General features: G+C 37.5%; 84 protein-coding genes, 1 tRNA gene and 6 pseudogenes (2 of these 91 cut by a window edge). 36 read left to right on the top strand and 55 right to left on the bottom strand.

All coding sequences use genetic code 11. The features are described 5' to 3' along the window. On the top strand, positions 1-1,384 hold the 3' portion of the coding sequence (locus tag IPL24_06635) for a T9SS type A sorting domain-containing protein (GenBank protein ID MBK8363362.1). It extends 437 nt beyond the left edge of the window; only the last 1,384 of its 1,821 coding nucleotides appear in the window; its start codon lies beyond the left edge, outside the window; the stop codon is at positions 1,382-1,384. A gap of 87 nt (positions 1,385-1,471) precedes the next feature. On the opposite strand, the gene IPL24_06630 is transcribed toward IPL24_06635, so the two are convergent. After that, the gene (locus IPL24_06630; GenBank protein MBK8363361.1) at positions 1,472-2,230 is read right to left on the bottom strand and encodes an ATP-binding cassette domain-containing protein; all 759 of its coding nucleotides are present in this window, start codon (positions 2,228-2,230) and stop codon (positions 1,472-1,474) included. Further along, a complete protein-coding gene (locus tag IPL24_06625; protein MBK8363360.1) occupies positions 2,227-2,967 on the bottom strand; it encodes an ABC transporter permease in 741 nt (246 codons plus the stop codon). Before IPL24_06625 ends, IPL24_06630 begins: the two co-directional genes overlap by 4 nt. Positions 2,968-3,550: 583 nt before the next feature. On the opposite strand from IPL24_06625, the gene IPL24_06620 reads away from it, so the two are divergent. The 5 genes from IPL24_06620 to IPL24_06600 all read left to right on the top strand — a co-directional run bounded on the left by IPL24_06620 (position 3,551) and on the right by IPL24_06600 (position 9,186). Next, on the top strand, positions 3,551-3,787 hold the full coding sequence (locus tag IPL24_06620; GenBank protein ID MBK8363359.1) for a ferrous iron transport protein A: 237 nt from the start codon (positions 3,551-3,553) through the stop codon (positions 3,785-3,787). Positions 3,788-3,805: 18 nt separating this feature from the next. Next, positions 3,806-5,932, top strand: a complete 2,127-nt coding sequence (gene feoB / locus IPL24_06615; GenBank protein MBK8363358.1) for a ferrous iron transport protein B — start codon at positions 3,806-3,808, stop codon at positions 5,930-5,932. Between the two features lie 45 nt (positions 5,933-5,977). Continuing rightward, the gene (locus IPL24_06610; GenBank protein MBK8363357.1) at positions 5,978-6,634 is read left to right on the top strand and encodes a SprT-like domain-containing protein; all 657 of its coding nucleotides are present in this window, start codon (positions 5,978-5,980) and stop codon (positions 6,632-6,634) included. 135 nt (positions 6,635-6,769) lie between these two features. Next, positions 6,770-8,011, top strand: a complete 1,242-nt coding sequence (locus IPL24_06605) for an aminotransferase class I/II-fold pyridoxal phosphate-dependent enzyme (GenBank protein ID MBK8363356.1) — start codon at positions 6,770-6,772, stop codon at positions 8,009-8,011. An 86-nt stretch (positions 8,012-8,097) separates the two neighbouring features. After that, the gene (locus IPL24_06600; protein ID MBK8363355.1) at positions 8,098-9,186 is read left to right on the top strand and encodes a mannose-1-phosphate guanylyltransferase; all 1,089 of its coding nucleotides are present in this window, start codon (positions 8,098-8,100) and stop codon (positions 9,184-9,186) included. Here the strand turns inward: IPL24_06600 and ytxJ are convergent. From ytxJ to IPL24_06520, 16 genes and pseudogenes are all read right to left on the bottom strand, one after another. Then, positions 9,074-9,550 (bottom strand): bacillithiol system redox-active protein YtxJ, encoded by a 477-nt coding sequence (ytxJ, locus tag IPL24_06595; protein MBK8363354.1) that lies wholly within the window; start codon positions 9,548-9,550, stop codon positions 9,074-9,076. The two genes, IPL24_06600 and ytxJ, sit on opposite strands and share 113 nt — an antisense overlap. Positions 9,551-9,650: 100 nt before the next feature. Continuing rightward, the gene (locus IPL24_06590; protein MBK8363353.1) at positions 9,651-11,603 is read right to left on the bottom strand and encodes a hypothetical protein; all 1,953 of its coding nucleotides are present in this window, start codon (positions 11,601-11,603) and stop codon (positions 9,651-9,653) included. Between the two features lie 14 nt (positions 11,604-11,617). Continuing rightward, positions 11,618-12,424, bottom strand: a complete 807-nt coding sequence (locus IPL24_06585; GenBank protein ID MBK8363352.1) for a class I SAM-dependent methyltransferase — start codon at positions 12,422-12,424, stop codon at positions 11,618-11,620. After that, a pseudogene (locus tag IPL24_06580) lies at positions 12,411-13,380 on the bottom strand (glycosyltransferase family 2 protein). Before IPL24_06580 ends, IPL24_06585 begins: the two are co-directional and overlap by 14 nt. 192 nt (positions 13,381-13,572) lie before the next feature. Then, positions 13,573-14,736 (bottom strand): aminotransferase class V-fold PLP-dependent enzyme, encoded by a 1,164-nt coding sequence (locus IPL24_06575; GenBank protein MBK8363351.1) that lies wholly within the window; start codon positions 14,734-14,736, stop codon positions 13,573-13,575. Between the two features lie 89 nt (positions 14,737-14,825). Further along, on the bottom strand, positions 14,826-15,557 hold the full coding sequence (locus tag IPL24_06570; GenBank protein MBK8363350.1) for a purine-nucleoside phosphorylase: 732 nt from the start codon (positions 15,555-15,557) through the stop codon (positions 14,826-14,828). A 172-nt stretch (positions 15,558-15,729) separates the two neighbouring features. After that, a complete protein-coding gene (gene fumC / locus IPL24_06565) occupies positions 15,730-17,124 on the bottom strand; it encodes a class II fumarate hydratase (protein MBK8363349.1) in 1,395 nt (464 codons plus the stop codon). A gap of 17 nt (positions 17,125-17,141) precedes the next feature. Further along, a complete protein-coding gene (locus IPL24_06560; GenBank protein MBK8363348.1) occupies positions 17,142-17,486 on the bottom strand; it encodes an arsenate reductase (glutaredoxin) in 345 nt (114 codons plus the stop codon). Beyond that, positions 17,479-18,574: pseudogene (gene prfB, locus IPL24_06555) on the bottom strand (peptide chain release factor 2). The gene IPL24_06560 and the pseudogene prfB overlap by 8 nt, the downstream one beginning before the upstream one ends. A 127-nt stretch (positions 18,575-18,701) precedes the next feature. Then, a complete protein-coding gene (locus IPL24_06550; protein ID MBK8363347.1) occupies positions 18,702-20,579 on the bottom strand; it encodes a right-handed parallel beta-helix repeat-containing protein in 1,878 nt (625 codons plus the stop codon). Positions 20,580-20,967: 388 nt separating this feature from the next. After that, positions 20,968-22,779, bottom strand: a complete 1,812-nt coding sequence (locus IPL24_06545) for a right-handed parallel beta-helix repeat-containing protein (protein ID MBK8363346.1) — start codon at positions 22,777-22,779, stop codon at positions 20,968-20,970. Between the two features lie 125 nt (positions 22,780-22,904). Beyond that, a complete protein-coding gene (locus IPL24_06540; GenBank protein ID MBK8363345.1) occupies positions 22,905-23,366 on the bottom strand; it encodes a RecX family transcriptional regulator in 462 nt (153 codons plus the stop codon). Positions 23,367-23,368: 2 nt separating this feature from the next. Beyond that, positions 23,369-24,379 (bottom strand): SRPBCC family protein, encoded by a 1,011-nt coding sequence (locus IPL24_06535; protein ID MBK8363344.1) that lies wholly within the window; start codon positions 24,377-24,379, stop codon positions 23,369-23,371. Positions 24,380-24,627: 248 nt separating this feature from the next. After that, positions 24,628-26,193, bottom strand: coding sequence for an Rne/Rng family ribonuclease (locus IPL24_06530; GenBank protein MBK8363343.1), 1,566 nt, complete (start codon positions 26,191-26,193; stop codon positions 24,628-24,630). Between the two features lie 354 nt (positions 26,194-26,547). Continuing rightward, entirely contained in the window at positions 26,548-27,363 is an 816-nt protein-coding gene (locus IPL24_06525; protein MBK8363342.1) for a tetratricopeptide repeat protein, read from the bottom strand. A gap of 2 nt (positions 27,364-27,365) precedes the next feature. Then, complete coding sequence (locus IPL24_06520; protein MBK8363341.1) at positions 27,366-27,680, bottom strand: integration host factor subunit beta; 315 nt, start codon at positions 27,678-27,680, stop codon at positions 27,366-27,368. Positions 27,681-27,965: 285 nt separating this feature from the next. On the opposite strand from IPL24_06520, the gene mutY reads away from it, so the two are divergent. The 3 genes from mutY to gldD all read left to right on the top strand — a co-directional run bounded on the left by mutY (position 27,966) and on the right by gldD (position 31,587). Beyond that, on the top strand, positions 27,966-29,018 hold the full coding sequence (mutY, locus tag IPL24_06515) for an A/G-specific adenine glycosylase (protein ID MBK8363340.1): 1,053 nt from the start codon (positions 27,966-27,968) through the stop codon (positions 29,016-29,018). A 110-nt stretch (positions 29,019-29,128) separates the two neighbouring features. Beyond that, a complete protein-coding gene (gene ssb / locus IPL24_06510) occupies positions 29,129-29,545 on the top strand; it encodes a single-stranded DNA-binding protein (protein ID MBK8363339.1) in 417 nt (138 codons plus the stop codon). Between the two features lie 119 nt (positions 29,546-29,664). Then, positions 29,665-31,587, top strand: coding sequence for a gliding motility lipoprotein GldD (gldD, locus tag IPL24_06505; GenBank protein MBK8363338.1), 1,923 nt, complete (start codon positions 29,665-29,667; stop codon positions 31,585-31,587). Positions 31,588-32,141: 554 nt separating this feature from the next. On the opposite strand, the gene IPL24_06500 is transcribed toward gldD, so the two are convergent. From IPL24_06500 to IPL24_06490, 3 genes are all read right to left on the bottom strand, one after another. Further along, positions 32,142-33,164, bottom strand: a complete 1,023-nt coding sequence (locus IPL24_06500) for a COX15/CtaA family protein (protein ID MBK8363337.1) — start codon at positions 33,162-33,164, stop codon at positions 32,142-32,144. Between the two features lie 67 nt (positions 33,165-33,231). Next, a complete protein-coding gene (locus tag IPL24_06495; protein MBK8363336.1) occupies positions 33,232-34,722 on the bottom strand; it encodes a hypothetical protein in 1,491 nt (496 codons plus the stop codon). After that, entirely contained in the window at positions 34,691-35,413 is a 723-nt protein-coding gene (locus IPL24_06490; protein MBK8363335.1) for a type III pantothenate kinase, read from the bottom strand. Before IPL24_06490 ends, IPL24_06495 begins: the two co-directional genes overlap by 32 nt. Before the next feature lie 115 nt (positions 35,414-35,528). On the opposite strand from IPL24_06490, the gene IPL24_06485 reads away from it, so the two are divergent. The 3 genes from IPL24_06485 to IPL24_06475 all read left to right on the top strand — a co-directional run bounded on the left by IPL24_06485 (position 35,529) and on the right by IPL24_06475 (position 37,892). Further along, a tRNA-Phe gene (locus IPL24_06485) sits at positions 35,529-35,601 on the top strand. A gap of 19 nt (positions 35,602-35,620) precedes the next feature. Next, complete coding sequence (locus IPL24_06480) at positions 35,621-36,031, top strand: response regulator (GenBank protein MBK8363334.1); 411 nt, start codon at positions 35,621-35,623, stop codon at positions 36,029-36,031. A 205-nt stretch (positions 36,032-36,236) separates the two neighbouring features. Beyond that, positions 36,237-37,892, top strand: a complete 1,656-nt coding sequence (locus IPL24_06475) for a T9SS type A sorting domain-containing protein (protein ID MBK8363333.1) — start codon at positions 36,237-36,239, stop codon at positions 37,890-37,892. A gap of 122 nt (positions 37,893-38,014) precedes the next feature. On the opposite strand, the gene IPL24_06470 is transcribed toward IPL24_06475, so the two are convergent. Beyond that, positions 38,015-39,469 carry a hypothetical protein gene (locus tag IPL24_06470; GenBank protein ID MBK8363332.1) on the bottom strand — a complete coding sequence of 485 codons (1,455 nt, stop codon included), beginning with the start codon at positions 39,467-39,469 and terminating at the stop codon, positions 38,015-38,017. Positions 39,470-39,763: 294 nt separating this feature from the next. On the opposite strand from IPL24_06470, the gene IPL24_06465 reads away from it, so the two are divergent. From IPL24_06465 to IPL24_06445, 5 genes are all read left to right on the top strand, one after another. Beyond that, complete coding sequence (locus IPL24_06465) at positions 39,764-40,294, top strand: hypothetical protein (protein MBK8363331.1); 531 nt, start codon at positions 39,764-39,766, stop codon at positions 40,292-40,294. Positions 40,295-40,360: 66 nt separating this feature from the next. After that, a complete protein-coding gene (locus tag IPL24_06460) occupies positions 40,361-46,153 on the top strand; it encodes a PKD domain-containing protein (GenBank protein MBK8363330.1) in 5,793 nt (1,930 codons plus the stop codon). Between the two features lie 85 nt (positions 46,154-46,238). Continuing rightward, a complete protein-coding gene (locus IPL24_06455) occupies positions 46,239-47,204 on the top strand; it encodes a HAMP domain-containing histidine kinase (protein MBK8363329.1) in 966 nt (321 codons plus the stop codon). A 132-nt stretch (positions 47,205-47,336) separates the two neighbouring features. Continuing rightward, the gene (locus tag IPL24_06450) at positions 47,337-48,860 is read left to right on the top strand and encodes a 2,3-bisphosphoglycerate-independent phosphoglycerate mutase (GenBank protein MBK8363328.1); all 1,524 of its coding nucleotides are present in this window, start codon (positions 47,337-47,339) and stop codon (positions 48,858-48,860) included. Between the two features lie 493 nt (positions 48,861-49,353). Continuing rightward, entirely contained in the window at positions 49,354-50,733 is a 1,380-nt protein-coding gene (locus tag IPL24_06445; protein MBK8363327.1) for a dipeptidase, read from the top strand. A gap of 138 nt (positions 50,734-50,871) precedes the next feature. Here IPL24_06445 and IPL24_06440 read toward each other — a convergent pair whose 3' ends face one another. From IPL24_06440 to IPL24_06430, 3 genes are all read right to left on the bottom strand, one after another. Next, on the bottom strand, positions 50,872-51,765 hold the full coding sequence (locus IPL24_06440) for an EamA family transporter (protein MBK8363326.1): 894 nt from the start codon (positions 51,763-51,765) through the stop codon (positions 50,872-50,874). Continuing rightward, complete coding sequence (locus tag IPL24_06435) at positions 51,762-53,126, bottom strand: DEAD/DEAH box helicase (protein MBK8363325.1); 1,365 nt, start codon at positions 53,124-53,126, stop codon at positions 51,762-51,764. The genes IPL24_06440 and IPL24_06435 overlap by 4 nt, the downstream gene beginning before the upstream one ends. A gap of 148 nt (positions 53,127-53,274) precedes the next feature. Then, complete coding sequence (locus tag IPL24_06430) at positions 53,275-55,317, bottom strand: M13 family metallopeptidase (protein ID MBK8363324.1); 2,043 nt, start codon at positions 55,315-55,317, stop codon at positions 53,275-53,277. 207 nt (positions 55,318-55,524) lie between these two features. On the opposite strand from IPL24_06430, the gene lptC reads away from it, so the two are divergent. From lptC to IPL24_06395, 7 genes are all read left to right on the top strand, one after another. Next, positions 55,525-56,082, top strand: a complete 558-nt coding sequence (gene lptC, locus IPL24_06425; GenBank protein MBK8363323.1) for an LPS export ABC transporter periplasmic protein LptC — start codon at positions 55,525-55,527, stop codon at positions 56,080-56,082. Further along, a complete protein-coding gene (locus IPL24_06420) occupies positions 56,075-56,275 on the top strand; it encodes a hypothetical protein (GenBank protein MBK8363322.1) in 201 nt (66 codons plus the stop codon). Before lptC ends, IPL24_06420 begins: the two co-directional genes overlap by 8 nt. A 61-nt stretch (positions 56,276-56,336) precedes the next feature. Further along, on the top strand, positions 56,337-57,611 hold the full coding sequence (locus IPL24_06415) for an HlyC/CorC family transporter (protein MBK8363321.1): 1,275 nt from the start codon (positions 56,337-56,339) through the stop codon (positions 57,609-57,611). 298 nt (positions 57,612-57,909) lie between these two features. Beyond that, a complete protein-coding gene (locus IPL24_06410; GenBank protein MBK8363320.1) occupies positions 57,910-60,003 on the top strand; it encodes a peptidylprolyl isomerase in 2,094 nt (697 codons plus the stop codon). A 109-nt stretch (positions 60,004-60,112) separates the two neighbouring features. After that, complete coding sequence (locus tag IPL24_06405; GenBank protein MBK8363319.1) at positions 60,113-60,610, top strand: cytochrome P460 family protein; 498 nt, start codon at positions 60,113-60,115, stop codon at positions 60,608-60,610. Positions 60,611-60,775: 165 nt separating this feature from the next. Beyond that, positions 60,776-62,353, top strand: a complete 1,578-nt coding sequence (locus tag IPL24_06400; protein ID MBK8363318.1) for a T9SS type A sorting domain-containing protein — start codon at positions 60,776-60,778, stop codon at positions 62,351-62,353. A gap of 86 nt (positions 62,354-62,439) precedes the next feature. Next, entirely contained in the window at positions 62,440-62,553 is a 114-nt protein-coding gene (locus IPL24_06395) for a T9SS type A sorting domain-containing protein (protein MBK8363317.1), read from the top strand. 39 nt (positions 62,554-62,592) lie between these two features. Here IPL24_06395 and IPL24_06390 read toward each other — a convergent pair whose 3' ends face one another. The 8 genes from IPL24_06390 to purH all read right to left on the bottom strand — a co-directional run bounded on the left by IPL24_06390 (position 62,593) and on the right by purH (position 72,734). Continuing rightward, the gene (locus IPL24_06390; GenBank protein MBK8363316.1) at positions 62,593-64,734 is read right to left on the bottom strand and encodes a T9SS type A sorting domain-containing protein; all 2,142 of its coding nucleotides are present in this window, start codon (positions 64,732-64,734) and stop codon (positions 62,593-62,595) included. A gap of 215 nt (positions 64,735-64,949) precedes the next feature. Continuing rightward, complete coding sequence (locus IPL24_06385; protein ID MBK8363315.1) at positions 64,950-65,420, bottom strand: cytochrome P460 family protein; 471 nt, start codon at positions 65,418-65,420, stop codon at positions 64,950-64,952. Between the two features lie 95 nt (positions 65,421-65,515). Further along, entirely contained in the window at positions 65,516-66,781 is a 1,266-nt protein-coding gene (gene rodA / locus IPL24_06380) for a rod shape-determining protein RodA (GenBank protein ID MBK8363314.1), read from the bottom strand. Beyond that, the gene (mrdA, locus tag IPL24_06375; protein ID MBK8363313.1) at positions 66,781-68,676 is read right to left on the bottom strand and encodes a penicillin-binding protein 2; all 1,896 of its coding nucleotides are present in this window, start codon (positions 68,674-68,676) and stop codon (positions 66,781-66,783) included. The genes rodA and mrdA overlap by 1 nt, the downstream gene beginning before the upstream one ends. Next, on the bottom strand, positions 68,657-69,190 hold the full coding sequence (gene mreD, locus IPL24_06370; protein MBK8363312.1) for a rod shape-determining protein MreD: 534 nt from the start codon (positions 69,188-69,190) through the stop codon (positions 68,657-68,659). Before mreD ends, mrdA begins: the two co-directional genes overlap by 20 nt. After that, positions 69,180-70,013 carry a rod shape-determining protein MreC gene (mreC, locus tag IPL24_06365; GenBank protein MBK8363311.1) on the bottom strand — a complete coding sequence of 278 codons (834 nt, stop codon included), beginning with the start codon at positions 70,011-70,013 and terminating at the stop codon, positions 69,180-69,182. The genes mreD and mreC overlap by 11 nt, the downstream gene beginning before the upstream one ends. Positions 70,014-70,052: 39 nt before the next feature. Then, entirely contained in the window at positions 70,053-71,075 is a 1,023-nt protein-coding gene (locus IPL24_06360; GenBank protein MBK8363310.1) for a rod shape-determining protein, read from the bottom strand. 132 nt (positions 71,076-71,207) lie between these two features. Further along, the gene (gene purH / locus IPL24_06355; protein MBK8363309.1) at positions 71,208-72,734 is read right to left on the bottom strand and encodes a bifunctional phosphoribosylaminoimidazolecarboxamide formyltransferase/IMP cyclohydrolase; all 1,527 of its coding nucleotides are present in this window, start codon (positions 72,732-72,734) and stop codon (positions 71,208-71,210) included. Positions 72,735-73,002: 268 nt separating this feature from the next. Here purH and IPL24_06350 point away from each other — a divergent pair. Beyond that, positions 73,003-74,212, top strand: a pseudogene (locus IPL24_06350) (ABC transporter permease). A gap of 142 nt (positions 74,213-74,354) precedes the next feature. Next, positions 74,355-76,268, top strand: a complete 1,914-nt coding sequence (locus IPL24_06345) for a hypothetical protein (protein MBK8363308.1) — start codon at positions 74,355-74,357, stop codon at positions 76,266-76,268. Between the two features lie 115 nt (positions 76,269-76,383). Here the strand turns inward: IPL24_06345 and IPL24_06340 are convergent, their stop codons facing one another. From IPL24_06340 to fbp, 3 genes and pseudogenes are all read right to left on the bottom strand, one after another. Further along, a complete protein-coding gene (locus tag IPL24_06340; protein ID MBK8363307.1) occupies positions 76,384-76,779 on the bottom strand; it encodes a DUF296 domain-containing protein in 396 nt (131 codons plus the stop codon). Positions 76,780-76,793: 14 nt separating this feature from the next. Then, positions 76,794-80,137 (bottom strand): annotated as a pseudogene (gene mfd, locus IPL24_06335) (transcription-repair coupling factor). Positions 80,138-80,269: 132 nt separating this feature from the next. Then, on the bottom strand, positions 80,270-81,289 hold the full coding sequence (fbp, locus tag IPL24_06330; protein ID MBK8363306.1) for a class 1 fructose-bisphosphatase: 1,020 nt from the start codon (positions 81,287-81,289) through the stop codon (positions 80,270-80,272). Positions 81,290-81,494: 205 nt separating this feature from the next. Here fbp and serA point away from each other — a divergent pair, with 205 nt between their 5' ends. The 3 genes from serA (at position 81,495) to IPL24_06315 (ending at position 84,777) form a co-directional block, all read left to right on the top strand. Further along, entirely contained in the window at positions 81,495-82,727 is a 1,233-nt protein-coding gene (serA, locus tag IPL24_06325) for a phosphoglycerate dehydrogenase (GenBank protein MBK8363305.1), read from the top strand. A 1-nt stretch (position 82,728) separates the two neighbouring features. Further along, positions 82,729-83,193: a GNAT family N-acetyltransferase gene (locus tag IPL24_06320; GenBank protein ID MBK8363304.1), complete on the top strand. Its 465-nt coding sequence runs from the start codon at positions 82,729-82,731 to the stop codon at positions 83,191-83,193. A 315-nt stretch (positions 83,194-83,508) separates the two neighbouring features. Beyond that, positions 83,509-84,777: an aspartate kinase gene (locus IPL24_06315; GenBank protein MBK8363303.1), complete on the top strand. Its 1,269-nt coding sequence runs from the start codon at positions 83,509-83,511 to the stop codon at positions 84,775-84,777. A 25-nt stretch (positions 84,778-84,802) separates the two neighbouring features. Here IPL24_06315 and IPL24_06310 read toward each other — a convergent pair whose 3' ends face one another. From IPL24_06310 to rsmA, 5 genes and pseudogenes are all read right to left on the bottom strand, one after another. Next, positions 84,803-86,032, bottom strand: a complete 1,230-nt coding sequence (locus tag IPL24_06310; GenBank protein MBK8363302.1) for a T9SS type A sorting domain-containing protein — start codon at positions 86,030-86,032, stop codon at positions 84,803-84,805. 488 nt (positions 86,033-86,520) lie between these two features. Further along, complete coding sequence (locus IPL24_06305; GenBank protein ID MBK8363301.1) at positions 86,521-87,120, bottom strand: hypothetical protein; 600 nt, start codon at positions 87,118-87,120, stop codon at positions 86,521-86,523. 326 nt (positions 87,121-87,446) lie between these two features. Further along, positions 87,447-88,961, bottom strand: coding sequence for a T9SS type A sorting domain-containing protein (locus IPL24_06300; protein ID MBK8363300.1), 1,515 nt, complete (start codon positions 88,959-88,961; stop codon positions 87,447-87,449). Positions 88,962-89,127: 166 nt separating this feature from the next. After that, positions 89,128-90,023: pseudogene (locus IPL24_06295) on the bottom strand (hydroxyacid dehydrogenase). A 44-nt stretch (positions 90,024-90,067) separates the two neighbouring features. Further along, complete coding sequence (rsmA, locus tag IPL24_06290) at positions 90,068-90,868, bottom strand: ribosomal RNA small subunit methyltransferase A (GenBank protein ID MBK8363299.1); 801 nt, start codon at positions 90,866-90,868, stop codon at positions 90,068-90,070. 103 nt (positions 90,869-90,971) lie between these two features. On the opposite strand from rsmA, the gene IPL24_06285 reads away from it, so the two are divergent. The 3 genes from IPL24_06285 to IPL24_06275 all read left to right on the top strand — a co-directional run bounded on the left by IPL24_06285 (position 90,972) and on the right by IPL24_06275 (position 94,384). Further along, positions 90,972-92,597 (top strand): hypothetical protein, encoded by a 1,626-nt coding sequence (locus IPL24_06285; protein MBK8363298.1) that lies wholly within the window; start codon positions 90,972-90,974, stop codon positions 92,595-92,597. Positions 92,598-92,747: 150 nt separating this feature from the next. Next, positions 92,748-94,175 carry a hypothetical protein gene (locus IPL24_06280; GenBank protein MBK8363297.1) on the top strand — a complete coding sequence of 476 codons (1,428 nt, stop codon included), beginning with the start codon at positions 92,748-92,750 and terminating at the stop codon, positions 94,173-94,175. Next, on the top strand, positions 94,172-94,384 hold the full coding sequence (locus IPL24_06275) for a T9SS type A sorting domain-containing protein (GenBank protein ID MBK8363296.1): 213 nt from the start codon (positions 94,172-94,174) through the stop codon (positions 94,382-94,384). Before IPL24_06280 ends, IPL24_06275 begins: the two co-directional genes overlap by 4 nt. 5 nt (positions 94,385-94,389) lie before the next feature. On the opposite strand, the gene IPL24_06270 is transcribed toward IPL24_06275, so the two are convergent. The 3 genes from IPL24_06270 to serS all read right to left on the bottom strand — a co-directional run bounded on the left by IPL24_06270 (position 94,390) and on the right by serS (position 97,986). Next, on the bottom strand, positions 94,390-94,695 hold the full coding sequence (locus tag IPL24_06270; protein ID MBK8363295.1) for a DUF4286 family protein: 306 nt from the start codon (positions 94,693-94,695) through the stop codon (positions 94,390-94,392). Positions 94,696-94,912: 217 nt separating this feature from the next. Then, positions 94,913-96,760 carry a tetratricopeptide repeat protein gene (locus tag IPL24_06265; GenBank protein ID MBK8363294.1) on the bottom strand — a complete coding sequence of 616 codons (1,848 nt, stop codon included), beginning with the start codon at positions 96,758-96,760 and terminating at the stop codon, positions 94,913-94,915. Then, positions 96,757-97,986 carry a serine--tRNA ligase gene (serS, locus tag IPL24_06260; GenBank protein ID MBK8363293.1) on the bottom strand — a complete coding sequence of 410 codons (1,230 nt, stop codon included), beginning with the start codon at positions 97,984-97,986 and terminating at the stop codon, positions 96,757-96,759. The genes IPL24_06265 and serS overlap by 4 nt, the downstream gene beginning before the upstream one ends. Positions 97,987-98,484: 498 nt before the next feature. On the opposite strand from serS, the gene IPL24_06255 reads away from it, so the two are divergent. After that, positions 98,485-98,775 (top strand): four helix bundle protein, encoded by a 291-nt coding sequence (locus IPL24_06255; GenBank protein ID MBK8363292.1) that lies wholly within the window; start codon positions 98,485-98,487, stop codon positions 98,773-98,775. A 433-nt stretch (positions 98,776-99,208) separates the two neighbouring features. Here IPL24_06255 and IPL24_06250 read toward each other — a convergent pair whose 3' ends face one another. The 5 genes from IPL24_06250 to rplU all read right to left on the bottom strand — a co-directional run bounded on the left by IPL24_06250 (position 99,209) and on the right by rplU (position 103,507). Then, on the bottom strand, positions 99,209-101,008 hold the full coding sequence (locus IPL24_06250) for a hypothetical protein (protein MBK8363291.1): 1,800 nt from the start codon (positions 101,006-101,008) through the stop codon (positions 99,209-99,211). 159 nt (positions 101,009-101,167) lie between these two features. Next, positions 101,168-101,815: a T9SS type A sorting domain-containing protein gene (locus IPL24_06245; protein ID MBK8363290.1), complete on the bottom strand. Its 648-nt coding sequence runs from the start codon at positions 101,813-101,815 to the stop codon at positions 101,168-101,170. 294 nt (positions 101,816-102,109) lie between these two features. Next, positions 102,110-102,778: a DUF2461 domain-containing protein gene (locus IPL24_06240; GenBank protein MBK8363289.1), complete on the bottom strand. Its 669-nt coding sequence runs from the start codon at positions 102,776-102,778 to the stop codon at positions 102,110-102,112. Positions 102,779-102,889: 111 nt separating this feature from the next. Next, positions 102,890-103,159: a 50S ribosomal protein L27 gene (rpmA, locus tag IPL24_06235; protein ID MBK8363288.1), complete on the bottom strand. Its 270-nt coding sequence runs from the start codon at positions 103,157-103,159 to the stop codon at positions 102,890-102,892. Positions 103,160-103,195: 36 nt separating this feature from the next. Continuing rightward, complete coding sequence (gene rplU / locus IPL24_06230; GenBank protein ID MBK8363287.1) at positions 103,196-103,507, bottom strand: 50S ribosomal protein L21; 312 nt, start codon at positions 103,505-103,507, stop codon at positions 103,196-103,198. A 286-nt stretch (positions 103,508-103,793) separates the two neighbouring features. Here rplU and IPL24_06225 point away from each other — a divergent pair, with 286 nt between their 5' ends. Both IPL24_06225 and IPL24_06220 read left to right on the top strand, forming a co-directional pair. Continuing rightward, positions 103,794-105,836, top strand: coding sequence for a thioredoxin domain-containing protein (locus IPL24_06225; GenBank protein ID MBK8363286.1), 2,043 nt, complete (start codon positions 103,794-103,796; stop codon positions 105,834-105,836). Positions 105,837-106,051: 215 nt separating this feature from the next. Further along, positions 106,052-109,490 (top strand): annotated as a pseudogene (locus IPL24_06220) (pyruvate carboxylase). Between the two features lie 201 nt (positions 109,491-109,691). Here the strand turns inward: IPL24_06220 and tsaB are convergent. The 6 genes from tsaB to IPL24_06190 all read right to left on the bottom strand — a co-directional run bounded on the left by tsaB (position 109,692) and on the right by IPL24_06190 (position 114,876). Next, positions 109,692-110,372: a tRNA (adenosine(37)-N6)-threonylcarbamoyltransferase complex dimerization subunit type 1 TsaB gene (tsaB, locus tag IPL24_06215; GenBank protein MBK8363285.1), complete on the bottom strand. Its 681-nt coding sequence runs from the start codon at positions 110,370-110,372 to the stop codon at positions 109,692-109,694. A 4-nt stretch (positions 110,373-110,376) separates the two neighbouring features. Next, entirely contained in the window at positions 110,377-111,771 is a 1,395-nt protein-coding gene (locus tag IPL24_06210; GenBank protein MBK8363284.1) for an efflux RND transporter periplasmic adaptor subunit, read from the bottom strand. Positions 111,772-111,781: 10 nt separating this feature from the next. Next, positions 111,782-112,918 (bottom strand): TolC family protein, encoded by a 1,137-nt coding sequence (locus IPL24_06205; GenBank protein ID MBK8363283.1) that lies wholly within the window; start codon positions 112,916-112,918, stop codon positions 111,782-111,784. A gap of 17 nt (positions 112,919-112,935) precedes the next feature. Further along, the gene (locus IPL24_06200) at positions 112,936-113,211 is read right to left on the bottom strand and encodes a hypothetical protein (protein ID MBK8363282.1); all 276 of its coding nucleotides are present in this window, start codon (positions 113,209-113,211) and stop codon (positions 112,936-112,938) included. 268 nt (positions 113,212-113,479) lie between these two features. Next, on the bottom strand, positions 113,480-114,502 hold the full coding sequence (locus tag IPL24_06195; protein ID MBK8363281.1) for a hypothetical protein: 1,023 nt from the start codon (positions 114,500-114,502) through the stop codon (positions 113,480-113,482). 122 nt (positions 114,503-114,624) lie between these two features. Continuing rightward, positions 114,625-114,876, bottom strand: a complete 252-nt coding sequence (locus IPL24_06190) for a hypothetical protein (protein MBK8363280.1) — start codon at positions 114,874-114,876, stop codon at positions 114,625-114,627. Positions 114,877-115,024: 148 nt separating this feature from the next. On the opposite strand from IPL24_06190, the gene IPL24_06185 reads away from it, so the two are divergent. After that, positions 115,025-115,343 carry the beginning of a T9SS type A sorting domain-containing protein gene (locus IPL24_06185; protein MBK8363279.1) on the top strand. The gene runs 1,223 nt beyond the window's last position, so the window shows 319 of its 1,542 coding nt (coding positions 1-319); its start codon is at positions 115,025-115,027; its stop codon lies beyond the right edge, outside the window.

Below are 115,343 nucleotides of genomic sequence, written 5' to 3'. Positions count from 1 at the left end.
TGACTCGACTTATATTTATGTGAGTTCAGATAGTACAAACTGGACTCGCTTTGAAGTGAACGGTAATCTGCTGATCAATGAATACAATGGCAACAATCCCGCATTGAATCCGGACATCGTAAGTATCGATATATCTTCCGTTGCAGGAAACCAATCTACTGTATGGATCAGATTTCAGTTTTATAGTCCAAGCACGATCAACATACTCGCCGGCTGCGGTTACTCATGGATGATCGACGATGTGAGTATTTCAGAGATCTCTGCAATCGATGCTGCAGCGCAACCTTTAGCCTTCGGCGGAGAATACAGCATCATATCATTATTAAATACAACAGCGTTCAATCTGAGTGGACGTGTCATCAATAAAGGCAGTAGCGCTATTTCTTCGGGAACACTTACGTTTAATGTTTATAATTCAAGTGGACAGGTTTATACTGATGCTGCAACTATTTCATCGACTATAAATCCCGGTGATACATCGGCAATTCTGACAAGTGCCGGAGCATACGCACCGACAGATACAGGATTTTATGTTATCGAACAGATTGTAAGTATTCCAGGTGATAGTTTTACTTCAAATGATACTGCAGAAGCGTTTGTGATCGTCAACGATTCAATCAATGCACGTGATTACACTGCTATAAATGGGTCAAGTTATATTCCAGGAGGTTCAGGATTTAACGGTAACAAGGGTGTTCTCGGACAAGTTTATCATATCTATCAGTCTTCGCAGGTAACGTCAGGAACTTTCTACTTAGAAAGTCCTGTAGTTGGTGATAGTGTATCTCTTTCACTTTTTTCAATGACAAGCGGGTTGCCTGATTCAGCAAGTGTTCAAAGCTCAGTTGCCTATGAGATAACTGCCAACGATACAATTGGCGGCAATGGATTAATGTTAACATTGCCATTCGTTCCACCGATCAATGTTACAAGTGGAGATTATTTTCTGGGCGTAAATCAAGTTGACACGAATTATTTATCATTAGGAGTTGCGAATAACATTTTCACACCGGGAAAAGGATTCTTCAATGGTAGCAGTGGATGGATCGATGTAGGAAATATTTTGCAGGCAGTTTTTATTTTACGATTAAATAATCCATCGTCAACACTCGTAAGTGTATCGCAAACTGATAAAGGAAAATATTTTTCAGTCTACCCAAATCCAACAAACGGAAATATAAAAATCATTAACTCCGGAAAAGATGGAACAGTTTACGTGAATGTAGTCAATGCCCTGGGCAGTGTAGTAAAATCACTTTCATTTAAATCATTCTCAGAAGAAACAATTGATCTGTCAAATCTAAAATCAGGTAATTACACAATTCAATTTATTGCGGGAGATGATGTGGTGAATGAGAGAGTTGTACTCATAAATGGTAAGTAGTAAGTAGTAAGTAGCACTAGTAACTAAATTGCATACAGTTTTCAATTAAGTAACCAGTGCTACTTACTACTCACCACTTACTACTCACTATATAAGTCCCGTCTTCTTAATATTCTTCGCCAACTTACTTGCGAAAATAAAATCGTTTAATTCTTTATTGTCAGTTTTGAGGATATCTTCACTTGTCCCTTCCCACCATTTTTCGCCTTTGTGCACATACAAAATTTTATCACCGATCTCTAAAACAGAATTCATATCATGAGTATTTACAATTGTAGTGATATTGAATTCTTCAGTGATTTCCTTTATCAGATTATCTATGACAATAGATGTCTGCGGGTCTAGTCCTGAATTGGGTTCATCGCAAAAAAGATATTTAGGACTTGGTGCAATAGCGCGTGCAATCGCTACACGTTTTTTCATTCCACCTGATAATTCAGAAGGTGTGAGTTTCTCTACATTGACAAGATTTACACGTTTAAGACAAAAGTGAACACGTTCCCTTTTTTCTTCCAGCGACATTTTTGTGAACATGTTGAGAGGAAACATCACATTTTTCTCGACATTCAGAGAATCAAATAAAGCTCCGCCTTGAAATACCATTCCAATTTCCTGACGAAAAGGTTTTCTTTCTTTTCTTTCGAGGTTGCTGAATATTTTTTCATCGTACCAGATTTCACCGCCATCAATTTCAACTAAACCTACCATCGATTTCATCAAAACTGTTTTCCCGCTTCCACTCCCGCCTATCACAAGATTTACATGTCCTGTTTCGAAAGTAGTAGAAACACCTTTTAAGATCTGACGACCATTAAAGCTCTTTGAAATTTCCTTGATCTCTATCATGTCAGAATTAATTGAGTAAGCAGATAGTCAAAGATCAGAATGAGGATGCTGCTGTATACAACAGCGCTTGTACTTGATTGTCCAACTTCCAATGCACCACCTTCAGTATGGTATCCATGGTAAGCAGATACAGTTGTGATGATATAAGCGAATGTTATTGTTTTGATCAATGCAAAAACAATATTGAATGGTACGAAAGAATCCTGAATACCTTTCACATAATCAGCAGAACTAACCACTCCTGCAAGTACACCTGCGATCCAGCCGCCGGCAATTCCAAGAAACATAGAGATGAGTACCACAAAAGGAAAGATGAACATTGCTGCAAGGATCTTTGGCAAGACCAGATAAGCGGAAGAGTTTATCCCCATAATTTCCAAAGCATCGATCTGTTCAGTAACACGCATTGTTCCGATCTCTGATGCAATACTTGACCCGATCTTTCCTGCTAATACAAGCGACATCATAGTCGGAGAGAATTCCAGAATAATTGAATCGCGGGCTACAATACCTACTGCTGATAATGGTACCAGTGGGTTGACAAGATTGTAAACAGTTTGAATTGTAATTACTGCTCCCATAAAGACAGAAGTAAGTGCAACAATGCCTAGTGAACCGTATCCGAAATTATCTAGTTCGCGTATCAGTTGCTTCCAATAGATGGAAAATTTTTCCGGTTTAATGATCAGATCTTTCATAAAGATCCAATACCTTCCTAAGTGAAAAAGCCAATTCATAAGTGGCTGTAAAAATAATAAAAATGTCCCGCGAATCGTTCTCTTAAAGTTGTGTAATGAGGAGAATACCAACAAAGTTGTTAGAATGTGGTAATCCGAGAGTAGTAGTTCGAGATTCGAGATTGAACAACCATGGAAGCGACGATTGTCAATAAAGTGAGCCAGTCATTGAATTATTTTAAATTTAAACAGCTACTATTCGTTACCTTTACAATTCACAATACTACTATGACCTTCAACAGAAATAAAAACCGTTTTTTATTTTGTCTTATGATCTTTGCAATTTCATTTGGTAGCAGCGGTTGTTTCATTTTCAAGAAAAAGTGTGATTGTCCTTCTTTCGGAAAACGAACAGAAAAGTCAGTTGAAAAGAGTTCCTGACAAGAAATTAACTCATTCAAGCTGCAATCGTTTTTGTGCTTTCCTTTTTATTTCCGGAAAAATTTGGACAACTTCAAATTAACTATTGATTTTCAGTGTTTTATATTTGATGTTTTTCGTTTATTAATGACAAAAATCCGCTTGTTATTAGAAAATAAGGAATACTTTTGACCGCTTGTTTAAAATGATTCTTAATAAGGAAATGGGGACGACTATCAGATTGCTTTCTGAGTTGAAAAAAGGCCAAAAAGGCTTGATTGACTCATTTACTGATTATGAATTATCCCTCAAATTGTTGGAAATGGGCTGCATTCCGGGTGAAATGATTGAAGTGATCAGGATCGCTCCCTTGGGAGATCCGATCGCCATTTCAGTAGCCGGCTATATGTTAAGTCTAAGAAAGGCGGAAGCTGCGACGGTCCGTATCAAAACTAATTAAGTTTATTGAAGATCCTCTGTGACAAAAAAGATAAAAATAGCTTTAGTAGGAAATCCCAACAGTGGGAAGTCATCTGTTTTTAATGCACTCACAGGATTAAATCAGAAGGTTGCAAACTTTCCCGGAGTAACCGTTGAAAAGAAAATTGGTTACACATCACTGCGTGACAAATTTGGAAATACGGTAGACGCGGAGATCATTGACCTTCCCGGCACTTACTCCTTATATCCGAAATCGCCTGAAGAGAGAATTCCATTTCAACTGTTGTGTGACCCACAAAATGAAGCGCATCCTGATCTTACTATAGTTGTAGCCGATGGAGCGAATCTAAAAAGAAATTTATTTCTGTGTTCGCAATTAGTTGATTTGAAAATTCCTGTCATTCTTGTAATCAACATGATGGATATTGTTCGTTTCAAGAAGATCAATATCAACTTTGAAAAATTGTCTGAGCGACTTGGAGTTCCTATCGTTGCAATGAACGCCAGGAAACTTGAAGGATTAAAGGAATTGAAACTTGCAATTGTTCAACCGTTCAATCCACCCGTCAATGATTTCATTGACATCAGGGTTTTCGCTCCTGAAGTAGTTGATACAATCCGGCAAACAGTAAACGTAAAAAGTAATTACAATGCATTTCTTGTAGCAAACAATCTCGATCTTATATCGAACTTCGAAATTCCTGAATTCAAGAAAGAAAAGATACGTGCAGTTTGTGCACAATATGAATTCAATGGTCAGCAGATGCAGGCCAAAGAGACTCTTGAACGATATCGTGTGATCAGTACGATCATGCAAGAGTTCATTTCATCTCCTGAAAACCCGATTCAGAAATCACCTTCATTCCGGATTGATAATATTCTGACACATCGCTTCTGGGGATATTTTATTTTTCTTGCCGTCCTTTTTCTGGTCTTCCAGGCAATCTTTGCATGGGCAATTTATCCAATGGATCTGATAGATTCAGCATTTGCATGGCTGAGTGAACAAGTTCAGAGCTCTCTACCTCCGGGTTTGATAAATGATCTTTTAGTTGATGGAATATTAGCCGGCTTAAATGGCATCGTAGTATTCGTTCCACAAATTGCATTACTGTTTTTCTTTGTTGCAGTACTTGAAGATACCGGTTACATGTCGCGTGTTAGTTTTCTGATGGATCAGCTCATGCGGAAATTCGGATTAAATGGTAAATCACTGATTCCATTGATGAGTGGTGTTGCCTGTGCAGTTCCTGCAATTATGTCGACACGAACAATTTCGAATTGGAAAGAACGATTGATTACCATCATGGTCACACCATTGATGAGTTGTTCTGCACGTCTTCCGGTATATACATTGCTGATTGCACTGATCATTCCAAGTGATTACATCTATGGAGTGAATTTACAGGGCTTAGTCCTCATGCTGATGTACTTGATTGGTTTTGTAGCAGCACTTTTGGCTGCGTGGGTAATGAAGCATATCATCAACAGCAAAGAGAAAAGTTATTTCGTAATGGAATTACCAACCTATAGAATTCCCCGTTGGTCAACAATTGGAATACACATTGCTGAAAAAGTTAAGGTCTTTTTATTTGAAGCAGGGAAAGTAATTGTATCTGTTTCCATTATTCTCTGGTTTCTTTCATCCTTTGGTCCTTCAGATTCATTCGAAAGAATCGAAGAGAAGTACATGTCAGAAACATATACGCGGTCTATGCCGAAAGAAGAAATTGACCGTCAGATCCAGAGTGAAAAACTGGAGAATTCATATGCCGGAAGATTAGGGCATATTATAGAACCCATAATCAAACCACTGGGTTATGACTGGAAAATTGGAGTCGCTTTAATAACTTCATTTGCAGCAAGAGAAGTTTTTGTTGGAACAATGTCTACGATATACAGTGTCGGCGACGAAGCCAGCAGTAAGATGACTGTGAAAGAAAAAATGCGGAACGAAATTGATCCTGAAACGGGCGGACCAAAGTATACTTTTGCTGTAGGGATTTCTTTGATGTTATTCTATGCTTTTGCCATGCAATGTATCAGTACAGTGGCCATAGTATTCCGAGAGACCAGAAAAATCAAATACCCATTGATACAAATTTTATACATGAGCGGTATGGCGTATATAGCAAGTTTGATTGCATATCAATTGTTGAAATAATATTTATCTTCGTCCGGATTAATTAAAATTATTTTTGATCACAATATGTCCCGGGAGAAAATTGCTGCTGTATTATCGAATTATATTCCTCATGAAACAGTTGATGAATGTACCTCGTGGATCATTCAGAAAAATATCCATTTAAAAATTACACGGGGGCGTGCATCAAAATTTGGTGATTACAAACCTCTGGAAAGAGGAAAGGGACATCATATTTCTGTTAATCACGATCTGAACAAATATGCGTTTCTGATCACCTTTGTTCATGAGGTAGCGCACCTGCATACATTTACAAAATATCCATTTCGTCATGAACCTCATGGGAGAGAATGGAAAAACGAATTCAGAAATTTGCTGGGTAATTTTGTTGTAAGAAGAGTTTTTCCCGACGACATTTCAACTGCACTTTCCTCCTACCTTAAAAATCCTGCAGCGACAAGTTGTAGCGATCACAATCTTTTCAGGACTTTAAAAAAATATGATGTTAAAAATGGAAGTCAGGAAGTTTTTCATCTGGAAGAACTATCAGCAAATTCCAGATTCGCACTTTATCAATCTCGTTCGGGAATGATCTTTCAAAAAGGTGAAAAAATGCGGACCAGATTTCGTTGTCTGGAAGTGAATACCAACCGACAATATTATGTAAGTGGACTGGCCGAGGTTATTCAGATTGAAAACAATGTCAGGGAAACCGGGAAATAGTTGAATTTTAAGGCTATTATTCCCTTTTCATAGTTAAAAAGTCAGAAGATATTAATACATTTGTGAACATACGTAAACAGAATTCCAATGTCGGACAGCGCATTAATGCAGAGCGAGCAGCATATGGTTTCAGAAATGGCTGAAACATTAATTGGTTCAGAGATCATTAAACTAGCTGCTGAGATCAACGAAAAAATTCGAAACGGCGAAAGGATCTACAATTATACGATCGGCGATTTTGACCCAAAGATTTTTCCTATTCCATCTGAGTTAAATGATGCGATAATAAAAGCCTACGAAAACAAACACACAAATTATCCGGCTGCAAACGGCATGGTTGATCTGCGTAAAGAAGTTGCTGAATTTCTGAAAGAACGTCAAGGATTGAATTATTCAGCTGATGAGATTCTTATTTCAGGAGGTGCACGTCCGCTTATTTATGCTACATACATCACCTTATTGAATCCCGGTGAATCAGTAATTTTTCCGGTACCATCATGGAACAATAATCATTACTGTCATTTGTCGCGTGTGAAACCAATTTTTGTCGAGACGCGTCCTGAAAATAATTTTATGCCTTCTGCCGACGATCTTCGTCCGCATATCAAAGAAGCGACGATGATTGCATTGTGTTCCCCTTTGAATCCGACAGGTACAGTTTTCGGCGAATCACAGCTTGCAGAGATCTGCGACATGATCATTGCAGAAAATAAACGTCGCGGTCCGGGTGCAAAACCATTGTATCTGATGTATGATCAGATCTATTGGGTATTGACTTACGGCCAAACAAAGCATTACGATCCGATTTCTCTTCGTCCTGAAATGCGTGAATACACAATTTTCATTGACGGGATTTCGAAGTCACTTGCTGCAACTGGTGTACGTGTAGGCTGGTCATTTGGTCCGCGTGTTATCATCGACAAGATGAAAGCGATACTTTCTCATGTAGGAGCCTGGGCTCCGAAAGCAGAACAAATTGCTACAGCTGATTATCTGAAAAATAAAAATGCATTGAATACTTTCCTTGGACAATTCAAGCAAGCTATTGATGAAAGACTTCATGGATTTTATGATGGATTCATTTCTTTGAAAAAATCCGGATATAATGTGGATGCAATTTCTCCGCAAGCAGCAATTTATCTTACCATAAATCTGAATCTGAAAGGAAAGAAAAGTGCAAGCGGAAAAACTTTAACAACCCAAAAAGATGTGACGCAATATATTCTTGACGAAGCAAAACTTGCTGTCGTTCCATTCTCTGCATTCGGCTCATCAGATGATTCACCATGGTATCGGTTATCTGTTGGCACATGTACGAAAGAAGAAATTCCTGAGGTTTTCGGAAACTTAAAAAAGGCACTGAGCGCGCTTTCTTAAGAGTAAATATTAATTAATCCACTAACAGTTACAACCTATCGTTATCGAATAGACCTTTACTAAAAGACAAGTTTGTAACAAAATTTCTGATGAAAAACAATTACTGTATCATCATGGCCGGCGGCATTGGCAGTCGTTTCTGGCCCATGAGTCGTAACAATTTCCCGAAGCAATTCATTGACATTTTAGGAACGGGTAAAACACTTATCCGCCAAACGTATGAACGTTTTCTAAGTGTTTGTCCGAAAGAAAATATTTACATCGTAACGAATGAGGCATATCTTGATCATGTCTACAGTCAAATCCCTGAGCTGAATAAAAATCAGGTGTTGGCAGAACCGCAAAGAAGAAATACTTCACCATGCATTGCATATGCAAGTATGAAGATCTTCAGTATAAATCCGGATGCAAATCTGATTATTGCACCTTCCGATCATGTGATCACCGATGAGAAAAAATTTCACGAGGCAGTATTAAAAGGATTAGATTTCACAGCTAATAATAGTTCACTGCTAACGATCGGTATTCACCCGAGTCGCCCTGATACCGGCTATGGTTACATACAATTCAACGGCGACGAGAGCACAGAAGAATTCAAGATCAGCAAGGTGAAGACTTTTACAGAGAAACCAAACCTGGAAATGGCGAAATTCTTTCTGAAGAGCGGAGAATTTTTATGGAATGCCGGAATCTTTTTATGGAATGCAAAAACTATTTTGAAAGCTTTTGAAGACCTGATGCCCGATATGTATGCATTGTTTCAGGAAGGAAAAGAAATGCTGAACACTCCCGGTGAAGCTGAATACATTAAAAATGCATACACACAATGCAAAAACATTTCAATCGATTACGGGATTTTAGAGAAAGCAAAAAATGTATATGTACTAAGTGCAGAATTTGGCTGGAGTGATCTAGGGACATGGAAATCACTATACGAACAACTTCCACATGACACAAATGGAAATGCAATTGTAGGTCCGCATGTTATGGTCGACAACACCAAAAACTGTATTGTAAATATGTCAAACAACAAACTTGCAGTAATTCAGGGTTTGGAAAATTTCATTGTCGTTGAAACAGACAATGTGTTACTGATCTGTCCGAAAGATGATGAACAAGGAGTTCGGAATCTGGTGAATGATGTGAAGTTGAAGAAGGGGGAGAAGTATGTTTAATAATATGAAAAGAAAAGTGGAGAAACTTCCTTTTGGTTTTTCTTTTTAAATTTTCTAAAATTGCATCCATTCTGATTCCATTATGTGATTCATCATAGACACTTATTCCATTCTGGATAATAAGAACCTGGGGGGATTCGTGAATGACCTGATATCTGTTTGAAATTTCGTTCGAGATTGACTTATAGGAAATCAGATCCAGAAAATAAGGGATGATCGATTCAGAATATTCATTTTTCCACTTGGATTCAATTCTGTTCAATACCATTGAGCTGATATTGCAAGCTGTGCTATGTTTGAATATCAGGATTGATTTGGTATTAGAAACTTCGTGTAATTGATTTAAGTTTTCGATAGAGGTAATATAATTCCAGTTCACTTTATTTCAAGGCTAAATTGTGAGAGATGATTTAGGAGATGGTTCGGGCACATTCCTTCCCAACCAATAAAAAAACAGACCATCGCTATTTCTTTAAACCGAATTTGCCGGTTTCCATGAAAGTTTTAAGGCAACCATTGGGTTTAAATGATGATAAATTTGTTGTATAAGACATTTTCTCAAATTGAATGTCAATATAATCACCGCTATGACCCTTTTCCTCAAAATATTCGGGTTGATTTCCCCGAACATGATAATAACCTGATATAACGTTAGGAGGCAATTCAGTGGATGGTTTTGCATAAGTTAATCCATCAATAGTTGTATAGTAAATGGGCAACTGATAATTGTATACAGACATTTTTTGAACTCTCTGTAAATCTCCTTCTTCATTCATTGAAAAGAAAATTGTTTGTGCTGTATCCAATTCAGTCCATACTCCCCATGTCGGTAGTGAGACATTAAAGAACCGGATCTTATCATCTGATTTCTGCCAGATCAATTCTTCTATTGATTTAATGACTACCGGCCTATTCAATTCAAACTGATTACCCATATACATACTGAAGGCGGTTGGCAACGACCAATCAGCTCCTCCTATTATGTTTCGGCCAAAGCACCAGGTTCTTGAATAATCAACGATGTTTTTATCAAATACCACTGTCGCATTTTTGTTCATGTCAGGTGTCAACGTTGTGACTTCTTTCCAGAATATTTTTTGTCCCTGCCATACTGTATAATATCCATCCTGAATATAAACCGCATATGAACTCCACAAAATTAATACAACGCCAATCATTGATACAATCAATGATTTTAAGTTGCGTCTGATCTCAGATGTCAATAAAAATTCAATAAGTCCTCCTAAAAAAACTGCCCATGCTACTGTCGATGGAAGATGAACAGAAGTCAGTCTGCCTGATAGTGTAATTGGAGGATAATGCGTAAATGCCAGTAGATAAGCTGCCGGAATCATCAATGCGCCCACAAAAAGAATATATGCCGGATAGCGAATAGAAAAATTATTTTCTGCAAATAGTTCTTTTATTTTTAAAGGTAGAATTCTATTGTTTTTAAAGATGCGTTGAAGGAATTCAGGGACAACAACTATAACACTATTCAACTCAGCACTCCTCCCGGCTTTTAAAAAATATTTCAGCAGCCAAAAAGTTAAACCAATGCCTGCAATAATGATCGGGACGATCTCAATGACAAGAGCTTTTTGAATTCCTTTTAGAGTACCATATGTCATCGCTGCCAATGAACCACCAATTCCAATAAATGGTCCGGTAAGAATTCTGAAGATGAGCTCAAGTTTACTTCCTGCAATCAGGTCGTTTACTCTGGATTCACCCTGACTTGCGCGTATTAAGTATAGACAAATAATTGTTAAAGCAATCAAGGTGATATGCACTAACAATCGTTTTATAAAACTATTTTTATTATTAATTACAAAAAACGGTGCGAAAAGAAATACCAGAATTCCGGATTCATAAAACAATAAAGTCATTGCACCGAAGAGGTAAGCCGGAAAAAGATATAATCGATTTGACTTTGTATAAAATATGATTCCGAGAAGCGCACAAAATAAACTTGGCTGAAGAATGAGATTATGAGTAAGAAGTATTTTCGTGGTATCAGAAGGGCTTAACAAAAATAACAGCGCTCCTATTAAAGCACTTGGAAGACTTATCCAGTTTCTAAGGATAGAATAAACAAAAAAAGCATTTGCCGCGCAGAACAATGCGCCGATCGAATAAACAATAATTAAATCGTCGGTCAGATTTACACCAAAATAGGTAACGATTGCCGGGAAAAGAAAAGCCAATGGACGACCTTGAGGCATTTCTCTAAGGCAATTGATTGTATTTAAATAAATATCAGAACCTGGAAGACCAATAAATGAACCAACGAAAGAATAATCATCTTCATATAATCCAAACCCTTGCATTCTGAAAAAATACAAAGCGAATGTGAGCAAGGTTAATAAACCGATGATCGCAGTTCTTTGAATTATTGAATCTTTGTTGTTTATCATTTAACTACAACAGATCATTTAGTTGCAATGATTGCTATATTCCATGCAAATCTTTTCATGAAAGGAATTTTTTTGAAAAACCTGTCAAATTTTTCCAGTCTCAAGTATCTGCTTCTTATCCGTTCTTCATCAGAAATAATTTTCTTCCAGTAAGGCTCATCATTTGGATGAACTTTTTCAATCAGGTAAAAGCGGATGAAGATCCATAAAGTTGCAAACCAGAATGTATCATATTGTACAGAAGAAAAATTCTTTTTCAGTTTATCGACAACATTTATATTCAAAGGACTTTCATCTTCTGTTCTCACTTTTGTAGCCATCCGTCGGTAAATATTGATTATAGGATTGTGTTTTAACGGATCCCATGACAACATTTTACCACCTGGTTTTAGCACACGGTAGATCTCATTTGTGCATTTATCAAAATCAACATGATGCAGTGTATTTGCTATATAAACGTAATCGAAAGTATTATCAGGGTAAGGAATATTCATTGCATCCACTACCTGTGTTTTAACCTTCACATTATATCGGGCAGCCAGTTCGTCGACAACATGCAACATTCCATCAGAATAATCTGTGGCAATACAATTCGCACCTTTCAAAGTAAAATAGACACTGTTTTCACCAGCGCCGCAGCCCAGATCAAGTATCAATGAGTCTTTGATCTTATCCATACCCGTCATCAGGTATCTGTTTTCCGGACAGGTTGAAGATTCAAAAAACTTTTCAACTTTTATCTTACTTACATCTACCTTTTCTGCCCAGTCGTTATAAAACTCCCGTTCATTGGCATTAGTATCAATATTACTTTTTGTCATCTTTCAATTTTTCTGTATTGATTGTTCTGCTGACCAGAAACTCAGGTCTGTCTTTAATTTCGTCAAATAAAATACCAATATACTGTCCTAAAACTCCTATTGTCAAAAGTTGAATGCCTCCGAAGAAAACAATAATAACAACCAATGACGTCCAGCCTGTGACCATTGTTCTAAGATGGAAGAACCAGTAATACAAATTCAGGAACAAATAGAATAATCCAAGTCCGATACAGATCATACCAACAACAGAAGCGATCTTCAGAGGCTTTCTTGAAAAATACAACAAACTGTTAGTAGCGAACCGGAACATTTTCTTGAAGGGAAATTTTGTTTCACCGGCAAAACGTTCATCGCGGTTGTAATAAACCGGAACCTGCTTATACCCAAACCAACTGATCAGTCCGCGGATATATTTATTTTTCTCTTTCAGGTTATTAAAATTATCTATGATATTTCTATCAACCAACCTGGAAATCACCTGTATCTACCGGGATCTGTACTTCAGACATTCGATTTAAAAGACGATAAAATATTTTTGCAGTTAATAATTTGAATGCGCTTTCACCTTTACGATGTTTCCTTACTCCATAAACAACATTTGCCTTTTCTTCATTTTGTATCCGCAACATTTCAAGAATTACTTCAGGTGGATCCTGAAGATCGGCATCGATAATAACTGCAAGTTCACCCACACAATATTTTAATCCGGCAGAAACAGCAGGCTGATGTCCGAAATTTTTCGAGAATGAAATTACTTTTACGGCAGGGTCTGTTTCAGCAAGTGTAGCCAGAATAGTTTCTGTTTTATCAGCACTCCCATCATTTACGAATAATAATTCATAGGATTTTCCTGTTTGTTTTAAAACTACCGTTAATCTTTTATAGCTTTCAGAAATGACAAGCTCTTCGTTATAGCAGGGAATTATAACAGAAAGCTCAATTTTATTTGAAGTCATCAGGAGAATATTGCTTTGAATATTATGCACATAATAGGGAATTTATCAAATGGTTCAACAAGCATCTGAAAGATTTTTCACATAGCGGAGTGTAAAAAATACCCATGAAAATTGAAAAAAAACACTGAAAAATTTCACGCAACATATTTAATTGTTCACGAATAATTTTCGTTCATTGGCCCTACAAAATAGTTAGCCAAGAAGATCGGTTGAACTTTGGATATCCTTCAGCGCAGAATATAATTTGTCAAGATCATCCTGATCATTAAATGCCTGAATGGAATAACGGAGAAAGGTGTAATTTCCATGGACCATTACCGGAACTTCGATTCTGTATTTTTCATACAAAAGCGATTTCAGGACTAAAGGTTTTGTTGTCTTAATTGGAATCGAACACATTTGACCTAGGAAATCATTTTCTATAGGGCACAATGGTTCAGTCTTCAGGAGGTTACAGAACTTGTTATAATTTCGACGCGCTAATTCAGAACAACGCTTTGCAACCGTTGGCCAATCATTTTCTTTCATGAATTCGATTGACTTTGGAATTGTCAGAAATGCGGTAAAGTCCCGGGTTCCTTGCATCTGATGATAATCAATAAACCGGGATTCCGAAGGTGCATCACTTTCATATCCCCAACTGATCACTAAAGGATCAAATTGATCCTGAAATTCCTTTTTTACAAAGAGAAAGGAAGATCCTTTTGGTGTCATCATCCACTTGTGACAGGCACCGGTATAAACATCAACTTCCAATTTAGAAAGGTCAAGCGGAATATGTCCGGGAACATGAGCTCCATCCACAATTGTAAACAAGCCTCTTCGTTTTGCTTCTGAGCAGATTTCATCCACCGGAAGTTTTAAAGCAGTAGTACTTGTAATTTGACTTATAAAAATTGCTTTTGTGTTTTTCGAATATCCTTTCCAGAATTCTTCGCTAAATTTTTCTTTCGAAACAACAGGTAAACTGACTTCGTTGCGAATAAATTTTGCGCCGCTCTTTTTGCAATAGTAATTCCATGTGCGGTCCATCGCTCCATACTCCAGATTTGTCGAGAGTATTTCATCGCCCGGTTTCATCGTAAAACTTTTTGCAATTACATTCATTGCATACGAAGGATTGGGAGTATAAACCAGATCATCCGCATCGCAATGAATATATTCTGCAAGAGCTTCTCTGGAAGTACGAAGATTCTCTATACTTCTGACAGCTATAAATTGTACAGGGTCACGCTCCATGGCTGATTGCCATTTTTGCAGATCTTCAAAAATAGGTTTTGGACAGGCGCCATAGGAACCGAAGTTCAGGAAGGTTATTTCGGGGTTGAGATAGAAAAGATCTTTGAGATTATCCATAATTTCTTTTAACACTAAGAGCACTAAGTTCACAATAAGAACACGGAACAATTCCGTGCACTTATTGTGAGCTTAGTGCTCTTAGTGTTTTATTTTTTTTTACCAAGATACTCCTGAATAGCTAAAGCAGATTCCATAGCTAACTCCGTCATTTTGCTTAGAGAATTCTGTCGTTGATCTGATGAAATATAATCACCTGTTGGGATAACATCTGAAATTGTAAGAATAGTTGCCGCCATTTTATTAAGATGTCTGGCATTTGCAAAAAGTGCAAATGCTTCCATTTCCACTGCCACACAATTATTATCTGCTGCAACTTTTGGAGTACCTTGAGTGCTTCTGTAAAACACATCACTTGAATGAATGTTTCCTGCAATAACCGGCATGTTCATTCGCTTCGCAGTTTCATTAATTAAATTAAATGCTGCGCCCTGATGTTCGAAATGATCGGGAGTAAATTCAAATGCATCTTTAGCGTAAGTAGATTCACTGTATGCTTTATCAACATTGATCACATCAAAAACTTTCAACTTGTCAGTATAAGCTCCGGCTGTTCCAATGCGAATGATACATTCAACATTGTATTCATTAAAAAGTTCGTATGAATAAATTCCAATCGATGCACATCCCATTCCGCTTGCTCCAACTGTGACAGGAATACCTTTATAATTCCCTGTAAAATAAAATGCATTCCGGATACTGCTCACTAACTGTACGTCAGTCAACATACTTTCAGCAATGTGTTTAGCTCTTAAAGGATCGCCGGCAAGAAAAACAATTTTAGCGATTTGGTTGGGCTGGGCTCCGATGTGTATACTCATTTCTTTTTGGGTAAGTGGTAAGTAGTAAGTGGTAAATGGCAACGGGTACGTAAATGAAACAAATTACTCTGTAGGCTATGAACTTATAATATAAATAGTAAACATTGTATAAGTGAAATACAAATCCAATTTTGTAAACAGTGCTAATCACTATTTACCATTTACTACTCACCTACAAGCCCACCATCTCTTCAGGCTTCACCCACTCATCAAACTGTTCGGGGGTGACGTAGCCTAATTCGACTGACATAGCTTTTAGTGTTTTGCCTTGCTTGTGTGCTGTCTGTGCGATCTCTGCTGCTTTGTAGTAACCGATTTTAGTATTCAGTGCAGTGACAAGCATCAAAGAATTTTCGAGATTCTTGCGGATATTTTCATGTATGGGTGCAATGCCAACTGCACATTTATCATTGAAAGATACACAAACATCCCCAATTAGTCTGGCTGAATGGAGGAAATTATAGATCATCATTGGTTTGAAAACATTCAATTCAAAATGTCCGGTTGCACCGCCGATATTAATTGCAACATCATTACCCAATACTTGTGCGGCAACCATTGTCATTGCTTCGCATTGTGTTGGATTAACTTTCCCCGGCATAATAGAAGAACCCGGTTCGTTATCAGGAATGAACAACTCCCCTATTCCACAACGCGGTCCGCTTGCAAGTAAACGAATATCGTTTCCGATTTTCATCAATGAACAGGCCACAGTTTTTAATGCACCATGCGCTTCAACAATTGCATCATGTGCAGCAAGTGCTTCAAATTTATTTTCTGCTGTGATAAATGGTAATCCGGTAAGTTTTGCAATATGCTTTGCTACATTCTCAGAATATCCTTTTGGCGTATTGATTCCTGTTCCAACTGCTGTACCACCAAGAGCAAGTTCAGCAAGGTGTGGAAGAATATGATTGATCGCACGTAAACCGTGATCGAGTTGAGAAACATAACCGCTTATTTCCTGTCCCAGTGTAAGTGGCGTTGCATCCATCAGATGTGTACGACCGATCTTCACAACATTCATGAACTCTTTTGATTTAGCAGCAAGTGTATCGCGGAGTTTTTTTATTCCGGGAATTGTGACATTCATCAAAGCATAATATGCAGCGATGTGCATAGCAGTAGGGAATGTATCGTTAGATGATTGCGACTTGTTCACATCGTCGTTTGGATGAATTATCTTTTTTTCGTCCATCAGACTTCCGCCACTTAAAACATGAGCGCGATAAGCAATGACTTCATTCACGTTCATGTTTGATTGAGTACCGGAACCTGTTTGCCATACGACAAGCGGAAACTGATCATCAAGTTTTCCTGCTAAAATTTCATCACAGACTTTTCCGATAAGATCAGAACTTTCTTTAGACAAAACTCCTGCATCCAGATTTGTCAATGCAGCAGCTTTTTTCAGATATGCAAAAGCCCTGATAATTTCTTTGGGCATTTTATTTATGTCCTCAGCGATTTTGAAATTTTCAATTGACCGTTGTGTCTGGGCACCCCAATACACATCAGCAGGAACTTCAACGATACCCATGGTATCTTTCTCTTTACGCATTGCCATTTTACTATCTTTTTTTATTAAATAATTTCAAGAATTCTTTCTATTGGTCGTCCAATTAATGCTTTTCCATCTTTCACAACGATCGGTCGTTCGATGAGTATTGGATTTTCATGAAGGATCTTTATCCATTGTGCATTGGTCAATTTCTTTCCTTCAAATTTCGTTTTGTACAATGATTCTTTTGTTCTTACAAGATCGAAAGCTTTTAACCCAAGCATCTTCAATATTTCTTTGATCTCTTTTTGCGAAGGTACATCAACAAGATATTCTACTAACTCATAATCTTCATCAGTATTTTTTTTAATGAGGTCAAGAGCTGTTTTGCAAGTAGCGCAAGTAGATTTGAAATAGATCTTAAGCATTTTCTATCTTAGTATATTCCATCAGGTAAGCTTTCATAAATTCATTCAGATCACCATCCATTACAGATTGAATATCGGAAGTTTCATAATCGGTCCGGTTATCTTTCACCAGTTTATATGGATGAAAAACATACGAGCGGATCTGTGAGCCCCATTCTATCTTTTTCTTTCCTGCTTCGGTTACAGCTTTCGCTTCATTACGTTTGCGGATCTCCAATTCGTAAAGTTGAGAGCGAAGCATTTTCATTGCAAGTTCACGGTTTCCCATTTGAGAACGTTCAACCTGACAAACAACAACAATTCCTGTAGGTAAATGGGTGAGCTGTACTTTTGTCTCTACTTTATTTACATTTTGTCCACCTGCACCACCTGATCGTGAAGTCTGAATTTCAATATCAGCATCTTTGATCTCTATATTGATAGTATCATCGACAAGCGGATAAGCATAAATTGATGCAAAAGAAGTATGTCTCCGGGCATTTGAATCGAATGGAGAAATACGCACGAGGCGATGAACACCACTTTCTGCTTTCAGAAATCCATAAGCGAAATCACCTTCGATCTGTAAAGTAGCAGATTTTATTCCGGCACCATCACCATCCTGGCGATCGAGTTCAGTGACTTTATAGCCATTCTTCTCGCCCCACATGATATACATCCGCATGAGCATTTCTGCCCAGTCCTGGCTCTCAGTACCACCGGCACCGGAGTTGATATTGACTACAGCAGAAAGCTGATCTTCCTACGCACCAAGCATACGCTTAAATTCCATTGCTTCAAGAAGCTTCTGGCTATCGGCATAATGTTGATCGAGTTCAGATTCAGTGGCTACGCCTTCCTTATAAAATTCGTATAAAACGGCAAGGTCATCGACAGACGCCTCTAATTCTAAAAATGGTGCTGTCCAGTTCTTTTTTTGATTAATACCCTTCAAAACCACCTGCGCTCGCGTGGGTTCATTCCAGAACTCAGGGGCATGAGTGAGTTCTTCTTCTTCTTTTATAGAGGCAACTTTTCGATCGATGTCAAAGATACCTCCTCAGGGCTTCAACTCGCTCTTTAATCTCTTTTAATTGGTCGGATGTCATAGGGGGCGAAGATAGGGAAATATTTTAATTCAGTTGGTAGATAAAAAGGCAGCTTTCAGTGTGAGTTTGAGTGTGAACTGTGTATGGCTACATACTTCACACCCAAACTCACACTTAAACCGCATTTTCAATTTACAACAAACTTGCCTTTTAAAATTTTCCCTGACCGAGTTGTCAGTTGATAAAAGTAAACTCCACTTTTCAGGTTTACAGAATTTAAATTATAAGTATTTGATGACAGCCCAGATTTAGAGATCATTAATTGCCCGAGGCCATTGTAAATTTCTACCTGAACTATTCTATCATTTAGATCACGAAGTGAAATTAATGATTCTGCATCCACAGGGTTTGGAAAAACCGAAGATTGATTATTTTTTTCGAAACTAATTACTCCAACAGGTTGGTCAGTTTCATAGGCTCCCATATCCGGACTTGTCCCTATCGGCAAAGGTCGCATTACACTATCGAGATCATAGGGGACTACTACAGAAACAATTCCTGCATTTAAGCAAGGAGATAACATAGAAAGGTGGTAATCATTTGGAGAAACAAACAGTGGATCGCTGTTAATATTTCCATTTGTTAAAGATGCATTTCTGATATCACAAAAGTTTATATTAGACAAAGATCCAACAGTAATTGTCCTTTCACTAAAACAATCAGCATTCCAAAAAATTGAATTTTTAAAATTCAATGTGCTGTTATTAGAGGAAAATGCAATACCAAATGGCAGAGAATCAAGATTAATTATATTGTCAGAAATAGTAGAATGGGAAATATTTATTGTTGAATTCTCGCTGTGAATAATAGTTCCAAGAAACGGATAATTTGATTTCGCATAACACGAATTCGAAACCACGAGACAATTTCTCATATTCAAAACTGAATTATCAGCAATGAGTGCTACACCTCTAACTTCAGAACCATATGATGTATCTGGAACGACCTCATTAAACTTTATTATCGTATTATTCATTGCTACATTGCTAGCACTTAATGAAATTCCGGTCCCTTCGAATAACGAAACACCAAAATGTTTATTATTTGAAATTTCGCAATTAGAAATTAAACCACTACTTCCATAACAGTTGATACCGGCACCAGCATGATGTGCAACACCTAAAGAAACATTTTCACTGATAGTACTCTGTAAAATCGTAAAAGTAGAATCACTTGATATATCAATACCACCTCCGTCAGAATACTCCCCTTCAACAGAGTTACTACTTATGTTGCAATTGACCATTGTCAATAATTCAGTTCCGTTTATACTTACCCCTCCACCAGCAGCAAATATTGAAGCAGCAACTTGATTATTATAAAAGTTACAATCACTTATTGTAATACCATTTTCGGAATATCCTATACCGATTCCACCTCCTGAACCATTTCTTGCAGACACAATAGAATTATCATAAATATTACAATGCCTTAATATCACACTTGAATAAGATCCAATATATATTCCACCTCCCTTTGCGAAATCATTTGAAGATATGGTGTTATTATAAATATTGCATTGATAGATTAAAGGGTGCGCTTCCATAAAACAACAAATCCCTGCTCCATATGCCCAATCATCTGATCGCACAGAATTATGATGAATATCCAAATCGGTTAAAAAAGGACTTGCATTTTGAATGAAAACACCGCCCCCAATTCCAAAGACACTATCCACAAATCCGTTCATGATCTGAAATCCACTAATTATTGTTGTCGTATCTATTATTCCTATACTATCTGCCTTAATTTTTAAAACGCTCCCTAAAGCATTGCCATCAATAATCGTAGCTGAGGATCCAGCGCTACCAAATAATTTTAAGGACGGAGTTTGGGGCCAAACAATATTCTCAAGATAGGTTCCCGGCGCCACTAAAATGGTATCTCCAGCCTGTGAAGCAATTAATGCTGCTGATATACTTGGATACATAGAAGGTACATTATTCGTAATAGCAAGTGCAAAGTTGCTATAGAATATAAAAAGAAATTGTAAAGATTTTTTCATGGATTTTTTGAATAATTTCAAATAAATATAAAGCATTTTTTCAGTTTATATACGAACTAATTGATAAAACATTAAAAACAAGTATATTTTACATTGATATGATGATGCGAATTCAAAATTCATCCTAAAACATTCTTTCCAAAGAAAGAATGCGTCTCAGTTGATCGAATAATCTATAAAGTTTATAGTTTACCTACCTAAACTAACTTAAAAAATAAAACAAAAGGAATATTCACTCTTCACCAAGAACCTCCCAAACCAATTACTGTTCAACCTCCGCTTACTGAACTTAACAATTTTAATCCGCTTCTGGAAAAATTTGCACTACTATGATAGTACATTTTAAATGCTACTCGTTATCACCTCTCAAACCAACTGAAAGATTTATTTAATCTATAATAAATTTTCCATTCAATGATTTCCCTGATCGAGTTCTTAGTTGATAAAAGTAAACTCCACTTTTCAGGTTTGCAGAATTTAAATTATAAGTATTTGATGACAGCCCAGATTTAGCCATCTCTAATTGCCCGAGGCCATTGTAAATTTCTACCTGAACTATTCTATCATTCAAATCATGAAGTGAAATTAATGATTCTGCATCCACAGGGTTTGGAAAAACCGAAGATTGATTATCTTTTTCAAAATTATTTACTCCGACAGGCTGGTCATTTTCATAGGGTCCCATATCAGGATTTGTACCGGCAGGCATAGGTCTGGGAAATCCATCCAGATCAATAATCAAGAAGAAGTAGAAGAAACCTGCACCTAGACAAGGAGACAATGAGGAAAGATGATAATCATTAGCGCCAATAAATAAAGGGTCGGCTGAAATATTTCCACCAGAGGGAATAATATTTCTTACATCTGAATTAATCATCGCCGGATGCATATAAGTCAAAGAGTCAAATTCAAATTTACAATCCGGATTCCAGGAAATAGAATTGTACATATGCAGAGTTGAATTATAAACAGAGATCGCATTACTTAAATTGGCAGAATCATTATTTACATAATTATCAGCAATGGTAGAATGGTAAACAGAAAATATTCCGCCAGATCCGTATATACCGCTACCTTTATAAGTGTGTAAAGAATTCCCTTCCATTGAATTTCCAGCAACAATAGAATTTCTCATATTAATTTCTGAGTAATCGGTGGAGATTCCAGCTCCTTTCATAATTGATCCGGAAATAGAATCAGGGATCATTTTATTAAAGTCAATTTTACAGTTACGAATATTTGTATGATATCCAGTTCCACCACGACAGGCTATCCCCGCACCATAAAAAGTAGTAGTTCCATACGGACTAGGAGAAGTTCCAAACTGGCTATTACCTGAAATTTTGGAATTGGAAATTGTGACACCTGAATTTACATATATTCCTGCACCATAATGAAGATTTCTTCCAAATGAATTATTACCTTCAATCAAACAACTATCAATAGTACTTAACGATTTCACAAATATACCAGATCCGAACGAACTGGTTCCATCAGTAGAATTTCGTAACACATTGCATTTAAAAATACTCGTCAAACTATTTTCGGATATTGAAATTCCACCTCCTCCCACCTCTCTATCACATAATACAACATTTTCAATTATATCAGAATTTCTTACGGTTACATTAGATCCATTTCCCATATAAATCCCTCCGCCTTCAGCCCAGATATCAGCTGTGATTGAATTATTACGAATCACACAATTAGCAATGACAGGAGAAGAATACCACCTACAGCAAATTCCTCCGCCCATACCCGAATCCACGGAACTCATAATGTTATCATGAATTTCAAGATTCATGATCAAAGGGCTTGAACCCTGTAGGTAAATTCCGGCACCAAGTGATAACGGTGAATTTAAGTATCCGCCAGTGATTTGAAATCCGTCAATAACCGTATTCGTATCGATCGTTACAGAAGTTCCATAAAAATTCATTCTGATTACACTACCATTCCCGTTCCCATTTATAATAGTATTGGATGGTCCTGTTGTACTGATCAGTTTAAGATCATTTTTTGATGGCCACACGATATTTTCATTGTATGTTCCCTGGTCCACAAGAATTGTATCCCCGGGATCAGCAGCTGAAAGAGCTGCTGCAATGCTAGCGTAAGTAGAAGGAACATTTCTGACAGTTGCAGAAACAATTTTTGATAAGAGAAATAATACTATAAAAATAATTGCAGTTGGTTTCATGTTCAGGACATTTTGATTACCGTAAAAATAAAATTTTATTGACAATAAGAAACAAAATGATTCAACTTATTGTCTGATGTCTGTAAAATTTACGCTGATCTTACTTTCTAAGGTCCAAATAAAAATTAATCCTCTGACCCCATCACTTCCCAGACAAGCTGCGGTTCAAACCCCCGAGAAATAGCATAAGAAGCAATTTTATATTTCCTTTTATAAGGATCTTTTTCCGTTACAAGTTTCTCTTTCGCAGAAATAACTTTCTGCAGCATTTTTCTGTAATCAGAATCAGAAATTTCTCCGAGCGCTTTTTTGATAAGCGGCTCGGAGATCTTTTTATTTTTAAGTGCAAGTTTGATCTTGATCTTGCCCCATTTTTTAACCCTGAATTTTCCACCCGCATAAGCGATGGCAAATCGTTCTTCCTTTAAAAAACCTTCTTCGATCAGATAAGAGATAATACTTTCAACTTCCCGCTGATGCAATCCCCAGGAATAAATTTTGTCGCGCATTTCCTGCTGACTCCGTTCCTGATATGCGCAAAACTTGAGAGCTTTTGAACGAGCTTTCTCCGGGGTAATTGGTTGCATGTTTATTGAACGGGATAGAATATATCCGTCTCCCATTTTGCAGTATCCTTTTCTACCATTGGATCAGTTACATAAACTTCCCAAGGTGCACCGATCACCTGCTTATTGTTTTTCTTGATGAATTCATCGGCTGCCTGATGTGCCATTCCTGTTTGCTCATATGAACCGAAGAAACGCGCCATTACAGCTTTTCCGGCTTTTAGTTTTCCGGCTTTGATTTCTCCGTCATCTTTTCCCGGACCACTTACAGGAATTGCTGCATCCATTTCCCATTCAGTTTGTGAATTGGAATAGTAAATTGCAAAAGGAGCTCCTGCCATCTGTAATTTTTGTTTACCCAATGCTGCACCGATTTTTCCATATGAAGCTCCTAAAAACTGACTGATATTATTGATGTTTGCTTTGCCATGCACAAACAAGTATTCAGTGTCATCAACTTCAACTTCTTCGACTGTAATTGAACTTGAAAGTGAAGGCATACTTTCAACACGTGCTTTTAATTTATTCAATCCTTTTTCGAAATCAGGACCAACCATTCCATCCATGAATTTACCCATGATGCGCATTAATGGATTCATACCTGCATTCATATCCATTGACCATGTCATTTTTGTTGCATCACCTTCCGGAGTCAAAGTATAAATTGCCTTTGCACCTTCGCCACCGCCTGCCATTGCAAGATCCATATTTACCATGGAGTCTTCAACAACTTCAGCGATCGTCAGACTACCCTTACCAACGTTCTTTTCTTTACTATCCCAATGCAATGCCTGACCTGCACCTGATTCCGGTCCTGAGTAAGTATAACTTGCAGTAGTGTCCATATCATACCATGGAGACCATGACTGGAAATTTTTAAGATTACTGATCTGCTCATAAACAGTGCTGACGTCTTTGTTTATTACAACAGATCTTTCAACATGAATTTGTGCCGGAAAGAAAATTAATCCAATTGCAGAAATTAAAAGCAGTAATACTGCGATAACGATAAGGATCTTTTTAACGATTTTCATGATGTTATGTGGTTTGTGAAGCGAAAGTGGGGAAAAATTGTGGAATTTGCAAAATGGTTTATTTGGGGTGAAAGGTGTACTTATAGGGAAGTGTTATTAGGTCAAAGGTCAAAGGTCAGAGGTCACGGTGCTTTCATGTAAGCTGCGTGACCTCTGACCTTTGACCTCTGACCTTTGACCTAATAAAAAGAGTAAGTGTAAGTTTAAAAGTAAGTGTAGGTAAAACACCTGCTTACTTAAATTCAAGACTAGATCTTAATCTCCTCCTCCATCTTATTAAAAAAATGGTACTCCATCATATGGTAATTCGTATTCGCAGTAACTTTTAATTTTACTTTGAATTTCTTTTTCCACTTGGCAGCGATGGAAGGATTGAAGAATGTTCCTTTATTCAAATACGCTTCAAGGTATGGATGAATTGCAAGATGCAATTCTTTTTCATTCTGCTCCTGTACGAAATAACGCAGGTTATTTTCTATTTCATCAACGATAAGCACACTTGCTTTGATCTCGCCGGTTCCATCACATGCAGGACATTTTTCTGCTGTGGTAATATTTGTTTCCGGACGAACACGCTGACGGGTGATCTGGATAAGACCGAATTTAGATGGCGGAAGAATAGTATGCTTAGCGCGATCGCGCTTCATTTCATTTTTCAGTTTATCGAAAAGCAACTTTCTGTTTGTCGGATTGTGCATATCGATAAAATCGATAACAATGATTCCGCCCATATCTCGCAAACGAAGCTGACGCGCAACTTCTGTTGCTGCATCAAGATTTACCTGGAGAGCATTTGCTTCCTGAGTTGAATCATCTGCACCTTTAGTACGGCCGCCGCTATTCACATCGATGACGTGCATGGCTTCCGTATGTTCAACGATGAGATAAGCACCGTTGGCCATTGTAACAGTTTTTCCGAAACTGGATTTTATCTGCTTTTCAATTCCGAAATTATCGAAGATCGGAAGTTTGCCTTTATACAGTTTTACAATTTCCGTTTGCTCAGGAGCAATCCCGCTTATATACGACTTGATCTCCTCCGCCAATGCTGCATCATTAACATGAATAGCATTGAAGTTTGGATTGAGAAGATCTCTCAAGATCGTTGATGTGCGATTTAATTCACCTAAGATCTTCTGAGGTGGCTTTGCAGTCTGAAGCATTTCAAAAGCACTCTTCCATTTGGAAACGAGGTCCTGAATATCTTTATCGAGCTCAGCAACTTTTTTCCCGTCAGCAACAGTTCTTACAATAAGTCCAAATCCTTTCGGCTTGATACTCATAGCAAGTCGTTTCAGACGTTGTCTTTCTTCAGCACTTTTTATTTTCTGGGAAATGTTGACAGTATCCGAGAATGGAACGAGTACAACAAATCTACCTGCAAGAGAAAGTTCAGATGTGATCCGGGGACCTTTCGAAGAGATCGGTTCTTTAGCAACTTGTACAAGTACCCATTGATTTGGGGAAAGGACATTGTTGATCTTTCCGCCTTTATCAATGTCTTTCTCAAGCTGAAAATTTGCCAGCATCGGATCAGGATTTTTTCCTGATGTAGATTGCTTGATAAGTTTGAGAAGAGAATCGACCTGAGGTCCGAGATCCAGATAATGGAGAAAAGCATCTTTTTCATGACCGACATCTACGAATGCAGCATTCAGGCCCTGAATAAGTTTTTTTACCCGTCCAAGATATATGTCACCGACTTGAAATCGCTGATCTTTTTTTTCGCTATTTAGCTCGACAATATGCTTGTCTTCCAGCAAGGCAATATTAACCTCATCCGGTGTTGAGCTAATTACTAATTCATTATTCAACTAAAAATTCTTTATAAACACACTATTATCATGCAATAAGCACAGAAAATAAAAACCACAGTTTTACATCTTAGTCCGGAGAGAGAACGGCATACGACTCATCGCATACCAAGACATGTCCGAAAAGCGGGTCTGAATAATGATGTAAGGGTACTGTTTAACAAATGAAAAAATAAATAATCATGATGAGCGATTTCAGTCAACTCATCATGATCATGGTGAATGCCAAGGCTAAGCCTTAAGAACCACTATTTATTTTTTCTTATGTCTGTTTTTTCTAAGACGTTTTTTACGCTTATGCGTTGCCATCTTATGTCTTTTTCTTTTTTTACCGCTTGGCATGACTTACTGTGTTTAGTGGTTATTAATTTGACTTATTAAACTTTCTACTTCACTTACCAGTGCCTGATTTTTAGATTCTTTTTTCAAAGTCTCAAAATTTCTGAGGGCAAAGGCATTATTTCCCATTTGCATGTACGTTTTTCCTAAAAGGAATCGTGCATCTTCAATTGTCGGGTCAATTTCAAGTACTTTTTCGAATCGTCCTACAGCTTTATCGAGTTGACCCGATTTAACCGAGAGCACACCCAGATTGTATTGTGCCATCAGATGATTCGGAGCTTCTTCAGCAACCTCTCTCAGCATCAGAATGCCTTGCATTGGGTTTGAAGATCCCTCTGCATAGCAAACGCCCAGATCGGTTTTTGCATCGTAGTTCTTAGGATTTATTTCAATTACTTTTTTGTAGCTATCAATTGCTTTGTTAACGAAGTAAGTTCTTTTTAAAGAATCACCGGTCATTTTAAAGGCATCGAAATATCTAAAAGCAGCATTGATCCAATTTTGCTCTGTCGATTCAGACTTTGCAATTTCTTCGTAATAATAAGACGAAATTTGCGGAGTTTGAAATCTATCCCAAAGTTTTCCTAAAGAATCCTGAATATTCTTGTCAGAAGGATTTTTTTTCAGCAGATCTTCAATTGCTGTGATCTGTTCTTTCTCTTCACTTTTCAATCTGCCCTTGACCTCATTTATCTGATCATCAATTGAAAAACCTGCAAGAGTATCTGCAGTAACTTTTTTCTCAATTTTTTTCGGGGCAAAGTAAAGCGCGGCAGTCAACGCAATGACGCCAAGAACGACCAGCAACCGGGTTCTACTGCTTTGCATCCTTAGTCGATTGCTTCAGTTGTCTGATTCTTTTTGATCTTAGCATTCTTTACCTTATTAGCGAAAGTTTTCGCCGGTTTGAATGCAGGGATGTTATGTTCAGGTATAATGATGGTCGTGTTCTTAGAGATGATACGTCCCAACTTCTGAGCACGCTTCTTAATGATGAATGAACCGAAGCCACGTAAGTAAACGTTCTCACCATCGGACATTGTATTTTTTATCACTTTCATAGCCGCTTCTACTGCTTGTAAAGCCACAGTTTTTTCGATTCCTGTTTTAGTTGAAATTTCGGCTACTAATTCTGCTTTTGTCATTTCTTTGAGTATTAGGTAATTAAATATTGGGCGGCAAAGATAGCGCTTCAAATTAAATCCAAAAACCTATTGAGGTAAATTTTACTAAAGAATGTAAAATAATTTTTTAGGGGCTATTTATTTGATTATAAGTCATTTGAATTCAATTTTAACGGTAATTCACTAAAATATCCTACATATTTTATCAACGACCTCCCGAAAAAGGCGTCGTTTGCCGACCGCAGGCAATCGAATTTAGTAACTTCGTGGCGCGGGCTTCATTGATGAAGAAAGCAATCTGGAAAGATGAGAGAATTTGGGAAAAAGATCATTTCCTGGTATCAGAAAAACAAGCGTGATCTTCCATGGCGGAATACTTCAGACCCGTATAAGATCTGGCTTTCAGAGATAATACTACAGCAGACCAGGGTAGACCAGGGAATGGCTTACTATCACCGGTTCACCGATAAATATACTAACGTCCATGAACTGGCAAATGCTTCAGAAGACGCTATACTTAAGCTCTGGCAAGGCTTAGGCTATTATTCCCGGGCCCGAAATCTACACAAAGCTGCAAAGGACATTGTGGTTCGCTTTAATGGTTCGTTTCCACAGGAATTTGAAGAAATTAAATCCCTGAAAGGTATTGGTGATTATACAGCAGCAGCAATTGCGTCATTTGCATTTAAGTTACCCCATGCTGTGGTAGATGGAAATGTTTTCAGGGTTTTGAGCAGGTATTCCGGAATTTCTACCCCTATTGATTCCGGGGCGGGGAAAAAAGAATTCATAGCCCTTGCAAACGACCTTTTAGGAAAGCATCCGCCTGACATTTTTAATCAGGCGATCATGGAATTTGGGTCGCGACAATGTAAACCTGTTTCGCCGGATTGTTCAGTGTGTCCATTGCAAGCAACATGTTATGCCTATTCAAATAACGTGGTCGATTCTCTTCCTGTTAAATCGAAAAAAACCAAAATCAGGAAGCGATTTTTTCACTATCTTGTCATACGTGAAAAGGATAATTTTTTCATTCGTCAAAGGAAAGAAAAAGATATCTGGACAGGCTTGCATGATTTTCCATTAATTGAAACATCTGCAGCCGAGAGTGAAGGAAAGGTAATGTCGTCGAAAGAGTGGAGAGATCAATTTGGCAAACGAAAATCGAAATTAACAAATATCAGTAAGGAGTATATACACATTTTGAGTCATCAGCATATTCATGCAACATTTTATGAAATAAGCAGTGACCTCAAATCGTTTAATGAAAAGGAAGAAGACTGGAAAAAAGTAAATTCAGTTACAGTAAAAGAATTTGCTGTTCCAAGATTAATTGAAGAGTATCTGAAACAAATGTAAATTGAAGTCTACAAAAAAATACCGCAAATAAGTTCCTTATTATACGGTTTTCAAAAAGCAGACTGAGGCTTTATCTTTGTTGTCATAAATCAAATTAAAAACAAAAAACAATGAGCGGAGTAAATAAAGTGATCCTTGTAGGACACGTGGGGAAAGACCCGGAAGTAAAATACCTTGAGGGTGGTGTAGCGTTAGCACGCTTTCCACTGGCGACATCAGATTCATACAAGAACAAAGAAGGTCAGAAGATCGAAACCACAGAATGGCACAATGTCGTTGTTTGGCGAGGCCTGGCTGAAATCGTTGAAAAGTATGTTCGTAAAGGCAAATTGATCTATATCGAAGGAAAGATCAAAACCCGTCAATATGGTGATGAGAACAATAAAAAGTACATTACTGAAATTGTTGCCGAAGAAATGACAATGTTAGGTGGACCGAGAACTGACAATCCGGAACCGGCTGCCAGTACGCAATCGACACCTGAAATGGCAGTAACGTCTGCACCGTCAGACGACCTTCCATTTTGATCAATTAAAATGTTAAAAACAGGCTCAAAGTTTTTTTTAGCTTTGTGCCTGTTTTTTATTTTAGCAACCTATAACAACACTCCTTGGACCCCGGTAGTTACCCTATATTAATCATTCAGATGCAGGATATTTTATCCATTCTGAACCCTGCATTTACATTATCAGCTCAATTTTTAGTAGAAGTTGTTGTTTTATTCGGCTTGCTTTTGATCTCGGGATTTATCTCCGGTGCAGAAACAGCTTTTTTTGCAATTACACCGGTTCAGCTTTTTGAGTTGAAAGAATCTCAGCGGTCACGCCATAAACTTGTATACAGTTTACTTGAACGGCCGAAACGTTTGCTTGCCACCCTACTGATCTCAATCAATTTTGTTAACATCGCTATTGTTGTCTTGTCATCAATACTGATTGAAGATATTTTTGATTTTAAGAATCATCAGACCGTTGGGTTTTTAATTCAGGTTGTAGCAGTAACCTTTGTGATCGTATTGTTCTGTGAAGTGATGCCTAAAGTTTATGCAACACAGAATCCATTGCGTTCTGCTTTAAAAAGTGTATTTCCAATTTATGCATTGAGCAAATTGCTTCGCCCATTCAGTTATCTTCTGATTGCCTCCACCTCTATAGTAGACCGTCGATTCGGACAAAAAGGATATGACATATCAGTCGATGAATTAACTCATGCAATAGATATTACCAGCGACAAGAGTACGCCGGAAGAAGAAAAAAAGATCCTGAAAGGAATAGCGAGATTTGGCAATATTGATGTCCGCCAGATCATGAAATCCAGAATGGATGTAATTGCTTTCAACAAAGACCTGAAATTCAGCGAACTTTTTCCATTGATTCTTGAGAACAGATATTCGCGTGTTCCTGTATATGAGAATTCTTTTGATACAGTTATCGGAGTGTTATGTATAAAAGATCTTCTGCCCTATCTTGATCTTCAGAACGACGATACATTTGAATGGCAGAAACAAATGCGTCCTGCTTATTTTGTTCCGGAGAGTAAAAAGATCAACGACTTGCTGCAGGAATTTCAGGAAAAGAAAATTCACCTTGCAATTGTGATAGATGAATACGGTGGAAGTTCAGGAATTGTGACATTGGAAGATGTACTTGAAGAAATTGTCGGTGAGATCAATGACGAATTCGATGATGATGAATTGACGTACAGTAAACTCGACGATCACAATTATGTGTTCGAAGGAAAGACCAACCTGAACGACATTTGCCGGATCATGGAGATCGATCACAAACTTCTGGAATTTGAAGAGAGTGAAATTGATTCTTTAGCGGGGCTTATACTTGAATTGATGGGAAGTATTCCACAGCGTAATCAGGTTGTAAAACTGAATGACATCCAATTCACAATTGAATCAGCAGATAAAAAAAGAATCAAACGTGTGAAAATAACTTTACCTGAGAAAAAAGTTGATGCGAACAATAGCAATGGTTTTACCGGCATGACTTCACTGAATATCTTGCTTGTATTTCTTTTATCGACCATTCTTGTATCATGTGAGCAGGAATACAATCCAAAGCCAAGAGGCTATTTCCGCATTGAAGTTCCCGAGAAGAAATATCAGATGTTTAAAGCAGATGATTGTTCCTTCTCTTTTGAAATTCCGACATATTCAATTGTCGTAAAAGACACACTGGCATCAGCAGAGCCATGCTGGTACAATGTAGAATGGCCGAAATACAAAGGCACTTTATATTTAAGTCATAAGTCAGTGAACAACGACCTTGCGCGCTACATAAACGACAGCCAGACGCTTTCTTTAAAGCACATCACAAAAGCATCCGGTATGCAGGAGCAGGAGATCAATGAACCCGAAAAGAAGGTTTATGGCTTCTACACTTTTGTAAAAGGAAATGCAGCCTCGGCAGTTCAGTTTTATCTGACCGACAGCAGTAAACATTTTATCAGGGGAGCTTTATATTTTTATGCTATACCGAATCCGGATTCGATTGCACCGGTACTGACATTTGTTGAAGAGGATGTTAAGCATCTGGTGTCGACGTTTGAGTGGAAATAACTTTAGTAAGAAAAGAATATTTTTTTATCACAATATTTTCCGGCGACGTTACTAAAAATTTAAATTTTGTTATCCCATTTTATTCTATTTGATATTTCATATCAATTTATTTCCTCTGAATATATGTTAATCCGTCATCATATGCGACCTCTTCGAGGTCGGGGTTGTGGGGGTTTGCCTTTTTCTACAAATATGCGACCCTTTCAGGGTCGGTAGTCTGGAAAATTATATTAGTTTCAAATTGCGTGGGATTTAAAATTTCAGTTGGCTATTCAACAATGACGCTTCATAATTATGTCAGGAATCTTCTTGGAAGATCTAAAATGCAATTTGAAGATTACCAGGGCCGAACCTTAATTTATTGGAATCGTGATTAGGAAAAATGTCAAATCTATCAAATACGTTGGGGTGTAGCCTGCAGACTACACCCCAACGTCAAAGGCCGGTACTGACATTTGTTGAAGAGGATGTGAAGCATCTGGTAGAGACATTTACATGGAAATAAAAAAAATATTTTGCACGGCCCTTAAGGGCCGTGCAAAATATTTTTTTTATTATGCAGCTTTTCTGAAATGAAACAACAAATAGATACTTGCGCTGAAAAGGAAGAATGCTCCGATCTGATGAACAGAAGCCATTACAATATTGGCCTGCGTAAGAACGGTAATCACTCCAAGTAAAAACTGAATTCCAATTGCTGCAATGAGAATGTGAATTCCTTTTTTCTGAAAATTGTTCAACTTTTCTTTTCCTGATTCTACATAAAACCATGCTACAAGAAAAAGTAGTGTGAATGCAAGAAATCTGTGAATGAACTGAACTGTTACAGGATTATCAAAAATGTTTAACCATGTTGGTTGCATTGCATTCATTCCTGTTGGAATAACCTGTCCGCTCATTAATGGAAATGTATTGTGAATTTTTCCGGCGTGGAGTCCGGCAACGAATGCGCCGTAGATTATCTGTATCGACAAAACAACAAAGACTAACTTGTTTAATGCTGAAAGTTTTTTGTTTGGGACTGTTTCTTTTTTCTCACTGTAAATAAGTTCCAAGCCATAGTAAAATGTAAAGGCAAATGTGATGAATGCAAACATCAGATGGATAGCAAGCCGGATATGGCTAACACTTGTTCGCTCTGCGAGCCCACTGCTTACCATGAACCATCCTAAAAATCCCTGAATCCCTCCCAGAAGAAAAAGGAAGAGCATTTTTTTAATTGTAACCGAATCAAATTTTTTCTTTACCAAAAACCAGAGGAAAGGAATGATAAAAACAATTCCGATCAATCTGCCTAACAGACGATGAATAAATTCCCACCAGAAAATTGTTTTGAAATCTGAGAGCTCGAAATGATAATTTATTTTTTGAAATTGCGGGATCTGCTGATATTTCTGGAAGGCGATATCCCATTCAGCATCATTGAGAGGCGGTATTGCACCCATGATCGGTTTCCATTCTGTAATTGATAGTCCGGAACCTGTTAAGCGGGTAATACCACCAATGACAACCATTCCGAAGATCAAAAAACAACCGGTAAAAAGCCAGATTGCAATTTGCTTATTATTCGATTTCATGAGTAGAAAACAAGGCAGCTTAGAATTAGTTTGGCAAAGTCAACGAAAAAGATCTTTGCCGAATTCATTAATCATATTTTTGTTTAACGAACCAACGATCGTTGATCGTAAAGCCAAAAGTAAACTTGAAATATTTTTCCTGAATCGGATTCACATTTGCATCACCACGTTGTCCGGCTTCGGCAGAAATATGTAAATGCGTTCCGGCTCTTCTGATCGGCAAGCCTAATCCAAGAGAAACACCCATATCTTTGATACTTTCAGAACCAACATTCAGATAAGTTTGTTCATAGTGGAATCCGGCGCGATAGGAAACAAAATTTCCGTAACCTCTCAATGCACGGTCGTTTGGAGTTAACTGAACACCGACTGCAACTTTCCATGTATCGACCAAAGAATCTTTTGCATCAAGGAATTTGAATTCACTCCACTGTTGAACTGAATAATCAACACCGAATAACCATTTACTGCCTTTCTTCAAAGTGAAACCAAAACCAACACTCATTGGCAATCTCACTTTATTCTGATCGCCGTAACTGTAGAATGCAGTATCCCGGATCAAGACCTGATTTGCAGAACTAACATCAAAATATCTGAAGGAAGAAACAGTACGTGTAGCTCTTGCTCTCAGATCAGCTGCAGGGCTTCCTGTAATTCCAAGCAATAGACTCCAATCACTTTTCTTTTTACGATTTACAACTTTACTACGGAGGTCGGTTGCCTGAGCAATTTCCTGATTGATAGAATTCTTTAAGTCGTAAGAAGTAGTTGAAGCAGCATCAGAAGAGATCATCTTACTCAGAGAATCTGTCAGTAACTGAATTTGGTTGTCATACATAACTATTGAATCTGCCTTTGCAAATTTCAAGCTATCCATTGCATATTGTAAGCCGAACTTAAAATGAAACCAACCAATTGAAGTGCTTGAATTATCAAGTGTGTTCATGTAGTAAGGTGAACGATATTCCACTGTACGATTCTGGTTGATCACACCAAACAGATATTCAATATCAAATCCTGCTGATAATTTCTTTCCGATTTTCTTACCGGTTCCCATATGGAAACTGTTTAGTCCACCGGAACCTTTATATGTTCTAATCTCTTCATCTCCAAAAGGAGTTGTATTATTTTCCTGAATTGAATAACCTACTTTAGAGAATGGTTTTAATCCGAATCCGATAGCCCAGTTATCAGGGATAACAGGAAATGCAAAATCAAAGTAAGCGAGAGAAATAGTATGTGTGTTTTGCTTAGCCGTAAGACTGCTGAGTTCGGTCTGAGTGTAGTTAACACCGCCATCAAAAGTTGTGTACCAGATCTTTGAATAAGCAGCAGGATTTCCCGGATTGATCATAAATGGTTGCGACATTCCGATCTCCAGTCCACCCATACCAAGATTCCTGGCAAAAGTAGTCCCTGTGATGTCACCAATTCCATAACGGGAATAAGGCGAGCTCGAGGCATTTTGTGCATTGCTACTGAAAGAAATTAAAAGAAGCAACGCGAAGAATAAAACGAGAGTTCTTTTATTTAGAGTGATTGTACTTGATAATTTCATTTAAACCAATGTTTACTAGATCGGAGGCGGCAAAGATGCTTAAATTAAGTTGTCCTGCAAAACGTTGAGCATCTCCACCGGTCAGAATGACTTTAAGCTGACCATATTCCCTTTTATAACGGCTGATAATTCCTTTGATTTCTTCAACCATGCCATTAAAAACTCCCGACTGAATTGCTGTAACGGTAGAATTGCCGATCAATTTTCCCGAATCGTTTATTTCTACAAGCGGCAGTTGATCTGTTAATTTATTCAAAGCTATAAACCTCATATTGAGGCCCGGACTGATTGAACCACCCAGATATTGTTTTTTAGAATTCACAAAATCATACTTGATACAAGTGCCTGAGTCTATAACGAGCACATTATCACCGGGAAAGAGAAAATTTCCGGCAATTGCATTAGCGAGACGGTCTTTACCGAGTGTTTTAGGAGTTGTGTATAAGTTTTTTAGTGGAATTTTAACAGTGGCTGAAAACTCTCTGACTTTGAATTTTTTCAGTTGATTTTTGAGCGCCGGTTTCAGAGAAACGACAGAAGAAATCATTGCAAATTCAATTTTATACGTCTTAAAAAGAAGTTGTAAATAGCGAGTGCTTAGCGACTTGCAAACATCTCTATACACAATAACATTGTCTTGAAAAATTATAATCTTACAGAATGAGTTCCCCAAGTCGATGGTTAGATTCATCACAATTAATTTGATGCAATGTAGGGAAAGAGTGAAAATAAGTGCGAATTACTAGAATTAAAGGGAAAACATTTTGGCAGTTTTAATTTTTTTCTACTTTTGCGCCACCTATTAAGGTGATGTAGCTCAGTTGGTAGAGCAAAGGACTGAAAATCCTTGTGTCGATGGTTCGATTCCATTCATCACCACTACTTTTAAATACAGATCATGAAAAACGTTGACAAAGGCATTAAGTTTGATCGTGTTCTTCTGATAGATGATAACGACATTGACAATTTTATCAATGAGCGTATGATCACGACCAACTCCTTTTCGAAGTTGGTCATCGTTAAAAACAGCGGCGAATCAGCATTACAATTTCTGAGAGACAACAGCGAGAATGCTGATGTATTACCGCAGGTAATATTTCTGGATCTCAACATGCCTGTAATGGATGGTTTTGCTTTTCTGGAAGAATACGAATCGCTTCCTGAATCTATCCGCACAAGCTGCAAAGTTATCGTACTTTCATCATCGATCAGTCCGGAAGACATCAACCGCGCTTCTACTAATCAGTATGTAGTGAAGTATGTGAATAAGCCTTTGAATGAAAAATATCTGGAGGCGATTAATTTTTAAGCTTAATTATCCCATAAATTAATGCCTTCCGAAATTTCAGGGGGCATTTTTTATTTGAAATCAGTTTACAATGCTTTTAAAATAACAGAATAAAAATTCCATCTATAAACATCGAATTCTTTTAAGAATATTATCGGGCTTTGATTGGAACATTTTATTAATACCATTATTTCTATATATTTATCCATATTATTTGAAATAAATTATGAAAACAAAACAATTTAAATTCTGGTTCACTCTGTTAATATTTTTAGGTAATCAAAATTTGTTTTCACAAACTTCTGATTGGTTATGGGCAAAATCCTTTGGAGGTATAAATAGTGAATTTTGCACCAGATTAAAGGGTGACAATAACGGAAATTTGTATATGATAGGAGTATCCCGAAGCGACTCTATTACTTTTGATACCATCACGTTAACTAACAATACTTCGAACCAAAGTTTTATTGTCAAATTCAATAGTCTTGGATCAACAGAATGGGTTAAAAAAATTCCTCCACAATGTTCAATTACTTCAATCGCATTAGATTTAAATGGGGATTTAATTGTTGTCGGAACATTTTACAATTATAATCCAACATTTGACACTATTACTTTAGTAAATCAAGGTGGTGGTGACATTTTCATAGCAAAATATAATTCCTCCGGAAATCTTTTATGGGCCAAAAGCGCCGGAACTTTTGACCATGAAGAAACAACTGAAATATCTGCTGATAATAATGGGAATATTTTTATTACCGGAAATTTTACCGGTCATTCATTTCCAATTGGTGGTTCAACATTGATCAATTCCGGAGCTGGTGGCACATGGGAATTTTTTGTTGCAATGTATGATATGAACGGAAATCCAATTTGGGCAACTGCCGCAGGTGGTTTAGCTGACGATCGAAGCAAGAGTATAAGTGTAAATAGCTTTGGAGAAGTTTATATAACAGGAAGTTTCAGAAGTCAATCAATAACCCTACAAGGCGAAACTCTAACGAACACATCATTAGAAAGTGATTTTTTTGTTGCTAAGTATTCCACATCAAATGGCAGTTTAGTTTGGGCGAAAGGCGCCCTAGGAAATGACATAGATGTAGGTTATAGTATAACAACGGATGCCATGGGAAATGCTATAATATGTGGTGAATATTATCAGGCGCCAATAACTTTTGGAAGCATTACATTACCATGTAATGGTGCTGCGGATGTTTTTCTTGTTAAATTCGACAGGTCAGGAAATGTTGTGTGGGCACGAGGTTTTGGAGGCACAAGTTCTGAGTTTCCAGGACATTTATTTAATGATCTAAATGGTAATATTTGGATTACTGGCGGCTTTTATAGCTCGAGTATCAATTTTGGAAATAATATTATCACAAATCCATTTCCTGGTTCTGAAAATGCCTATGTTTTAAAATTCAATTCAAGCAATGGAACAATAACTTGGGCAGATAATATTGGTGGAATTGATGATGATTATGGATCCAGTGCGTCTTCTGATATTTATGGAAACATTTTTGTTGCAGGTGATTTCAATAGTTACACAATTAATATTGATACTATAAATCTGTATAATGCAGGAATGGCAGCAACTAGTGATTTATTCCTGGCAAAATTATCAGCGACAATTGATATTAAAGAGGAAATAAATTCCGAAAATTCTTTTTCAATTTTTCCCAATCCAAATGACGGGAATATTATATTACAATATTCAAATGAAATGGTCGATGGATTGATTTGTATTTGGAACTTACTCGGTGAGAAAGTTTATTTTAAAAATTTAGACTCCTATGAAAATAGAATCAATTGCAAACTGAATAAAGGCATGTATTTAATTCAATTAATTAAAGGAAACCAAATTTTACAAGGAAAATGTTAATCGATTGACTTCATGAATAAGAATATTTTACTATTTCCCATTAAACGTTAATAAAAAAAATCAACACAAAAAAAAGGCCTGCATGTTGCAAGCCTTTTTTTATATTTAAGTAATACGAAAAATCAATCCTTAATCGGATTCGCCATCTTACGGATCATAGCATCATCCAATTTTACATACCATAACATACGGCCGGGACCTTGGTTTGCTTTCTGGAATGCATCATAGATCTCATTCAGCTTTTTAACTTTTTTACGGAACTCTTCGGGCTTGATAGCTGCTTTCAACATCTTGATGAAGATAGAAGCCGGTTCGTATAACGTTTCGTCTTCTGTGATCTGACGTTTTACCGATTGAAGCAATTGAGAGCAAAGTCCGTCTTCGCCCATGTAGCAATATTGCATTGCCTGGAATAACTTGTATTCAACATCGGTGAACGTGAATTTCTTCATCGACAATTCGTTTCTCAGATTGTTCAGGATACGCGCGGCACCCGAGAAATCTCCTTCGTAGAATTTACCTATTGCAAGGAATCTGCGGAAAGAAACGTGAGGATATGGTTCGTTGATGTTTGTATCGAAGTTAGCATCAAGTTCAGTGTTCTGATCGATCAGTTCCTGAACATTTCCATTGACAAGGAATCGTTCAACTTTAGAATGTAAAAACTGTGTAACATAAAAACTGAATACCGGTTTGAAAGCGATCTCAGGAGCGTTACCATTGATCTGACGGTAGTAATGATCTGCACGAACTGCATTTCCTGTTTTCTGATAGTATTCGAAATATAAATAGTCGACTAAGAATTTAATACTTTGATAGAAAGTGTCCATTTCATATTTATCAAAATTCTTTTTGATCTGCTGAAGAATGGTATCAACTTCTATTTCCAGTGATTTAAGGTTTTCTGATTTAGTAAAGACACACATGTAATAGATACGAACGATGTTGTACATTACAGATAAGCGGTGGCCCTGATATAATTCAGAGATGTTTGTCAATTCACGCAAAGATGCCTGAACTGCTTCACGGTCTCTTTCGTCTTTTGTTAAAAGATAATTTCCTGTACGTTTTACAAAATCATAAAATAAGTCTTCTGCTTTAACCACTGCCAGGCTGAAAGCGACGTGACGATTATATTCTTTTTCATAATAATCATAATCACCATTGAACATGCTTAGACGTGCAAGAGCTTTATATACTACGATCAATTCGTTTGACAGATCGTACTCTATTAATTGTTTCTCCAGATTTTTAAGTGCACGAATTGCAACTTCGCGGTCATTACCAAAAACCATTGCAGGCACCATCGATACTTTATCTTTAAGTGCACTGATTGGATTCTTAACATTTTGTGCAAGATATTGAGCGATACGTTCGTTCAGTCTTGACTTTAAAGTATAGTAAGTACTTGGATTAACCTGAAGAAGTTCCATCATCTGCGTTTCGTCGTAATTGTTCTTTCTTGCAGACTCCAATACTAAGTAAGGTTTATTGTTTTTCCGGCCGGCAACGGCAGAAAGCAATTCCTGATACTCAGCGTCATTTAATTTTTTGATGGTCTTGTTTAATGTTTCCATAATTATCGGGGCAGTTTATGATTGATTTTATGAAGGGTTTAACGGCGAGAAAATCTATTTAGATACATTTTGTTGTTTTTTCACAGTTTCTACTACATACATGATCTTTTTAAGCAATATTCTTTGTTTTTGCTTTAAAAACAGCTTTTACCTATTTAAAAATTCTTCGCTTTAACAAAAATATTTTTTGATAAAAAAGCATGAAATCTTACAGTTGTAAGAAGGCTATCAGATTCTAAAAACAAGAGGCACCTCTATTAGTATATATTGTCATAAGATCAAAAACCATTTATGATGAAAACAATTATCGCTAAAAGAGAAGATGCAGTTCAGCCAATTGGAGCAATTAAAGCAATTCGCAACAGAGCAGCTTCGCACAAATTATTCACTTATGCTTTAGAGCTGGTGATCCTTTATGTATTGGTATTTGCAGCAATGAGCACATTCGCGCAGGAACCGGCTAAAGCAACAAAACCAACAGGTAAACTTGAGTTCGTAAAAGAAAACATCGTTTTCAATTCGGGTAAGGTTTATATGAATTGGGTATCAAAACCATCTTCAGATGACTGTATCTATGTAATTGAGCGATCAATTGACGGAACAGAATATGAGCCGGTTGGTTTGAAAGAAGGTATCGGTTCTCCACTTGAATTGCTTTACAGCTGGGTAGATACTAAACCTGTTACAGGAATTACTCACTATCGTATCAAGCAGATCGACAACGAAGGTAAACTTGTTGCGCAAGCAGATCCAAAATCTGTTATGTCGCCTGAAACAAGCCCATTGTTTATTGACAAGTCAACAAGAATGGTTCAGGTTAAATAATTACCAGACCACTCATGCTTGTCGTTACGGTAAGACAATCATCCTTTATTGACTCTCAAAAAACCAATGAAAACCAAAACGCTGAATGATCTTAATTATATAAAAGCACCAGGACTGCTTCTTGCAGTCCTGATACTGTGCTTTAATATAGTTCAGGCTGCTCCTTCAGCATCTTTTACTTCTGATCAGCAAATAGGCTGTACCCCATTGAATGTACAATTTACAAGTACATCCACAGGTGCAGTTTCTTATTTCTGGGATATGGGTAACGGTAATACTTCTACCCTTGCTAATCCTGCAAACCTTTACACTTCACCGGGATCATACACGGTAAAGTTAATTGCTTTCGATGGCAGCGGAAATGCGGATTCAGTGGTAATGGTAAACTACATTACTGTAGTCGGAAAGCCTACTGCAGACTTCAGTTCGCCGGTATTAGCAACGTGTCTTGACGGAAATAACTTTTCATTCAATAACAGTTCCGTTGGCGCTTCCACTTATCTATGGGATTTTGGTGATGGAACGACGTCAACTTTACCGAATCCACAACATTCTTACACTTTGCAGGGAAGTTTCACTATTACATTAATAGCGACAAATGCCTTCGGATGTCAGGATGTGAAGATCAGAAATACTTATATTACTATTTATCCGAAACCAAGTCCCACGATCACATCAACCGTTACAGCGAGTTGTGATCCGGCAACGGTTTTCCAGTTTTCAAATAGTGCTACCAGTGCTACATCATGGCTGTGGTCTTTTGGTGACGGACAAACTTCCAGTCAGCAAAATCCAACGCATACATATGGTGGTCCCGGAAATTACAATGTGTCGGTTATCGTTACAAACTCATTTGGATGTAAAGACACCACTGACAGTCCAACAGCAATTAGTGTTGGATTAAACAACTGGGCAAATTTTACTTCAAATATTGACAGTGGTTGTGCACCCTTAGCAGTTCAGTTTACTAATACGAATGCCAATGTAGCATCAAGTTACTGGGATTTTGGGGATGGTACGACATCTATTCTAACCAATCCTTCGCATACATATGCAATAGGCGGAACATATTCAGTATTTCTTATTGTAACAACCAATTCAGGTTGTGCAGATACAGTATTCAAATCAAACTACATTACTGCAGGTGTAAAACCTTCGGTAAGTTTTTCTTATGTAAATACAGTAGGATGTTCACCACTTACTGTTCAATTCACAAATACATCTACAAATTACGTTTCATGTCTATGGACATTTGGTGATGGTACAACAAGTACTTCCACAAATCCAAGTCATACGTACACTAACAACGGAACATTTAGCGTCGTGCTGAAATGCTGGGGACCTACCGGTTGCACCAGAAGCATGATCTATCATGATATAATTACAGTAACATCATCAGAGGCAATTTTCAATGCAAGTCCGCGAGTAGGTTGTCCGCCTCTTACAACAACATTTAATTCTTTATCGCCTGTAAGCGGATTAACCTATCACTGGGATTTTGGTGATGGAACAACATCTACACAAGCTAATCCAACGCACACATATACCACTGCAGGAAATTTTGATGTTTCACTTGTGATCATCGATGCATTGGGTTGTGTTGATACTCTTATCAAGACAAATTATATTCAGACTGCAAATCCTGCAGCGAATTACATTCCGCCACCAACAACTGTTGGTTGTGGTCCATTAACAACACAATTTACGGATGCTACAGTTGGCGCAAATAGCTGGCTTTGGGATTTTGGAGATGGTACAACCTCAACGTTACAAAACCCCGTTCACTCCTATTCTATTCCCGGATTTTATACAGTATCATTAACAACGACATCTGCTGCCGGCGGTTGTTCGCAACAAATAAACAACTTCAGTTCATTCGAAGTTCAGGGTGGGTATGCAGGTTTTACTCATACTGCAAGTACATGTCCACCTTATATTGCAAACTTTCAGGACACTTCATTAAATGCTGTATCGTGGCTCTGGGATTTTGGTGACGGCACAACATCAACATTACAACACCCTGACCATACTTTTGGAATTGGCGGATATCATAGCGTATCACTCACAATTACAACAGCAGATGGTTGTTCATATACTACAATGCAAAGTAACAGTGTTTACTTTCAGCCTTTCGGAGCAAACTTCTATGGCGTTCCATTAGATACGATCTTCCCTAATCCGGTACAGTTTTATGCAAACTCATTGGGAGCAACTTCCTGGGTATGGGATTTTGGAGATGGCGGAACATCAACTTTACAGAATCCATTGCACGTTTATCAGAACCCAGGAACGTATAATGTCACTCTTACAATTTCGAACGGTGTATGTACATTATTTTATGATCCACCACCATTTGATTTTGGAACACCGGACATTACTCCAATAGATGGAGGAAATCCGGGTCTTCCTGTAGTGCAGAGTGGTTGTGCGCCGTTGAATGTTCAATTCACAAATATGATTCCGGGCGCAATTTCGTGGGACTGGGACTTCGGTGATGGAACAGGTTCAACACAACAGTTCCCTTCTCATATGTATTCAGTTCCGGGAATTTATAATGTGTCTGTTACAGTTCAGGATACAATAGGTATAGTTCAGACGATCACAATGGATAGTATAGTCCGTGTGTCCGGACCTGAAGCAGGATTTTCTATTTTACAAAACACATCCTGTACCGGAAGTCAAATCACATTAATTGACACATCAAAAAATGCAGCAACATGGTTCTGGCAACTTGGTGATGGAACAACATCTACCGTTCAAAATCCGGTTCACTCCTATTCTACTACAACACCAAATTATATTATCACACAAACAGTGACGGATACAAGTGGATGTAGCAGTAGTATCAGCAGAAGTATTTATTCTAATTTTATAAGTCCATTGCTTGCAAGCGAAACAGAGATCTGTGGATTGGATACAGTTCATTTCTTTACAAGTTTGCAAAACTATGCGGCATACCTTTGGGACTTTGGAGATAGTACTACCAGTACACTGCCCACACCATCGCATGTTTATACGGAAGAAGGAGTTTTTAATGTAACATTAACTGTAACAGACAATGCAGGTTGCGAACAGGTTTTCAATGTTAATCCCGGCATAACGGTAAATTTACCGATTGCAGATTTTACAACAACAACGAATCGAAACGGTTGTAATGAAATTAATATTCAATATGTAAACAATTCGCAGAATGCACAGATGTATCTCTGGGATTTTGGTGATGGAAATATTTCTTCACTGGAAGAACCAATGCACACATATTCTGATGCAGGAGTTTATGATGTTAGCCTGACCGTTTATAGCGGATCATGTGTCAGCAGAAAATTTGAAGCTCAATATGTACGTGTAGATACAGCACATGCAGATTTTGTATATACAACAAATCAGATCTGTTTTCCCAGTAATGCAGTCTTTACGGATTTAAGTGTGAACCCTGTCGAATGGCACTGGTACTTTGGAGATGGAGATACATCCACAATTCAGAATCCTACTCATACATATATTGACTATCCTGCGAGTTATCCTTATCTGGTGATGACAGATATTAATGGATGTACTGACACAGCTCTTTCAAATTCGTTCCCGGCTTTTAAAGCAGACTTTACAACATCAGCAGACTCAGGATGTTTTCCGATGAGTGTTCAATTCACAAACCGATCAACAGTAGTTGCGACAAGTTTCTATTGGGATTTCGGTGACGGAACTACAAGTACCGACCCTTCGCCATTGCATTCATATGCAAATCCGGGTGTGTATGATGTACAACTTGTTGTATCATCTATCTACACAAATTGTAATGATACATTGAGAATGCCCGCTTTGATAAAAGTCCGGCAGCCGGTAGCAGGTTTCCTGAGTACTGACCCTACTTCTTGTGCACCTTCAGTAGTGAATTTCACAGATCTTTCAGTAGATGCAGATATGTATCTTTGGGATTTTGGTGACGGAACAACTTCTACAAACAGCAATCCATCACATATCTATAACACTCCCGGTAATTACACTGTATCGCTCATTGCACAAAGCAATTTAGGCTGCAGTGATACAATTACTCGACAGGAATATATTCAGGTATTGGGTCCGATAACAGATTTTACAACAACACCGTTAACAGGTTGTGCACCATTTGTTGTAGACTTCACTGACCACTCAACAAATGCAGCTTCATGGAACTGGAATTTCGGAGATGGAAATTCAGAGATCACAACTAATGCAAGTCATATCTTTCCTGACTCAGGAACATTTACTATTTCGCTTGTAACGTGGGATACTGCGGGTTGCAGTTCTTATTATCAGTTTCCTCAACCTGTAACCATTCATCCAAGTCCGATAGCAGCGATCAGTACATCATCTCTGACAGGCTGTGCTCCTTTTATAGGAACATTTATAAATCAGTCAACAGGATTTAACTCCAGCCTATGGATACTTGGTGACGGCACAACTTCAACACAAACCAATGTAGTTCATCAATATAATCAAGCAGGAACATTTGATGTAAGATTAATAGCAACAAATAATTTTGGATGCACGGATACAGCAACATTTCAACAACCAATTGAGGTTTTAGCTACTCCAAATGTCAACTTCACAGCATCTTCAAATACAGGATGCGCTCCATTCAATGTCAATTTCCTTAACAGCACATCGAACACAACAGGTGCGGGTTATTTCTGGGATTTCGGAAACGGGCAGACATCAACTCAAGCAAATCCATCTGCGATCTATACACAACCCGGCTACTATTCAGTTTCATTGTCGGTAACCAATTCAAATGGCTGTTCGCAGCAACAGAACTTTTCGGCATTAATTCATGTGCTGGATACAATTCCTCCAAATGAAACAAAGATCTACAGTGTATCAGTAGTCGATGATCACAGAGTCGAAATAATCTGGGAGAACAATCCTGCAATTGATCTTGCAGCTTATATTGTATATCGCAAGGATGATTACTCAGCAAACTATAATGCCATTTATACTGAGACCAATATTCAGAATACAAATTTTGAATTAACTTCCAGTTATATTGATTCAGGTTTAACAACACTAAGCAAATCCTACACTTACAAAGTTCAGGCTATTGATATTTGCGGATACACTATTCCATTGGATCAACTTACTGCACATACTACCGTAAACATTTCATCTCAAAGATCGGGAACAAATATAGCTGTAGACTGGACGGCTTATTCAGGTTGTCCTGTGAGTACGTATCAACTATACAGATCATCTCCTGGAGAACCATTCATGTATCTTGCAACGGTACCTGGAAATAAATTATCATACCTTGATTCAACATTCATTTGTCCTGTGCCGTACCGTTATAAAGTAATTGCAACAGACCTTTGCGGAACAAGTTATACATCATGGAGTGATACATCTCAGACCTATCCATTGAACACACTGGAGAATCAGATCGTAGACGTAGTCCGGTCAACTGTAGTCGACAATCAGACAGTCCTGACAGAATGGACACAACCATTGGTACATCCTGAGCAAGTTGCTCAATTCGATATTTATCGTTCGACAGACAATACTAATTTCAGATATCTGACATCAGTTCCATCTGTGCAAACTGATTTTATGGATTACAATGTTGATGTACAAACAACAAACTATTACTATAAAATTTTAGTTATAAATACATGCAACATCGACGAAGATCTTAGTGGACATACATCAACGATCGTCTTAAAAGGAACCATGGACGAACTTCGACAAGTTCATTTAAACTGGACACCTTATAAAGGCTGGCCACAAGGTGTAGAATATTATATCCTTGAAAAGCTCGACGCGAATGGGCACTGGCAGATCCTGAAACAAGTGGATGGCGAGACGTTCAGGTATGACTATCAGGAATAGTTAAATATTGTTTACAGGATACAACCTGAAACCATCTAACTAAATTTCCATTTCTAAATCCGAATTGTAGTCCTATCTTAGCCGTGTGAAACGACCGGTCATCATCCTTTACCTCTTAGCATTTTACATTCTCTTCCAATTCTGTTGGTGGGCATATTTATTGGTTTCGCTTAACGACGAAGTCTACAAACACAGAATTGAAAACGTCGGTCTACTTGTTCTTACTCCGGAACAAAGAGAAGGTGCAACAGTTGCATTAGAAAAAAAGATCGGAAACAGAAGATGGATGGTGATTGGCGAAGGAATTGTATTTCTTTCACTATTGATCTGGGGAACTTCAGTTATGCTGAAGATCTATAAAAAAGAAATGGCTCTTGCCCGGCAGCAAAAAAACTTTCTGCTTTCGATCACGCATGAATTTAAATCACCTTTAGCATCCATCAAGCTATATCTTCAGACACTTTTACGGCACGATCTCGATAAGAAGAAAGAGATCTCATTTATCAATAGCGCCATTGGAGATACAGACCGGTTGAATAACCTTGTTGAAAATGCATTGATGGCAAATCTGATCGATCACAAGGGTTATTCATTTTCAAAAGAAGATATTAATATTTCAGCTTTGCTACGGCTGATGATCCAGAAGTTTCAGCAAATTCCCGGGCATGAAAAAATCGAATCACATATTGAAGAAGGCTTATATGTACATGCCGATAAAAATGCTTTATCAATTCTTATTTCCAATCTGATAGAAAATGGCTGGAAATATTCACCGAAAGAAAGTCCGCTTGAAATTACGATTACACGTGCTGAAAACAAGATTCATTTATTGATAGCCGATCAGGGTGTTGGCATTCCGGATGCAGAAAAGCAAAATATTTTTACAAAATTTTATCGTATTGGCAATGAAGAAACCCGAAGAACTAAAGGGACCGGACTTGGATTATTTATAGTAAAATATATTGTCGAAGAACACAGTGGAAAGATAAGTGTATTTGATAACAAGCCTGCGGGGTCGATCTTCAGAGTAGAACTGCCGCTATTGGGGTAGATTAACGAATTCTTCAAGTGTGGTAAAGGTCTTAAGCCTGTTGTCGCTTACATCTAAACTTAAACAAGCAAAATAGCATAGGTTTAAGTTTAAGTATAAGAATTAAGTATAAATAACTCATACCTTTGCTCAATGAATCCATCAAAAGTAGTACTAATAATCATGGACGGCTGGGGCCATGGGAGAAAGGATAATACGAACGCTATTTTCAAGGCTGATACTCCATTTGTAGACTCACTATATCCGAAATATCCGAATACAGAGTTGCGAACGAGTGGTGAAGATGTTGGACTTCCCGATGGACAAATGGGAAATTCCGAAGTTGGACATTTGAATATTGGCGCGGGGCGGGTAGTTTATCAGGATCTCGTCAAAGTAAATGTTGCAATTCGCGACAAAAGTCTCCATCAAAATCCGGCTGTTCTGAATGCAATTAATTATTGCAAAGCAAATCATAAGAAGCTTCATTTAATCGGACTGGTTTCTGACGGAGGAGTACATTCTCACATTAATCACCTGGAAGCACTTTGTGATATAGCACAAGAAAATAAACTGACTGATGTCTTTATTCACGCATTTACTGATGGCAGAGATACTGATCCAAAAGGCGGATTGAATTATCTGAATAATTTGAATGAGCATTTAAAACATTCTACAGGAAAGATTGCATCTATAATTGGCAGATATTATGCAATGGACAGAGACAAACGTTGGGAAAGAATAAAGATCGCCTACGACCTTCTTGTAAATGGAATCGGGCACACGACAACTGATTTTGCTGAAGCGATCAAAGCATCATATGCAGATGGCATCACTGATGAGTTTATTAAACCTATTATAATTGCAGGTGCAGATTCAAAACCCATTGCAACAATTCAGGATGGTGATGCAGTGATCTGTTTCAACTTCCGCACAGATCGTTGCAGGGAGATCACTACCGTATTGACTCAATCTGATTTTCATGAGCAAAATATGCACAAGTTAAATCTTAAGTATGTAACGATGTCGAATTATGACGACACATTTAAAAATGTCGACATAATCTTTGACAAAGATAATTTAGTGAATACACTTGGTGAAGTTCTTGCGGATAATAATAAAACTCAGATCAGAGTTGCCGAGACAGAAAAATATCCGCACGTAACTTTCTTTTTTAGTGGCGGCAGAGAACTGCCTTTCATTGGAGAAACAAGAATCATGATCCCTTCGCCTAAAGTAGCAACATATGATCTGCAACCACAAATGAGTGCGCCGGAAATGACAACTGCTATCTGCGAAAAACTTGCTGAAGGTAAAACAGATTTTGTTTGCCTGAATTTTGCGAATACGGATATGGTTGGACATACAGGTGTATTCAGCGCAGTTGTAACTGCTGCTGAAACTGTGGATGGTTGTGTGAAGAAAGTCGTCGAAACCGGATTACGCCAGGGCTATACGTTTTTGATAACTGCTGATCATGGTAATGCAGACTTTATGATCAATGATGACGGAACACCGAATACTGCACATACAACGAATCCTGTTCCGTTATTTCTGGTTGGCTCAGATTTTAAAAATCTGAAATCCGGCCGACTTGCTGACCTCGCTCCTACTATTCTTCACCTGATGCAATTGCCAATTCCAAAGGAGATGACGGGTCAAGTGTTAGTCAGCTAAAAGTGAAAGGTGAAGAATTATAAATGATCATCGGATTCATAAAATAACCATCATTTATGGAGTTACAGTTATCATTTTAAATATAGTCATTTGACTATTTAAAAAAAGCTGTCCGCCGCGGCGGATAGCCATGCAGCAGGGGAAAATTAGGGGTCTCCTGCATGGCGTCAGCTATATTTTTCTACATAACTAATTACTATTTATCGACTATTGTAAGCAGGAACTTGATTAGCATATCCTGATGTCTTTGCAAGGCTTCGATCCTATTTATTTACGATTAATTTTTGTGCTGCTTCTTGCAGGCAGGGGCTTTTTGAAAAATCGCGCCCCCGGGGTAAAATATGTACAGTCGCGAAACCGAATAAAAAACATATCCATTTTCAAAGATTCTTCCCATGAAAATCAGTAATATCACTTATCATATCATTCAAAAAGGCAATCGGACAGTTAATTTTTTTATCTTCATGTCCTATTAAAAAACGCAAACCTATTTATGGAAACGATACAGAATTATATTAAATCAAATGAAAAAAGATTTGTCGATGAATTGATCGACCTTTTGAAAATACCTTCAGTAAGCGCTGACAGTAAATATGCAAAAGATGTTGCCCGTGCAGCAGATTATATTAAATCAGAACTGGTAAAAGCAGGCGCAGATAAAGTTGAAGTCTGTACAACTCCGGGTCACCCTATTGTATATGGAGAAAAGATTATCGATCCGAAATTACCTACGGTTATTGTTTACGGACACTATGATGTTCAACCTCCTGATCCATTGAATCTATGGAACTCCCCACCATTTGAACCGGTGATCAAAGACGGAAAAATTTATGCACGTGGCGCATGTGATGATAAAGGACAAGTGTACATGCACATCAAAGCATTTGAATTGATGATGAAAACAAATACACTTCCATGCAATGTGCGGTTTATGATCGAAGGTGAAGAAGAAGTTGGTTCATCAAATTTAGGTACATGGGTGAAAGAAAATAAATCGCGTCTCAAAGGTGATGTCATTCTCATTTCAGATACATCGATCATTGCAAATGATATTCCCTCCATTGAAAGTGGACTTCGTGGATTGAGTTATATAGAAGTTGAAGTGACAGGACCAAATCGTGACCTGCATTCAGGTGTGTATGGCGGTGCTGTACCAAATCCGATCCAGGTACTTTGTAAAATGATCGACTCATTGAAAGATGAAAACAATCACATTCTCATTCCGGGATTTTATGATGAAGTTGCAGAATTGACAAAGGAACAAAGAGAAGAATTAAACAAAACTCCTTTTGATCTGGAAGAATATAAAAAAGATCTGGGCATCGAAGATGTTATGGGAGAAAAAGGATATACAACTTTAGAAAGAACCGGTATTCGTCCAACTTTAGAATTAAATGGAATTTGGGGTGGATACATAGGCGAAGGCGCCAAAACAGTTTTGCCTTCAAAAGCTTTTGCAAAGATCAGTATGCGACTTGTACCAAATCAGGTAAGTGATAAGATGACTAAATTGTTCGAAGATCATTTTAAAAAGATCGCACCGAAAGGAGTTAAAGTTGCTGTTCATCCGCATCATGGTGGTGAACCAGTTGTTACACCAACTGACAGTGTTGCATTCAAGGCAGCTAGCAAAGCAATGGAAACCACCTTCGGCAAAAAACCAATTCCAACACGTGGTGGTGGAAGTATTCCAATCGTTGCATTGTTTGAAAAAGAGTTAGGACTGAAATCAGTATTGATGGGTTTCGGACTTGACAGCGATCTGATCCATTCTCCGAATGAGAATTATGGATTGTTTAATTTCTTTAAGGGGATTGAAACGATTCCTTTGTTCTTTAAGAACTTCACAGAAATGTCTAAAAGTAATTTATAATTAATGATAAAAAATTCTTTAGAAGCCGGGAGCGAAAGTTGCCGGCTTTTTTATTGTTCAGTTCGTTGTTATTCTAATCAATGAAAAACTTTATTTGTTCAGATAGGTTATCACAATTTGTGATAACCTCATTACATTCTATTTTTGTATGCTTACCTTCTTCGGCCACGAAACAAGATACACTCCACTGATAATAAGTACAAATCCAATATAATGAATCACCGATGGTTTTTCGCCATCGAATAGTCCCCATGCGAGAGCAACTACAGGAATCAGATAAGTAACAGAAGAAGCAGTCAGCGAATCAGTGAGTCTGATCAGACGATTGAAAAGTATTGTTGAGATAGCAGTTCCGAAAAGTCCGAGAACTATTACACAACTAAGACTGAAAATAGCATCAGGCGATGACATTGTTCTTGCGACAAAATCTGTAGAGAAAAGATATATTCCAAGTGGAATTCCTGCGAACAAGAGCGAAAATCCGGTGTTGCGAATTGCGTCAATTCCTAACAAATAGTTTCTGATGGTATTTACGCTAACTGCATAGCAAATACATGCTATTACAATGAAGTAAGCATAATTGGAATTTCCGGTTATCTCTGAACCTCCGCCGCCGACAAAAAGTATTGCACCTATCAATCCAATAAAAATTCCGATGAGTTTAGTTCTGTCACTTTTCATCTGAAAGAAAAGCACTCCAAGTATCAATGTAAAAATTGGCACCGTAGAATTGATCATTCCTGCAAGTGCACTGCTGATCTCTGTTTCTGCCAATGGAAATAATACTGCAGGAATTCCATTACCACATAAACCGGCAAGCATTAAATATTTCCAGCGTGATCGTTCAACTTTTTTAAAGTGCCCGATTAAAAAAGGAAACAGGAAAAGCATAGAGACAAACATTCTGATCGCACCAACCTGGTAAGGTGTGTAAACGATAAGTCCTTTTTTCATGAGGATAAAAGAACTGCCCCACACAATTGCTAACAATAGAATCAAGAAAATGACAAGTCCTCTGTTCTGAGTTTTCACTTACTTTTATCCTTTCTTATTTCTTTTGACCTGGCAATCGCTTTCGCTTTTTTCTTATTCTTTCCTTTTACTTTATTTTTTGGGACATCACCTTTTTTACTGTGCTGAAAACCTTTCTTGTCATGGAATGCTCCCTGAAATTCCGGGTCTTCTCTTTTACGCTGATCATCGATCTGTCTGCGCATGACCTGTTCTTCTTCATAAGGTGTTGGAAGAATTTCAACTTCAACAGGGATCTGTGCAACAGGAATTTTATCGCCGATAAGTTTTTGAATTTTCTTCAGATGATACTCGTCGTTGGGAGCACAGAATGTAATTGAATCACCAATCTTCTGAGCACGACCTGTTCTTCCAATGCGGTGAATATAATCTTCATAAACCAATGGCACTTCAAAATTAAAAACGTGTGACACATCTTCAATATCAATTCCACGTGCAGCGACATCAGTTGCAACAAGGAACCGGATCTTTTCTTCCTTAAATAATTTTATTGCATTGATACGGGTATTCTGGTCTTTATTCCCATGAACAACTCTTACTGATTCCTCGCCATATTTTCTGTCGAGGTATTTATAAATATTAGTTGCAGTGGTTTTCGTTTTACAGAAGATGATCATCTTCCTGTATTTTTCATCTTTTATGAAATGATCTAAGAGATTTATTTTGGTTCTCAGATTAGGTGTAAAATACACCACCTGACTAACTGATTTAACAGTCTTTACTTCAGGATTGATTCTGATCACAGTTGGTGAAAGTAAAAAGTCTTCCGAAACCTGTTGAACTTTTTCATTCCATGTTGCACTGAATAAAAGATTTTGTCTTTTACGGGGCATTACTTCCAGCATTCTCCCTATCTGTAAACGAAAGCCCATATCAAGTAAACGCTCAGCTTCATCCATTATGAAAACCTGAAGTAATTTAAGTTTTAAAAATCCGGGCAGATACATATCCATTAATCTTCCTGGAGTTGCAACTACAATATCCACACCTTCTGCAAGCACATCCTTCTGTGATTTCGTACCTACTCCACCAACTAATGCAACAGAACGGAGGTCCGTGTACTTTGCAAGCATTTTTATCGATTCATGCACCTGAAGTGCCAGTTCACGTGCCGGCACAACGATCAAAGCGCGCGGATCAGTTCCCTTTGCATATTTGATCTTCATAATAAGCGGAATCAGATATGCAGCTGTTTTACCTGTACCTGTTTGAGCAACACCAACAACATCATTACCTGCAAGGATCAAAGGAATTGCTTTGGCCTGAATTTCAGTTGGAGTTTCATATCCTGCATCCGCGATTGCCGACCATAACTGCTTATTTAACTTGAAATCTAAAAAATCGACGCTTTCTTCTGACATGTTGCGAAGATACGTTAACAATTTAACATGGAGAATATAGAGCAAAAAAGGGAGAAAAAAGAGAATGAACTATTCTCCTTTTCTCCCTTTTTTACTGAGTGAACTCCGTGTTTAAAAAAACATCTTTATTATTATGATGATTTTTTATTTACCAGATCTTAGCTCTGATAGAATCAGGACGATACATTTTATCTGCTTCTTTTACTCCGAAAGCTTTATAGAATTCTTCCAGGTTTGAAAGCGGACCATTCACACGATACAATCCCGGTGAATGTGGATCAGTGATGATACGTTGTGCAGCAGCTTCAGGACGCATAGAACCGGCCCAGATGGTTGCAAAACCAAAGAAGAATCTTTGATCAGGCGTCATACCATCAATAAGTTCTTTGCCTTGACCTTGCTTTGTGCGTTTGAATGCATCATATGCAATTGTTACTCCACCAAGATCAGCGATGTTTTCTCCTAATGTAAGATGACCATTTACATGAAGCGTATCAAGTACCGTAAAGCCATCGAACTGATCAATGATCACTTGCGCACGTGTTACAAATTTCGCAGAATCTTCAGACGTCCACCATGCGTTCAAGTTTCCTTTTGCATCGAAGTTACGACCTTCATCATCGAAACCATGAGTTAACTCATGACCGATTACCGCTCCAATTGCACCATAATTAACAGCATCATCAGCTTGCGCGTTGAAGAAAGGAGGCTGAAGAATTCCGGCAGGGAAAACGATCTCATTCAATGACGGATTGTAATATGCATTAACTGTTGGCGGAGTCATTCCCCATTGTGAACGATCTACCGGTTTTCCGATCTGACTGATTGCATATTCATAATTCCATTTAGTTGCATTCATTAAATTCTTGAAGAATGAACCACGATTGATATCCAGTCCTGCATAATCTTTCCACTTATCAGGGTACCCGATCTTACGTGTAATTGCATTCAGTTTTTCTTTTGCTTTAACTTTAGTAGCAGCGCTCATCCAGTCAAGTTTGTCGATACGCTCATTGTAAACTACAATAAGATTCGAAACAAGCTCGTCCATTTTTTTCTTAGATTCAGGTGGGAAGAATTTCGCAACATAAAGTTGTCCTAAAGCATCTCCAACCATTCCGTCAGTGATCTGAACCATCCGTTTCCAACGTGCCTGAATTTCTTTCTGACCATTTAAAACTTTATTGTTGAAATAGAAATCCTGGTTTACAAAATCATTGCTAAGAACATTTCCGGCAAGATTCAACAAATTCCATTTCAAATATATTTTCCAGTCGTCAATGCTGTTTGACTTTAATTGGTTCTCAAGTTCTTTTAAAAATAATGGCTGACCAAGAACTAAGTAATCATACCCACCATTGATGTCAAGATTTTTCATCATTTCATCCCAACGAAGTGATGGTGTCATTGCATTCAAATCGGCAATGGTAACTTTATTATATGTTTTATATGGATCACGTTGTTCTACGCGAGTCATAGATGCTTTTGCAAGATTTGTTTCTATGCGCATAACAACATTTGCATATTTTGTTGCTGTTGCTTCATCCAAACCATAAAGTTTGAACATGCTAATCATATGGCTCAAAAACTCTGTGCGGATCTTTGTTGATCTTTCATCATTGTTAACATAAAAATCACGATCAGGAAGAGAAAGTCCACCCTGATAAATTTGCGGAACAACAACTTCACTGTTCTTTGGATCTTGTCCGGCATACAAACCATACATCGGCGAAGCGCCCCATTTCTGAAGAAGCGCTGTATAGCTAAGAATTGAATTCAGATCAGTTAGCTTGTCGATCTTTTCCATTTCCGGACGGATCGGTTCAGCACCTAATTTTTCAATGGTAACGGTATCCATTGCACTGAAGTACATATCTCCAACAAGTTGTTCCGGTGAACCTTTCTTCGAATCAGTTTTTGCAGATGCTTCATCTACTAATTGGTGCAGATTTTTTCTGTTGTTTTCTATAAGGTTTGGAAATGTTCCTGAACGAACCTGATCAGCAGGAATTGGATTTTTCTTTATCCACCCGCCATTGGCGAAATGGAAAAAATCGTTTGATGCTGCTACTGTCGAATCGAAATTTGCTACGTCAACACCAACACCTTTTTTCGCCTCGCTGCTAGAGCAAGATGTATAGACAGTTGCACATCCAAGTGCAATTGCTACTAGTTTCAAAGAGTTTTTCATTACTTGATTTAACTGGATTAAGTTAGGTCCACAAAAATAGAATTTTGCTGTATGATTTATAATTGATTAACCTTTATTAACCAATTCGGACCGGGATTAATGGATTAATGGATTACCGGGATTAATGGATTAATGGATTATAAGGGCAGATATTATAGTATGATTTAATGGAATATCGAAATCAGTATAATTTCTTAGTTTTGTAATATGAAGAACCTCTTTTGGCCAAAACTGATTTCGCTTTTTGTTCTTATTTCCTTGTATTCCTGTGAAAATGACCTCGATAAAGTTAAATTATACAGCAAAGGCCAGGTAATTCCGACAGAAACAGCAAAGAGTATCAAGATCATTTATAGTGATTCAGCAAAAGTTCAGGTTGAAATAACTGCACCCATATTAGACCATTATTCAACAGAAAATCCGTATATTGAAATGCCCAATGGACTGCATGCCATTTTTTACAATGAAAAAATGGAGGTAAAAAGCAGATTGGTCGCCGATTATGGGATTCGCTATGAAAAAGATCAAAAGATGGAGGCGAAGAAAAATGTGATCGTTACCAATGAGAAAGGTGATAAATTGAATACAGAACATTTGATATGGGACGAAAAGAAACAAAAGCTATTGAGCAATGAAGATGTGAAGATCACTACAAAAGATGAAATAATTTTTGGCAAAGGCTTCGAGGCAAATGAGGATTTCACGAAGTACAAAATATTTAATATCAAAGGCACCATATCTATAAATAACCCGAAAAATGATTAGGACATTAGAAATCGCATGGTTGTGTATCACGATCATAAGTTTTGGACTAACGATCTTTCAGTTTTTTAAAGAAGGCATTCAGTCCGGATTATTTATGCTGGCAATTACAGCAATTGCATCGGCGATGTACACCGTTCGGCGCAAACAAAGGATCAAATTTGAACAGAAGGACGAAAAGGAACTTTATCATTGAAAATAATCCCGATTTTCCCTTCAAATAATTATCTTCGTCGGCTAAAATTTACTTTTGAACTGTGTCTGACTGGACTATAATCATAATAACATTACTTTTTTCTGCATTTTCTTCAGGTAGCGAAATTGCTTTCCTGTCATCTAATAAACTGCGTATTGAATTAGACAGAAGTCAGGGAAGTTTTTCTGCAAAGATCATCTGGAATTTTGTAAAATCTCCTTCACGCTTTATTGCAAGTATGCTCATTGCAAATAATATTTCTTTAGTCATCTACGGTATAGTGATGGAAAAAGAAATTCTTCAGACTGAATTACTGAAATCATATTTACCATTGCAATTGCATGGTCATGGAACATTGTTGATCATACAAACCATTTGCAGTACATTGATCATCCTGATAGCAGCCGAATTTATTCCTAAAGTTTTATTCAGAATAAATCCGAATGCTACACTCGACCTACTGGCTGTACCGATAAGGATTTTATACCTTATCCTCTATCCTATCGTCTGGGTTGTACTGAAATTGTCATCATTTTTCATGCAGACATTATTCCGGATCCAGATCGTTGAAGAGCGGCCTGTATTTGGAAGAGTTGATCTGGATATGTATGTACGTGAACTTACCACAAGAAATAATCAGGCAGAAGAAATGGATACAGAGATCCGTATCTTTCAGAATGCACTTGATTTTAAGGAAGTGAAAGTGCGTGAATGTATGATTCCCCGAAATGAAATTGTTGCAATGAATGTAACAGGAACAATTGAGGAATTGCAAAAATTATTCATAGAAACGAAACTTTCGAAGATCCTGATTTACCGCGACAACATTGATAACATAATCGGCTTTGTACATTCTTCCGAAATGTTTAAACGTCCGCAGAATTTAAATCAGATTCTTTTACCGGTAACGATCGTTCCTGAAGTGATGAATGCGAATGACCTTTTAAAACAGTTTACAAACCAACATAGAAGTGTTGCAATTGTTGTAGACGAATACGGCGGCACTTCAGGCATGGTGACCATTGAAGATATCATTGAAGAGATCTTCGGTGAGATTCAGGATGAACATGATGTTCCTGAAGAAACAGAAAAAAAATTATCTGATACAGAGTATCTTTTTTCAGGGCGATTGGAAATTGACTATCTGAATAAAAAATATGATCTGAATATTCCTGAATCAGAAGAGTATGAAACACTAGGCGGATTTATTTTCCAGCACCATGAAAACATTCCTGAGCAGAATGAAGAGATCATTATCCCTCCTTTTACAATTGTAGCTTTGAAAGTAAAAAATAACCGGATTGAACAGGTTAGATTTAAGGTTAATGATGACTAACTTTTAGATTTTAACTAATAGTGAAAAATGAAAAATGGGGATGGAACTTTGTTCTAATTTCTAATTAACCCGTTGTTCGAAATTATTGCCCCTCGACTTCGCTCGGGGACCGCCCTAGAATTCCTCCGACGAAAAATTAGGATTTCCATGTGGGGAATTGTATATTCGCCCCTCATTTTGGGGGAGGTAGCTCCAAAACGAATCAAATTGCTGATTATCAATTACATATAAATGATAATTGCGCTTCTTGAATAACGAAAAATTATCTAATTAATCACATAAAACAAATTCAACGGCTATGGCTGTAATTACTAGAATCAGAAAGCGCGTAGGGCTACTGATAGGTTTCGTAGGGGTATCAATGATACTATTCATTTTAGGAGATGTGTTAACGTCAAATTCCGGGCTTCTGAACGGCAATTCTGATGTAGTCGGTGCGATCGGTGGTGAGAAAGTTCACTTCCAGGAATACGAGAGACGTATTGAAACATTGACTGAGAATTATAAGATCAACACAAAGAATGAAACTGTTGATCAGAACACGCAGGACATGTTGCGCGAGCAAGCATGGGGAATGTTTGTTACTGATAACACACTGGGAAAAGAATACAAAAAACTTGGACTGTCTTGCAGTTCGGGTGAATTGTTTGACATGTGTACTGGTGCTAATCCTCATCCGCAGATCAAGCAGGCATTTACTGATCCAAAAACAAATTCATTTGATCCGTCGAATGTTGTGAAGTTTTTAAAAGACCTTCCTAATCGCGATGAGAATACTCAACGTCAATGGAAAACTTTTGAAGATGCAATTACCGAAGAGCGTATCAGCACAAAATACAAAGACCTTCTTAAGGCAGGACTTTTTGTAACGACAGAAGAAGCGAAACGTAATTACGAAGAGGCTCAAAAAAATGCATCAATTCGTTTTGCTCGTCTTGACTTTAATACTATTCCTGATTCGTCAGTAAAAGTTGACGATGGAGATCTATCGAGTTACTATAATGCAAATACACAGAAATACAAGCAAGCAGAAACGATCCGTAAAATTGAATACATAACATTTGATGTTACTCCGTCACCGGAAGACAGATCAGCTGTAATGACGAATATTTCAAGTCTTGCAGCTGAATATGCAAACACTACAGACAACATTGTTTTCGTTAGTCAGAATACAGACGGTGCAGTTGATTCAACTTACCACGCAAAAGGAACTTTGCCAGTAGCGATTGACACTGCATTATTTGGTGCACCAATAGGAAAGATCGTAGGTCCATTTGAAGATGGAAGCACTGTTAAAGTTGCAAAATTAACAGGAGAAAAAATAGTTTCTGATTCAGTAAAGGCTCGTCACATCCTGATCAACATCATTGATGGAGATTCTGCCAAAGCAATGGCAACTGCTGACAGTTTAAAAAATGCAATTAAGAAAGGTTCAAAATTTGCTGACCTTGCAATGTTATTCTCTAAAGATCAGGGTTCAGCAATAAAAGGCGGAGATCTTGGATGGTTCCGTGCAGGACAGATGGTACCGACTTTCAATGATGCATGTTTCAATGGAAAGAAAGGCGATTTGCCAATTGTCACTTCTCAATTTGGAATTCACCTTATCGAGATCATGGATAAAAGTGCAGGGTCAAAACAAATTCAGGTGTTAACACTTGAACGTAAAATTGAACCTTCTCAAAAAACTTACGATGCTGCTTATAACAAAGCTCAGGAATTTGCATCAAAGAATTCTTCAGGAGAAGCATTTGATTCAGCAATTGTGAAACAAGGTTTGAACAAACGTATAGCAGATAACATCCGTGAGAACGACAAAAACATTCCCGGATTAGATCAACCACGTGAACTTGTGCGTTGGGCTTATAGTGCTAAAAAAGGTGACATCAGTAAGATCTACACATTTGGCGATAAATATGTAATGGCTCACTTAGTTGGTATAAAAGAAAAAGGAACACTTCCATTAGATGAAGTGAAAGATGCTGTAACTCTTGAAGCACGTAAGATCAAAAAAGCACAAATGCTTATTGAGAAATTCAATGCAGCCGGTTCAGGAAATATTGATGCAATAGCTCAGAAATTAAATGTAACAGCTACTGATGCTGACAATGTAAATTTCGCAAACAGTTACATTCCGGGAATGGGTAACGAACCTGCAATGGTGGGTACTGTTTTCGCAATGAAAGCCGGACAAACAAGTAAAGCAATCAAAGGAGAAAATTCAGTTGCTGTAATCATGGTTAAATCGTTTACAACACCTGCAGAAACAAAAGATTATTCTGCAAATGCTAAACAACTTGCTGATCAACGTAAGTCACGTAGCGAATACGAAGTATTGAATACACTAAAAGAAAAAGCAAGTATAGAAGATAACAGAGCGAAGTTTTATTGATCATCTCTGATCTTCAGTTCAAGGGTCAAAGGTAAAGGGTTAGCGCTCTTTCCTTTTGACCCTTTTTTTTTGGCTTTAATTTTTTAAAGTAATTCGCTACCTTTAGTGCATGAAGCATCTCCTCCAACTTTTATTTGTAGTGTTGATAGCATCATGTTCTTCAAAAAAAGAAGAAGGTGTTATCATTAGCGATGCAACGCTCTTTAGTCTTACACAGACAGTGTCTTCATTCACATATCTGAACAAAAGTCTGGATACGCTTGGTGTCTCAGGTAATAGCCCGCATGGTGGTCATATCAGAGTCCGGTTTAATCAGAAAGCAATTTCTGCTATGAACGATTCTGCAACACGACTTACAAAAACTTTTTTTCCTGATGAATCATTAATTGTAAAAGAAATATATGGGCCTAGTGGTGGTCCATTATTAGAATATTCAATAATGTACAAACTTCCCGGAGCAGCAAATAGTGGATCCGGTTGGGTTTGGGCTGAATATAATCCTGACGGCACACCGGAGTATTCTGCTTCAGAAAAAGGTGGAGAATGTATTTCATGTCACTCTGCAAGTGGAAATAATGATCTTGTACAGATTTTTAGGTTTCATTGAGATAATTAATAGGGTGTACCTTAAAAGATTTTTTTGAAGTGAAATAAATTTTACTGCATTTAAATGTAGGTGATGGGTTGACGGATACGGAGTGAATATTTTTTAAATTGCAGGATATAGCAATTTCATTCGATGTACTTATCGATGGTCACTTATAAAATAGCAATGAAGAACTTGTTTTTACTTTTTCTTATTCCGATTCAATTTGTTTCTTACAATGTATTTTCTCAATCAACATTTGAAACAACTATTGGTGGCAGCGGTGAAGAGGTAAGTTCCAAATCAATTTATAGCAATGGCAAAATCTATATCGCAGGCCATACCACTTCTATTGGTTCAGGAAGTTATGATATTGTATTCAACAGACTGGATGGAAATGGTAATTTAATCGGCAGCACTATCGCCGGATTAGCTGGTGAAGACATTGCACTTTCAGCTGCAGTGACAAACAAAAACGAATTTATCCTTACCGGTTACACAAATAGTCTGGGAATGGAAAAACCATTTGCAATGAAATATGATTCTCTGGGAAATGTGATCTGGTCAAAATATTATAACGTACCGGGTTGGGGAGAAGACATTGCTACATTACCCAACGGTGATTTTTATTTTACAGGTTATGTTTCTACTCTTGATTACAATGTACTGCTCACAAAATGTGATTCATCAGGAAATGTTATCTGGGCGAAAGCAATTGGTGACTTAAATATTAATGAAGGCAGAAAAATAACGGTGACAGAAGATGAAGGTGCATTAGTGACAGGAATAACCCAGGTACAAGCCGGTGGTCCATCAGATTTATTTGTTATAAAAACTGATAAGAACGGGAATGTAGAATGGTCAAAAAAATATGCAACATCCGATTTTTTCAATTGGGATCTTGGTTATGCTATACAAGTAACTTCAAGCGAGATCATCGTTGGTTGTCTGAGTTACAATCAGGCTTTTAACAGCAGTCCGAATTCACCGGATGGATTGATCATCAGACTTAATCAAAATGGAAGCATTATAAAAGCGATTGCTTTCGGCAGCAGCGAATATGAAGACATCCGGGACTTAGAAATTATGAACGACGGAAGGATCTGTTTTACCGGTGCAACAAACTACAATACTCATGGCCAGACTGACGTTTTATTTGCAATTACAGATACTGCCGGAAACCTGATCACCCAAAGAACATTTGGTGGAAATTCATATGATCACGGACTATCAATAAAGAGTATCAGCAATAATGATTTCCTTATCGGTGGCTATTCTGAAAGTCTGGGGAATGGTGCAAGCGATATGTACATTATCAGAACTGATACAAGTGGAACCGGCAGTTGTAATTCTATCAGCGGGAATATTGCTTCGGCATTTATTCAGATCACTGATACATTAGTTTTTGATACGATGTCTATTTCGGTTACAGGATCAATTGCAAATTTTATTATAACAAATCAGGCTCTTCCACAAATTATTCATTGCTCCACGACAGAAAGTTCCGAAATAGAGAACGAAATTTATCTTTCAGCATTCCCAAATCCATTTACTACAAAAACGGTTATTCATATGGAAGAAATCAATTCTCAGACACAATTTTTTCTTTATGACATTTTGGGAAATGAAATAATGTTAGCTAATATGATTGAAAGGCGAGCCGGCGAATTTTTACTTGATGGAAATGCCCTTTCTGACGGAATTTATTTCTGCGTCATCAGAAATAATAACAGCCAAAACTTCATTAAATTAATAAAGCAGTAACCCTTTTTCTGTTTCAATCATCATTTTTTCTCATTCAACCATAATAACAAGGCAGAGGGCTTAAGAACATTTCACTAAAAAACACGGTGCCGGGTAAAAATAAAATAAATCTTGATCTGTCTGATCTGAATAGTGGGACTTACTTTTGTAAAATAAAATCGAATATAGATTTTCAAACAATCAAACTAATTAAAAATTAATGAAAGACGAGAAACGAAATCTAAATTGAAGACGTTTTTTTAATGGACTATCTGAATTCTTGTAAAATATTCTCCATTCGTTGTTTTAATTCTGATGATATAAAAACCATTTTCAAGCCAGGAAGTATTGAAGACTTTGTCTACAGAATAAGTGTTAATTGTTAAAAGAGTTTTTCCGAGAAGATCAGAAATACTTGTCTGTAAAATTTCTCTTGAAGTTTCCAGAATAAAATAAGAATTTGCCGGATTCGGATATATTGAAATATTCATATCCGGATCAGAATCAATATGCGACGATAACGGAAAATCAGCAAACACGGAAGTACTGTTACCATTTATCGTCTGAGTCGCAGTAATATTCAATGTATCGATCAGTGAGCCTATATAAGACCATATTCCTGCTGCATCAGCAGTGACTGTTGTAATATATGTTTTACCTTGTGGAGTTCCGTTCTGAGACTCGCTGTAATACAATTCGATAACAGCATTCGGTTCTGAACTTCCTGATGCTCCGTTCTGGTTAAAAATTGCAATTACAGGTGGCAGTAAATTATTATTGGCATTATTGAAATGATAAATTCCCAAATTTGAATTGTTGAAAATACTGTTATGCGTGTACAAATTAAAATTGGCATTGCAGTTAATCCCATTATAGCATTCGCTGATGCTATTACCAATGACAACATTGTGACGACTACTCAGTGCTATTCCGGATTCACAATTCCTGATTACGTTATTTTTAATCTCATTCGAATCCGACAAGCACTCTACTGCGCTTCCATTTATAGGGAAATTAATCGTGCCTGAGCTATCTATTCCAAAATAATTATTCTCAACTCTTACTCCCGGTCCGAGAATCATTATTGCGTTACTTCCAAAAATATTTCTGTCTGAGAGCGAAGGACCACCAATAATTGTTCCGCCGTAAGCTACAACACATGGACCGTCAATATTAGGTATCGCCATTGTTCCAGCAAGATTAGTTCCGAACTTATTCCCTAAAACACGATTATTTATTCCGGCTTCAAGATTAGAATATGAACTCCCTGAAAAAAGATTTCCATCTCCGGGATTCAATCCACCAAATTCTACATTACTTCCTCCGCAAGAAATTCCCCCATGCGGATTTGCAATTTCATAAGATCCTGTCTTGTCAGTTCCAATCAGATTGCCTTTAAAAGACCCGCTTAACACTCCGTTATATATTATAGCGCCTTGATTATTTCCTGAAATAACATTGCGATTGACTTGTAATTGCTGTGAGGCATTTTGATTTCCCAAAATTGTTATTCCAATGTCATTTGAATCAGCAGCCGTACCACCGGTATCCAGTCCGATAAAATTATTTGTAATATCCAGAAGACTGTCATTCCTTGAAAATATTCCCCAATTGTTATGACCGATCACATTCCGTCGTAAATTATCTCCGATAACCATCTGATATAGAACTTCCGAATGTACGGCTGTTGAAAAATTATGGAGTGTAAGTCCATACACCTTTCCAATGAAGCCTGATGGATCATTGATGTTCTCAAACCATAAACCTGGAAATGTTTTATTGACTCCTTCAATTGCAATTCGAGGGGCAGATCCAATATATCCATGTAAAGGCTGGCTTGCTCCATTGATTTCAAGAGAGTAGATTATTTGAGGCAATGCACTGTTCAATTGAATTGTCCGGGGTGCAGGACCGGATAAATTAAAATGTATAATATCCTGAGAAGGCGAAAAGTTTGCTGCATTAATGATATCCCTTAATGTACCCGGACCTGAATCATCAGAACTGAAGACGGAGAAAACCCTGGGAATAAAATTAATTGCTGAATTTGGAGAAAGTGAAGCACAACTATGAGCAGTAGAAAATTCGAATGCAGGATCAGTGCAGACATTACCACCATCAAGTTGCACGCCGGCGATTATAATCATGAGCGAATCGCAATAAATTTGCGGCAGCGGGGACTGAAGAACAATTGGTCCACTACAAGCTACAGTAATGAGGCCACCTGTTCCGTCAATGTTCGCATCATTTATAGCAGATCTCAGACTTCCAGGAACATTATCTAAAGGTGTTGTGACAGTATATACATTTCCATTTACTGCCATTGCACATTGTGCAGAAGTTTTTTCAGAAGAAAAAAATAAAAGTATAAGCGGAAACAATAAGAGCAGACATTTTTTCATCTGTTTTTTATTTAAAGATATCTAAATTTATTATTGCAGTAATTTCAATTCAACCAAAATTTTCTGATTCTGCACTTATTTATGTAATCATTCTGAAAATTGATGTGAACAGTTCAAATTCTTAAGTAGAAAATCAGATAATGGGGCAAAAATAAACGCCTTCTTCCGGGAGACAGAAGAAGGCGTTACAATTAGACCACATAAAAACACAATACTCAGATGCCGTTAAAAGAAACGATATTTCCGCTATGACAGCTTTGACATTTCGCTCCTCTTTCAGATGCATTATAAATTACTTCACCGTTTTCATCCAGACTTGTCCAGATCCAGCCTTGGTGAGCATTAGGATCCGACATTGATCTATACATAATATCTGAACCAGTTACATTTCCATTTTGATCAAGCGCTTCGCGAACAAGCATACTGTTGTTCGGATAAGTTGACTTTCCACTATTTCTAAAAGCTGAAGCTGCAGTAGAGTTCATTTTAATCCGGAAGTTACCCGATGTTTGCAAAGATTTTGCTGAAGAAGTCATATATACCAGATCTGATGATGACTGCACCATTTGTGCTATCGTCTGATCAGAGATTGATGTAGAAGAACATTCTTCATTTTCTTTTGTGCAAGACTGCATGATTCCCATAATTGAAATCAGGGAGATAATAGAAAGTAGTGTTTTTTTCATGGTTTTCGATTTTTGTTAAGTTAAAGTTAAATGAAAGACTCATGAATAATGTCTTGGAATTGTCACGCTTTACATTGGAAATGAAGAATTTGCAATTATCTCAGAATTTGCAGCCTGTAGGCATCAAGCCGGATGAAGATAAAAAGGAGGATTGTAAAGGACCATAATGATGAACCGCCATAGCTAAAAAATGGCAAAGGAATCCCAATTACAGGCGCTAATCCAATGGTCATACCGATATTGATCAATAAATGCACAAAAAGTATACACGCTACGCCATACCCATAGATCCTGGAGTAGGCTGATCTTTGCCTTTCAGCTACATAAATGATGCGGGCAAGTAGTGCAACAAAGAGTCCGATGACCACAAGACTTCCAAGAAAACCCCACTCCTCGCCTACTGTACAGAAAATAAAGTCAGTGCTTTGCTCAGGCACAAAGTCATATTTTGTTTGAGTTCCTTTTAAGAATCCTTTACCAAAAAATCCACCGGAGCCGATAGCGATCTTACTTTGATTGACATTATAACCGGCACCCTTCAGATCCACTTCTTTTCCAAGCAAAACATCAATACGAATTCGCTGGTGATCCTGAAGAACACTGTTGTAAAAATAATCGACACTGAACACAATTGCCATTGCTACAAGTGCGCCTGCAACAATTGTAAAAATATTTTTCTTATTCCTCCGCACAACCATTAAGATCAGCAAAGCAATTATTCCTATAACAATAAATAATGTTGTTTGCTGGATAAGCAATGCTAGAACAAACAATGCTCCAGAGACCAATCCAAGTAAAAGTATATTTCCTGAAAGGCCTTCTCTGTAAAGGACAAGCACAAATGCACCGAAGACTAATGCAGAACCTGTATCATTTTGCAATAAAATAATTATAGCCGGAATTCCAATGATTGCCAATGAGATCAACTTTGTTTTGAAATCCTGCATTCTTGTATCCAGTGTACTTAAAAATTTTGCGAGCGCCATGTTCGTTGCAAATTTCGCAAACTCGGCGGGTTGCAATTTATATGCACCAATGTCAATCCAACCATACGATCCTTTTACATTTTTTGCAAAAGCAAAGGTTGACAGCAAGAGCAGGATCATAACTACATAGATGGCATAGGAGAATGCCGCATAAAACTTTCCATCGATAACAAGGACCATTAAAGCGATGAACAATGCACAAACGATCCAGATGCTTTGTTTACCATAGTTCTGGGTAAAATCAAGAATGCTCTTATGCTCATCATTATAAACTGCTGCATAAATATTCATCCACCCGAATAAAACCATTACAAGGAAGATCCCTACAAGTACCCAGTCAATGTTTTGCAATATGCTTCTGTCGTCTCTTCCCATCAGTTTTTTGTTTTAATTAATTTCGGTCTGACCGGAATGAGTTTCACAACACTATCCTTTTTTGCAATCGGAACTTTTGGCTGATATACTTTTGGAGTAATAACTCCTTCAAACATTCTTTTCTCAAGATCTTTTCTGGCAATCGTATCGTTCAGATATTTCTCTATCATTAAAGTTGCAATAGGCGCAGCCCAGTCGCTACCCCAGCCTCCATTTTCAACCATGATCCCTACAGCGATCTTTGGATTTTCTCTTGGAGCAAAACCGACAAAGAGCGAGTGATCTTTCCCGGGATTCTGTGCAGTACCTGTTTTACCTAAAACGGTAATTCCTTTAATCTGTGATCGCGCAGCTGTTCCGGACTCGAGAACTTTTTGCATACCATCCTGCACGATGTCATAATACTCCGGACGAACTGAAGTATGATTCTTCTCTGTGAACTTTTTATCTTTCTGCGGGTTATTCCCCACTTTTTTCATGATGTGCGGAATATAAAAATGTCCGCGGTTGGCAATGATGCACATTGTATTTGCCATTTGCAATGGAGTAATTCCTAATTCACCTTGTCCGATAGAAAGGGAAACAACTGTAGACGATCTCCATCTGCCTTTACCAAAATATTTATCGTAATACTGAACAGTCGGAACATTCCCTTTCAATTCCTGAGGCAGATCACTATAAAGTCTTTTACCAATACCGAATGTTAGTACATGTCGTCTCCAGTTCTCATAGCCTTCTTCTGTAGACTTAAATTTTTTCTGATCAACAATGCTCCTGAAAACATAACAGTGATAAGTATTGCATGAATGTTCGATAGCAGTTTCCAAAGCAATCGTACCGTGTCGTGCATCACATTTCACAGTGAGTGAACCCATGTGATATCCTCCATCGCAGTAGTAAGAAGTATTCGGATGCAATACGCCTTCTTCTTCACCGATCAGATCGTTGATAAGCTTGAATGTTGAACCCGGCGGATAGTAAGCCATCAATGCACGATTGAACAAAGGCTTTGATGGATCAAATAAAAGATGAGCGTAATTTTTAGTTCGTGCACGTCCTACAAGTAAATTCGGATCATAGGAAGGATTACTTACGCAGGCGAGGATCTCTCCGGTAGAAGGTTCAATCGCTACGACTGCTCCGACTTTATTCTGAAATAATTTTTCAGCATACCGTTGCAGATCGGCATCGATCGTTATCGTAAGACTTTCACCGGCAACAGCAGCTGTATCATATTTTCCGTCCTGAAAACTTCCTTTCTCGCGGTTGAATACATCAACCATAACTCTCCGGACTCCTCGTTGTCCGCGGAGAACTGTTTCATACGATTGTTCAATACCGCTTTTACCAATGTAGTCACCATCGCGGTAGTACGGATTTTTGTGAGTGATTGCAGAATCTACTTCACCGATATATCCGAACAAATGGGCAGCCATAGGATCAGGATACTTTCTAAGTGTACGAGGCTGAACAAAAAATCCGGGAAACTTATATAACTTTTCCTGAAATGTCGCATACGTAACGACAGACAATTGTTTTTCGAAGATCGTTGCTTTTACGGGTGAATAAGCTTTTGCTTTTCTGAACTTTTCAATATAATCTTCCTTTGTGATTCCGATCAGTTTACACAATTCAACAGTATCGATGTCCTTTGCTTGCTTGGGAATGATCATCAGATCATAAACAGGCTCATTAAATACAAGCAGCTTTCCATTTCTGTCGTAGATCAATCCGCGTGAAGGGTAATCAATTACAAGACGTAAAACATTATTATTTGCAGACAACTCATAACTCTTATCGATAACCTGAATATAGAATAAGCGCAACAAATAAATAAATGCTACGACGAAAAAAATAAAATAAATTACGGTAGTCCTACCCGATGATACGTTCATTTCTCTTCCCTTGTCTTCCGAATAAATACTGACCGACAACAATGAGTACAACGGTGATCATTGAATTGATGATTGCCTTTAAGAATGTCATAAAAAACTCACTGAAGCGGAACACCTCTATGTAAAAATACGCAAGATGATGCAACAATACCATAATGCTGATATAGGTTATGAACCAATTAAAGCCCATAACACCGGGTGTAAGTTTCGTATCAGTATCGTAACCATCACGTGGTGCGATAAGCTTTAATACTCCCGGCCGCGCAAATGCCATGAAGACAGTTGCTGCAGCATGAATGCCGCCGCTGGTACCAAACATATCGATCACTAATCCGGTGCAGAGAGCAAGAATAAGTAACAGCCACTTTGGTGTTTCAACCGGAAGCATCAGAATGAAGAGGATGTAAACATATGGATTGACGTAGCCGCTCCATTGAATATGATTGAGCAGGACTACTTGTAATCCGATAAGGAAGATAAAGCGCCATAGTTGAGCCAGGATTTTAACGATCATTTTTTAATGGCTCCTCCAATGCCTGTTGTTCATCTTTTAAAAGATTGCTTACTATATATACATAGGATAAACTTCCAAACCTTGTTGACAAGCGGATAGTGATATCCTGGAATGTACTATTTGAAGTCGGATTAACAGACTCCACCACTCCGATCAAGATTCCTTCAGGAAAAATAGAAGAGAAAGAAGTTGTGATGATCGTATCGCCTTTACTTACCTTAACGTGTTTTTCAATATCGTTTAACCGGCCGTGAGTTGCATCAAATCCATCCCACACCATTGATCCGATAAAGTTTGTTTTTTTCAGACGGGCACTGATACGACTGTCTTTATGAAGAAATGAAATTACCGAACAATAATGTTCGGAAACATCTTTAACAATTCCAACGATTCCGTCCGGACAGATCACACCCATTTCAGGTTGTACACCTTGCAGACTACCGCGGTTTAGAGTAAGATAATTACTTCTGCGATTTGTAGTATTATTCACAACTTTGGCAGTCATGAAAGTATATTGTTGTTTCAGTACTGTATCGGATTGAACTCTTCGAATAGCGCTATCGATGTAAAATACATCAGGCATCAATGATTTGAAAGCAGCATTTTCTCTTGAGAGAGCGTCATTAGTAATTCCCAAATTGATGTATTCAGTTACAGAACTGACAGCAGAGTTTACTTTAGCAGCAACCTGATTGGTAGAATTGATGAAACTTGCGCGTTGGAAATTATTATTCTGAACGATAAGGTAACCGCATAGAATTTCCAGGAGCAGGAAAGAAATAAAAAAGTTATACTTCCAAAGGAAGAGAAACAGATTACGCATTCATCAATTAGATTTTCCCACAGAAATCGTATCGACTGATTAAGGAATAAGGAATTTGAAACGTCCGATATTTTTCAGAGCGATACCGGTACCACGAACAACTGCACGTAGTGGATCTTCAGCAACGTGAACAGGCAATTTTGTTTTCAAAGCTATTCTTTGATCCAGTCCACGAAGAAGTGCGCCACCACCGGTCAGATAAATTCCGGTACGATAAATATCGGCAGACAATTCAGGTGGAGTCATTTCAAGAGCTTTCAGAATCGCTTCTTCAACTTTTGAAATTGATTTATCAAGTGCATGAGCAATTTCAGAATAGCTCACTGTAATTTCTTTTGGAATACCCGTCATAAGATCGCGGCCATGAACAGCGAAATCAGGTGGCGGATTTTCAAGTTCAGGTAATGCGGAGCCAACTTCTATTTTAATTCTTTCGGCAGAACGTTCACCGATGAGGATATTGTGCTGACGACGCATGTAATCCCAGATGTCATTTGTAAAACCGTCACCTGCTACGCGGATAGACTGATCGCAAACAATTCCACCAAGAGCGATGACAGCAATTTCACTTGTACCACCACCGATATCGATGATCATATTTCCCATTGGTTCTTCCACATCGATACCGATACCGATTGCAGCAGCCATGGGTTCGTGAATGAGATACACTTCTTTGCCACCGGCATGTTCAGCGGAATCACGAACGGCTCTCTTCTCAACTTCAGTAATTCCTGAAGGGATACAGATCACCATTCTTAGAGAAGGAGTAAAAAGGCTGCCTTTCGGACTAAGCATTTTTATCATTCCGCGGATCATGTGTTCAGCAGCATCGAAATCGGCAATCACACCATCTTTCAATGGGCGGACTGTCTTGATATTTTCGTGCGTTTTACCATGCATCATCATGGCCTGTTTACCGACTGCAATGACCTTTCCGGTCATACGATCGATAGCCACGATAGATGGTTCATCTACCACAACTTTGTCGTTATGAATAATCAGCGTATTGGCCGTTCCCAGGTCAATAGCAATTTCTTGAGTAAGAAAATCGAACAATCCCATGCGTTCAATGAGCCCATAGGGCCGGTATTAGGTGTTTGAAATAGTCAGTATACACTTTCGTCCCATCTATACGCAAATTCAAACAGATAGTTTTATCTATTTCAATTTGTTTAATAAATTTTTAAGTACGGTTTAGTGCTTAAAATGGCGTTTGCCAGTAGTTACCATTGCAAGATTATGCTGATTGCAATAGTCAATCGATTCCTGGTCTTTTACAGAACCACCCGGTTGAATGATCGCTTTGATTCCTGCTTTATCGGCAATCTCCACACAATCGGGGAAAGGAAAAAAAGCATCGGAAGCCATTACAGCTCCATTCAGATCAAATTTGAAATGCTTTGCTTTCGCAATTGCTTGTTGCAAAGCATCTACTCTTGAGGTCTGACCCGTTCCACTTGCAATCAGTTGTCCGTTTTTTGCAATTACAATTGTATTCGACTTTGTGTGTTTTACAATTTTGTTTGCAAATTCCAGATCCGTCAATTGCGATGAAGTCGGAGCAACATTTGTTACTGTAGTCATATCAACAACCTTTTCAGTGCTGTTATCCCGACTTTGAACAAGGATACCATTCAATGCTGATCTTGACATGAATTCAGGGAACTCAATTTTTTTACTCTTCAAAATGATCCTGTTCTTTTTTGAAGAAAGTAATTCCAGAGCTTTCGCATCAAACTCAGGAGCGATCAATACTTCGAAGAAAAGAGAATTCATTTTTTCAGCAAGCTCTACACTTACTTTTTGATTTACACTAATAACACCTCCAAAAGCAGAGACCGGATCACCGGCCAAAGCATCTTCCCATGCTTTTTCTATTGTTTTGCGTGAAGCCAGTCCGCAGGCATTATTATGTTTAACAATAACGACCGTAGGCTCTTCAAATTCTTTCAAAAGAGAAATAGATGCGTCGATATCGAGTAAATTATTGTAGGAAATTTCTTTTCCATTCAAACGGTCAAAAAGTTCTTCAAAATTTCCATAGAAAATTCCGGACTGATGCGGGTTTTCACCGTAACGAAGCACTTTTGCTTCATTGGCAGTCTGCCGGAAAATATTCAACTGATGCTCCTTATTGAAATAGTTAAAAATTGCAGAATCATAGTGAGATGAAGTTGCAAAGGCATGTGTAGCCATCAACTTACGATCTGCAATCGAAGTTTCACCTTCCTGTTTTTCCAATACATTCAAAAGGAAAGGGTATTGATCTTTTGAAGGAATTATGAGAACATCTTTAAAGTTTTTTGCAGCTGCCCGAATCAGAGAAATTCCGCCAATATCAATTTTTTCTATGATGCTTTGTTCATCGGCACCTGAGGCAACCGTTTCTTCAAATGGGTAGAGATCAACTATAACAAGGTCAATTTCAGGGATATGGAAGTTTTCAAGCTCAGCGATATCACCTAAATGTTCACGCCGGCTTAAAATTCCCCCAAAGATCTTCGGATGCAGTGTTTTGACTCTGCCACCTAGGATGGATGGATAATCGGTCACATCTTCGACAGGGATTACCGGGATTTCCAGATTTTCAATGAATTCCTGAGTACCACCGGTTGCATAAAGTGTTACACCCAGGCGATGTAAATGTTTGATAATTGGCTCCAGATTATCTTTAAAATATACAGAAATCAGTGCGCTATTGATCTTTTTGATGGCTTTCATTTTCCCCTTGAATTCAGTGCAATTTTAGGAAAATAAGAGGCTTGGAAAACCAAGCCCTGGAAATAAAAATTGCGAATTGGAAGTAGAGAATTTCGGATTGCGGATTTGGGCTGCACAATCCGAATTCCGAAATCCGCAATCCAATTTATTTCATAATTTGAGTTAACGCCCTTTCAGGTCCGGATCATAATCCTACTTTTGTCGTGTGGCGAAGAAATCTGAAATCAAACTTGTTTTACGGTTGATCCGTGAAAGTTTCCTTTTTGCAATGGAAGCTTTGCGGGTGAATAAGTTGCGCACAATACTTTCTTTACTTGGAATTACGATAGGCATCTTTGCGATCATTGCAGTTTTACAGCAACGGATTCATTGGAGAATAAGATCAGAAAAGACATTTCTTCATTGGGGAATAATGTGATTTATATTCAGAAATGGCCTTGGGTTCCGGAAGGTGGAGATGAATATCCGTGGTGGAAATACATGAACAGACCATTACCTGCGATTAAAGAACTGGGAGATCTTCGTAAAAAAATCACTACAAGTAATTCAATCGCTTATGCAGCAGATATTGGCGGACAAACAATAAAATACGAAAGCAGTTCGATCGAAAATGTAATGGTAAGTTGCGTCTCTGAAGATTTTGACAGAGTTAGAAATTTCGAAGTAGAAGACGGTCGTTTTTTCACAGAAAGCGAATTTGCCAGTGGCCGGCCATTGATCATTCTTGGAAGTGATGTCAGCAAAGCTCTTTTTCAAAAGGAAATGCAGTAGGAAAATCTGTGATCATAAGAAAATTTAAACACACTGTAATAGGTGTTCTGAAGCATGAAGGCAGCAGCACTTTTGACAATTCTTTTGACAACACAGTAATCATCCCTGTAAATTTTGCAAGAAATTTAGTTAACCTGAGATCAAACAATATCGATCCTTATATTCTTGTTAAAGCAAATGAGAATGTTACGAATGGGGAAATGAAAGATGAATTGCGTGGAGCAATGCGATCCATTCGAAGACTTCAACCTCAGGAGTCCGATGATTTTGCGCTGAATGAAACAAGCATGTTCTCTTCCAGTCTTGATGATCTTTTCAGTACACTGGGATTAGCAGGATGGATCATTGGTGGATTCAGCATCGTCGTTGGCGGATTTGGAATTGCAAACATAATGTTCGTGTCGGTCAGAGAACGTACGCCAATCATTGGAATTCAAAAATCATTAGGCGCAAAAAACTATTTTATTCTGCTTCAATTTCTGATAGAGGCCATTGTACTTTGCATTATCGGCGGAAGTTTTGGGTTGGGAATTATTTATGTTCTCACTTTGCTCATATCAATGGGTACGGGAATGGACATAGCCTTGTCATTTGCAAACATTATGATGGGCATAATGATCAGTGCAGTAGTTGGCATAATCAGTGGCTACATTCCTGCATATCAAGCCTCTCAGATGAATCCTGTGGATGCGATCAGATCAAATTGACTTTTATTTAAATTTTCTTGTTTAGCTCATTGAAAGCATTGTTAATTACTGTGTTTTTAGTTCTGATTTTCTGCCTTTTTTTTAATATGTTTGCCATATAAGAATTCACGGCAAGACCCTTACCCACCACATGTTTAAAAATTTGATTACAAAAAATTTATCGTACGCTTTTTTAGCACTGATTGCATTCTGTTTTTCTTCAGGATGCGGCTCAGACAAGCAGGGTGATGAAATCGGAGCATTGAAAAAAAATGAATATCCGGAATCTTATGATGTTCGTAAGAACGAAGTCTTTGTAGTTAATGGTGTTCGCGGCCCGGAAGATAAGTCTGTGTTACAAACAAAAGTTTCTACTTCATGGACAAAATATTCTGCAGGAAGTTCGAGCCGACTTGCTATACTTCTGACTGATACAACAGCATCATGGTTGGGACTTGCACATGGATTAAAATCCATCGGTGTTCCTTTTCTGATCACTACCGATTATCGACGTGCGCTTCAGAGTAAAGTAGTAATGGTTTATCCAATTGTTTCGGGAGCTTCACTTTCACCTGATGCTTTACAGGCACTTGCTGCATTTCCACGTGATGGCGGAACATTGATAGGATCACAAGTACTCGGAGCTTTGAATGAAGTTTTTGGTTTCGATGAACCTGTTCCAAGTAAACAACATTTTGAAATTGTTGTTGGTCGTGATAGTTCCAATGAGATCACAAAAGAATTCAGAGACGACAAAGAAACTCACATTTCTATTGGCAATAAAGAAAAGTTTAAAGAGACCATTGGTACTTACAGTTATTCTAAACCACGTCTTGCTCCTATTGCAACGTACGAAGATAAATCAGCAGCTATCACGCAGCGATTCTATGAGAACGGAAATGCTTATGCACTGGGATTTGATCTCGGTTATCTGATCCTGAAAGGTCACAATATCCGTCACGAAGATTATAACCGGTCGCCGGCGAATAGTTTTGAACCTACACTCGATGTCTTACTTCGCCTGATCAAAAATATTTACATAGCCAGCAGCAGAGATGCCGCTTATGTTTCCACAGTTCCCTACAACAAAGATCTTTCAGTTTGTATAACGCATAACGTAAACTTTAAACGTGCTTTAGAACAATCAGCATCTTTCGCCAGAAAAGAAAAAGAATCAGGAATACGTTCAACGTTCTTTGTCCAGACACAATATATCCGCGACAGAACGAGTGGAATTTTATTTTCTAATGAAGACATCAATAATTTAAAAGCAATCGGTGCAACAGGAATGGATATTCAAAGTAACACTGTTTCCGGTTCACCATTATTTGATCAGTTCGAGCAAGGAACAGGTGATGAAGTTTATCCTGATTATCGTCCCTATGTTATAGCATACGAAAAAACATATCACGGCACTATCTTCGGAGAGATGCGCGTAAGTCGTTATCTACTTGATCATTTTATTCCGGGAAATAATACTTCTGCATTCCGTTCAACTTACTCTTATGTACCATTTACATATCCGCAAAGTTTACTTGCAAGTGGGTATCGGTTCAGTTCATCAGTACCAGCTAATTTAGCGCTTACACATTTACCGTTTCAGATGAATCATAACCGCGAATACGATTCTGAAGTAGAAGCTTTTGAATTTCCGGTTACTGACGACGATGAAGTTCCGCCGTTTGATCTTTCACGTACTGCATCAGCAATTAAATTAGCGAAAAAGATCGCACGCTACGGTGGTTGTTTCATCGGACAGGTTCATCCGAATGAGATCGGCTGGCAGATTGAAAGAGATTTCGTAAAAGCAGTTAAAGACTTTGCATGGATAGGAAGTTTCAAAGATTTTGGTTTGTGGTGGGCAGCAAGAAATGAAGTAACGATAGACATTACATCTGAAGGTGGAAGTCGTGTTGTAAAAGTGAATGTCCCAAAACGTATGGAAGGACTTGCAATCATGCTTCCACTCCGCTCTACTCCAACTTCAATTGTTGGTGGTGGAAAATATTCTGTGGATGGGAAGCTTGTTATTTTTGAATTAGCGGAAGGGGAAATCCGGATTACTCTTAATAATTAAAAATATAAACACTAAGAACACAAAAGGGCACGGAATAATTCCGTGCCCTTTTGTGTTCTTAGTGTTCTTAGTGATAAAAAAAATTACTTGTAACACCTTTGAATACCAAAACACTTCATTTTTGAACCACCTTTAACTCCATATATCCACTCGCCGAATCCTTCTCACGAGTATATACAACTTCATCATGAGTTCCAATCACAAGTTCTGCTGTTGTCCGGACAATACTTCCTTCCTTTAAATGTCCACCGGTTGCTTTTCCGTTTTCGTCTGTTACTGTAATATGAAAGTGAGATCCCTGAATTGAAAATGTACCTGTGAGAGAAGTAATTTCCAATGGTCCGGCCACGGATGATGTTTCAGATTTGCCAGCAAAACGAATTGCAGCAACTGTCAAACTGCCTACACAGGTAATTACAAATGCTGCATCCAGTTTTTCTTTGGCAGCAAAGGCTTCGAGTTCATGTTTAAGATCGGTTCCCGAGGTAAGGCGGAAGGAAAATAGTTTCATAGTATTGGATTTTATTATTCTGAAATGGTTTTCAAAAAAGCTATTGCCTCATCTACCGTATCAATATTTCTTACAGTCAGAGAAAGTTTAGATTTCTCTTCGCGGAGTTTAACTTTGTGAGAATGCTTTTGTACATATTTTAGTACCTGATTGAATACTTCAGACTGGTAGAATGGTGAGACCTGATTACTGATGAAGTAACCGATGAATCGCATGTTTTTCAGAACAACTTTTTCAAATCCGTATTTTTCTGCAAGCCATCTTAACTTGATCGTTGCTAAAAGTTCTTCGGCTTGCTTTGGAATTGGCCCAAACCGATCCTTCAGTTTCACCGCAAACTCCTCCAGCTTTTCTTCTGTGGAAATACTGTCGAGTTCTTTATAGAGGATCAAACGTTCTGTAACACTGTTCACATAATTAGCAGGTAATAGAATTTCCATATCCGTATCGATCTGACAATCGGCAACGAATTTTCTTTCTGTTGTAGTATCTGTTTCAAATACTCCTGCAAAGTCTGTATCCTTCAATTCCTGAACAGCTTCGTCAAGGATCTTATGATACATTTCAAATCCGATCTCTGAAATAAATCCGCTTTGTTCTCCGCCAAGTAAATTTCCTGCGCCACGGATATCAAGGTCACGCATGGCAACATTGAATCCTGAACCCAGATCGGAAAATTCTTCAATTGCTCTGAGTCGTTGCTTCGCTTCGTTTGTCAGTGCAGACATTGGTGGCGCTAAAAGCAGACAAAATGCTTTTCTATTAGAACGCCCTACTCTTCCGCGCATCTGATGCAGATCGCTCAGACCAAAATTCTGCGCCTGATTTATGATGATCGTATTTGCATTCGGAATATCCAAACCTGATTCAATGATTGTAGTTGCAACCAGAATATCAAATTCATGTTCGATAAATTCCAGAATTGTCCCTTCCAGCTTTTCGCCATCCATTTGTCCATGACCAACTCCGATCCTTGCTTTTGGAACAAGTTTCTGGATCATTCCGGCAACATCATGAATATCTGATACACGATTATGAATAAAGAACACTTGTCCGTCGCGCGACAATTCATATTCTATCGCTTCCTTAATTACTTTATGATCGAAGACATGCAATTCAGTAGTTACGGGCTGACGATTTGGAGGTGGTGTATTTATTATACTCAGATCTCTTGCGCCCATCAGCGAAAACTGAAGTGTTCTTGGAATCGGCGTTGCTGTTAATGTCAGCGTGTCTACATTGACACGAATCGCTTTCAACTTCTCTTTTGCTGCTACTCCGAATTTTTGTTCTTCATCAATGATCATCAAACCAAGGTCATGGAATTTTACATCCTTACCCAATAATCTGTGAGTACCGATGATAATATCGATCTTTCCTTTTTCCATTTCAGCCAGCGTTTCTTTTTGCTTCGCTGCTGACTTAAAACGATTGATATAATCTACAGTACATGGAAAATCTTTGAGTCGTTCGCTGAATGTATTAAAATGCTGCAATGCCAAAATAGTTGTTGGAACAAGAACTGCAACTTGCTTTCCATCTGTCACAGCTTTGAATGCTGCTCTGACAGCGATCTCCGTCTTGCCAAAGCCAACATCACCGCAGATCAGTCTGTCCATCGGATATTCACGTTCCATATCCTTTTTAACATCGACTGTCGACTTCACCTGATCAGGAGTATCTTCATAGATAAAACTAGCCTCTAACTCATTCTGCAGATAAGTATCCGGATTGAAAGCAAAACCTTTTGTCGCTTTTCTTTTTGCATAAAGAGCAATAAGATCTTTCGCAATGTCTTTAACTTTCTTTTTGGTCTTTTGCTTGAGCGTTGCCCAGGTAGTAGAACCTAGTTTATGTAAGGAAGGCGCTGTGCCATCTTTGCCTGTGTATTTGGCAATACGATGAAGTGAATGAATACTTACATAAAGAATATCATTGTCCTTATAGATCAGTCGCACTGCTTCCTGCGGTTTATCATTGGCAATGATCATTTCAAGTCCTGCGAAACGCCCGACTCCATGATCAATGTGCGTTACATAATCACCCGGCTTCAATGAATTGATCTCTTTCAGTGTGATCGCTTCATTCCTGCTGTAATTCTTTTTCAATCTGAACCGATGATACCGGTCAAAGATCTGGTGATCGGTATAACAGGCAAGTTTCAGGTCGTGATCTACAAATCCTTCGTGTAATGACAAAAGCAGAGTTGTGAACTCAACTTTATTCTCCAGTTTATTTTTCTTCTCAAGATCTTCGAAAATCGCATAAAGTCTTTCCACTTGTTTGGAAGAATCAGCAAAAAGAATGTTCTTTATTTTCTGCGCATGATTGGCCTGAAGATTCCTGATCAGCAGATCAAAATTTTTATTGAATGAAGGCTGCGGTGAAAAAGAAAATTTAAACAGTTCAGAGTTTTTAAAATGTTGTCTGTTACCGAATTCGACTGTTGTTTTATTAGCTAACTTTTCTGCAATGATCTGCGAACTGTCAAATACTTCATCGATCTTGGAAGAAGAATATGTTTTTGTTTCGTCAATGGTAGCTTTGACATTATTCTGATGCAGTTCAATATACGCCAGAACTGAATTCAGGTCCTTTGTCCAGACAGTTGTGTTTGCAGGAAGAAAATCAAAAAAAGAAGTTCGGCTATCTTCCAGTAATTTTGTCTGAACATTTGGAATAATGTTTACATGATTCATCGGCTGTACAGAAAGCTGAGTTGTCGGATCAAATGTCCTGATACTATCAACATCATCACCGAAAAATTCAATTCTATATGGAAGTTCGTTTGCAAACGAAAAAATATCGATGATACCGCCCCGAACAGAAAACTCTCCTGCCTGCGCAACAAAATCAACGCTTTCAAATTCGTGATGCAGTAAAAATTCAGTCAGGAAATCTGGTCGATAATTTTTCTCCGACACGAAGTGATGAGAATTTTGCTCCAGATTTTTTCTCGTAACAACTTTTCTGTTATCGCTTCCGGATAGGTAACTACAATTACAGATGATGATTTATTCAATCTGCTTAACACTTCTGCTCTTGATAAAATACTTGCATTATCAGAATCATCGAGCTGAAAAGTTCTTTTATATGATGAAGGAAAAAATAATGGATGATTATTGGCAAGAAGATTCTCGATATTATTCAGAAAATAAGCCGCCTCTTCCCTGTCATTCAGAATTACCAGATGAGAATTAGTAGTAAGAGAAGTTACAGCAGCTAATATGATTGCATCCGCCGATCCCGCCAGTCCACCGATCTGCAAATGATTTGCAACTGGCTCCTGTAATTTTGCAGCAATAGAAACGACGAGAGGCCGGGATGTATAATACCCCAGCAGTTGATTACGGTCCATAGGTAGGCGAAGGTACAGGAAAAAGTCAGAATGTTCAATGGTCCTGGTTCAAAGTTCAAAGTTCAAAGTTCAAAGTTGGCCTTGTAGCCGCCTACGAAGCTAACTTTGAACATCGAACTTTGAACATTGAACTTATTTCGCTTCCACCTGCGAATACTTCGCCATAAACTCTTCAGCCATCGTTACCATATCTGAAGAACCTATAAATAAAGGAGTACGCTGATGCAGTGATGTTGGTTGTAATTCTACAATACGTTTAAAACCATTTGATGCTTTTCCGCCTGCTTGTTCAATAATAAAAGCCAGTGGATTACATTCGTAAAGCAAACGCAATTTTCCTTTCGGAGATTTTAATGTCGACGGATAAATAAAGATTCCGCCTTTTAAAAGATTTCTGTGAAAGTCCGCGACAAGTGAACCGATATATCGAGATGAATATGGACGGGAAGTTTTTGCTTCTTCAACCTGACAGTATTTAATATATTGTTTTACTCCATCAGGAAAATGAACATAGTTTCCTTCATTGATTGAATAAATAATTCCATTGCGTGGACAAACCATATCAGGATGCGATAAACAGAATTCACCGATACTAGGATCAAGTGTAAATCCGTTCACCCCTTTTCCTGTTGTATAAACAAGCATTGTTGAAGAACCGTAAATAATATATCCGGCAGCAATCTGGTCAACACCTCTTTGCAGATAATCCTTTTCTTCAACAGTTCCTGAAAATGAAGTCCGGCGGTAGATAGAAAAAATCGTACCGATAGCAACATTCACATCAATGTTTGATGAACCATCAAGTGGATCGATACATACGACATACTTAGCATTTTTACTAACTGCACTATCGACCTGTACTAGGCCTTCGTTTTCTTCAGAAGCTACAGCGCAAGTTTCTCCACCTGCACTAAGTGCAGCGATGAATTGCTCGTTAGCAAAAACATCAAGCTTTTTCACTGACTCACCTTGTACATTGATGGTTCCATATTCTCCTAAAATATCGGCCAAACCAGCCTTGTTGACTTCACGGTTAACGATCTTTGCAGCGATTCCGATATCACGAAGTAATCGTGATAATTCACCTTTTGCATATGGAAAATCAGCTTGTCTTTCAATAATAAACTGACCGAGGGTTACAACTTTGTTCATTTTGTATGGCGTTAATGCTGCAAAACTAACATTTGAAATTGAATCCCTCGAAAAAGAAGCAATATTCCTCCTGTAACTCTTGAAAATCAAGCATTTCAGTAAAAATAAATCCCGGGATTGCCGGAATGAAACGATTTTAATCATGCTTATCTTAACCAAAGCCCGAATCATTATCTTCGCCCTCACCACAAGTGCATCTATATATATGAATACCCAAACAAGTTTCCCAAAAGAGAAGATCAAGATCCTGATGCTGGAAGGAGTTCATCCGGCCGCTTTGCAATTATTCAAAGATCACGGATACAGCGATATTGAAGTTGTAAAAGGTGCCATGAGTGAAGAAGATCTTTGCGAAAAGATCAAAGATGTCCATTTACTTGGGATTCGTTCGAAAACTCAGTTAACTAAAAAGATCATTGAATCAGGAAACCGTTTGATCGCTGTTGGTGCATATTGCATTGGAACAAATCAAATCGATATGAATTCATCGATTGAAAATGGTGTTGCAGTTTTCAATTCACCGTTTTCAAATACAAGATCCGTTGCTGAATTAGTAATTGCTCATTGCATAAATCTGATGCGCCGCGTTTTTGAAAAAAGCGATGCAGCACATCATGGAAAATGGCTGAAAGACAGTGCTGACAGTTATGAAGTGCGCGGTAAGACATTGGGTATTGTAGGCTACGGACATATTGGTTCACAGGTATCAGTACTTGCAGAGAATATGGGAATGAAAGTGATCTTTTATGATATCGATGCAAAACTCAGTCTGGGAAATGCATCATCGGTGCGATCACTAGATGAACTTTTGCATAATTCAGATATCGTTACACTACACGTTCCGGAATTACCGACAACTAAAAATCTCATCAATGAAAGCAATCTGAAAAAAATGAAAGCCGGATCGATGCTGATCAATTATAGTCGTGGAACTGTTATCGATCTAGATGCAGCGAAACGTGCAATTGAAAGCAATCATCTCCGTGGATTAGCGGTAGATGTTTTTCCATACGAGCCGAAAAATAATTCGGAGAAATTTGAATCACCGATACAAGGTTTGCCGAATGTCATTCTTACTCCGCACATTGGTGGTTCTACACAGGAAGCACAGGAAAATATTGGATTGGATGTTGCAAATAAGCTCATCAGTTTCCTTGAGACGGGTTCCAGCAATGGATCATTGTCAGTTCCTGCATTGAGCTTGCCTGTACTATCTGAAACACATCGTTTGTTACACATTCACAAAAACGTTCCCGGTGTATTGAGTGAGATCAATGGTTTGCTTTCGAAAATGAATGTGAACATTCTCGGTCAGTATCTAAAGACGAATAATCAGATCGGTTATGTTGTACTTGATATTGATAAAAGCACATCTCCGGGAGTATTGGAAGAATTAAAAAAAGTAAAGAGCACGATCCGTGTTCGTAGTTTATATTAAGATGAATATTCGCAAAGGAATAAAATCCGATCTACCTTCAGTTTTCCGATTGGTCAACGAACTTGCGCTTTTTGAAAAAGCACCGGAAGCTGTTACCAATACAATTGCAGATATGGAGAAAGACGGCTTTAGTGAAAATCCGGTCTTCGGTTTTCATGTTGCAGAAGTTGACCATGAAATTGTAGGCATTGCAGTTTACTTTATCAAATACTCCACCTGGAAAGGCCGCGGACTATATCTGGATGATCTTATCGTCACAGAAAGAATGCGCGGAAAAGGAATCGGACAAAAATTGTTTGATGCATACATTGCTGAAGCGAAAAAGATCGGAGCAAAACAAGCACACTGGCAGGTGCTGGACTGGAATACACCAGCGGTTGATTTTTATAAAAAGCTAGGAGCGTCAATTGAAGCGGAATGGTGGGACTGTAAGTTGTCGGAAGATCAGATCAACTCGCGGTCTTAATTAATAATGAATAATATGGAGGCATTGATGATAGCATTTGCTGAAAGCAACTTCTTGGGGTTTGCATAACACTCCCAATGCACACAACAAACGTCATTCCGAAGGAAACTTCTTGGTGTCTTAGGAAGAACTAAAAATTAATTCTGACTGCGGATTGCAGAACAGATTACCTATAAAGTACGACTCAAATTACAAATTACGAATCTCTAATTACTAAATAAAATTTCGGATTGCGGATTTCGGATTGCGGAATGACCCTTCCAACAAAGTACAACTCTAATTACACATTACGAATCTCTAATTACGAAAAAATAAATGCGTGTTTTCAAATTTGGTGGAGCATCCGTAAAAGACGCCGACTCTGTAAAGAACGTCGGACAGATCCTATCAATGTTCCGGAAAGAAAAGATCATTGTTGTTATTTCCGCTATGGGAAAGATGACGAATGCTTTGGAAAAAGTGGTACAGGCATATGTAAGCAAGTCAGATGAGCTTCCTTCATTGATAGAAGAAGTAAAAACGTTTCACACAAAAATTATCGACGACCTTGGATTTGCTCCAAATCATGATCTTCGCGGAGAAGTTCAGAATTCTTTTACTGAGATCGACTGGATCATAGAAGAAGAGCCGACTCGTCCGTATGGATTTTACTATGACCAGATCGTTTCGCATGGCGAATTAATTTCGACACGAATTTTGAGTGCTTATCTGAATGAAAACAAAATTGAGAATTCATGGCTGGATATCCGCGATGTTTTACAGACAGACAATAACTACAGAGAAGCAAAAGTAAACTACGACCTTACCGGCAAACTGATTGCAGAAAGAATTCCTGCTTTGTTTGAAAAAAAGAATTTCATCATCACACAAGGCTTCATTGGTGCTACATCAGAAAATTTCACAACCACATTAGGCCGTGAAGGATCCGATTACACTGCAGCGATTTTGTCATTCTGTATTGACGCAACAGAAATGGTTGTATGGAAAGATGTTTCCGGAGTAATGAGTGCTGATCCGAAGTTATCGGATGATGCAATGAAACTGGAACAGATCGGTTACCACGATGCTATTGAGTTGACATACTATGGTGCAACAGTTATCCATCCGAAAACAATAAAGCCATTAGAAAATAAAAATATTCCATTGCGTGTCTGCTCATTTAAAGCACCGCAAGACAAAGGTACAAGCATTGGAAATTACCATGCAACAAAACCATTGGTTCCTTGCTTCATTTATAAATTCGATCAGATCCTTTTTTCCATATCATCGAAAGATTTTTCATTCATTGCCGAAGAATCGCTCAGTAGAATTTTCGGAATCTTCGCAGCGCACGACATTAAAATAAATCTTATGCAAAATTCAGCAGTCAGTTTTTCCGTCTGCGTCGACAACGACAAATACAAGATCCCCGGATTGATCGAAGCATTGAAAAAAGATTTCCGTTTGCTTTACAATGAAGACTTGAAACTGGTTACTGTGAGACATTACTTTGCTTCTACGATTGATGCATTGACAAAAGGGAAGACTATTTTGCTGGAGCAGAGGAGTCGGCAGACGGCGCAGGTGGTTATGAAGGGTGAGTAACTAAGAAGTAAGTTTAATACTTACATTATAGCTTAATTATTTTCCTTATCACTTTTCTCTTGTAGAAATTTAACTCTAAATAGTAAACACCTTTTTCAAATCTCGATATATCAATTGACTTTTCAATTCCGGCAAAATTAGTTTCGAAAATTTGGCTTCTGCCAAATGTGTCAAAAATATTTACAGTTTTTAATTGGATAGCGTCACCTGAAAATGACAAAAATAACAAATCATAACTTGGATTAGGATAAATCGAAACTTCAAATTTATCAATGTCATCAACATCGGAATAACCTACATATTTAGCAACGTTATTTGCTGTAACTCCTCCAATATTCGAGAATAATCCTACAACATAAATATCGTTTTGATAAAATTCAAAATCAGCTACAATAGGTTGAATGATTTCATTAGTAACTTTGCTCCAATTTGTTCCATTCCATTTAGCTATTCCACCTGTTATTACTCCTCCGGCGTTTTGAAAAGGGCCGCAAGCATATAGTTCATTATTATAAACTTTTATTTTCCATATAGAAGCATCAGTCCCACCACCAACATCATTCCATTGTAAGCCATCCCACCGCATAATATTATTACCTTCATTTCCGTCAGATGTTGTAAAATTTCCCGCAACATACAGATCACCATTATAGATTGCCATAGAATTTACAACCGAAACTGAACCGTAAATCGGATGTCCGAGTAAATGAAACCCTGAAGAATCTTTGTAAGCAAGATCAACATTGGAAGTGCTATCAAAAAAATTACCTCCAAAAACCAATTGATTGTCATAGTAAATAAAATCGCCGATCCATCCTTCAAATGGGATACTCAGGCAGTTGAAAACTGTATCATTCCAACTAACCAATGAATTACAGAATTGCCCATCAGCATTTCTAAAGTTTCCCGAGATGTACAACTCATCATTAATTTCTTTCATTTCGTAAACAGAACCATCTAAACCATTGCCAATAGTATCCCAACTAACACCATCAAAACGACCCAAATAATTTGAAGTGTTGTTTGGTGTAAATCCACCATCGGAATACAGTTTGTTTTTATAAGTGATTATAGAGCGATTTGTTTGATAAACTGTAAGTCCTGATCCAACTGAGTCCCAATTCTGACCATTCCAAACAGCAATACCATGGCAGCGAATTGAATCCGCCAAATAAAACTGACCGCCGATATATACTTTATCGTTTATCGAATCAACATATATGCTTGCAATTCCTTGATTCGTACCTCTACCCACAGATTGCCAATTGCCCGCCAAGCAAACGTTGGAAAAAAAACTAATAAAGATGCTTAATAATATTTTCAAGTTTTAATGTATTTTAAGTGCTTGGCTTGATTCAATCAGCAAATTGTTAAATATTCGAAAAACTCTTTAAACTTTTAATATAAAACCCAAGGTAAAAATTAAAATCTAATAAAATGTTAATTGGGAATTTTTCCAAATTCGAAAATTTTATAAAAACTGGGTTACTATGGAAAACGAAAAGTGAAAAATGCGTTACTGATTAAATCGAAAGTCCCTAGACTACGCCACACTTTTCACTTTTCTCTTTTCTCTTTTCATTCTACAATTCTAAATAAATTATCTCCCCCCGCGCATCCGATACGTCCTTTTCAAATTCTTTCTCGAACTTGTAGCAAGACGGGCCTTATTGTTTTCTTGTTTCAACGCCACTTCTTCACGGTGATGAAAAATATTTTCTACAATACGGGCTTTTTCGGGAGTTACCGGAGGCGCATTGCCTTCTTCAGGAATGAAATGTTCATCTTCGCCATGAATTTCAGTATCAGGGGCAGTTGATTCAACGGGTTCAGTCGTCCTTGATTTGCGAGATTGCTCATTATCCGAGTCAGATGAATTTTCAAATGGTTTTTACTGATCGGTTTCTTTTCTATTGACTTGTTCTCTTCAGGATTTTTTTCTGACGGTCGCTTAGATGAAAGTCTCTTTTCAGCAATAGTCGGTTTTTTATTCATCGGACTTTGAGCAGAAACGGACTTAGGTTTAGTATTTGTTTGGGCTTTTGTGTTTTGTTTGGGAGCAGATTTACTTTTTGTGTTGGCTTGTGGATTTCTTTTTGATACAGGAGTTGTGCTTTTTTTAACCGAAGAACTCTTCGACTTCGATGCTACAGGCGATTTCTTTGATTTCGATACTGAAGGTGATTTTTTAGACTTTGATACTGCAGGGGACTTCTTCTTAGCTGCAGGTTTACCGGCCTTAGAAGCTGTAGGTTTTTTCTTTACGGCAGCTTTTTTAACTGCAGCCTTTTTCGATTTTGCCTTCACTGCAGGTTTCGATTTTTTTTTTGCTTTTACTGGCATGATCTATTGTTTTAATGGGTGAACTGAGAATATGATAAAGTTTCAAAGGCAAACTTTGCACCATTTGCTAAATCATTATTTATATAGTCAAAGTTGTGAACAAAGTCACCCTTCAAATACAAGAATAGAAACCAGGAAATAAATTCTTTTAATCTGTAATTTACCTATGAAAATCTTAAAATTAAATTTCAATTTTTAACCATAAAACTAATACCTACTATTTCGTTTAAAAGTCGACTAGGCTGTTCTAAGGCTCGAACCCACTCAATCAAAATGTGTCCCATTTTGGAAACACATTTAAAAACTCAACTAAATCATTTCTATCCTTAATACTTTACAAATCGCTTCCTGAATGTCCGTTCTTCGCTGAGTCCACTTAGGAAATACAACCCGCACGTCAGATTTGAGATATCAATTTCAAGCTGTGCAATATTAGTAGAAATTTTCTGAACAAGTTTCCCTGTGAGGTCGTAAATGACAATTTCCTGAATCAATCCGGAAGCGATTTCAATATTCAGTTTGCTGGCTGCCGGATTAGGATAAAGCTCGATGAGATCGTCGATGTTTAAGTCGTCGATGTTGATTGATTTGCATTCGACAGATGTGTTCATTGAAGAAGGGAGAAAATTAATTGCAATTGAATTCACAGATATGCTTCCCGGAATTAGCAATGCTCCCGTATCCAAGGGCAGACTTTGATTTGTACTTGTTAAATTTATCGGCTGAAAATTACATGCACTTTGAAACATTGAATCCATTTTAATTAATTCAACAAAATTAAATGACCCCGGAATACTTGGATCAATTCTTCCATCATTACAAAGAGCAATATAACCTGAATCACTGGTAGCAGCGATATCCGCAGCATCCCCATAATATGTTGCATTAAACACATTCGCTTTAATAAAATTACCATTCACATCTGTTTCCATGAATAACATCCGCTGATCTACTGTATCACTAATGCTGCCTGACATAACTAAATTGTCATTTGCTTTTTCCAAAATGGTTGTAAACCTGATGCCGTCTATCAAGTATGATTTTGACCACATCAATCCTCCGATGGAGTCTATTTTACTCAGTGTGGCCGCGAATGAAGTATATCTGGCAAAAACAAAATTTCCATCCTTGCATTGTAATAGATCAGGAACAGGATGATAACCCGCTCCGTCAAAAGATTTTGACCACAATATATTTCCTGAAGAGTCAGCTTTAATTACAATAATTCGCCAGTCTTGATTTTGATTTTCCTCACTATACAATGCCAAATAACCACCATCCGAAGTTTCAATCACTCTACTAAAATTTATATGATTAGAAGACACAGGAGTTTGCATAGACCAGACCAGATTTCCTATAGAATCCATTTTGAATAATTCAAAAGAAAAATCCGGTTGAACTAAATTATAACCAGATGCTATAATTCCTCCATCTAAAGTAGTTGTGAACGCATCAACAAAGAGAAGTGATATGCCATTAACATGCTTTGCCCAAATCACATTTCCTGAATTATCAAGTCTCATAATGGATTGCCCACCAACTACCAAAAGATCTCCATTTGCAAATCTTTTCATTGACCCATCATAAATCAAAGTATCATAATATTTAACCCAATTGATACTTCCCACGGGATCGCATTTTGCAACATATTGATATGTCTGATCTGAAAGTGAATCATAAGAAAATCCGGTGAATATGTAACCACCTGCTATGTCTTCTACGATAGAAACTCCGTTGCTTAATGCTCCTGGAATGGCATATTCTTTTACAAAAGTGATTTGCGAAAACCCAATATGATACGTCAAAGTAAAAATGAACATGGCGAGTAGAAATTTTTTCATAATGATAGTTTTTAAAAAATAATTTCGAAGTAAAAGAAATAATCCTCAGTTTTTATCAAGGATTTGTCATAATCCTTCACAAACAATGATTACAAGCATTGATCTCGAGCTGATTGTTGATTCAAATATAAAAAATAATTGTATTTTAAGCTGATCAACTTGCTTCTTATAAATTTCTGATCTTTTTGACCAAAACCTCAGCAATTTTCCGCAACGACTCAAACGTCCAGCCGGCAATATGCGGTGTCAGTATTACTTTCTCCGATTGCGTCAGATAAATCCAATCCGCATTGTCTTTTAACCCTGCAGCTTCTATACTGAATTTTTCAAAAGACGCATCTTCGTATTCATATACATCCAGACAAGCGCCAAGAACTTTGCCTGATTTTATTCCATTCACAAGATCGTGCGTGGAAACACATTTACCACGTGCTGTGTTGATCAGATAAAATGGTTTAGCGAATGAGTTAATAAATTTCTCATTGATCAAAAATTCTGTTTCAGACGTCAAGGGAATATGCAGACTTAGAACATTGGCTTGCCGTTTGATTTCTTCAAAAGTAGCTTCCTGAACAAAATCATTTGCAAAGCCTGATCTGTACTTATCAAATGCTAGTTTTCTGCAATTAAATCCTTTCAATTTTTCTGCGAAAGCTGAACCCATATTTCCAAAGCCAATAATGCCAACTGTTTTTCCTTCCAGTTCATGACCACGATTTTTTTCGCGGATCCACTCCCCTGCTCTGACTTGTCTGTCGGCGCGATTGAGATTATTGAAAAGCATCAGCAACATTCCAAGAGCATGTTCACCGACAGCATTGCGGTTACCTTCAGGTGAATTCAGACAAGCGATTCCTTTTTGCGAAGCATATTCAACATCTATGCTTTCCATTCCTGCTCCGCAACGGGCTATAAATTTTAATGCGGTAGCTTTATCAAGAAATTTTTATCGATGTTTACACGACTTCTGATTACGATCCCGTTTGAATCGTGCAATTGCGAATAGATCTCCTCAAGAGAAAATGTATCTGCTGCAATGCATTCATGACCATCAGCGATCATGCTTTCCCATAAAAAAGGGTGGGCAGTATCTATAAAAAGTATTTTCAATTTGATTCGTTTGTCCGGTGTTCGATTATAAAATTTGTCAGTTGTACAAATTGCTGCCAGCTCAATGCCTCTGCACGCAATCCTGAAAAAGGAATTTCAACATCTTTTGCAATCATTGCTCCCATTGCATTTCTTAGTGTTTTCCGTCTTTGATTGAAGGCCATCTTCACCGTTTTCCGAAATTCTTTTTCATCACAACCCAGATCGAAATTATCTTTCCGAAGAAAATGCAGAACTGCTGACTTTACTTTTGGTGGTGGCTGGAAATCTGTTTCATTCAATTGCAGTACAACTTTTACATCGTAATAAGCTTGCATGAATACACTGAGAATTCCATATTCCTTACTTCCGGGATCACCTGCTATGCGCATTGCAACTTCTTTCTGAAACATCCCCACCACTTCCGGAATCCTGTCACGGTCATCAAGTACCTTGAACAAGATCTGCGAAGAAATGTTGTATGGAAAATTACCTATGATAGCAAACTGTCCTTTGAAGAATTCATCGAAATTCATTCTCAAAAAATCAGCATGAATAATATCCTGCTGTCGTAACGGAAATCGATTGAACAAAAACGTGATCGATTCATCATCCAGGTCCACAATTCTCGTCCGGTAGCCTTTCTTTTCAAAAAGAAAATCCGTCAGAATTCCCATTCCCGGACCGATCTCCAGAATATCGGTGTACGCTTTACTTTCTCCTAAAAAACCAACAATGCGCTCAGCGATCGCAGGGTCTTTTAAGAAATGTTGTCCGAGGGCTTTTTTGGCTCTGACACCGGATGAAGTTTGTTTCATTGAGGGGATTGTGGTATGGCCAAAAATACGAATATTCCCCTACAATTTCGTGCCTTGCAATTATAAAATAATTATCTTTGGAATAGACCTTTATAGCTTTAATATGAAAAAAATAATACTGATTTTAATTTTATTTACCAGCATAAATTTCTCCTATAGCCAATCAGTTGAATGGGTCAAAGTCTTTAGTGGAAATTCGATTGAAAGAGTTGTGGACATGGCGATAGATTCTGATGACAATATAATAGTATTAGGCTATTACAGTGATTCAATAGATTTTGATCCGGGACCTGATACCTTGCAACCAACTACAAGTGACATGAATAATATTTTCATTGAAAAACTCACATCTGAAGGAGATTTGATTTGGGTAAAAACTATTGGAGAAGCAGGATATGAGAGACCTGAATCAATTGAAGTTGACTATAACGGCAACATCTTTTTATCTGGTGATTTTGAGGATTCGTTGGATATTAACCCAGGCAGTGACACCTTGATGTTATATTCTTCTCTTGGCAAATTTATTCTCAAACTGGACTCTTCAGGAAATTTTAAACATGTTTATCAATCATTTGGTGCAAGCCATCCGCTGAATAGAATATTTACGATTAAAAAAAACGGAAACGTATTAGTTGGTGATGGATCATATATATATGAATTGGATTCATCGTTGCAGGTAATTTCAACACAATTTATAGCACTTTATACAGGGATAACGCTCATAATCACGGATGACGAAAGCAATATAATAATTGGCGGTTATCTTCAATATCCTTCGGACTTTGATCCCGGACCGGACACGTTCTTGCTTTCTCCACCTAACAACTTCTATAGATTCTTTGCTAAATATGATTCATTGGGAAATTTTATGTGGGCGAAAACTATTGGGAGCAACGCTCCCGGCACTTACCTTACAGATGTTGCAACTGATCAATCAGGAAATATCATCTATTCAATGTATGCATCTGAATCATTATGTATGAATGACAATATTAGTGACACCTGTCTTATAACTTTTAGTGCCGGAGAGTCTGCTTACTTTCTAAAATTTAGTCAATCAGGAGATTTTATATGGAGTCAGATTTTGGATAATCCTAATGGATCCATTGGGACTATGGTAATTGGAATTGATCAAAACGATGTACAGTATTTTACAGGCATAATGAATTGCCCCGTAGACTTCGATCCTGGACCTGATACTTTCATGGTTTCGACCAGTTTTCTATCAGCTTATCTACAGGTTCTCGATTCACAAAATCAATTTTTAAATTACTCAGAATATTCAGGAAGTGCATTAAAAGGTATTAGCAGATTAAAATTTAATTCGAATAATACACTTTATAGCGCAGGACATTTTCATGGAGTTTGCGTTTTCGATTCCATAGGTGGAATAAGCTTAGCATCACAAAACTATGAAGACGGTTTTTTAGTAAAGTACAATCATCTTATACTCGACAATTCTTCCAAAGAATCACAGCCAAAAAAACTAATTGTATATCCAAATCCGGGAACAGACCTGATTCAAATTCAGGTTACAGACAAATTTGTGTCCAGAGGAAAAATTTATATTCAAGATTGCTTCGGAAGAACTGCTTGGAGTTCCATAATTACGAATGTAGATTTAAGTGAAGCCTATACTATTTCTCAATTGCAAATCGCAAAAGGAATTTACAACATCATTTTACAAACTGAGAATGAAATTTATTATAATCGATATATACGGCAGTAAAAAATAATTTATTTTATCACATCCAACAAAATCCTGAGCGAAACTGTTCAACAAAAGATTGTACTATGGCCAAAAATACGAATATTCCACTACTATGAAACTGCATGAAATTATAAATTAAATATTATCTTTGAAAATCAACCAAACTATATGAAAATTCTACTTTTGATATTATTAACTTTTACACTTTCAATTAGATCAGCTTGTGGTTTGAATCCAGAATGGGTGAATATTTATTATTCAGAAGGAATTGTAACTGTAAATGATTTTACATTTGACCGAGCCGGGAATTTAATTTTAATTGGTTACTTTTCCGGGTCGACTGATTTTGATCCTGGATTAACTGTATCAACTGACTCAGGAAATGGACAACATGATGTATTCATTACAAAATTAGATGGATCGGGCAATTTCTTATGGGTAAAAACCTTTGGAGGAACTGGTTTTGACCATTCTACTAAGGTTAAATGTGACAACAATGATGATATACTTCTTTGCGGAACATTCGAATATACTGTAGATATTGATCCAGGGATCGGCACCAATTTTATTAATGATAGTATGGGAAACTACTATTTACTTCGCCTTGATAATAATGGCAATTATAAAAGTGTAATTCAGTCCGGCTCAAGTAATGCAATTCAAACTTTTAATGTTAAACCAAACAACAATTTAATCTTAGGTTGCAGAAATAAAATAAAAGAACTGGACTCAACAAATACCGAAATATTTAATTTAAATACGGGAGTTGGGGATGTATACGATATTGAAATTGATAACGAAGACAATATTATAATAGAAGGTTGTCGGAGCTATGCAATTACAAATGATTTTGACCCCGGTTTGGATACTTTTATAATAAATAATGTTTCTAATATGGGAAATGATGTTTATATATTGAAACTAGATTCTATATATAATTTTAAATGGGCAAGACTCGTGGGTGGGCAAGATATAGAATATGTATTATTTGACTTCTTTAATATTGATGACAATGGTAATATTCTTTTTTCAGTTAACTCTTCTAGCGAGATATGTTATCGCTCTAATATTATAGATAGTTGTTTTACATTAAACACTTCCACTCCTTCTTCATATAATTTCAAACTTGACATTAATGGCAATTTAGTTTGGATGGAGAATATTTTCGCATCCTTAAATAATCATGTAAATCACGGAAATATTAATACCGACCTAATTGGAAACATTTATGTGTCAGGAACATATAAAGGGACCATTGATTTTGATCCGGGACCAGGAGTTTATTTAAGGAGTTCACCTAATAATAATACATTTATTCAGGTACTAGATTCAAATTACAATTTTCTCAATTATTTTGAATACATCGGAGGAAGCAAGATTATCCAATTATTAACAGATTCTGCAGGAAATATGTATGCAGCAGGACTTACTACTCAGCCAGTTAATTTTGACAGCATTGGTGGACGTAGTACAGATACAACAGATTTATTTGATTCCTTTTTTATAAAATATAATAACTTGAGTTTACAAATTTTAGAAACTAATTTTATCACTTCTTCGCTTAAAATTTATCCGAATCCCGGAAAAATTATATAAACTTAGAATATTTATCAGAAGCAGGAAAAACAGATTATGTCTCATTAACAGATTTGAACGGACGGACACTATACACAATTTCCATCAAAGGTTATTCTGAAAATAAATTTCTTCAAATCCCGGATTTAAATTTATCGCCAGGACTTTATAACATTCAATTGCAGAATGAAAAAACTAGAATTAACAAAAAATACATTAAAATGGAATAATTTTTTTATTTTATCACATCCAACAACGTCCTGAACGAAACCGTCGAATCCTTATACCGTGCAATAAATTCCGCCCGCAAAGCAGGAGCATAAATGTCTTCATACTGGCGGAACTTTTCCATGCTTTCGCATAAGTACTGTACAGAATAAGTATGTCCACCAGACTCATCTTCGCTGACTACTTTCAGAATATGAAATTCCAAAAACATTCCTGTTATCATTACATCAGGAATGTGCGAATTCAGCATCCATTGCAACCATTCTTCGTGGACGGAAGCATCTATGTTGGTGGTGACGTTGTATAGAATCATATTTTGGTGAGTGGTAAGTTGTGATTAGCAGGAATGAGGTTATATTGATTTTTGCTCCTAATGGAAATCGGATTAGTTTTGATTTCCAGTTGACCTCTTGTGCTCTCTGTGTTTTTTTTCTTTGTGATCTCTGTGTTTTAAAAAAAATCTCCCGCAGATCTCGCAGATTCCGCAGATCTAGGCGCAGATTTATTCGTTATTCACTATTCGTTATTCGTTAATTTATAACGTCGCCGCGCAACGCCCGATACTTCTTCCTCGCCTCTACTACAAAAACACTTCCCGGATATTTGACGATAAGATCCTGATAGAGTTCCTGGGCTTTGACTTTGTCGTTAAGTTTTGTTTCGTGAAGAACTGCACGTTGATAAAGTGCATCATCTGCAATTACACTTGCGCTGTCGTATTCAAGAATTTTTGCATAAAGAGAATCCTCCGCTGCATAATTTCTTTTCATATCCATGATATGCGCTTCCTTGAACCATGCATCATCGACAAGCGAATGCCCGGGATAAAGAATATGAATTGAATCGAGAACGGCAAGTGCATCATCATTCTTATTTCTGTAACTTAAAAGATCGGCACGGGAATATAGCATCAATGCATCTGTCGTGGAATCCAGTCCGATGTTATCACTGATGAGTAGTGCAAGAGAAAGAGCATCATTTGCTATAAGCTGCGATGTTGCAGACTTCAACACATCCAGTTGCGCCTGAGCCCAGAGAAAATCGCCGCGGAAATAATCCAGTCGCGCGCCTCTGTATTTTGCTTCCTGCCCCAATGCATCATGCTTGAAATCTTTATCTACTTGTGCGTACAGCAGATCAGAATCCCAGACATTTCCACTGAACAGATACACATCACCTAACTCCAGTTTACAATCTGCTTTTGTTTGTGCAGCGATTCCCGGATAATCAATTGCTTCTTCAAGATCTGCAATTGCTGTATCGATCTTATCAAGATAAAATGCACGAAGGTGAGCCAGGCCTTTGATGAGTCCTGCCGTTCTGCCCGATCTTCCTAATTCAGAAAGCGTAAGTTCATAATCGCTTTCCAATTTTATAAGATCAGCCTTTGTGTAAATATTTTCTTCTGTGATTTTTCTGTTGTAAGTATTCAACAATTCCATTCTTGCCGGAATGTAATTGTTATTGTCTTTTCCTTTTTCTACAACATATTGATAACCTTTTATTGCTATGTCGTAATTCAGATTTGCTCCTGCCATTGAACTGATCGACATGATGCGACTACCATCTTCCTTCATCCGCTTATCAATCGCTTTCGCCTGAATCAATGCAGATTCAAAATCTTTCTGCTGAATAAAATACCAGATCAGCATTTCAGGAAATTCACTTCTCTCCGGAGTTTTCTGAATTCTCCGCAACAAAGAAGTACGAAGCATATCACCACGATTGTTTTCCGGATCAAATCCAACGCGAGCCTGCATAATATTCAGAACACTTTGCTGCATCATCGGATTATCAGCAACTGCATCAAGATATTCTTCGATCATTGCCTGATAATTTCCTTTCTGATAATATACTTCAGCAGTTTCAAAATAAAAACCGTAGATCTCACGCATCATCTTTCTGCCTTCCTGATAAGTTTGCAAAGCATAATCTGTTTCCTGCCTGTTCATAAATGTACTTGCAAGATTCATGATCTGCCCCTGATCAGGCTTTAAGGATTTGATAGCTTTTTCGTACTGCGACTTTGCTTTATCAGGTTGATTCACCTGCGCATAGATAAATCCGAGGTCAACCAGATACGACAAACTAGTTTCCTGCTTCTTGATCATTTTCTTTGTGAGCTTTTCAGCTTCATTGAAATCTTTCATTGCCAGCAAACATTTGTAATACTGCGGATAAGTTCCGAACGGATCTTTGTCCATCAACTTATCATAGAGTTGTGCCGCTTTTTCATATTCGGCATTATTGAGATATTGATCAGCCAGCTGACGATCCTGGCCCATTTGTCCGAATGAGTTCAAAGCAAAGAAAAGCAGTAAGGTCAAAAGTGAACCTACTGCTTTTCCTGTTCTTATAAATTTAGTTTTGTTTTTCAATTGATCTTATCGAAACCCGTATATGAACGGATTGCATCGGGTATTATAACGCCATCAGGCGTCTGATTATTTTCTAATAATGCAGCAACAATTCGGGGTAAAGCAAGTGCACTTCCATTGAGAGTATGCGCAATCTGAGGCTTTTCGCCACCCTGACGATAACGAAGCTTCATTCTGTTGGCCTGAAAGGTCTCAAAATTAGAAACCGAACTAACTTCCAGCCATTTTTTCTGTGCTGCAGAAAATACTTCAAAATCGTATGTCAATGCACTGGCAAAACTCATATCTCCACCACACAAACGCAGAATTCTGAATGGGAGTTGCAGTGAACGCAATAATCCTGAAACGTGTTCAACCATTTTGTCAAGTGTTTCATATGACTTATCAGGATGCTCGATCTGTACGATCTCAACTTTATCGAATTGATGCAAGCGATTTAATCCGCGGACATCTTTTCCATAACTACCTGCTTCACGACGGAAGCAAGGAGTATACGCGCACATTTTAATTGGGAGTTCATCGCTCTTTACAATTACATCGCGGTAAATATTTGTGACCGGAACTTCAGCAGTCGGGATCAGATAATAATCGTCGATCTGCATGTGATACATTTGTCCTTCTTTATCGGGAAGTTGTCCTGTACCATAACCGGAATCTTTATTGATCAAAATCGGAGGTTGAATTTCCTTGAATCCTGCTTCAGTAGCTTTATCTAAAAAATAGTTTATCAGTCCACGTTGCAAGCGAGCGCCTTTACCTTTATAAACAGGAAATCCTGCGCCGGTAAGTTTAACACCTAATTCGAAATCAATGATATCATATTTTGTAGTCAGTTCCCAATGTGGAACAGCACCTGCATACAGTTCAGGAATTGCTCCTTCCTGATGCACTACTTCATTATCTTCCGGAGTTTTTCCTTTTGGAACTTGAGCAGAAGGAATATTCGGAAGCTTTATCATTTCCGCATTCAGCTTTTCTTCAATGTCATTTAAAAGCATTTGCAAGGCAGAAGACGATTCTTTCAGTGCTCCACTTTTATTTTTCATTTCATCGCCTTCATGTTTTTTTCCGGCTTTATAAAGATCACCCACTTGTTTTGCAAGAGTGTTCTGCTGAAATAAAAGTTCGTCGAGTTCATTCTGGATTTTCCGGCGATTTTCATCGATGGAAATAATGTTGGCAACAATTTGTTTAGCATCAAAATTTTTCACCGCGAGGCGTTCAATAACAAAATCGCTTTTTCGCGAAGGGTAGTAATCTGAATCATAGGTATATTAGAATGAATTAGCAAATTTGGCGTGATAGATTTCGGTTATCTCTTGAAAATAAATTCGGATTGCGGATTGCGGATTGCGGATTGCGGATTGGGGAATCAACAAACCGCATCGTAGTTCAATGCATCATATTGTTAATCAACTATTTAAATAATTTTTCATTTATTGTTCTTTAAATTACCATTTATCCAAATTTTAATAATTATGAAATAATCACTTCCAGAATGTTATGAAACGAAATCCGAAATCATTCAATTTCAGAATCAGTTGATTATTATCAACTGACCTTCCCTACGAAGTACCAAATCCGAAATCCGCATTCCGAAATCCGCAATTCGAAATTCTCCTATTTAACGATGGATATTTAATTATGAAAGATTGTTTAAAGCAAATCTAATATTAAAAACCAAAATACCTTTACAGAAAAAATAATTCAAAATTTTATCCCGGATGAATAAAGATGATTTAAAAGATCGCACAAAAAAATTTTCGATTGCCATTTTACATTTAATAGAACTAATTCCTCGTATTAAGAGCGGCAATACTATCAGTAACCAGATCATACGATCCGGAACCTCAATAGGGGCGAATTACAGAGCTGCTTGTAGAGCCAAATCGGATAAAGATTTTTTAAATAAAATTATCATTGTTGAAGAAGAAGCTGATGAAACCTTGTTTTGGCTTGAGCTGCTAATCGATTCTAAAATGATGAAAAAGATCAGATTGAACCATATTAATTAAAGAATGCAATGAGTTCATGTAGCAATATTCAAGCTTCAGGGCGAACAGTAAGGAACAGACTTGAAGCGATGAAGAAAGAAAAATTGAATTGATGAATGCGGAATTGGGATTTGGTGCTTACACGAGTAAATATTTCTTGGTTTACAATGGTAATTCGCTTTAATTTTATTTAGTCAATTAAAAAATAATTTTAAGGAATAATTTCAATCTATTAAGAAATTATACTCGCATTTTCCTACAAGGCTATCAATCCGAAATCCGCATTCCGAAATCCGAAATTTTTTAATCACCCAATTTCAATTTTAAAATATCGAAACCTTGCCCCCAAAAGAAATCCTTCCATAAATTCAATTTAAATTAATCTAGTTCGAAGTTGATAAAATCCAAATTCATTTCCCTTTGTATCAGGTTCGTTAGTTCCATTTGCTTTAATCTATCCTGAATTTCTATATGCCTCCGAAAGTATTATGTATGCCTTTTTATTGGATGGCTGAACACTTATTATTTCCTGCGACAAAGCAATTGCAGTTTCATTATGTCCCGCATGCAAATGAAAGATCGCAAGATTTTCTTTGTAAAGAATTTTTTCAGGTTTAACTTTTACAAGACGTGACAAAAAATAAATTGCACTATCAACTTTGTGAATGTTTTCATAAAGCGCACCAAGATTGTTCAAAGCAAATTCATGTTCGGGTGAATAGTCAAGTGTCGTATGATACGTTTTCATTGCATTAACCGTGTCACCGGTCAACTGATAAGTAAGTCCGAGATTATAAAGTGAAAACTGATTTCCCGGAAGAATCCTCAGTGCTTCTTTGAATTCTGCAATTGCATTTCTGAAATTTTCGGCGCGTACTCTGCCATCAGAACTTGTCTCGCCCTGAATTCTGTACTGTGCAGCAAGTGCAGAATGCGCGCGGGCACTGTTGGGAGAACTGATTGCACCGGCTTCAAGAATAGTAAGATTTGATTCCCAGTCTTTATTTCTCTTGTGCGTCATTACTCCAAATATCAAACAGACGGCAACCACTGTTCCAATAAGTTTTGTTTTATTTTCACCTGTAAATGTCCGGACATCTATTTTAAACAAGGAAGGAAGCGCGAACCCGATTGCAATACAAAATCCGATTGATGGTAAAAACAAAAACCGCTCAGCGAGCGTAGCTCCGAACAAGAAAAACAAATTACTTACCGGAGCAAGTGTGATCAGATAGAAAAGTATTCCGAAGGTGATTTCACTTTTCTTCTTAAACATCCTAACTGCAAAAATGATCAATGCCAGATGGACTGCTATTGAGATCCATGCTAAGGGAGATGAAAGACCGATCACAGGGATCTGATTAAATGAATAATCCCACGACAAATTGACCGGCACAAATAATAATCGAAGGTACACCCAGAGAATCTCCATTCGCGTCGCAAAACCTTCGGCAAATCCATTTGAGCCGTAAAGAATGTTGTTTATGACATCAGCACTTTTTTCTGTTAGCGTCGAGCCAACAGCATTATTTCGCATAAAAAGAAAAAGTGCTGTCACCAAAATGAATGGCGTTAACTGGACAATCACTTTCTTAAATTTTTCATTACACAAAGTCAATGATACAAGGGGAAATATTGCAAGAAGCGCAACTGCACCTTCCTTTGAGAAAATAGCAAGCGCAAATAAAAATAAGGAAGAAGCTATCCTTGTCCACGAACGCCTTTCCAATTTATTTCCAAAAAAGATCGAAAGCGACCAGACACCAAATAAAGCAGCTAATAATTCATCTCTGCTTTTAATACTTGCCACCACTTCCGTATGTACAGGATGAAAGAGAAATAATGATGTTATCATTACCGGAATCCATACACTGGATCTCGGGAAAATTTTCAGTAAGAAATTAAAGAGCAGAATACATAAAAATGAAAACAGTAGGACATTCACAAAGTGCGCCGGTCCGAGTTTAAATCCTGTCATCTCCTTTTGTATTGCAAATGAAAGTAATGTTACCGGTCTGTAAGGCTGTAATCCTTGTTTATCAGAAAAGCCTTCAAGACTTCCTTCTGTAAAAAAACTTCCGATTGATGATACCCCTTTTGCAACCGCTTTATTTTTCAGAAAAAAGAAGTCGTCGTCGAGCGTAAATTTATGGGAAAGTGTATTTGAATAAAGAAGAAATGCAAGCACTCCAATACAGATTCTTAATGCAAGTAAAGGCACCTGTTTTTTATCAGTTTTTTGTGGCTTGGACATCCACGAATATAAAAAATTAATTAATAATGAATAATTAATAATGAATTATAGTCGAAAGTCTAGAAAATGCACCGGCTTTTAATCAAGAATGAAAAATGAAAAAATCGTCAATTTTCAACCATATTTTTGATAAAAGAACTTAATAATCTTCCTGAATTTTTAATTATGTAAAAAGAATTTAATGAAATATTGCTTTTGATTTACAAACAAGCAGCAGAAATAAATTCCATCTGATAGCTCAGAAAGGTCAACAACCTCTATTCCGTATAATTTTTTATTAAAAACTTCCAACCCCGAAATATTAAATATAGTAATTGAATTGTCATCATCTGAATATTTGTCTGGCAGATAAAGTTGATTACCGTGAATAGAATATTTTATGTCAGCAATGTCAGATTCAACACCGGTAATTATTGGAAATACGCTAATGCTTGTGGAATAGTAATTGGTCCCTGCTATACCAGTACAACTGGCCGAATCTAAAGTATAAGTAAGATCATATCTGAAAATATATGTCCCTGCTACTAAAGGCAGAATGTGAAATGTATCTGTACTAATGCAGGCGGAACCCAATGAGCCAATACAATGTTCCGATTGCGCTTCTACAATACTCCCGAAAACTGAATAACTCTGAATGTGCAGATCGCAAGGACCACTTGGATAACTGGAAGTAACATAAATATCAAAACTCGTAGTATCATTCAGAACCGGTGGATTAATTGAAAATGTGGTTATAATCTGTCCAGGCGATCTTACACTTGAAAAAAAAATAATCAACAATAAAGCACCGAAAGTTTTTTTCTCCAAAAAGAATTTGAATCTGTTTATTAAAGCCATTGGTAGAATGATTAATTGTGACAAAAAAATGCAACATCTATTGGATTAAATATATGGTTTTTTTCAATTCTTTCCTAAATTAAAGTTTTTAAATAAACGTTATTAAAGAGCTAAAAAGGTATATAAATGAAAATGAACGGACCTTTTCAGTTTCTAAATTTACAGTTTCATGCTTCAAATTAGTAAAATAATTTACTTTTTAAACGTGGATCAAAGTCCCATTCTGAATTGTTTTTTTTATCGACAAGAGTATTTCTTTATTTATTAATTACCGACATGAATCGCTGTATTCAAAAAATCCAAAAATGGCTTCATAATCTTTGCACCCTTTGCAAGTTCTTTAGGAAAATCTTTTTTCATTACTTGTGCATCGGTGAATTTATGAAAGACGATGTAGCTGTTTAACTTTAGCAAATCGATTTCAGGGTGATCTTTTGGATAACCTTTTGGTGAAGTTTTTAAAGCGTATTCCTGATCGAGTCCACCGTAGTAAGCATTGAAATCCTTTTTCTTCAGTATGGCGCGAATATCTTTTCCATTGTAATCAATTTCCTGACGAATCATTTTAAGCTGATCTGCCGGAGGCATCCACATACCACCTGCTATGAACGCTCTTCCCGGTTCAATATGGATGTAGTAGCCTGCATTCATTGCTTTCTTACCACCAACATTGACACTGGCTCCGAGATTATTTTTATATGGCTTCTTGTCTTTTGAAAAGCGCACATCGCGGTAGATCCTGTACACGCAATCTTTCGAAGAAAGATTCGCAAGACCTTTTTCAAACTTCACTGCTTCTTTTAAGAATGCATCAATGAGATCAGCTACATTATCTTTTGCAGAAATGTATTTCGCTTTGTTCTTTTCGAACCAGTCGCGGTTATTATTCTTTTTTATTTTGGTAAGAAAATCGAGTGTAGATTTAGTGATCATATTACTATCAATTTGTAGAATTTCAAGATAAGGGATAAAGTTTTCAATGAAAAATTTCAGGCAAAAAAAAAGCTGCCTGTGGAGGCAGCTTCTTAATATTATAGAATTTGATTATGCTTCTGCTACTTCAAGAGGAGCTACAGAAATATAACTTTTCTGATCTGCTTTTTTACGGAAAACTACTTTTCCTTCGATCAAAGAATAGATCGTATGATCTTTTCCGATTCCAACGTTTGCGCCGGGCATGTGTTTAGTACCACGCTGACGGATGATGATATTTCCCGGGATCACATGTTGACCTCCGAAGATTTTAATACCAAGGCGTTTACTGTGCGATTCGCGACCGTTCCTCGAACTACCTACCCCTTTTTTATGTGCCATGATCTTTAGATTTTATCAGGTTAATGACTAGTAAAATTATGCTGTAATAGCGTTGATCTGAATGCGTGTCAAATCCTGACGGTGACCGCTTTGTTTCTGATAACCTTTACGACGTTTCTTTTTGAAGATGATCACTTTGTCACCACGTAAGTGACCTACGATACTTGCAGAAACTGAAGCACCTTTTACTGCCGGTGTTCCAACTTTTACTTTTCCCGCGTTTTCAACTAAAACTACGTCGCTGAATTCCAGCTTTTTTCCTTCTTCGCCTTCCAAACGGTGGACAATTACCTGTTGGTCTTTTACCACTTTAAATTGCTGTCCGGCTATGTTTACAATTGCGTACATATTATTTCGACTTAATTCCTCTTTTTGAGGGATGCAAATGTAATTAAAAAAAACAATTATCAAAATCGATTTTGGAATTAGTTTTATGCTGAATTATAAATAAGTTTGACTAACATTAAATATTGGAATTTTGAAGGAATTTAAGGGTTTCTTTCAAGTCCAGAACTGCGAATTTAAAGGAAACTTATCGAACTAAAATCTACCTAAATTGTCATTATTTCGAATTCAGGTATTTGTGCAAATTGCCTTATTACTGGTAACTTGCAGGAATATGAAACAGCCGTTTATGCAATCAACCGGATCAAATCACCTTTTAGGGGAAAAGAGCCTGTATTTGCAGCAGCATGTCAATAATCCGGTCGATTGGCATCCCTGGTCTGAAGATATCTGGGCTCAGGCAAAACGAGAGAATAAGTTAGTCCTGATTTCAATCGGCTACTCTTCTTGTCATTGGTGTCATGTGATGGAGAAAGAATCGTTTTTAGATTCTGCTACAGCAAAGATCATGAACGATAATTTCCTTTGCATCAAAGTCGACCGAGAAGAACGACCTGATGTCGATCAGGTATACATGAAAGCTGTTCAATTGATGACAGGCAGTGGAGGCTGGCCATTAAATTGTATCACACTTCCTGATGGAAAACCAATTTATGGTGGCACTTATTTTCAGAATGCAACATGGAAAGATCTGCTATTAAAACTTGCACAATTCTACAAAGAAAATCCTGCTCAGGCTTATAAATATGGCGAAGAATTATTGCAGGGAATGCATCAGCCGGAGTTTACATCGTCACTTGCTTCACAGACAACTTTTGATAAAACAGTTCTGGAAAATACTGTTGGACAATGGAAAAACTATCTTGACAATCACGATGGTGGCCCGAATCGTTCACCAAAATTTCCTTTGCCAAACAACTATACATTTTTACTTCGTTATGCTACGGAAAATAAAGACGCCAAACTTTTAGACCATGTAAATCTGACTTTGAAAAAGATGGCTTATGGCGGAATCTACGATCAGATCGGTGGCGGATTTGCACGGTATTCCATAGATAGCGCATGGAAAATTCCGCATTTCGAAAAAATGCTTTATGACAATGCACAGTTGATCAGTCTGTATTCTAAAGCATATCAGACCAATCAGGATCCGTTATACAAACAGATAGTAGAAGAAACTGTGAGTTTTCTTAAAAGAGAAATGTCGGATGGTAATGCAAAGTATTATTCAGCGATTGATGCTGATTCAGAAGGTGAAGAAGGCAAATTTTATGTGTGGACAAAGGCTGAGTTGGAAACAATTTCATTTCCTCCAATTGCAAATGATCGTCAGAAGGAATTGATCTACGATTATTTCAACATCAATGAAAGAGGTTTTTGGGAAGAAGAGAATTTTCTTCCTGTCAGATATCTTGACAATGAAATTCTGGCAAAGAAATATGATCTGTCGATTGAAGAATTCGGAAATTATATTTCAGGTATAAAGTTTAAACTTCTCAATCATCGCGAACACAGAATTCGCCCGGGAATTGACAAAAAAATGATCACTTCATGGAATGCACTGATGATTTCAGGACTATGTGATGCCTATCAGACTTTTGGCGATAGTTCTTATCTCAACGAAGCATTACAGTGTATGAAAAATATAAAACAGAATGCATATAATTCTGCCGGACATTTACTTCATGTAGAAAGTCACAAAGGTAAATTACACACAGGCTATCTTGAAGATTATGCATTCACTACTTCAGCATTAATTTCACTTTACAAAGTTACTTTTGATGAAAGCTGGCTTTATTCAGCACAACGTCTGACTGAAGCAGCAATTGAACATTTTTATGATGAACAGAATGGAATGTTCTGGTTTACTTCTGATCTTGATCATTCACTTATCACCCGAACAAAAGAAATTTCCGACAATGTAATTCCGGCATCCAACTCTGAGATGGCAAATAATCTTTTCATACTTGGAGAATATTTTGAAGAACCGAAATACACAGCGATCGCACGAACAATGCTTTCCAATGTAGCTTCAGAAATGTCGAAGTGGGGATCAGCATATAGCAATTGGGCAAATCTGATGATGAATTTTACATCTCCATTTAAGCAAACAGTTATTTCCGGAAAAGACGCAGAAGCAAAACGAAAAAAGATCGCTTCACATTATTTACCCAATGTTTTACTTGCAGGAAGCGTAAGCAATACGAGCGAATTACCGCTCTTGACAAATCGTTTTGTACCTGATAAGACTTACATTTATGTTTGCGAAAATAAAACATGTAAACTTCCTGTTGAGAGTGCAGGAGATGCATTGAAATTACTTCAGCATTGATTAACCCGTTGTTCAATATCTGTCAATAGTCATTACAATTACTTCCATGTAATCCTTAAATCTATTAATCCTATTAATCCTATAAATCCTAGTCTGAAGGCATGATTTTTTGTAAGATGAAGGGTATATTTTAGTCATAAGACGGCCATTTTCAGTAACAGAAACCCCATTGGGATCGTATTGATGGTAAGTCATTAAAAATCCGGAATTTCAATATGGAAAAAATTCGAAAGATCCTTGTCGCAAATCGCGGGGAGATCGCAATTCGTGTACTTCGAGCGGCTGCTGAGTTAAGCATCCGGACTGTTGCAGTTTTTACTTACGAAGACCGTTATTCTTTGCATCGCTTCAAAGCTGATGAAGCTTATCAGATCGGAAACGACAATGATCCGCTGAAACCATATCTCGATATTGAAGAGATCATTCGTGTTGCTAAACAAAATAAAGTTCAGGCAATACATCCGGGTTACGGATTTCTTTCCGAGAATGTCCGCTTCGCAACTCGTTGCCGTGAAGAAGGAATTATTTTCATAGGCCCAACCCCGGAAGTAATGGAACAGCTGGGCGATAAAGTAAAATCAAAACTAGTTGCGCGTTCATGCAATGTACCTGTTATTGAAGACAACAAAGTCAAACTTACTACTCCTGAAATTGCTTTGGAAGAAGCAAAAAGAATTGGTCTACCGGTAATATTGAAAGCCAGTGCCGGCGGTGGCGGACGAGGAATGCGCGTTATCAATGACGAAGAAAATTTAAAAAAATCTTTTGCAGAAGCTCAACGCGAAGCCGGAAATGCTTTTGGTGACGACACAATTTTTATTGAGAAATATGTTGACGATCCTAAACACATAGAAGTTCAGATACTGGGTGATAATTTCGGGAACATCGTTCATTTATTCGAACGTGATTGCAGTGTGCAGCGAAGATTTCAGAAAGTAATAGAGATCGCTCCTGCTCCTTCTCTTTCTCAGGAAGCAAAAGACAAACTCTACAGTTATGCATTGAATATTGCAAAAACTGTGAATTATAATAATGCCGGTACTGTAGAATTTCTCGTTGACAAAGACGAAAATATATTTTTCATCGAAGTCAATCCAAGGATTCAGGTAGAACATACCGTTACTGAAGAAATCACAGGAATTGATATTGTCAGAAGTCAGATCCTAATTGCAGAAGGAAATAGGTTGCATGAAAGACCTATTGAAATTCCCACTCAGGATAAACTCACTTTCACAGGTGTTGCAATTCAATGCAGGATAACAACAGAAGATCCGCAGAATGATTTCAAACCTGATTACGGAACTATCATAGCTTATCGCCATGCAGGCGGATATGGAATTCGTCTCGATGAAGGAAGTTCGTATCAAGGCGTGAAGGTTTCTCCCTTCTTTGATTCAATGCTTGTAAAGATCACTGCAAAAGGAAGAACATTAAAAGGTGCGCGCCGGAGAATGCTTCGTGCCTTACGCGAATTCAGGATCAGAGGTGTTAAAACAAATATTCTTTTTCTTGAAAACGTTTTAAATCACAATGAATTTGAAAGCGGGCAAATTACAGTTCGCTTCATAGAAAAATATCCGGCTCTTTTTCAGTTTGAAGTCCGTCAGGATCGGGGAACTAAGATCCTTCGTTACATGGCCGATGTAATGGTGAATGGAAATCCGGATGTATCAAAGATCGATCATTCGAAAATTTTTCATACAGCGAAAGTTCCTGAATTCAACCGGAACGAAAAAATAATTCCCGGAACAAAACAAATGCTCGACGATCTTGGTCCTGAGAAATTTGCAAAGTGGCTGAAAGATCAAAAGCAGGTAATGTTTACGGATACAACTTTGCGCGATGCACATCAGTCATTACTTGCGACACGTGTACGGACACAAGACATGCTGAAAGTCGCAGAAAGTTTCTCACACCGTCATCCGGAATTATTTTCTATGGAAGTGTGGGGTGGTGCTACCTTCGATGTTGCTCTCCGGTTTTTACATGAATGTCCATGGAAACGTTTAGAAGCCTTACGTTCTGCGATTCCAAACATTATGCTGCAAATGCTTATCCGTGGTTCGAATGCTGTCGGCTATACTTCATATCCTGATAATCTTGTTACAAAATTCATAGAGAAAAGCTGGGATAGCGGCATCGATGTTTTCCGCATCTTCGATTCACTGAACTGGATCGACAGTATGAAAAAATTCTATCAATGCAGTAAGAGAACGTACTTCAGGAATTGCAGAAGCATGTATCTGTTACACGGGAGATATAATGGATCCGAAGCGTCAGAAATATTCATTGCAATATTATGTAGATCTTGCAAAACAACTTGAAGACAGCGGTGCCCACATTCTTGCAATAAAAGATATGGCAGGATTACTTAAGCCATATGCAGCAGAAATTCTGGTGAAGGAATTGAAGAAATCGATTGACATTCCGATTCATTTGCATACACACGATACATCATCGATTCAAAATGCATCTTATCTGAAAGCGATTGAAGCAGGAGTTGATGTTGTTGATGTTGCTTTAAGTTCGTTGTCAGGCTTGACGAGTCAGCCGAATTTCAATGTTCTTGTTGAATCATTACGCAATACACCTTATGAAACAAAGACAGATGTAAATTCTCTGAATGAATTTTCCAATTACTGGGAAACTGTCAGAGAGTATTACTATCCTTTTGAATCCGGTCTGATGGCAGGAACAGCTGAAGTCTATAAACACGAAATTCCCGGTGGACAATATTCAAATCTGAAGCCACAGGCAATTTCTCTTGGGCTTGCAGAAAGAATGGATGAGATCAAAAAAGCCTATGAAGATGTAAATGAAATGTTCGGTGATATTGTAAAAGTAACACCATCATCAAAAGTTGTCGGAGATATGGCAATGTTTATGGTGAATAACAAATTTTCAAAAGAAGACATCTTCAAAAAAGAAAATCTGTCGTTTCCGGAGTCTGTGAAGAGTATGTTCAAAGGCGATCTTGGACAACCGTTTGGAGGCTGGCCGAAAGAATTACAAAAAATAATTCTCAGAGACCAGAAACCATATACAGATCTGCCAAATGCGCATCTGAAACCAATTGACTTTGAAATTGAATTCGAAGAGTTTCAGAAAAAATTTGACAACTATCAGAGTTTCCTTGACTTCCTGTCGTGGAAATTTTATCCAAAAGTTTTTGAAGAGTATTATAATTTCAATAAGCAATATGGTGATGTAACCTCACTCCCTACTCCTGCATTTTTCTACGGAATGAAAAGCAATGAAGAAATTCTTGTAAATATAGGACGAGGTAAGACGTTGTTGATTCGTTTACTCTACATTTCAGATAATGTAGATGAAAATGGAAACAGAACTGTATTCTTCCGTTTGAATGGACAAACACGTTCTATTGAAGTAAAGGATCATAAAGCTAAAGTTGAGAAGATCTCACATGTTAAAGCTAAAGGCGACAATCATATTGGTTCTCCATTGCAAGGTCGACTTACGAAGATCTTTGTGAAAGAAGGTGATCTGGTAAAAAAGAATGCGCCACTGTTTACGATCGAAGCAATGAAAATGGAAACCACCATTACCGCATCAGCAGATATCAAAGTCAAGAAGCTTCATTTGAATGAGGCTACGATGGTGGAGAATGATGATTTGGTTTTAGAGAAGGAGTGAAAATTTTTAACACAAGAACGCAAGTTCACAACGAGATCACGGAATTATCTCTGCGCTAAATCTGCGAGTTCTGCGAGATCTGCGGGAAATAAATTAAGCGTTATTTTTTTCTCCCGCAGATCTCGCAGAACTCGCAGATTTAGTGCAGAGCTTTTTAATCCTAGATCTACTTGTAGACTTGCGCTTAAAAAAAAGATTATCTTAAAAGGTTTGCTTCTTTGGGCCGGCGACAAATTCCTTCAGATAAAACGGCTCAAACAAACCCACATTTTCAAATTCGGAATTTTTGAATTTTTGTTCAGAAAGTCCGGCCATGAATTCGGCTTGCGGCATAAAGCCTTCCTGAATTTCCATTCCCTGATCAGTCTTGAATAATTCCCTGCATTTATCAGCACCATCACCTCCAAGCAATAATTTTTGTTTGTCTCTGAAAGTTGAATAATAATTTTCATCAACAACTATTGCCTGCGGTTCACTCAATCTGTTTTTCTGCTGATCATAAACTGCACTGTAAACTTCCATTCGTCTTGCATCGATCATTGGAACCAACAGATCATTACTTCCGGCATTCATTCCATATGCCATTGCGTCGAGCGTATTGATAGCGATCAAAGGGAGATCCAAAGCGTAACATAATCCTTTCGCTGTACTGACGCCTATTCTTAAGCCTGTATAAGAACCGGGACCGCTGCTGACGGCAATTGCATTCAGATCTTTCAAACTGAAACCGGCCTGATCAATTACTTCCTGAATAAAAACGTTTATCTTTTCTGCATGTGAATAGCCGCTGTTGATGCTTCTTGCGGCAATTACCTTTCCATCGGAAGCCAGAGCAACTGAGCAATTGGTCGTTGCAGTTTCGAGTGAAAGAATGAGCGGCATGCGGCTATTTTTTCTCGGCAGAATAAAGTTTATCTTTCTGAACTACTTCTACAGCATCGCCATCTTTTAATGTTTTTGCGATCATACTATATGGTGCAGAAACGATTTCTTGTCCTTCTTTCAATCCGCTTTTTATCTCGATGTGATTGTTATCCTGAATTCCGATTACAACAGGAATAAGTTTTACTTTACCATTTTCAATTGCAAAAACACATTCAAGATCCTTCTTCTCTACTTCTTCTGTTTTATTCTTGGAATCTTTGACTTCCATTTCACTTTGGTCTTTCATTTCCTGATTACCAAACGATTTTGAATCTGAAGCCATGTTACCTGTCGTATCGCGTGTCGTAACAGATTGAATAGGTACTGACAATGCATTTGAAACACGCTTCGTGCGGATATCTACTGTTGCAGACATACCGGGATTAAAAACATTTCTTTCAGGATGATCTTTGTCTACGATATCAAGATAAGAATCACGCAACACTCTTACTTTAACAGTAAAGTTTGTTACCTGATCTACGCTTAACCCACTTACATTTGCAGAGTTTGCAACTTCAGTGACAACACCTTTAAACTTCTTACCGATGTATGCATCAACTTCTATGATCGCTGTATCTCCAACATGAACTCTCACAATATCATTTTCATTTACATCAACACTAACTTCCATTTCATTCAAGTCCGCAAGAACAAACATCTCCGTTCCCGCCATCTGTGAGGTTCCAACAACACGTTCACCTTGTTCAACACCTAATTTTGAAATCGTGCCATCAACAGGAGCAAAAATTGTAGTCTTCCTTAAATTATCCTGTGATTCTTTTACTGTAGCTTCAGAACTTCTGACACCAAAATCAGATGCAGAAACATTTTGAATGGAAGCATCAACTTCTGCTTTCGCAACTTCATAAGCAGACCTTACAGATTCCCAATCGGAAGCTGAGATCAGTTTTTCTTCATATAACTTCTGGTTTCTTTCAAATGTCAGTCTGGTTTTTTCTAATTGAGACTTCGATTGCAACAATCTTGATTTTGCATTTTCAAGATTTGCTTTAGAAGAATTAAGGGCTGCATTCGCTCTGTCGAGATAAGACTGATAAATATCCGGAAGGATCTTAGCAAGTAATTGTCCTTTCTTTACACGATCGCCTTCTTTCACATGAAGTTCAACGATCTCTCCGGAAACATCAGGCGAGATCTTTACTTCAACTTCAGGTTGAATTTTTCCGCTGGCAGAAACGATCTCGATTATATCACGCTTCTCTACTTTCTCCGTTGCTACCAATTTCTTTTCTGCACCGCCAATCCAGCCGGCTTTTTTTCCGATAATTGCAAATACGATCAGCACGATCACAATTATGATCAGCCATTTTAAAATATTATTTTTCTTCTTCTGCATATGTCAGAAATTAAAATGTCAGTGGATTTCCCTGGTAAAAATCAATGATCTTCACACGGAAGATATAATCATACTTCGCCTGCAACAGATCAGTCTGAGCTTTAGCGAAATTATTTTTTGCTGTTAAATAATCAATTGTTGAAATTGAACCGAGGTCCAGACTTCTCTGACTGAATTTAAATGATTCATCAAGTGCTTCAACACTTCTTTGTCCTGCAATAAACTTCTTATAGGAAGAGGAAGCGTCAATTACTGCCTGTTGCACGCTTTTGTATAAATTCTTTTTATTCGACTCATGATTCAGTTGAGTGATCTTATAATTGAGCTTAGCTCTGTTCACATTACTTCGCGCAGCAAGTCCATTGAAAATCGGCACCTGTAAAGTAATACCAACTGATTTTCCCAGATTATTATCGATCTGATCATTGAACGGTGTTTCGCTGTAAACAGGTGTGATATTCGGAGTTACAGTATAAACATCTTCTCCATTGGAAGTGTAACCGGTAAGAGTGGTTATAGGAGGACCGGTAGTAAAATCAACAATGCTCTGACCGGAGTTTGAATAATTTGTACTCAAAGAACCGCTGGCACTTATCCGCGGATAATAATTTCCTCTGGCAATTGCCAATGACTTTTCTGAACTTAATACTTTGTATTCAGAACTTTTTATGTCCGGCTGATTGGTAAGGGCTTTTGCATAAATCGCATTTGTATTAAATTGATTGATATCAATTTCAGGGATTGTGATTTCCGGAGCAGCAATCGTAAAATTCTCAACTGAATCAAGTTCCAGTAATTGTGTCAGGGACAGGATCGACTGATCATATTGCGCTTGTGCCTGAATTAACCGGACTTCATCCAAAGCAAATTGAGATTCCAGATCGAGATAATTACTTTTGCTGATCGATCCCAATTCATACATTCTTTTCATTCTGTCCCGCTGCACTTTTGATGCATCAACCTGATCTGTGGTAATAGTAAGAAGTTCCTGGTTGTACATTGCCTGCAGGAAAAAATTGACCACGCTGAGAGAAACATCGTTCTGGATCTTCTTCAGTTCATTCTGCGACGACAAATAATTCAGTTTGCTTTGCTTTAATGAATTCTGAACTGTAAAACCTTCGAAGATTGAAACAGAACTACTCAAGGAAAAAGAATTTGATTTTACCTCCTGAGTTGTATAAGAGTTCGTATTCGGATCAATACTTTTCCATAATACCAGTTTTGTGAAGCGCTGCCATTTAAACTTGGAAATAATGCAGCAGTATTTTGGTTGACAGTGATCTTGTCGATCTCATTACTTAAAACTGATTGTTTGATTGTGATATTGTAATCAAGAGCACGTTGCAGACATTGTTGCAATGTCCAGCTAGTCTGACCCTTTACATTGCCTATAAATAATAGCAATGCTATAAAAAGAGTTGAATATTTTTTAGTCATACAAGAATTCCTGTTACCGGGCGAAATTAGGATAAAACTAAAGATAAATTGGGTCGTTAACCAAGATTAACCAATTATTTTTTGGATTTCGGAATGCGGATTTCGGATTTCGGATTGTGCCTAAACCAACATCCTCCGTAAGTTTAAACATTAATATTATCTAAATTTAAAATATTGAATTTCAACACTTTATTTAGCGGCATGAAGTTGAATGACTTATTCAGTTGGATCAATTGCCTGATCCGAGATTCGAAATCCGAAATCATTTTTAGTGTACCGAAATCATATCCAGACTCACCTTCATGATCTGGCCCATGCTTTTACATTTTTTGAAGCGATCAGATTTGTAATGAATGGCTAGTTCTTCGCGCAGTTGGATGACTTTATCTTTTTGACTTATCTCATCACCTTCCATGACTTCAAGTAAAGAAGCTAAACGGAAGCGGGCGGTTTTCATTCTACGTGAAATCAGAGACCGTTCCTCAAGTTGATATTGAAGAATAGTTTCCTTATTCATATACTTTACACAAAGATCAACGTATGGATTATTTTCTTTGAAAAACTGTGGCAGGTACATGGTACGTTTACCTTCGTAACATTGCTGATCAAAATCAATTGCCCTAAAACGGAATTGAGTATCATCAAAATCGGCCGTCATATCAATAACAAAATTGTACGAACGCATATCACCGAGTAGTCTGACAAAACATCGTTCATTGAACTTAATAAATTCCTTTGCCAGTCGTGTATGATTAACGGTAAGATCACGGAGATTATTCTGAATGAATTGATCGCCGGGAATACCGATAATATGTTCTTCGACCAATGTATCAGCATTGACCATGTAATTGATCCTGTTCGGAGAGAGGATATCTTCAAATTCCAATCCATATACGCGAGAAGCATCAGCAAGTTTTACATAGAAGTAATCGTAGTTATCATTGTATTGATTTTTTATACGGATCCTGAACGGACGAGAATTTCCAAACGGGCAATAATCTATTCTGTCAACATATAAATGCTCCATCAATGACATATTTCCTTCTACCTTCATCATAGCATACGTCATCACCAGTCTGCGATTCAGTTCTTCCGTTTCCTGAGGTGTATAAAAAACTGTTTCCCAAAGGGTGTCTTGACCTGCCTTATTCGAAAGCTGGATTGAATAATTATACCGTAACAGATCCTGATAAACGAAAGGCAATTCTTCTATCCTCCCGAAGTCTTCAAGATAAATGAAGAGTTCTTCAGAAATAGGATAACTTTTCTTCTTTTTCGAGATTTCATTCATAAGGTATAAAATTAACGGATAAATAGTAAGAATTGTAAATCCATTAATAATATGATTAACAATCGGAATGTTAAGTAGAATGAATTCTGTGCAATAAAAGTCAGTTCAAAATAAAATTAAAACTACCTGACCTCTTTTGTTCTTTTTATCTCCGAATCCTGATAAAAATAATCCGTAAAGTTTTTGGAAGGGACATTTTTATCATTCAGGATAGAATAAACAACCCATAAAATTATTGCAGGTGAACAAAGGTATAAAAGGAATGTATATTCGAAATCAAACACACCGCCAAGTCCAAGGCAGTAAATCAAAACATAAATGAAGCTGAACACAATGGAGAACTGCATCATTGTTATATTTTTGTTCTTTTTCATACTAAAAAATATTAAAAAAATATGCCAGAGGTTTTTTCATGATATTTTTACTTTTCTCATTTTAAAAATATCATTTTCCTACTCCAAACTGAGTATTGTAATTTTTTGCTGAAGATGGTAGTTTTAAGAAATTCAAAAACCATAAGCTATGTCTAATTTACCTTTTAAATTGATAATAATTTCATTCCTGTTTTCGCTGAATGCATATTCTCAGGCCGGAATCATTGACAGCACTTTTGGGATAAATGGAGTTTCACAAACACCTTTGAGTTCTACCGGTCTTGCCACATCCAGGAACGTGATCGCTTTGTCTGACGGCAAGTATATTGTAACTGGTCAGGTCTATGTCGGTTCAGTCAGCGAACTTTGTATAACCAGGTTTAATCACAATGGTACATTGGACACACAATTTGGAACCAATGGAAAAACAACAACAGCAATCCCCGGCGGCATTCTGAATTATTCCT

It is taken from the genome of Bacteroidota bacterium (assembly GCA_016711505.1).
GTDB lineage: Bacteria > Bacteroidota > Bacteroidia > AKYH767-A > 2013-40CM-41-45 > JADKIH01.
The sequence above is the reverse complement of the archived record's forward strand: the minus strand, read 5'-3'. Positions and strand labels throughout refer to the sequence as shown.

Excerpts from the sequence above, each read along its gene's own strand:
- IPL24_06285 (MBK8363298.1), top strand. The coding sequence starts at position 90,972 with ATGAAAAAAATAATACTGATTTTAATTTTATTTACCAGCATAAATTTC.
- IPL24_06305 (MBK8363301.1), bottom strand. The coding sequence starts at position 87,120 with ATGCCAGTAAAAGCAAAAAAAAAATCGAAACCTGCAGTGAAGGCAAAA.
- IPL24_06550 (MBK8363347.1), bottom strand. The coding sequence starts at position 20,579 with ATGAAAAAATCTTTACAATTTCTTTTTATATTCTATAGCAACTTTGCA.
- rsmA (MBK8363299.1), bottom strand. The coding sequence starts at position 90,868 with ATGAAACAAACTTCATCCGGTGTCAGAGCCAAAAAAGCCCTCGGACAA.
- IPL24_06315 (MBK8363303.1), top strand. The coding sequence starts at position 83,509 with ATGCGTGTTTTCAAATTTGGTGGAGCATCCGTAAAAGACGCCGACTCT.
- IPL24_06500 (MBK8363337.1), bottom strand. The coding sequence starts at position 33,164 with ATGAAATCGAATAATAAGCAAATTGCAATCTGGCTTTTTACCGGTTGT.
- rplU (MBK8363287.1), bottom strand. The coding sequence starts at position 103,507 with ATGTACGCAATTGTAAACATAGCCGGACAGCAATTTAAAGTGGTAAAA.
- rpmA (MBK8363288.1), bottom strand. The coding sequence starts at position 103,159 with ATGGCACATAAAAAAGGGGTAGGTAGTTCGAGGAACGGTCGCGAATCG.
- IPL24_06535 (MBK8363344.1), bottom strand. The coding sequence starts at position 24,379 with ATGAAAATCGTTAAAAAGATCCTTATCGTTATCGCAGTATTACTGCTT.
- IPL24_06560 (MBK8363348.1), bottom strand. The coding sequence starts at position 17,486 with ATGCTTAAGATCTATTTCAAATCTACTTGCGCTACTTGCAAAACAGCT.
- mrdA (MBK8363313.1), bottom strand. The coding sequence starts at position 68,676 with ATGAACGTATCATCGGGTAGGACTACCGTAATTTATTTTATTTTTTTC.
- IPL24_06385 (MBK8363315.1), bottom strand. The coding sequence starts at position 65,420 with ATGAAAAAAACACTACTTTCTATTATCTCCCTGATTTCAATTATGGGA.
- IPL24_06405 (MBK8363319.1), top strand. The coding sequence starts at position 60,113 with ATGAAGCATCTCCTCCAACTTTTATTTGTAGTGTTGATAGCATCATGT.
- IPL24_06270 (MBK8363295.1), bottom strand. The coding sequence starts at position 94,695 with ATGATTCTATACAACGTCACCACCAACATAGATGCTTCCGTCCACGAA.
- IPL24_06200 (MBK8363282.1), bottom strand. The coding sequence starts at position 113,211 with ATGACTAAAAAATATTCAACTCTTTTTATAGCATTGCTATTATTTATA.
- gldD (MBK8363338.1), top strand. The coding sequence starts at position 29,665 with ATGCAGGATATTTTATCCATTCTGAACCCTGCATTTACATTATCAGCT.
- IPL24_06625 (MBK8363360.1), bottom strand. The coding sequence starts at position 2,967 with ATGAATTGGCTTTTTCACTTAGGAAGGTATTGGATCTTTATGAAAGAT.
- IPL24_06390 (MBK8363316.1), bottom strand. The coding sequence starts at position 64,734 with ATGAAAAAATGTCTGCTCTTATTGTTTCCGCTTATACTTTTATTTTTT.
- mreD (MBK8363312.1), bottom strand. The coding sequence starts at position 69,190 with ATGATCGTTAAAATCCTGGCTCAACTATGGCGCTTTATCTTCCTTATC.
- fumC (MBK8363349.1), bottom strand. The coding sequence starts at position 17,124 with ATGGCAATGCGTAAAGAGAAAGATACCATGGGTATCGTTGAAGTTCCT.
- IPL24_06465 (MBK8363331.1), top strand. The coding sequence starts at position 39,764 with ATGAAAACAATTATCGCTAAAAGAGAAGATGCAGTTCAGCCAATTGGA.
- IPL24_06240 (MBK8363289.1), bottom strand. The coding sequence starts at position 102,778 with ATGATCACTAAATCTACACTCGATTTTCTTACCAAAATAAAAAAGAAT.
- IPL24_06570 (MBK8363350.1), bottom strand. The coding sequence starts at position 15,557 with ATGAGTATACACATCGGAGCCCAGCCCAACCAAATCGCTAAAATTGTT.
- IPL24_06520 (MBK8363341.1), bottom strand. The coding sequence starts at position 27,680 with ATGACAAAAGCAGAATTAGTAGCCGAAATTTCAACTAAAACAGGAATC.
- IPL24_06450 (MBK8363328.1), top strand. The coding sequence starts at position 47,337 with ATGAATCCATCAAAAGTAGTACTAATAATCATGGACGGCTGGGGCCAT.
- IPL24_06410 (MBK8363320.1), top strand. The coding sequence starts at position 57,910 with ATGGCTGTAATTACTAGAATCAGAAAGCGCGTAGGGCTACTGATAGGT.
- ssb (MBK8363339.1), top strand. The coding sequence starts at position 29,129 with ATGAGCGGAGTAAATAAAGTGATCCTTGTAGGACACGTGGGGAAAGAC.
- IPL24_06495 (MBK8363336.1), bottom strand. The coding sequence starts at position 34,722 with ATGAAATTATCAAGTACAATCACTCTAAATAAAAGAACTCTCGTTTTA.
- IPL24_06525 (MBK8363342.1), bottom strand. The coding sequence starts at position 27,363 with ATGCAAAGCAGTAGAACCCGGTTGCTGGTCGTTCTTGGCGTCATTGCG.
- lptC (MBK8363323.1), top strand. The coding sequence starts at position 55,525 with ATGAAGAACCTCTTTTGGCCAAAACTGATTTCGCTTTTTGTTCTTATT.
- mreC (MBK8363311.1), bottom strand. The coding sequence starts at position 70,013 with ATGCGTAATCTGTTTCTCTTCCTTTGGAAGTATAACTTTTTTATTTCT.
- IPL24_06620 (MBK8363359.1), top strand. The coding sequence starts at position 3,551 with ATGGGGACGACTATCAGATTGCTTTCTGAGTTGAAAAAAGGCCAAAAA.
- rodA (MBK8363314.1), bottom strand. The coding sequence starts at position 66,781 with ATGGGAAGAGACGACAGAAGCATATTGCAAAACATTGACTGGGTACTT.
- fbp (MBK8363306.1), bottom strand. The coding sequence starts at position 81,289 with ATGAACAAAGTTGTAACCCTCGGTCAGTTTATTATTGAAAGACAAGCT.
- IPL24_06460 (MBK8363330.1), top strand. The coding sequence starts at position 40,361 with ATGAAAACCAAAACGCTGAATGATCTTAATTATATAAAAGCACCAGGA.
- IPL24_06420 (MBK8363322.1), top strand. The coding sequence starts at position 56,075 with ATGATTAGGACATTAGAAATCGCATGGTTGTGTATCACGATCATAAGT.
- IPL24_06340 (MBK8363307.1), bottom strand. The coding sequence starts at position 76,779 with ATGAAACTATTTTCCTTCCGCCTTACCTCGGGAACCGATCTTAAACAT.
- IPL24_06610 (MBK8363357.1), top strand. The coding sequence starts at position 5,978 with ATGTCCCGGGAGAAAATTGCTGCTGTATTATCGAATTATATTCCTCAT.
- IPL24_06190 (MBK8363280.1), bottom strand. The coding sequence starts at position 114,876 with ATGAAAAAGAACAAAAATATAACAATGATGCAGTTCTCCATTGTGTTC.
- tsaB (MBK8363285.1), bottom strand. The coding sequence starts at position 110,372 with ATGCCGCTCATTCTTTCACTCGAAACTGCAACGACCAATTGCTCAGTT.
- IPL24_06280 (MBK8363297.1), top strand. The coding sequence starts at position 92,748 with ATGAAAATTCTACTTTTGATATTATTAACTTTTACACTTTCAATTAGA.
- IPL24_06605 (MBK8363356.1), top strand. The coding sequence starts at position 6,770 with ATGGCTGAAACATTAATTGGTTCAGAGATCATTAAACTAGCTGCTGAG.
- IPL24_06300 (MBK8363300.1), bottom strand. The coding sequence starts at position 88,961 with ATGAAAAAATTTCTACTCGCCATGTTCATTTTTACTTTGACGTATCAT.
- IPL24_06470 (MBK8363332.1), bottom strand. The coding sequence starts at position 39,469 with ATGGAAACATTAAACAAGACCATCAAAAAATTAAATGACGCTGAGTAT.
- IPL24_06575 (MBK8363351.1), bottom strand. The coding sequence starts at position 14,736 with ATGGATAATCTCAAAGATCTTTTCTATCTCAACCCCGAAATAACCTTC.
- IPL24_06445 (MBK8363327.1), top strand. The coding sequence starts at position 49,354 with ATGGAAACGATACAGAATTATATTAAATCAAATGAAAAAAGATTTGTC.
- IPL24_06210 (MBK8363284.1), bottom strand. The coding sequence starts at position 111,771 with ATGCAGAAGAAGAAAAATAATATTTTAAAATGGCTGATCATAATTGTG.
- IPL24_06540 (MBK8363345.1), bottom strand. The coding sequence starts at position 23,366 with ATGCAACCAATTACCCCGGAGAAAGCTCGTTCAAAAGCTCTCAAGTTT.
- purH (MBK8363309.1), bottom strand. The coding sequence starts at position 72,734 with ATGAAAGCCATCAAAAAGATCAATAGCGCACTGATTTCTGTATATTTT.
- IPL24_06585 (MBK8363352.1), bottom strand. The coding sequence starts at position 12,424 with ATGACAAAAAGTAATATTGATACTAATGCCAATGAACGGGAGTTTTAT.
- IPL24_06195 (MBK8363281.1), bottom strand. The coding sequence starts at position 114,502 with ATGAATGAAATCTCGAAAAAGAAGAAAAGTTATCCTATTTCTGAAGAA.
- IPL24_06430 (MBK8363324.1), bottom strand. The coding sequence starts at position 55,317 with ATGAAAAACTCTTTGAAACTAGTAGCAATTGCACTTGGATGTGCAACT.
- IPL24_06320 (MBK8363304.1), top strand. The coding sequence starts at position 82,729 with ATGAATATTCGCAAAGGAATAAAATCCGATCTACCTTCAGTTTTCCGA.
- IPL24_06255 (MBK8363292.1), top strand. The coding sequence starts at position 98,485 with ATGAATAAAGATGATTTAAAAGATCGCACAAAAAAATTTTCGATTGCC.
- IPL24_06435 (MBK8363325.1), bottom strand. The coding sequence starts at position 53,126 with ATGTCAGAAGAAAGCGTCGATTTTTTAGATTTCAAGTTAAATAAGCAG.
- IPL24_06490 (MBK8363335.1), bottom strand. The coding sequence starts at position 35,413 with ATGAATCTAACCATCGACTTGGGGAACTCATTCTGTAAGATTATAATT.
- IPL24_06590 (MBK8363353.1), bottom strand. The coding sequence starts at position 11,603 with ATGATAAACAACAAAGATTCAATAATTCAAAGAACTGCGATCATCGGT.
- mutY (MBK8363340.1), top strand. The coding sequence starts at position 27,966 with ATGAGAGAATTTGGGAAAAAGATCATTTCCTGGTATCAGAAAAACAAG.
- IPL24_06360 (MBK8363310.1), bottom strand. The coding sequence starts at position 71,075 with ATGGGATTGTTCGATTTTCTTACTCAAGAAATTGCTATTGACCTGGGA.
- IPL24_06225 (MBK8363286.1), top strand. The coding sequence starts at position 103,794 with ATGCAATCAACCGGATCAAATCACCTTTTAGGGGAAAAGAGCCTGTAT.
- IPL24_06630 (MBK8363361.1), bottom strand. The coding sequence starts at position 2,230 with ATGATAGAGATCAAGGAAATTTCAAAGAGCTTTAATGGTCGTCAGATC.
- IPL24_06475 (MBK8363333.1), top strand. The coding sequence starts at position 36,237 with ATGAAAACAAAACAATTTAAATTCTGGTTCACTCTGTTAATATTTTTA.
- IPL24_06545 (MBK8363346.1), bottom strand. The coding sequence starts at position 22,779 with ATGAAACCAACTGCAATTATTTTTATAGTATTATTTCTCTTATCAAAA.
- IPL24_06400 (MBK8363318.1), top strand. The coding sequence starts at position 60,776 with ATGAAGAACTTGTTTTTACTTTTTCTTATTCCGATTCAATTTGTTTCT.
- IPL24_06480 (MBK8363334.1), top strand. The coding sequence starts at position 35,621 with ATGAAAAACGTTGACAAAGGCATTAAGTTTGATCGTGTTCTTCTGATA.
- serA (MBK8363305.1), top strand. The coding sequence starts at position 81,495 with ATGAATACCCAAACAAGTTTCCCAAAAGAGAAGATCAAGATCCTGATG.
- IPL24_06250 (MBK8363291.1), bottom strand. The coding sequence starts at position 101,008 with ATGTCCAAGCCACAAAAAACTGATAAAAAACAGGTGCCTTTACTTGCA.